115 protein-coding genes, 1 tRNA gene and 2 pseudogenes (1 of these 118 running past the window's edge) are annotated in these 108,770 nt (G+C 63.2%); 81 read left to right on the plus strand and 37 right to left on the minus strand.

The annotated features are described in order from the left end of the window. Positions 1-27: 27 nt before the first annotated feature. Positions 28-1,017, minus strand: a complete 990-nt coding sequence (locus AC5QAH_RS02315) for a zinc-dependent alcohol dehydrogenase family protein (RefSeq protein WP_143994118.1) — start codon at positions 1,015-1,017, stop codon at positions 28-30. A gap of 118 nt (positions 1,018-1,135) precedes the next feature. On the opposite strand from AC5QAH_RS02315, the gene AC5QAH_RS02320 reads away from it, so the two are divergent. The 4 genes from AC5QAH_RS02320 (at position 1,136) to AC5QAH_RS02335 (ending at position 4,375) form a co-directional block, all read left to right on the plus strand. Next, a complete protein-coding gene (locus AC5QAH_RS02320; RefSeq protein WP_057503330.1) occupies positions 1,136-2,041 on the plus strand; it encodes a LysR family transcriptional regulator in 906 nt (301 codons plus the stop codon). Positions 2,042-2,092: 51 nt separating this feature from the next. After that, entirely contained in the window at positions 2,093-2,593 is a 501-nt protein-coding gene (locus AC5QAH_RS02325; protein WP_049455460.1) for a DUF4952 domain-containing protein, read from the plus strand. Positions 2,594-2,657: 64 nt separating this feature from the next. After that, the gene (locus tag AC5QAH_RS02330; RefSeq protein ID WP_143994116.1) at positions 2,658-4,088 is read left to right on the plus strand and encodes a serine hydrolase domain-containing protein; all 1,431 of its coding nucleotides are present in this window, start codon (positions 2,658-2,660) and stop codon (positions 4,086-4,088) included. A gap of 62 nt (positions 4,089-4,150) precedes the next feature. Next, the gene (locus AC5QAH_RS02335) at positions 4,151-4,375 is read left to right on the plus strand and encodes a hypothetical protein (protein WP_138984362.1); all 225 of its coding nucleotides are present in this window, start codon (positions 4,151-4,153) and stop codon (positions 4,373-4,375) included. A gap of 12 nt (positions 4,376-4,387) precedes the next feature. Here the strand turns inward: AC5QAH_RS02335 and AC5QAH_RS02340 are convergent, their stop codons facing one another. Further along, the gene (locus AC5QAH_RS02340; RefSeq protein ID WP_495232052.1) at positions 4,388-4,780 is read right to left on the minus strand and encodes a DUF3037 domain-containing protein; all 393 of its coding nucleotides are present in this window, start codon (positions 4,778-4,780) and stop codon (positions 4,388-4,390) included. Further along, on the minus strand, positions 4,758-5,534 hold the full coding sequence (locus tag AC5QAH_RS02345; RefSeq protein WP_043398508.1) for a HipA family kinase: 777 nt from the start codon (positions 5,532-5,534) through the stop codon (positions 4,758-4,760). Before AC5QAH_RS02345 ends, AC5QAH_RS02340 begins: the two co-directional genes overlap by 23 nt. A gap of 238 nt (positions 5,535-5,772) precedes the next feature. Between AC5QAH_RS02345 and AC5QAH_RS02350 the strand changes: the two genes are divergently transcribed. From AC5QAH_RS02350 to AC5QAH_RS02360, 3 genes are all read left to right on the plus strand, one after another. Beyond that, entirely contained in the window at positions 5,773-6,102 is a 330-nt protein-coding gene (locus AC5QAH_RS02350) for a hypothetical protein (RefSeq protein ID WP_010480503.1), read from the plus strand. Positions 6,103-6,269: 167 nt separating this feature from the next. After that, a complete protein-coding gene (locus AC5QAH_RS02355) occupies positions 6,270-8,732 on the plus strand; it encodes a S9 family peptidase (RefSeq protein WP_019337303.1) in 2,463 nt (820 codons plus the stop codon). A gap of 220 nt (positions 8,733-8,952) precedes the next feature. Next, complete coding sequence (locus AC5QAH_RS02360) at positions 8,953-9,273, plus strand: hypothetical protein (RefSeq protein WP_495232053.1); 321 nt, start codon at positions 8,953-8,955, stop codon at positions 9,271-9,273. Positions 9,274-9,283: 10 nt separating this feature from the next. Here AC5QAH_RS02360 and AC5QAH_RS02365 read toward each other — a convergent pair whose 3' ends face one another. Further along, positions 9,284-10,267 carry a hypothetical protein gene (locus tag AC5QAH_RS02365; protein WP_010480506.1) on the minus strand — a complete coding sequence of 328 codons (984 nt, stop codon included), beginning with the start codon at positions 10,265-10,267 and terminating at the stop codon, positions 9,284-9,286. Between the two features lie 138 nt (positions 10,268-10,405). On the opposite strand from AC5QAH_RS02365, the gene AC5QAH_RS02370 reads away from it, so the two are divergent. Both AC5QAH_RS02370 and AC5QAH_RS02375 read left to right on the plus strand, forming a co-directional pair. Then, positions 10,406-11,371 (plus strand): DUF2268 domain-containing putative Zn-dependent protease, encoded by a 966-nt coding sequence (locus tag AC5QAH_RS02370; RefSeq protein WP_049482504.1) that lies wholly within the window; start codon positions 10,406-10,408, stop codon positions 11,369-11,371. A 49-nt stretch (positions 11,372-11,420) separates the two neighbouring features. Then, entirely contained in the window at positions 11,421-12,209 is a 789-nt protein-coding gene (locus AC5QAH_RS02375; protein ID WP_495232054.1) for an SGNH/GDSL hydrolase family protein, read from the plus strand. Here AC5QAH_RS02375 and AC5QAH_RS02380 read toward each other — a convergent pair. After that, the gene (locus AC5QAH_RS02380) at positions 12,184-13,068 is read right to left on the minus strand and encodes a LysR family transcriptional regulator (protein ID WP_495232055.1); all 885 of its coding nucleotides are present in this window, start codon (positions 13,066-13,068) and stop codon (positions 12,184-12,186) included. The genes AC5QAH_RS02375 and AC5QAH_RS02380 overlap by 26 nt on opposite strands. Positions 13,069-13,173: 105 nt before the next feature. On the opposite strand from AC5QAH_RS02380, the gene AC5QAH_RS02385 reads away from it, so the two are divergent. Continuing rightward, positions 13,174-14,307, plus strand: coding sequence for an agmatine deiminase family protein (locus AC5QAH_RS02385; protein WP_191863306.1), 1,134 nt, complete (start codon positions 13,174-13,176; stop codon positions 14,305-14,307). Between the two features lie 6 nt (positions 14,308-14,313). Here the strand turns inward: AC5QAH_RS02385 and AC5QAH_RS02390 are convergent, their stop codons facing one another. Further along, on the minus strand, positions 14,314-14,859 hold the full coding sequence (locus AC5QAH_RS02390; protein ID WP_049455453.1) for a thioesterase family protein: 546 nt from the start codon (positions 14,857-14,859) through the stop codon (positions 14,314-14,316). A 69-nt stretch (positions 14,860-14,928) separates the two neighbouring features. Here AC5QAH_RS02390 and AC5QAH_RS02395 point away from each other — a divergent pair, with 69 nt between their 5' ends. The 3 genes from AC5QAH_RS02395 (at position 14,929) to AC5QAH_RS02405 (ending at position 16,690) form a co-directional block, all read left to right on the plus strand. Continuing rightward, on the plus strand, positions 14,929-15,510 hold the full coding sequence (locus tag AC5QAH_RS02395) for a TetR/AcrR family transcriptional regulator (RefSeq protein ID WP_049455452.1): 582 nt from the start codon (positions 14,929-14,931) through the stop codon (positions 15,508-15,510). A gap of 44 nt (positions 15,511-15,554) precedes the next feature. Then, positions 15,555-15,935 (plus strand): VOC family protein, encoded by a 381-nt coding sequence (locus tag AC5QAH_RS02400; protein WP_049455451.1) that lies wholly within the window; start codon positions 15,555-15,557, stop codon positions 15,933-15,935. A 266-nt stretch (positions 15,936-16,201) separates the two neighbouring features. Then, positions 16,202-16,690 (plus strand): hypothetical protein, encoded by a 489-nt coding sequence (locus AC5QAH_RS02405; RefSeq protein ID WP_239682790.1) that lies wholly within the window; start codon positions 16,202-16,204, stop codon positions 16,688-16,690. Between the two features lie 46 nt (positions 16,691-16,736). On the opposite strand, the gene AC5QAH_RS02410 is transcribed toward AC5QAH_RS02405, so the two are convergent. Together AC5QAH_RS02410 and AC5QAH_RS02415 are read right to left on the minus strand one after the other, a co-directional pair. Beyond that, positions 16,737-18,848 carry a TonB-dependent receptor domain-containing protein gene (locus AC5QAH_RS02410; protein WP_049455449.1) on the minus strand — a complete coding sequence of 704 codons (2,112 nt, stop codon included), beginning with the start codon at positions 18,846-18,848 and terminating at the stop codon, positions 16,737-16,739. Positions 18,849-19,045: 197 nt separating this feature from the next. Then, on the minus strand, positions 19,046-20,482 hold the full coding sequence (locus AC5QAH_RS02415) for a serine hydrolase (protein WP_049455448.1): 1,437 nt from the start codon (positions 20,480-20,482) through the stop codon (positions 19,046-19,048). A 190-nt stretch (positions 20,483-20,672) separates the two neighbouring features. On the opposite strand from AC5QAH_RS02415, the gene AC5QAH_RS02420 reads away from it, so the two are divergent. Continuing rightward, positions 20,673-21,341 carry a GAD-like domain-containing protein gene (locus tag AC5QAH_RS02420; RefSeq protein ID WP_049455447.1) on the plus strand — a complete coding sequence of 223 codons (669 nt, stop codon included), beginning with the start codon at positions 20,673-20,675 and terminating at the stop codon, positions 21,339-21,341. Between the two features lie 146 nt (positions 21,342-21,487). On the opposite strand, the gene hutU is transcribed toward AC5QAH_RS02420, so the two are convergent. From hutU to hutI, 4 genes are read right to left on the minus strand one after another with little or no spacing between them, the layout of a single operon-like run. Next, positions 21,488-23,155, minus strand: coding sequence for a urocanate hydratase (gene hutU, locus AC5QAH_RS02425; protein ID WP_010480532.1), 1,668 nt, complete (start codon positions 23,153-23,155; stop codon positions 21,488-21,490). Further along, a complete protein-coding gene (gene hutG / locus AC5QAH_RS02430) occupies positions 23,152-24,006 on the minus strand; it encodes an N-formylglutamate deformylase (protein ID WP_049455446.1) in 855 nt (284 codons plus the stop codon). Before hutG ends, hutU begins: the two co-directional genes overlap by 4 nt. Further along, entirely contained in the window at positions 24,003-25,544 is a 1,542-nt protein-coding gene (gene hutH, locus AC5QAH_RS02435) for a histidine ammonia-lyase (RefSeq protein ID WP_049455445.1), read from the minus strand. Before hutH ends, hutG begins: the two co-directional genes overlap by 4 nt. Further along, the gene (hutI, locus tag AC5QAH_RS02440) at positions 25,541-26,764 is read right to left on the minus strand and encodes an imidazolonepropionase (RefSeq protein WP_049455486.1); all 1,224 of its coding nucleotides are present in this window, start codon (positions 26,762-26,764) and stop codon (positions 25,541-25,543) included. Before hutI ends, hutH begins: the two co-directional genes overlap by 4 nt. Before the next feature lie 67 nt (positions 26,765-26,831). Here hutI and AC5QAH_RS02445 point away from each other — a divergent pair, with 67 nt between their 5' ends. Further along, positions 26,832-28,202, plus strand: a complete 1,371-nt coding sequence (locus AC5QAH_RS02445) for a formimidoylglutamate deiminase (protein WP_049455444.1) — start codon at positions 26,832-26,834, stop codon at positions 28,200-28,202. Between the two features lie 27 nt (positions 28,203-28,229). Continuing rightward, the gene (gene hutC, locus AC5QAH_RS02450) at positions 28,230-28,958 is read left to right on the plus strand and encodes a histidine utilization transcriptional repressor HutC (protein WP_049455443.1); all 729 of its coding nucleotides are present in this window, start codon (positions 28,230-28,232) and stop codon (positions 28,956-28,958) included. Positions 28,959-29,059: 101 nt separating this feature from the next. On the opposite strand, the gene AC5QAH_RS02455 is transcribed toward hutC, so the two are convergent. The 3 genes from AC5QAH_RS02455 to AC5QAH_RS02465 all read right to left on the minus strand — a co-directional run bounded on the left by AC5QAH_RS02455 (position 29,060) and on the right by AC5QAH_RS02465 (position 31,155). Next, positions 29,060-30,070 carry a restriction endonuclease gene (locus AC5QAH_RS02455; protein WP_049455442.1) on the minus strand — a complete coding sequence of 337 codons (1,011 nt, stop codon included), beginning with the start codon at positions 30,068-30,070 and terminating at the stop codon, positions 29,060-29,062. 236 nt (positions 30,071-30,306) lie between these two features. Next, entirely contained in the window at positions 30,307-30,798 is a 492-nt protein-coding gene (locus tag AC5QAH_RS02460) for a phasin family protein (RefSeq protein ID WP_049455441.1), read from the minus strand. An 81-nt stretch (positions 30,799-30,879) separates the two neighbouring features. Beyond that, positions 30,880-31,155 (minus strand): polyhydroxyalkanoic acid system family protein, encoded by a 276-nt coding sequence (locus AC5QAH_RS02465; RefSeq protein ID WP_049455440.1) that lies wholly within the window; start codon positions 31,153-31,155, stop codon positions 30,880-30,882. A gap of 125 nt (positions 31,156-31,280) precedes the next feature. Between AC5QAH_RS02465 and AC5QAH_RS02470 the strand changes: the two genes are divergently transcribed. From AC5QAH_RS02470 to aroA, 4 genes are all read left to right on the plus strand, one after another. Continuing rightward, a complete protein-coding gene (locus AC5QAH_RS02470; protein ID WP_010480552.1) occupies positions 31,281-32,087 on the plus strand; it encodes an FHA domain-containing protein in 807 nt (268 codons plus the stop codon). 252 nt (positions 32,088-32,339) lie between these two features. Next, entirely contained in the window at positions 32,340-33,425 is a 1,086-nt protein-coding gene (gene serC / locus AC5QAH_RS02475; protein WP_241874278.1) for a 3-phosphoserine/phosphohydroxythreonine transaminase, read from the plus strand. 51 nt (positions 33,426-33,476) lie between these two features. Continuing rightward, positions 33,477-34,682 carry a prephenate dehydratase gene (pheA, locus tag AC5QAH_RS02480; RefSeq protein ID WP_019337283.1) on the plus strand — a complete coding sequence of 402 codons (1,206 nt, stop codon included), beginning with the start codon at positions 33,477-33,479 and terminating at the stop codon, positions 34,680-34,682. A 76-nt stretch (positions 34,683-34,758) separates the two neighbouring features. Further along, on the plus strand, positions 34,759-36,066 hold the full coding sequence (aroA, locus tag AC5QAH_RS02485) for a 3-phosphoshikimate 1-carboxyvinyltransferase (RefSeq protein ID WP_053443256.1): 1,308 nt from the start codon (positions 34,759-34,761) through the stop codon (positions 36,064-36,066). 174 nt (positions 36,067-36,240) lie between these two features. On the opposite strand, the gene AC5QAH_RS02490 is transcribed toward aroA, so the two are convergent. Next, complete coding sequence (locus AC5QAH_RS02490) at positions 36,241-36,813, minus strand: energy transducer TonB (RefSeq protein ID WP_049482538.1); 573 nt, start codon at positions 36,811-36,813, stop codon at positions 36,241-36,243. 119 nt (positions 36,814-36,932) lie between these two features. Next, positions 36,933-37,571: an energy transducer TonB gene (locus AC5QAH_RS02495; protein WP_224328289.1), complete on the minus strand. Its 639-nt coding sequence runs from the start codon at positions 37,569-37,571 to the stop codon at positions 36,933-36,935. A 113-nt stretch (positions 37,572-37,684) separates the two neighbouring features. Between AC5QAH_RS02495 and serS the strand changes: the two genes are divergently transcribed. Then, positions 37,685-38,965, plus strand: coding sequence for a serine--tRNA ligase (gene serS, locus AC5QAH_RS02500; RefSeq protein WP_010480564.1), 1,281 nt, complete (start codon positions 37,685-37,687; stop codon positions 38,963-38,965). A gap of 177 nt (positions 38,966-39,142) precedes the next feature. On the opposite strand, the gene AC5QAH_RS02505 is transcribed toward serS, so the two are convergent. Beyond that, positions 39,143-39,493, minus strand: coding sequence for an SH3 domain-containing protein (locus AC5QAH_RS02505; protein WP_171954494.1), 351 nt, complete (start codon positions 39,491-39,493; stop codon positions 39,143-39,145). Between the two features lie 218 nt (positions 39,494-39,711). Further along, positions 39,712-40,299, minus strand: a complete 588-nt coding sequence (locus tag AC5QAH_RS02510) for an FMN-dependent NADH-azoreductase (protein ID WP_010480565.1) — start codon at positions 40,297-40,299, stop codon at positions 39,712-39,714. A gap of 127 nt (positions 40,300-40,426) precedes the next feature. Here AC5QAH_RS02510 and AC5QAH_RS02515 point away from each other — a divergent pair, with 127 nt between their 5' ends. Beyond that, positions 40,427-41,419 carry a LysR family transcriptional regulator gene (locus tag AC5QAH_RS02515; RefSeq protein WP_005410175.1) on the plus strand — a complete coding sequence of 331 codons (993 nt, stop codon included), beginning with the start codon at positions 40,427-40,429 and terminating at the stop codon, positions 41,417-41,419. A gap of 81 nt (positions 41,420-41,500) precedes the next feature. On the opposite strand, the gene AC5QAH_RS02520 is transcribed toward AC5QAH_RS02515, so the two are convergent. Then, positions 41,501-42,571: a DUF4241 domain-containing protein gene (locus tag AC5QAH_RS02520; RefSeq protein WP_171954493.1), complete on the minus strand. Its 1,071-nt coding sequence runs from the start codon at positions 42,569-42,571 to the stop codon at positions 41,501-41,503. A 124-nt stretch (positions 42,572-42,695) separates the two neighbouring features. Between AC5QAH_RS02520 and AC5QAH_RS02525 the strand changes: the two genes are divergently transcribed. From AC5QAH_RS02525 to AC5QAH_RS02570, 10 genes are all read left to right on the plus strand, one after another. Next, positions 42,696-42,785: transfer RNA gene (locus AC5QAH_RS02525), tRNA-Ser, on the plus strand. An 83-nt stretch (positions 42,786-42,868) separates the two neighbouring features. Next, complete coding sequence (locus tag AC5QAH_RS02530; protein ID WP_050550419.1) at positions 42,869-44,392, plus strand: site-specific integrase; 1,524 nt, start codon at positions 42,869-42,871, stop codon at positions 44,390-44,392. Beyond that, a complete protein-coding gene (locus AC5QAH_RS02535) occupies positions 44,392-45,123 on the plus strand; it encodes a hypothetical protein (protein WP_313226485.1) in 732 nt (243 codons plus the stop codon). Before AC5QAH_RS02530 ends, AC5QAH_RS02535 begins: the two co-directional genes overlap by 1 nt. A gap of 106 nt (positions 45,124-45,229) precedes the next feature. Further along, positions 45,230-45,583: a hypothetical protein gene (locus AC5QAH_RS02540; protein WP_005410171.1), complete on the plus strand. Its 354-nt coding sequence runs from the start codon at positions 45,230-45,232 to the stop codon at positions 45,581-45,583. A gap of 108 nt (positions 45,584-45,691) precedes the next feature. Further along, the gene (locus tag AC5QAH_RS02545; RefSeq protein WP_495232056.1) at positions 45,692-46,351 is read left to right on the plus strand and encodes a DNA N-6-adenine-methyltransferase; all 660 of its coding nucleotides are present in this window, start codon (positions 45,692-45,694) and stop codon (positions 46,349-46,351) included. Between the two features lie 280 nt (positions 46,352-46,631). Then, on the plus strand, positions 46,632-46,892 hold the full coding sequence (locus AC5QAH_RS02550; protein WP_495232057.1) for a hypothetical protein: 261 nt from the start codon (positions 46,632-46,634) through the stop codon (positions 46,890-46,892). Between the two features lie 130 nt (positions 46,893-47,022). Then, entirely contained in the window at positions 47,023-48,705 is a 1,683-nt protein-coding gene (locus AC5QAH_RS02555; RefSeq protein ID WP_369969284.1) for a DNA primase family protein, read from the plus strand. A 150-nt stretch (positions 48,706-48,855) separates the two neighbouring features. Then, positions 48,856-49,758, plus strand: coding sequence for a type II toxin-antitoxin system CcdA family antitoxin (locus AC5QAH_RS02560; protein WP_495232058.1), 903 nt, complete (start codon positions 48,856-48,858; stop codon positions 49,756-49,758). Positions 49,759-50,164: 406 nt separating this feature from the next. Next, on the plus strand, positions 50,165-50,380 hold the full coding sequence (locus AC5QAH_RS02565; RefSeq protein ID WP_495232059.1) for a hypothetical protein: 216 nt from the start codon (positions 50,165-50,167) through the stop codon (positions 50,378-50,380). A gap of 68 nt (positions 50,381-50,448) precedes the next feature. Then, the gene (locus AC5QAH_RS02570; RefSeq protein ID WP_495232060.1) at positions 50,449-51,474 is read left to right on the plus strand and encodes an ArdC family protein; all 1,026 of its coding nucleotides are present in this window, start codon (positions 50,449-50,451) and stop codon (positions 51,472-51,474) included. On the opposite strand, the gene AC5QAH_RS02575 is transcribed toward AC5QAH_RS02570, so the two are convergent. Beyond that, on the minus strand, positions 51,475-52,233 hold the full coding sequence (locus AC5QAH_RS02575; RefSeq protein WP_054172975.1) for a DUF8608 domain-containing protein: 759 nt from the start codon (positions 52,231-52,233) through the stop codon (positions 51,475-51,477). Between the two features lie 81 nt (positions 52,234-52,314). Further along, positions 52,315-53,031, minus strand: a complete 717-nt coding sequence (locus tag AC5QAH_RS02580; protein ID WP_495232061.1) for a hypothetical protein — start codon at positions 53,029-53,031, stop codon at positions 52,315-52,317. Between the two features lie 902 nt (positions 53,032-53,933). On the opposite strand from AC5QAH_RS02580, the gene AC5QAH_RS02585 reads away from it, so the two are divergent. The 4 genes from AC5QAH_RS02585 (at position 53,934) to AC5QAH_RS02600 (ending at position 56,099) form a co-directional block, all read left to right on the plus strand. After that, on the plus strand, positions 53,934-54,491 hold the full coding sequence (locus AC5QAH_RS02585; RefSeq protein ID WP_054172973.1) for a glycine zipper 2TM domain-containing protein: 558 nt from the start codon (positions 53,934-53,936) through the stop codon (positions 54,489-54,491). A gap of 317 nt (positions 54,492-54,808) precedes the next feature. Next, positions 54,809-55,147, plus strand: coding sequence for a hypothetical protein (locus AC5QAH_RS02590; protein WP_054172971.1), 339 nt, complete (start codon positions 54,809-54,811; stop codon positions 55,145-55,147). Beyond that, positions 55,144-55,623: a hypothetical protein gene (locus AC5QAH_RS02595; protein WP_054172970.1), complete on the plus strand. Its 480-nt coding sequence runs from the start codon at positions 55,144-55,146 to the stop codon at positions 55,621-55,623. Before AC5QAH_RS02590 ends, AC5QAH_RS02595 begins: the two co-directional genes overlap by 4 nt. 119 nt (positions 55,624-55,742) lie before the next feature. After that, the gene (locus AC5QAH_RS02600; RefSeq protein ID WP_054172969.1) at positions 55,743-56,099 is read left to right on the plus strand and encodes a PM1101 family membrane protein; all 357 of its coding nucleotides are present in this window, start codon (positions 55,743-55,745) and stop codon (positions 56,097-56,099) included. A 210-nt stretch (positions 56,100-56,309) separates the two neighbouring features. Here AC5QAH_RS02600 and AC5QAH_RS02605 read toward each other — a convergent pair whose 3' ends face one another. Beyond that, positions 56,310-57,284: a hypothetical protein gene (locus AC5QAH_RS02605; RefSeq protein WP_495232062.1), complete on the minus strand. Its 975-nt coding sequence runs from the start codon at positions 57,282-57,284 to the stop codon at positions 56,310-56,312. Positions 57,285-57,554: 270 nt separating this feature from the next. Between AC5QAH_RS02605 and AC5QAH_RS02610 the strand changes: the two genes are divergently transcribed. The 14 genes from AC5QAH_RS02610 to AC5QAH_RS02675 all read left to right on the plus strand — a co-directional run bounded on the left by AC5QAH_RS02610 (position 57,555) and on the right by AC5QAH_RS02675 (position 72,645). Beyond that, on the plus strand, positions 57,555-58,034 hold the full coding sequence (locus AC5QAH_RS02610; protein WP_054172968.1) for a JAB domain-containing protein: 480 nt from the start codon (positions 57,555-57,557) through the stop codon (positions 58,032-58,034). 115 nt (positions 58,035-58,149) lie between these two features. Continuing rightward, positions 58,150-58,593, plus strand: coding sequence for a hypothetical protein (locus AC5QAH_RS02615; protein ID WP_495232063.1), 444 nt, complete (start codon positions 58,150-58,152; stop codon positions 58,591-58,593). Positions 58,594-58,657: 64 nt separating this feature from the next. Next, positions 58,658-59,044, plus strand: coding sequence for a hypothetical protein (locus AC5QAH_RS02620; protein ID WP_154583073.1), 387 nt, complete (start codon positions 58,658-58,660; stop codon positions 59,042-59,044). A 111-nt stretch (positions 59,045-59,155) separates the two neighbouring features. Further along, positions 59,156-59,656 carry a Csu type fimbrial protein gene (locus tag AC5QAH_RS02625; RefSeq protein ID WP_495232064.1) on the plus strand — a complete coding sequence of 167 codons (501 nt, stop codon included), beginning with the start codon at positions 59,156-59,158 and terminating at the stop codon, positions 59,654-59,656. A 506-nt stretch (positions 59,657-60,162) separates the two neighbouring features. Beyond that, positions 60,163-62,142, plus strand: a complete 1,980-nt coding sequence (locus AC5QAH_RS02630) for a fimbria/pilus outer membrane usher protein (RefSeq protein ID WP_495232065.1) — start codon at positions 60,163-60,165, stop codon at positions 62,140-62,142. A gap of 325 nt (positions 62,143-62,467) precedes the next feature. Then, positions 62,468-64,399 (plus strand): site-specific DNA-methyltransferase, encoded by a 1,932-nt coding sequence (locus AC5QAH_RS02635; protein WP_495232066.1) that lies wholly within the window; start codon positions 62,468-62,470, stop codon positions 64,397-64,399. Then, positions 64,389-66,773 carry a DEAD/DEAH box helicase family protein gene (locus AC5QAH_RS02640; RefSeq protein WP_495232067.1) on the plus strand — a complete coding sequence of 795 codons (2,385 nt, stop codon included), beginning with the start codon at positions 64,389-64,391 and terminating at the stop codon, positions 66,771-66,773. Before AC5QAH_RS02635 ends, AC5QAH_RS02640 begins: the two co-directional genes overlap by 11 nt. Before the next feature lie 392 nt (positions 66,774-67,165). Next, complete coding sequence (locus AC5QAH_RS02645) at positions 67,166-67,972, plus strand: hypothetical protein (RefSeq protein ID WP_495232068.1); 807 nt, start codon at positions 67,166-67,168, stop codon at positions 67,970-67,972. Positions 67,973-68,316: 344 nt separating this feature from the next. After that, positions 68,317-68,532: a hypothetical protein gene (locus tag AC5QAH_RS02650; RefSeq protein ID WP_369969267.1), complete on the plus strand. Its 216-nt coding sequence runs from the start codon at positions 68,317-68,319 to the stop codon at positions 68,530-68,532. A 31-nt stretch (positions 68,533-68,563) separates the two neighbouring features. Then, on the plus strand, positions 68,564-68,977 hold the full coding sequence (locus tag AC5QAH_RS02655) for a hypothetical protein (protein ID WP_495232069.1): 414 nt from the start codon (positions 68,564-68,566) through the stop codon (positions 68,975-68,977). A 105-nt stretch (positions 68,978-69,082) separates the two neighbouring features. Continuing rightward, positions 69,083-69,601 carry an H-NS family nucleoid-associated regulatory protein gene (locus AC5QAH_RS02660; protein WP_495232070.1) on the plus strand — a complete coding sequence of 173 codons (519 nt, stop codon included), beginning with the start codon at positions 69,083-69,085 and terminating at the stop codon, positions 69,599-69,601. A 2-nt stretch (positions 69,602-69,603) separates the two neighbouring features. After that, positions 69,604-70,023: a hypothetical protein gene (locus AC5QAH_RS02665; RefSeq protein WP_495232071.1), complete on the plus strand. Its 420-nt coding sequence runs from the start codon at positions 69,604-69,606 to the stop codon at positions 70,021-70,023. Between the two features lie 431 nt (positions 70,024-70,454). Then, positions 70,455-70,874, plus strand: a complete 420-nt coding sequence (locus AC5QAH_RS02670) for a hypothetical protein (protein WP_495232072.1) — start codon at positions 70,455-70,457, stop codon at positions 70,872-70,874. Positions 70,875-70,902: 28 nt separating this feature from the next. Continuing rightward, a complete protein-coding gene (locus AC5QAH_RS02675) occupies positions 70,903-72,645 on the plus strand; it encodes a YeeR family protein (protein ID WP_495232073.1) in 1,743 nt (580 codons plus the stop codon). Positions 72,646-72,792: 147 nt separating this feature from the next. Here the strand turns inward: AC5QAH_RS02675 and AC5QAH_RS02680 are convergent, their stop codons facing one another. The 5 genes and pseudogenes from AC5QAH_RS02680 to AC5QAH_RS02700 form a co-directional block, all read right to left on the minus strand. Continuing rightward, positions 72,793-73,107, minus strand: coding sequence for a hypothetical protein (locus tag AC5QAH_RS02680; RefSeq protein ID WP_099596956.1), 315 nt, complete (start codon positions 73,105-73,107; stop codon positions 72,793-72,795). A gap of 111 nt (positions 73,108-73,218) precedes the next feature. Further along, positions 73,219-74,451 (minus strand): HNH endonuclease, encoded by a 1,233-nt coding sequence (locus AC5QAH_RS02685; RefSeq protein ID WP_495232074.1) that lies wholly within the window; start codon positions 74,449-74,451, stop codon positions 73,219-73,221. Positions 74,452-75,088: 637 nt separating this feature from the next. Beyond that, positions 75,089-77,839 (minus strand): annotated as a pseudogene (locus AC5QAH_RS02690) (UvrD-helicase domain-containing protein); the annotation flags it as partial. A gap of 56 nt (positions 77,840-77,895) precedes the next feature. Then, entirely contained in the window at positions 77,896-78,261 is a 366-nt protein-coding gene (locus AC5QAH_RS02695; RefSeq protein ID WP_262098831.1) for an HNH endonuclease, read from the minus strand. A 154-nt stretch (positions 78,262-78,415) separates the two neighbouring features. After that, the gene (locus AC5QAH_RS02700) at positions 78,416-79,537 is read right to left on the minus strand and encodes a COG3904 family protein (RefSeq protein WP_495232075.1); all 1,122 of its coding nucleotides are present in this window, start codon (positions 79,535-79,537) and stop codon (positions 78,416-78,418) included. Positions 79,538-79,702: 165 nt separating this feature from the next. On the opposite strand from AC5QAH_RS02700, the gene AC5QAH_RS02705 reads away from it, so the two are divergent. From AC5QAH_RS02705 to AC5QAH_RS02720, 4 genes are all read left to right on the plus strand, one after another. Continuing rightward, complete coding sequence (locus tag AC5QAH_RS02705) at positions 79,703-79,939, plus strand: hypothetical protein (RefSeq protein WP_495232076.1); 237 nt, start codon at positions 79,703-79,705, stop codon at positions 79,937-79,939. Between the two features lie 378 nt (positions 79,940-80,317). Beyond that, the gene (locus AC5QAH_RS02710) at positions 80,318-80,527 is read left to right on the plus strand and encodes a hypothetical protein (protein WP_495232077.1); all 210 of its coding nucleotides are present in this window, start codon (positions 80,318-80,320) and stop codon (positions 80,525-80,527) included. 49 nt (positions 80,528-80,576) lie between these two features. Continuing rightward, entirely contained in the window at positions 80,577-80,699 is a 123-nt protein-coding gene (locus AC5QAH_RS02715; RefSeq protein WP_258009629.1) for a hypothetical protein, read from the plus strand. A gap of 198 nt (positions 80,700-80,897) precedes the next feature. After that, on the plus strand, positions 80,898-81,431 hold the full coding sequence (locus tag AC5QAH_RS02720; RefSeq protein ID WP_054172073.1) for a hypothetical protein: 534 nt from the start codon (positions 80,898-80,900) through the stop codon (positions 81,429-81,431). Between the two features lie 87 nt (positions 81,432-81,518). Here the strand turns inward: AC5QAH_RS02720 and AC5QAH_RS02725 are convergent, their stop codons facing one another. Next, positions 81,519-81,818, minus strand: coding sequence for a hypothetical protein (locus AC5QAH_RS02725; protein WP_054172072.1), 300 nt, complete (start codon positions 81,816-81,818; stop codon positions 81,519-81,521). A gap of 62 nt (positions 81,819-81,880) precedes the next feature. Here AC5QAH_RS02725 and AC5QAH_RS02730 point away from each other — a divergent pair, with 62 nt between their 5' ends. The 4 genes from AC5QAH_RS02730 (at position 81,881) to AC5QAH_RS02745 (ending at position 83,450) form a co-directional block, all read left to right on the plus strand. Next, positions 81,881-82,495 carry a hypothetical protein gene (locus AC5QAH_RS02730; RefSeq protein WP_054172080.1) on the plus strand — a complete coding sequence of 205 codons (615 nt, stop codon included), beginning with the start codon at positions 81,881-81,883 and terminating at the stop codon, positions 82,493-82,495. A gap of 223 nt (positions 82,496-82,718) precedes the next feature. Beyond that, positions 82,719-83,087: a hypothetical protein gene (locus tag AC5QAH_RS02735; RefSeq protein ID WP_054172071.1), complete on the plus strand. Its 369-nt coding sequence runs from the start codon at positions 82,719-82,721 to the stop codon at positions 83,085-83,087. Continuing rightward, positions 83,068-83,256, plus strand: coding sequence for a hypothetical protein (locus AC5QAH_RS02740; protein ID WP_054172070.1), 189 nt, complete (start codon positions 83,068-83,070; stop codon positions 83,254-83,256). Before AC5QAH_RS02735 ends, AC5QAH_RS02740 begins: the two co-directional genes overlap by 20 nt. Further along, positions 83,253-83,450 carry a hypothetical protein gene (locus tag AC5QAH_RS02745; RefSeq protein ID WP_054172069.1) on the plus strand — a complete coding sequence of 66 codons (198 nt, stop codon included), beginning with the start codon at positions 83,253-83,255 and terminating at the stop codon, positions 83,448-83,450. Before AC5QAH_RS02740 ends, AC5QAH_RS02745 begins: the two co-directional genes overlap by 4 nt. 144 nt (positions 83,451-83,594) lie before the next feature. Here AC5QAH_RS02745 and AC5QAH_RS02750 read toward each other — a convergent pair whose 3' ends face one another. Continuing rightward, positions 83,595-84,689: a hypothetical protein gene (locus AC5QAH_RS02750; RefSeq protein ID WP_495232078.1), complete on the minus strand. Its 1,095-nt coding sequence runs from the start codon at positions 84,687-84,689 to the stop codon at positions 83,595-83,597. Between the two features lie 175 nt (positions 84,690-84,864). Here AC5QAH_RS02750 and AC5QAH_RS02755 point away from each other — a divergent pair, with 175 nt between their 5' ends. Both AC5QAH_RS02755 and AC5QAH_RS02760 read left to right on the plus strand, forming a co-directional pair. Then, positions 84,865-85,566, plus strand: coding sequence for a uracil-DNA glycosylase family protein (locus AC5QAH_RS02755; RefSeq protein ID WP_054172067.1), 702 nt, complete (start codon positions 84,865-84,867; stop codon positions 85,564-85,566). Continuing rightward, positions 85,563-86,351: a DUF6988 family protein gene (locus tag AC5QAH_RS02760; RefSeq protein WP_054172066.1), complete on the plus strand. Its 789-nt coding sequence runs from the start codon at positions 85,563-85,565 to the stop codon at positions 86,349-86,351. Before AC5QAH_RS02755 ends, AC5QAH_RS02760 begins: the two co-directional genes overlap by 4 nt. Here AC5QAH_RS02760 and AC5QAH_RS02765 read toward each other — a convergent pair. Both AC5QAH_RS02765 and AC5QAH_RS02770 read right to left on the minus strand, forming a co-directional pair. Next, entirely contained in the window at positions 86,348-86,644 is a 297-nt protein-coding gene (locus AC5QAH_RS02765) for a hypothetical protein (RefSeq protein ID WP_154583038.1), read from the minus strand. The two genes, AC5QAH_RS02760 and AC5QAH_RS02765, sit on opposite strands and share 4 nt — an antisense overlap. 96 nt (positions 86,645-86,740) lie before the next feature. Next, on the minus strand, positions 86,741-87,124 hold the full coding sequence (locus tag AC5QAH_RS02770) for a helix-turn-helix domain-containing protein (protein WP_054172064.1): 384 nt from the start codon (positions 87,122-87,124) through the stop codon (positions 86,741-86,743). 125 nt (positions 87,125-87,249) lie between these two features. Between AC5QAH_RS02770 and AC5QAH_RS02775 the strand changes: the two genes are divergently transcribed. The 3 genes from AC5QAH_RS02775 to AC5QAH_RS02785 are packed head-to-tail and all read left to right on the plus strand — an operon-like array spanning position 87,250 to position 89,023. Next, positions 87,250-88,122 carry a hypothetical protein gene (locus AC5QAH_RS02775; RefSeq protein WP_054172063.1) on the plus strand — a complete coding sequence of 291 codons (873 nt, stop codon included), beginning with the start codon at positions 87,250-87,252 and terminating at the stop codon, positions 88,120-88,122. Continuing rightward, positions 88,119-88,481 (plus strand): hypothetical protein, encoded by a 363-nt coding sequence (locus tag AC5QAH_RS02780; protein ID WP_054172062.1) that lies wholly within the window; start codon positions 88,119-88,121, stop codon positions 88,479-88,481. Before AC5QAH_RS02775 ends, AC5QAH_RS02780 begins: the two co-directional genes overlap by 4 nt. Positions 88,482-88,540: 59 nt before the next feature. Then, positions 88,541-89,023: a hypothetical protein gene (locus AC5QAH_RS02785; protein WP_054172061.1), complete on the plus strand. Its 483-nt coding sequence runs from the start codon at positions 88,541-88,543 to the stop codon at positions 89,021-89,023. 50 nt (positions 89,024-89,073) lie between these two features. Here AC5QAH_RS02785 and AC5QAH_RS02790 read toward each other — a convergent pair. Beyond that, a pseudogene (locus AC5QAH_RS02790) lies at positions 89,074-89,966 on the minus strand (transposase). 148 nt (positions 89,967-90,114) lie between these two features. Here AC5QAH_RS02790 and AC5QAH_RS02795 point away from each other — a divergent pair. The 8 genes from AC5QAH_RS02795 to AC5QAH_RS02830 all read left to right on the plus strand — a co-directional run bounded on the left by AC5QAH_RS02795 (position 90,115) and on the right by AC5QAH_RS02830 (position 95,143). Next, the gene (locus AC5QAH_RS02795; RefSeq protein WP_495232079.1) at positions 90,115-91,050 is read left to right on the plus strand and encodes a hypothetical protein; all 936 of its coding nucleotides are present in this window, start codon (positions 90,115-90,117) and stop codon (positions 91,048-91,050) included. Further along, entirely contained in the window at positions 91,047-91,220 is a 174-nt protein-coding gene (locus AC5QAH_RS02800; RefSeq protein WP_154583036.1) for a hypothetical protein, read from the plus strand. Before AC5QAH_RS02795 ends, AC5QAH_RS02800 begins: the two co-directional genes overlap by 4 nt. A gap of 448 nt (positions 91,221-91,668) precedes the next feature. Continuing rightward, positions 91,669-92,142 carry a hypothetical protein gene (locus AC5QAH_RS02805; protein ID WP_054172059.1) on the plus strand — a complete coding sequence of 158 codons (474 nt, stop codon included), beginning with the start codon at positions 91,669-91,671 and terminating at the stop codon, positions 92,140-92,142. Further along, complete coding sequence (locus AC5QAH_RS02810) at positions 92,139-92,702, plus strand: GNAT family N-acetyltransferase (protein WP_233654014.1); 564 nt, start codon at positions 92,139-92,141, stop codon at positions 92,700-92,702. The genes AC5QAH_RS02805 and AC5QAH_RS02810 overlap by 4 nt, the downstream gene beginning before the upstream one ends. Positions 92,703-92,944: 242 nt before the next feature. Then, positions 92,945-93,385: a DUF6573 family protein gene (locus tag AC5QAH_RS02815; RefSeq protein WP_054172057.1), complete on the plus strand. Its 441-nt coding sequence runs from the start codon at positions 92,945-92,947 to the stop codon at positions 93,383-93,385. Positions 93,386-93,471: 86 nt separating this feature from the next. Continuing rightward, positions 93,472-94,386 (plus strand): hypothetical protein, encoded by a 915-nt coding sequence (locus tag AC5QAH_RS02820; protein ID WP_495232080.1) that lies wholly within the window; start codon positions 93,472-93,474, stop codon positions 94,384-94,386. Then, complete coding sequence (locus AC5QAH_RS02825; RefSeq protein WP_495232081.1) at positions 94,383-94,649, plus strand: hypothetical protein; 267 nt, start codon at positions 94,383-94,385, stop codon at positions 94,647-94,649. The genes AC5QAH_RS02820 and AC5QAH_RS02825 overlap by 4 nt, the downstream gene beginning before the upstream one ends. Further along, the gene (locus AC5QAH_RS02830) at positions 94,595-95,143 is read left to right on the plus strand and encodes an AbiU2 domain-containing protein (RefSeq protein WP_495232082.1); all 549 of its coding nucleotides are present in this window, start codon (positions 94,595-94,597) and stop codon (positions 95,141-95,143) included. Before AC5QAH_RS02825 ends, AC5QAH_RS02830 begins: the two co-directional genes overlap by 55 nt. Positions 95,144-95,306: 163 nt before the next feature. On the opposite strand, the gene AC5QAH_RS02835 is transcribed toward AC5QAH_RS02830, so the two are convergent. Next, positions 95,307-97,085 carry a type 4 pilus major pilin gene (locus AC5QAH_RS02835; RefSeq protein WP_495232083.1) on the minus strand — a complete coding sequence of 593 codons (1,779 nt, stop codon included), beginning with the start codon at positions 97,083-97,085 and terminating at the stop codon, positions 95,307-95,309. A gap of 171 nt (positions 97,086-97,256) precedes the next feature. Between AC5QAH_RS02835 and AC5QAH_RS02840 the strand changes: the two genes are divergently transcribed. The 5 genes from AC5QAH_RS02840 to AC5QAH_RS02860 all read left to right on the plus strand — a co-directional run bounded on the left by AC5QAH_RS02840 (position 97,257) and on the right by AC5QAH_RS02860 (position 100,319). After that, on the plus strand, positions 97,257-97,436 hold the full coding sequence (locus AC5QAH_RS02840) for a hypothetical protein (RefSeq protein ID WP_180836295.1): 180 nt from the start codon (positions 97,257-97,259) through the stop codon (positions 97,434-97,436). Beyond that, the gene (locus AC5QAH_RS02845; RefSeq protein ID WP_054172054.1) at positions 97,427-97,891 is read left to right on the plus strand and encodes a hypothetical protein; all 465 of its coding nucleotides are present in this window, start codon (positions 97,427-97,429) and stop codon (positions 97,889-97,891) included. Before AC5QAH_RS02840 ends, AC5QAH_RS02845 begins: the two co-directional genes overlap by 10 nt. 114 nt (positions 97,892-98,005) lie before the next feature. Next, complete coding sequence (locus AC5QAH_RS02850) at positions 98,006-98,602, plus strand: AAA family ATPase (protein WP_054172053.1); 597 nt, start codon at positions 98,006-98,008, stop codon at positions 98,600-98,602. Beyond that, on the plus strand, positions 98,599-99,207 hold the full coding sequence (locus AC5QAH_RS02855) for a hypothetical protein (RefSeq protein WP_054172052.1): 609 nt from the start codon (positions 98,599-98,601) through the stop codon (positions 99,205-99,207). The genes AC5QAH_RS02850 and AC5QAH_RS02855 overlap by 4 nt, the downstream gene beginning before the upstream one ends. Before the next feature lie 2 nt (positions 99,208-99,209). Continuing rightward, the gene (locus tag AC5QAH_RS02860; RefSeq protein WP_495232084.1) at positions 99,210-100,319 is read left to right on the plus strand and encodes a hypothetical protein; all 1,110 of its coding nucleotides are present in this window, start codon (positions 99,210-99,212) and stop codon (positions 100,317-100,319) included. 37 nt (positions 100,320-100,356) lie between these two features. Here AC5QAH_RS02860 and AC5QAH_RS02865 read toward each other — a convergent pair whose 3' ends face one another. The 3 genes from AC5QAH_RS02865 to AC5QAH_RS02875 all read right to left on the minus strand — a co-directional run bounded on the left by AC5QAH_RS02865 (position 100,357) and on the right by AC5QAH_RS02875 (position 102,616). Next, a complete protein-coding gene (locus AC5QAH_RS02865) occupies positions 100,357-100,503 on the minus strand; it encodes a hypothetical protein (protein WP_154583035.1) in 147 nt (48 codons plus the stop codon). A 119-nt stretch (positions 100,504-100,622) separates the two neighbouring features. Then, positions 100,623-101,519: an HNH endonuclease gene (locus AC5QAH_RS02870; protein ID WP_495232085.1), complete on the minus strand. Its 897-nt coding sequence runs from the start codon at positions 101,517-101,519 to the stop codon at positions 100,623-100,625. A 5-nt stretch (positions 101,520-101,524) separates the two neighbouring features. Then, positions 101,525-102,616, minus strand: coding sequence for an HNH endonuclease signature motif containing protein (locus AC5QAH_RS02875; RefSeq protein WP_495232086.1), 1,092 nt, complete (start codon positions 102,614-102,616; stop codon positions 101,525-101,527). 767 nt (positions 102,617-103,383) lie between these two features. Here AC5QAH_RS02875 and AC5QAH_RS02880 point away from each other — a divergent pair. From AC5QAH_RS02880 to AC5QAH_RS02900, 5 genes are all read left to right on the plus strand, one after another. Beyond that, positions 103,384-103,785 (plus strand): hypothetical protein, encoded by a 402-nt coding sequence (locus tag AC5QAH_RS02880; RefSeq protein ID WP_054172048.1) that lies wholly within the window; start codon positions 103,384-103,386, stop codon positions 103,783-103,785. 28 nt (positions 103,786-103,813) lie between these two features. Then, a complete protein-coding gene (locus tag AC5QAH_RS02885) occupies positions 103,814-104,449 on the plus strand; it encodes a hypothetical protein (RefSeq protein WP_054172047.1) in 636 nt (211 codons plus the stop codon). Positions 104,450-104,509: 60 nt separating this feature from the next. Further along, on the plus strand, positions 104,510-105,580 hold the full coding sequence (locus tag AC5QAH_RS02890) for a hypothetical protein (protein WP_054172046.1): 1,071 nt from the start codon (positions 104,510-104,512) through the stop codon (positions 105,578-105,580). A 65-nt stretch (positions 105,581-105,645) separates the two neighbouring features. Continuing rightward, on the plus strand, positions 105,646-105,978 hold the full coding sequence (locus AC5QAH_RS02895) for a hypothetical protein (protein WP_054172045.1): 333 nt from the start codon (positions 105,646-105,648) through the stop codon (positions 105,976-105,978). Positions 105,979-106,001: 23 nt separating this feature from the next. Then, positions 106,002-108,770, plus strand: the 5' portion of a protein-coding gene (locus AC5QAH_RS02900) for a TraM recognition domain-containing protein (protein WP_054172044.1). Its footprint extends 213 nt past the window's final position; 2,769 of the gene's 2,982 nt are visible here — the first part of the coding sequence; its start codon is at positions 106,002-106,004; its stop codon lies off the right edge, out of view.

Here is a 108,770-nt window from a genome sequence, read left to right on the forward strand (position 1 = left end):
GATCCACCCCCATTGCATGACGCTGGATCACACCGTCACCACCACCTTGCCGATCTGCTCGTTCGATTCCAGGTAACGGTGTGCCTCCTGGATCTGCGCAAACGGGAACACCTTGGCAATCTTTGGCGCCAGCGTGCCCTTGTCCAGGCCATCGACGATGAACGCCTTGGCGCGGGCCAGTGCGGCATCGTCAGAAACGATTTCCGAGTACAGATAGCCCTTCAGCGTCAGCGACTTGCCCAGCACGTTGAACAGCGGGAACGGCGTGGGTTCGCTGCTCAGCGCGCCGTACTCCAGCAGGATGCCGGCACGGGCCATCGCTTCGGTGAGCGGCACGAACTGCGGGCCACCGATCGGATCGAACACCACACGGGCACCGGCACCGCCGGTGATGCGCGCCACTTCGGTCACCAGATCCTGCTCCTGGGTGGCGATGACGTGGGCGGCACCGGCATCGAGCAGGGCTTGGCGCTTGCCCGGGCCACGGGTGACCGCGATCGGCGTGGCGCCTACTGCATTGGCGATCTGGATGGCGGCCAGGCCGACGCTGCTGCTGGCGGCGGTAATGATGACGAAATCCCCGGCGGCCAGATGAGCCTGTTCCAGCAGCGCGCCCCAGGCGGTGACGTACTGCATCCACACCGCGGCCGCCGTTTCAAAGTCCAACGCCTGTGGGTGCTTGACCACCAGTCGTGCCGGCACGTTGGCCAGCTCGCCATAGGTGCCCCAGCGCGCGATGTCCAGTGGCGGTATCACGCTGACCGCATCGCCAGCAGTGAAGCCGCTCACCGCACTGCCGACCGCTTCGATCACGCCAGCGGCCTCATAGCCCAGCCGGCTGGGGAACTGCGCTTCCTGCAGATAGGCGCCGTTGCGGAACATCACCTCGGCGCGGTTCAGGCCGATTGCCTTCACCCGGATCTGGACTTCGTCAGGGGCGGGGGCGTGAACGTCGATATCGTCGATGCGCAGCACATCGGCACTGCCATATTCGTGGATGCGGACAATCTGGCTCATGGGGGCTCCGAGGAAGGGCCGACGAGGGCGCCGGCGAAAGGGTCACGGCTACTGTGCGCGTAGTCTGCATCCAGAATAAGGGGTAATCTGGTTTTTCATTGAAGAACAATTGTTTGCAATGGACCTGATCGCTCCCCTGCGGACCTTCGCCAAGGTGGCCGAGGTCGGCTCCTTCGCCGCCGCTGCCGAGGCACTGGACCTGTCGCCGCAGCTGGTCGGCAAGCATATCCAGGCGCTGGAGCAGCACCTGGGCATGCGCCTGCTCAACCGCACCACGCGCAAGCAGAGCCTGACCGACTTCGGCCAGGCCTACCTTGCGCGGGCGCGGGTGATCCTGGAGGAAGTGGAGGGCGCCGAGCAATTGGCGGAAGTGGCGCGTGGACGGCCGATGGGGCGCCTGCGCATCAGCGCGCCGGTCACCTTCGGCGTGCACGCACTGGGCCCGGCGGTGGTGGCTTACATGCAGCAGTACCCGGATGTGCAGGTCGATCTGAATCTGTCCAACAGCTTGGTGGACATCGTCGAGGACGGCTACGACCTGGTGTTCCGTACCGGTGACCTGGCCGACAGCGGGCTGGTGGCGCGACGGCTGGGGCCGTATCCGCTCGTCCTATGTGCCTCGCCGGACTACCTGGCTTCGCGCCCGGCCATCACCCATCCCAATGACCTGAGCCGCCACGAGTGCCTGGGCTTCGCGCATTCGATCATCCGCACACGCTGGAGTTTCCGCGATGCCGATGGCAGCGTGCTGACCGTGCCGGTGTCCAGTCGCTTCATGGTCAACCAGGCCGAGCCGCTGCTGACAGCGGCCGTGGGTGGGCTGGGATTGATCCTGCAGCCCTACGAAATGCTTGCCGCTGCGCTGGCGCGTGGTGAACTGGTGGAAGTGCTGCCGGACCACGTGCCGGTATCGACGTGGATCAACCTGGTGTATCCGCGCGACCGCCAGCTGACGCCCAAGCTGCGCAGCTTCCTGGACTTCTGCGTGGCGCGTTTCACAGAGCAGACGATGGCAAGGCGATAGCGTGGCATCGATCAGCATTCCTGTGCTCCCATGCGAAGGACTCGCCCCGTGATGTCTCTCCCGTTGCCGCAGCATGCCGCCCGCGTCCTGCTGCTGGCGTCATTTTCCAGCGCCAGCGTGCTTGCGCAGCAGACGCCTGCGCAGGCGTTGGCCGAGTGGGAGGTGCAAGGGCGCGCGGATGGCCTGGCGCGACCTGATACTGAATGCCAGGATTTCCTGCAGGCAATGGGCCGGAAGCCTCCGGAACTGCAGTATGTAAGCTGCAGCCAGGATGACGTGTCCTACATCAAGCCGATGGAGGCCCACTATCGTGTTTCAGGCGCGCAAGCGGCGCAGGTCGAAGCCTATCTGCACACGGCATTCGGCCTGCCTGCATTGCGCTACGTCTGTTGTGGCTGGAGCAACGGCGCACCCTACTACTGGCGCGAAGGTCCGGATGCGGTGAGGTATCAGATCGGCATGGGGGTGGAATCGCTGCCGTACGAACGGGGCCAATGGCATAGCATCGAGGCATTCAACGTCACCGTCGAGGTGGTGCGGCAGCGTCCCTAGCGTGGATGCGGCGGGCCGATCCATCGTCTAGGATGCGCCCAGGGATACCCGCAAAGGAATTGCCATGAGGGCTGTTGGACGCCTGTTTCTCTGCAATGCGCTGGCCTGTTTGGTCCTGGTGACCGCCTCGGCATTTCCGGCAGTTGGCGCAGCATCTTCCGAGCGCGAACATCCACGCGCGCGGGATGCCATCGATGACTGGCTTGCCGCCTTCAATGCGGGCAGCCTCGAGGGGTTGCAGGCATTCGCCGACAGATATGCCAAGCAGGAGGGCAGCACGCCCAAGGACTATCTCGAGTTCCGCGAGAGCACGGGCCCGCTGAGCGTTCTGGAAACACTCGAGCGCGCGCCCGACCAGGCGAAGCTGCTGGTGATGGGCCAGCTGAGCGAACGTGCGATGTGGGTGACGGCGGTCATGGACCCGGCCAACCCGTCGCACGTGAAGCAGTTCCAGATCGAGGGCACTGAAACGCCGGACAAATACAAGCCGGCACGGGTTGCATTGCCTGCGCTGATGGCTGATGCCGCGGCAAGGCTGGAGGCGCTGCGGGCGCAGGACGCGCTGTCGGGTGCATTGCAGGTGGCGCAGAATGGCAAGGTGCTGCTGGACTGGCGCGGTGGCGATGCCGATCGCACCGCTGGCATTCCAGTGGACGTGGATACACAGTTCCGCCTTGCGTCCTCCAACAAGATGTTCACCGCAGTGGCCGTCCTGCAGCTGGTGCAGGACGGCAAGCTCAGTCTCGATGACACGATCGGCAGTTGCCTGCCGGACTATCCGAACAAGGCCGTTGCCAACAGCGTAACCGTTCGCCAGCTGCTGTCACACACCAGTGGCCTGGGCGACTTCTTCGGCGACGATTTCGAACAGTATTCCGCGTCGTTGAAGACGCTGGATGACTACGTGCGGCGCTTTGCCAAGGATGCGCCGCAATTCACGCCAGGCAGCCAGGACAGCTACTCGAACTATGGCTTCATCGTGCTTGGGCGGATCATCGAGGTCGTCTCCGGGCAGTCGTACTACGCCTATGTGGAGCAACACATCCTGCGCCCGGCGGGCATGATGGGCACCGGCTTCGAACCGGAAACAGTGAACGTCCCGCAGCGTGCCGTCGCCTACACGAAGAAGGACGGGCAATGGGTCCGTGAAACGAAGTCGCTGCCCTGGCGCGGCATGTCAGCCGGTGGTGGCTACAGCGCGGTGGGCGACATGGTGAAGTTCGCCGAGGCATTGCGCAGTGGAAAGCTGGTCTCACCTGCATTGCTGCAGCAGGCCACCACGGCGCAGAACCACAAGGGCTGGTATGGATTCGGCTTCGTGGTGCAGGGCAAGGGCAGGGAGCACCAGTACGGCCACGAAGGCGGTGCGCCCGGATCGAACAGTGCCATCGTGGTGATGCCCGCACAGGGCTATGTGATCGTTGGCCTGGCCAATGTCGATCCGGATGCGATCAGCAACGTGGTCAACTACATCGCGCGAAGAGTGCCGTTGTAGCCCCGAGCGACTGTGCTGCAGCGATGTTGACGCTGGGGCAGTTGGCGGACCAGAATCGGGCCATGAGCCGATTCCTTCCCGTGGTGTGTCTGGTCGCCAGCATGGTGCTCCTGCTGCGCGGGGTGCACGTGATACTCAGGGGTGTCCCGGCGATGGCCAGCGAAGGTACCAGTGCTGCGTATGCACAAGGCTACCTGCATGGACAGGCAGCAGCCGGGTGGGTGTTGATTTCCGCTGCGGTAGCCTGTGCACTCATTGCCTGGTACCGGGCGCGCGCCAGGAAGTGAGAGACGGGCGCATCAGCGCGGTACCCGCACCATCTTCGTCATCAAGTGTTCCACCATGCCCGCCGGGTCCGCAGTGCGGCCCACATGCGTGCTCGACATCTGCACGACCGAACTGCGTTTGGCGGTGAGGAAATGGAAGCGCGCACGCGCGGGCAGCTGCGCGATGGGGCCGGCGCTGGCGTCGCCGCGGCAGATGGCCACGATCGCATCCAGCCACGGCTGCAGCGCCTCCTGGTCCAGCGCCGGCGCGAAGGCGCGCAGGCGCGCAGGATCGATGTCGATGGCCGCCTCCAGATGACGCGCGCCAGGACAGGAGACGATCACCCCGACGTTGATGAATTCCTCGCGTTCCACCCGCGGTACCACGCGGATGACCGCGTAGTCATACGTGTGCAGCGTGGGCACGGATGGCCTCCTGCACGAACACCGCACGCACTTTCAGGCGATGCTTGAGATAGTCGATGTAGCCTTGGCGATAGGCCTGCGGACTGTCGAATGCCGGCTCGTTGACCAGCCAGCTGTCCGGCACCAGGCCGACGATGCGCTCGATCTCGGCATCGGTCAGGCGCGCGGCCAGTTCGGCATCCACCTCGGCGATGCGGCTGGCGAACGACAGCAGCACGTGGTCGCGGATCAGCACGAACGGCTTTTCGCAGGCATCGCCGGCGTTGGCCCAGTCGTGATGGAAGTACATGGCCGCACCGTGATCGATCAGGTACAGCTTTCGATGCCACACCATCAGGTTCGGATTGCGCGTGGTGCGATCGACATTGCTGGTGAGCGCATCGAACCAGACGATGCGCGAGGCCAGATCGGCATCCACCGGCATCGCCGCCGGGTCGTAGTTGATCGCACCGGGCAGGTAGTCCAGGCCCAGGTTCAGGCCCTCGCTGGCACGGATCAGCTCCTGGATTTCCGGGTCCGGTTCGGTGCGGGCGAACTCGCGGTCCAGCTCCACGAACAGGATTTCCGGAATCGGCAGGCCCAGCGTGCGCGCCATTTCGCCGGCGATCAGCTCGGCGATCAGCGCCTTCGGGCCCTGGCCTGCGCCACGGAACTTCAGCACGGCCATGCCGTCGTCGTCGGTCTCGACCACGGCCGGCAGGGAGCCACCTTCCCGCAAGGGAGTGATGTAGCGGAGGGCATGTACGGTGCGCATGGGCGCATTCTAGCGTGGTGCGGGTGCAACCCCCTGATCGGCGAGGACCGAGTTCGGCCTTCACCTGTCCCTTCCGCCTGCGATGGCAGCATCGTGCTCCAGGAACCCTTGGGTTCATGGGCGTACTGGCACTCTCGATGTAGAGGCTTCAGGCCGGGCACCTGCTCGACTGCCAGCGACGCGCACTGCGAAGCGGAAACCTCATCCACGATGTCCTGCAGGCTACGGAGGTGCACCGATGAGCGACGAATTCACTCCCATGCTGCCGCCCTTGGACGACGCCAAGGTCGAGGAAATGATCGGCAAGGTCGTACTGGTAGGTGTGACCCGCTATGGCGGCGACGGCCAGGTAAAGGGGCTGGAGCAGTATGCCGGCACGGTGCTGCGCATCAGCGCCGACGAGGGCGTGGTGCTGGCCGACGAGAATGATGGCCACGAGCGCTACCTGCCGCCGATGCTGGACCAGTACCAGCCAGCCGAGCCCGGGGAGTACCGCATGCACACCAGTGGCATGATCGTGGTCGACCCCGACTACCTGGCCACCTGGGACCTGCACGCGCAGCAGTAGTGCCAAGCCATGCCTGGCAGGTGCCGGCAGTTCCCCGGCACCTCCCGGAGCTGCACTTTGCCCCATCCGGCCACTAGCCCTTCCGGCCCATTCACGACAACCCCTGCGGTGCTAGATTCGGGTCCATGCCCGATTCCGGGTACCCATTCACACTCCAGGGGATAAGGATGCTGATCCGTCGAACCTCTCTGGCGGCGGCCGTTGCCGTCGCCACCGCCGGCCTGCTGGCCGCTGGCCCGGCGCTTGCCGACTACGCCAAGCCACCGGAACACCTGCTCAAGGTGCTGAAGGCGCCGCCGCCGCCAGCGCCGAACGTGGCCCCGGGGGGGCAGCGCCTGCTGCTGACCACTGCGCAGACCTACCCTTCGATCAGCCGTGTCGCCCAGCCGTATCTGAAGCTGGCCGGCGTGCGCCTGGAACCGAAGAACCGCAGCCGCCATGACACCCCCGGTGGCTACGGCATTCCGGCCTGCGTGGCCGACTTCACCCTGGTCGATATCGGCAGCGGCAAGGAGACCAAGGTCAACCTGCCGCAGGGCTGCGCCACCGGCGCGCTGTGGTCGGCCGATGGCAGCCACTTCGCCTTCCAGAATGCGGTCGATACCAGCGTGCAGCTGTGGGTGGGCGATGCGGCCACCGGCCAGGTGAAGCAGGTGCCGAACGTGCAGCTGAACCCGATCTTCGGCTACACCGTGCAGTGGCTGGGCGGCAGCCAGAACCTGCTGGTGAAGCTGGTGCCGGCCAATCAGGGCCCGGCGCCGTCCAATGGCGGCGTGCCGACCGGTCCGGACGCGCAGGAGTCGCTGGGCAGCAGCGGCGAAAGCAGCACCTACGAAGCCCGCGACACGCTGACCAGCGTCCATGACGAGAAGCTGTTCGCCTATTACGGTACTTCGCAGCTGGCCGTGGTCGATACCGTCGCCAACCGCGTGCGCCCGGTCGGGCAACCGGCGCTGTTCAATGAAGTCAGCGCCGCGCCCGATGGCGTGCACGTGCTGACCGAATCGATCAAGGCACCGTATTCGCATGCGGTGACCTACCAGCGCTTCGCCAACGACGTGGCCGTGCTGGACATCGCCAGCGGCAAGTCCACGCCGATCGCCAGCCTGCCGCTGGCCGACCGCGTGCCGGTGCACGGCGTACCGGAAGGTCCGCGCGGTTTCGACTGGCGTGCCACCGATCCGGCCACCCTGGTCTATGCCGAAGCGCTGGACAAGGGCGACTGGAAGGTCAACGTGCCGCATCGCGATCGCGTGCTGATGCTGAAGGCGCCGTTCAACGGCAAGCCGGTCGAGATCACCCGCACCGCACAGCGCTTCGAAGGCTTCGCATGGACCGCCGATCCGGCCGTGGCGTTCCAGTTCGAGAACGACGAGAACCGCCACTGGATGCAGACCCGCATCGTCGATGTGGACCAGCCGAAGAAGGAAGGCCGCCTGCTGTGGGACATGTCCAGCGATGAGCTGTACGGCAACCCCGGCAACCTGGTCTTCACCCGCCTGCCGAATGGTGCGCAGGTCGTGCGCCGTGAGGGCAACCATGTGTTCCTCAGCGGCCGTGGTGCCTCGCCGCAGGGCGACCGTCCGTTCCTCGACCGCCTCGACCTCGGCACGCTGAAGAGCGAGCGCCTGTTCCGCAGCAGCGCCGATGCCTACGAACAGTTCCTCGGTTTCAGCAACACGCCGGGGCGCTACCTGACCTGGCACCAGTCGGTGATCGATCCGCCGAATGCCTTCATTCGGCAGCAGGGTGAGGCGGTGGCCGACGCGAAGGCCGGCGAGGCGCAGTTCGCGTCCACCACGACCGCGCTGACCAAGCTGGTCGACCCGACCCCGGAAGTGCGCCAGATCAAGAAGCAGCTGGTGACCTACAAGCGCGCCGACGGCGTGGACCTGTCGTTCACCCTGTACACGCCGCCGGGCTACAAGGAGGGCCAGCGCGTGCCGGCGATCCTGTATGCGTACCCGGCCGACTTCGCCAACGCCGCGCAGGCCGGCCAGGTATCCGGTTCGCAGCAGACCTTCACCCGCCTGCAGCCGTACCGCCTGATGCTGCTGGCCGGCTACGCGATCATCGACAACGCCTCGTTCCCGATCGTGGGTGACCCGAAGAACGCCTACGACACCTACCTGGAGCAGCTGGAAGCCGACGCCAAGGCGGCGGTGGACAAGGCCGTGGACATGGGCGTGGTCGACCGCAACCGCATCGGCGTGACCGGTCACAGCCATGGCGGCCTGATGACCGCCAACCTGATTGCGCACACCAAGCTGTTCAAGGCCGGTGTGGCGACCAGCGGTTCGTACAACAAGACCTTCACCCCGTTCGGCTTCCAGAACGAACGCCGCTCGGTCTGGCAGGCGCAGGACGTGTACCTGAAGGCCTCGCCGTTCTTCTATGCCGACAAGATCAAGCTGCCGCTGCTGCTGGTCCACGGCGAGGACGACGCCAACCCGGGCACCGAGCCGTTCCAGTCGCGCAAGCTCTACCAGGCGATCCGCGGCAACGGCGGCACCACCCGCCTGGTGATGCTGCCGAACGAACCGCACTGGTACACCGCATTGGAATCGAACGAGCAGCTGGTGGCGGAAATGCTGAACTGGTTCGACACCTACGTGAAGAACGCCAAGTAGCGTCGAGCCTGCTCGACCGCTTTGCAGAAGGTCGCCTTCGGGCGGCCTTCCTGCATCCTGCTGTAGAGCCGAGCCCACGCTCGGCTATCCGTTGGCCTGTAAACAGTTGCAGGTGCTATGCAATCAACTGTGGAGACTCGGTAACGACGTGTTACCGGCACATTCGCACGCCGCGCAAATGGTCTAGGCTGAACCTGATAGCTCGTTCCAGGTCGGTGCAATGAAAGCCATCCTTCTTGCTGCAACGTTGTCCTTGGTCCTGGTCTCAACTGCAGGTGCGCAGCCATTGCCCACCGAATTGGCGCAGCTGGGGATCATCGCCGGCATGCCTTACGCCAAGGCCAAGCGCCTGCTGGATGCCGCAGGCTGGCGGGCAAAACCTGCGCAGGGCGCGCCGGAGTCGCTGGACGGCTTTCCGGAAGTCGGATGCCAGAAGGATGGAAGGCAATGTGCGACGATCTTCGAAAAGGACGGTCAACAGATCGCGGTGCGGCTGGGCACTACCCTGGCAGGGCAGCCGTTCGTGCGGAGCGCTGACTGAGTACCCGCCCTCACGCCAGCGGTAGGCGGTCCTGCGCGCGCGACAGCCGGTCATGCAGGTCGCGCACATGTTCTGCCTTGGCATGCACCCGGGTGGTATCGCCGAAACTGCGTAGATAAGCGCAGGCCGCGAAGCCGGCGCTCTTCTTTTCGTACTCCGCAATCCAGGCCAGACGATCCGGGTTGTTGGCCTGTTCGGCGGACCACGCGGCCACCGGCGGGCGGATGCGATAACGCAGGCCGACGCGCCACGGCTTCGGTGTCAGCCGCGCACGGAAGCAGTGCTGCAGTCGGCACATGCGCGCGTACAAGGTGTCGGTGCCCAGTGCCTTGAAGAACGCCTGCAGCTGCTCGTCCTCGGGCGAGAAGGTGGCATGCATCGCCAGCACGCGCAGTCCCGCAGGCGTGCGGTAAGCGCGCAGATGCCAGTCGGGGTGTTGTTCGCTGAAGACTTCCACGCGCCGCAGCGCAAGCCCTTCGGCACCCCCGGCGGCGGCCAGACGCTGCCTGCGGCGCAACAGCAATGCGGCATTGACCAGAACTACCGCCGCCACGCCCAGCACCAGCCCCACCAGCCAGTGCCACAGCAGCGTGCCAGTGACGGCGCCGGCAAGCAGCACGACCGCCGCAACAATGGCCGGCATCACGCAGCCGGCTGGCGGCTGCGCATGGTCGATGTCGGCGAACAGCACGTCCGGGCTGTTGAGGCACAGTGCGCCATAGCTGTTGCGGGTGATGATGACGTCGCCGTCGCGCTGCACGATCTGCTCGCGGATCGGCACGCCCTCCACGCCGTAGTTGCTGCGCACTTCGCGGCGCGGCAGCGCCTGCCCGGCGAGGATGGCATTGAGGGCTTCGTTGGCGCGGCGGTCGGCGTGCACCTGCGCCTCTGCAGGGCCTTCGTCGGACCAGCCGAAGCGGCGCACCACCACCGGCCGGCCACGGAAGCGGGCCTGCAGGCGGGCTTCAGCCCAGTACGCGGGAACGATCATCATCGCGGGGTGCTCCATCTTCCGTGGCAGGTGCCGAATCGAGTCTGGCACAGCGCCGGAGTGCCCGCATCTGCTTGCTGCGGCGGCCGGGCCGGGGTGATAGATTGCGCGCTTCGCCTGCACTCCACCAAGGACGGAGCGATGTCCATGATCCTGCGCGGCCTGTTGGCCCTGGCCTGTGCCGGGGCAGTTGGCATGGCCACGGCGGCGGTACCGGCCGGGCCTCAGATTGTCACTGACGATGTCAGTCGCTTCTACGCGCTGTACGACAACGCAGGTGGCAAACCCAGCGTTGCGCAGTTGCGTGGATACATGGCCGAGGGTTCGGCGGGGCTGGCCGAACTGGCGAAGGCGCGCCGGGTCACCCCCGAGCGCATTGCCGAGTCCATCGCCAACCAGCCGGAACTGTATGCGCAGGGACGAAGCTGCCTGGCCGAACTGCCAGCGGTGAAACAACGCCTGACGCAGGTGTTTTCCAACCTGCAGGCGATCTACCCGCAGGCTGCGTTTCCGCCGGTGACCATCGCGGTGGGCCGTGGCCGTCCGGTCGGGCTGACCTCGAAAAGCGGGGTGATCATCGGCCTGGAAGCGCTGTGCGCAGCCGATTTCATGAATCCCAATGTGCAGGACCGCTTCGTGCACGTGATTGCGCACGAGTACGTGCACATCCAGCAGACGGGCCTGACCGACTTCGAGCCGGGCGACCCGCATGCGACGGTGCTGCGTGTTTCGCTGGGGGAGGGCATCGCCGAGTTCATCGCCGAACTGATTTCCGGCAACGTCGGCAACGGGCGCCACGCGGCCTGGACCCGTGGCCGGGAAGTGCATATCGAAAGCGCGTTCGCGCTGGATCTGGACAGCACCGATCTGTCGCCATGGCTGTACAACTACAAGCCGGGCTCGCAGGAGCCTTACGACCTCGGGTACTGGGTGGGCTACCGCATCGCCAAGGCCTATTACCTGCAGGCCAAGGACAAGCGTGATGCGGTGCGTGCGCTGATCCAGCAGGACAATCCGAAGGCGATCCTCGCTGCCAGCGGCTGGACGCCGGGCATGTGGATGCCGGCGAAAGTCACGGGTGTGGCGGCGCGTACGGCTGCACGCTGAGCACAGGGCGGGGCGTTAGACTGCGGAAGATGATTTCAGGAGTACCCGCATGCGTGGATCTGTTGAGCTTGCCGCTGCCACCGTCGTGACGCTGGGCCTCGCGTTGGCTTCTCCCCTGGGCGCTGCAGAAGCCGTCGCAGTCAATCCGCTGCTGCAGACGCCGATCGACCAGCTGCGCCCCGACGAAGTTCGTTTCATGCAGCAGCGCCTGGCCGATTGGCCGCAGCTGCAACGCTATCGTGACGCGAACGCGCGACTGCCTGCGGCAGTGCCGGGCCAGCCACGCGTAGTGTTCTTCGGTGACTCCATCACCGAGGGCTGGGGCAGGGAAGGCAGTGCCGGTTTCTTCCCCGGCAAGGGCTGGCTCAACCGCGGCATCAGTGGCCAGACCACGGCGCAGATGCTGGTGCGTTTCCCGCAGGACGTGCTGGCACTGAAGCCACAGGTGGTGGTGATCCTGGCCGGCACCAACGACATCGCCGGCAACACCGGCCCGTCCACGCAGGCGATGATCGAAGACAACCTGCACGCGATGATGGAGCTGGCCCGTGCACATGGCATCGCCGTGGTGCTGGCCTCCGTGCTGCCGGTGAGCGAGTACCCGTGGATGCCGGGCACCACGCCTGCGCCGAAGGTGCGCGCATTGAATACGGCGTTGAAGCGCTATGCCGAGGCGAAGCAGCTGGTCTATCTGGACTACTACACGCCGATGGCCAATGCGGCTGGTGGCCTCGATCCGCAGCTGGCCGAGGACGGCGTGCATCCCACGGCGAAGGGCTATGCAGTGATGGCGCCGTTGGCCGAAGCGGCGGTCAAGCGCGCGCTGCAGCAGAAGTAGCTCCCGCGGGCAGACTCGCCAGCAGCCACTCGCAGAAACTGATCACCAGCGGATCGGCCGCGCTGTCCTGGTGCACCAGCCAGCTCCAGCGCGGACCACGCACGCGTGCCTCTTCCAGCGGCTGCAGCAGGCCCTGCTCGCAGGCGCGTGACGCCAGCAGCTCGCTGACCAGCGCGATGCCCAGCCCTTGGCAGGCGGCATCCAGCAGCTGCCCGGGTTCGGAGAAATTCATGCCCTCGCGGCGCTGGCCGACATCGGCGCCGCCCTGCACCTGCCATTGGCTCCAATCCATTTCGCGCTCGCCATGCAGGGTCAGTCGTTCGTTCACCGGTGTGGCGAGCAGGGCCGGATGGCAGGCCGGATAGAGGCGGTCCTGCAGCAGCACGCGGTGCTGGCACTGCGCCTGTGAGTCGAGGTCATCGCGTACCGCTACGTCCAGCGTCTGCGTGGTCATGTCCGGCGCGTCCTCGCTGGTCAGCAGCCACAGGTCGGCACCGGGATGCAGGCGATGGAATCCGGCCAGGCGTGGCACCAGCCAATGGCGCGCAAAGGCCGGGCTGGTGTTGACGATCAGTTGATTCGGCTTGCGGTACTGATCGAGCCGGCGGATGCCACTGGCCAGCTGCCGCAGCAGGGACTGGGTGGTTTCCAGCAGGTCGATGCCGGCGTCGGTGAGGGTGACGCTGCGGCCCTGCCGGAAGAACAACGGCTGCTGCAGCGAGGCTTCCAGGCCCCGGATCTGCTGGCTGATGGCCGACTGGGTCAGATGCAGTTCCTCGGCGGCCCTGTGGAAACTACCCAGGCGGGCGGCGGCCTCGAAACCACGCAACGCGTTCAGCGGTGGCCAATGCTTGAGCATTTCAGGTAAGTAAAACTGTTCAATTGATGGCTGAATCTATCGTTTGTTCTTATGGATGGGCAAGCGCAGCATAGCTTCCATTCCACACCGGCCCTGGAGCCCGTCATGAGCAGCCGTCGTCACTTCCTCACCCAGCTGGCGGGCGCCGCCGGTCTTGGCGGCCTGGCCGCCCTCGGTCTGGCGGGGCTGCCGGCTCGCGTATCCGCAGCGGAGCCAGCTGCGGGCCCCTGGCGCATGCCGGACGAGCACGGGCCGCAGGAACGTGTCTTTCTGGCCTTTGCCGCGCAACCGCGGGTCTGGGGCGCGCAGGCCGATGCGGTGAACACCGCCGTGGCGCGGCTGGCCCGTACCATCGCCCGCCACCAGTCGGTCAGCGTGCTGTGCCGCCCGGAGCAGCTGAAGCAGGCGCAGGACCGCTGCGGCCGCGACAACATCGAGTTCCTCGAGGTGCCGCTGGATGACATATGGGTGCGCGATTACGGCGGTTGCTTCGTCACCAACGACAGGGGCGGGCTGGGGCTGGTCGACTTCAACTTCAACGGTTGGGGAGGCAAGCAGAGCGCACGCAACGATGGCGCGGTGGCGCCCTGGCTGGCACAGGTGACCGGCGCGACGCTGCTGGAAAGCGATCTGGTGGGCGAGGGCGGTGGCATCGAAGTCGATGGCCATGGCACCGCCATCCTCACCGAAAGCTGCTGGGTGAACCGCATCCGTAATCCGGACTGGTCGCGCGCGGAGATCGAGGCCGAGCTGAAGCATCACCTGGGCCTGCGCAAGGTGATCTGGCTGCCCGGCATCGCCGGCGAGGACATCACCGACGCGCATGTGGATTTCTATGCGCGCTTCGTGCGCCCGGGTGTAGTGATTGCCAACCTGGACAATGATCCGGAGTCCTACGACTACGACCTGACCCGCGAACATCTACAGATCCTGCGCGAGGCCACCGATGCCGATGGCCGTCGCCTGCAGGTGCATACGCTGCCGCCGCCGCTGGACGGGCGCGACAACGTGCATACCCGCGACAACGACGATCTGGCGACGGGCTATATCAACTACCTGCCGATCAACGGCGCGGTGGTCGCGCCGCAGTTCGGTGACGACGCAGCCGATGGCTACTGCCGTGAACTGCTGGAGGACTTGTATCCCGGCCGCGTGATCGAACAGGTGGATATCGATGCGATCGCCGGCGGCGGAGGTGGCATCCATTGCGTGACCAAGAACATGCCGAAGGTAGGGTGACGTGCCTCAGGCATCGTCCAGCTTCAACGCGGCATCGGCCGCCAGCAACGCCTCGGCGGCTGCACTGAGCGACGGCGACGGTGGGGTGACCACGCCGATCGCTTCCATCATCTTCGGCATGCCCAGGAACTGGCGCGCGCGACGGTCGTAGATGCCGGTGACCAGCAGCGCACGGGTGGCGATCTTCTGCTCGGGCCCGATCAGCACGCGCTGCTCCATGATGCCGCGCGAGCCGACCCAGCCCACCAGGCGCGTTTCCAGGGTGAAGCGCTGGAACGGCTTGAGTTCGCGGCGGAACTGGATGGTGCCGGCACCGACGATCGGCGCCCACTTCTCGCGCAGCGCCACCCGGCCCAGGCCCATGCGCAGGATCAGGTCCAGCCGGCCCAGATCGAAGATGTTCCAGTAGCGGCCGTTGGTCATGTGCAGGTTGCTGTCCAGGTCGTTGGGCAGCACACGGAACTGCAGGCGCGAGACCCCGAACGGGGCCTCCAGCTTCGGCCGGAACAGGCTGCAAAGCAGCAGATGGAGCAGGCGGAACCAGAGATTCATGGCTATGACGACTGTTATAGAACGGCCGGTACGCTAATCTATGACGACTGTCTTAGCAAGGCGATCGCCGTGAGCCCACGACCCTCTGATGCCCCGCAACGGGTGATTGATGCCGCAGCACAGATGCTGGCGCGGGTAGGCCTCAATGCCACCAGCATTCGTGAGGTGACCAAGCTGGCCGAGGCGCCGCTGGGCTCCACCTACCACCATTTTCCCGGCGGCAAGCAGGAGCTGCTGGCGCGTGCCACCCACATGGCTGGCGACAAGGTGGAAGCGCTGCTGGTGGAGCTGCTGAAGGGCGGGGCGGTGCAGGGCCTGCAGCAGTTCCTGGCAATGTGGCGCGAGCGCCTGCTGCGCTCCGGGTTCCGGGCGGGCTGCCCGGTACTGGCCGCTGCCGTGGAGGAGCCGGTGGAGGCAGTGCCGAGCCAGCCCCGTGCAGCAGCTGCTGAAGTGTTCGCACGTTGGCAGGCCCATCTGGCCGCAGCGTTCATCGCCGACGGCCACGATCCGGTCGCCGCGGGTGGGCTGGCCAATCTGGTGATTGCCAGTGTGGAAGGTGCGGTGGCGATGTGCCGCGCACTGCAGGACATCGCCCCGTTCGACCAGGTGGCCGCGCAGCTGTTGAAGGCAGTCGCGCCACCTGCACGCTAGAATCGGCCTGAACGCACGACTGCGTGCCCGGCAAGGATGTCTGCATGTTGCACCACCTTTCCCTCGGCGTCCGTGACCTCGACGCCGCAGGCCGCTTTTACGATGCCGCACTCGCCACACTGGGGTTTCGCCGGGTTTTCGAGGACGAGACCGCGATCGGCTACGGGTTGGTCGAAGATGAGGACGCGTTGTGCCTGAAGCTGCGTGATGACGCAGCAGCGCCGGGCCCCGGTTTCCACGTGGCGTTCGCTGCGGTGTCCGCAGCGGCCGTGGATGCGTTCCACGCAGCAGCCATGGCCAACGGTGGCACTGACAACGGTGCGCCCGGACTGCGCCCCGATTACGGTGACTCCTACTATGCGGCGTTCGTGGTCGACCCTGCGGGCCATCGCATCGAAGCGGTGACCAAGGCGCGGCCGGCGTGATACAGCCAGGCGTTTCGGCGCCCGCGCGCTGACCGGCCAATCGATCGCCGCAGCGGGGCATGGCTCGCACGGCGCTGGCACCGGGCGAAGTCAGTCCGGCCCAGGTTCCGGCGGCTGTAGCAGCTCGCGCGCATGGCTCAGTCCGGGGTTTTCGTTGCCGGCCAGCACTGCGCTATGATCCGCGCCGAGGCCCGGAACTTGGCCCGGCTTCAACCAACCCTGACAAGGACAAGCGCATGGATGTCGCTGCACGCAGGAACAGGACGTTGTTTCGTTGGATCATGGTGACGCTGCTGGCAGTACTGATGCCGTTTGCAGCGCTGGCGCAGCCCGCAGCCGGGCAGGCCGATGGCGCCGAAGCCGCCACTGCCGCGGAAGAGGCGCAATGCCGCGCCTGCAGTTATGAGCGTATCGGGCACAAAGTCGATATCGGCCTGGTGGCACTGGTGTCGCTGCTGGTTGTGGGCCTGCTGATCGCGGCGTCGCGGGAATGGGGCACCACGTCGCAGCGCTGGACCTGCCGCACGCTGGCTCTGTTGCTGGTGGGCATCGGCCTGGCGTTGTTGTGGTGGGCTGGTAGCGTCGTCTACCTGGGCTACAACCCGTGGCAGGAAATGGCCCCCCCCGGCGATGGTTCGCTTACCTCGACACTGCTCACTACCTCACCGAAGTGGCTGGCGGCGCTGGTGTTGATTGGTTTCGCGCCTTCCATCTGGAAGCGCAGCGAACGCCTGCCGGCCTGGCGTATCGGCTGACCCTGGAACGACGGCGCCGGGTCAGACCCGGCGCCGCCTGCGGCCATCAGTCAAAGCGCCAGCGCACGCCCGCATAGACGCCACGGCCTTCGCCTGGCGTCGAGCGCGCGACATCCTTGCCGGCGTCGTCGTAGCCCGGCGTGACCGTGGCGGCGTAGTGGCGGTTGCCGATGTTGCGCATCTCCGCCCAGGCCTGCCAGCGACCACCGGGTGCCTCGTAGCCGATGCGGCTGCCGAAGATCACGTGGCTGTCGGCCCAGTAGCTGTTGGCGTAGTCCACCGCGATGCGCGAGGCGTATTCGTTGTTCAGCGCGGCGTACAGGCCGGAGACATGATCGAAGCGCAGCTCGGCCTGGTAGCTGTGGCGCGGCAGGCCCGGCAGGCGGTTGCTGCCGAAGCGCGCATCCTGGCGGTAACGGAAATCACTGAAGGTGTACGCCTGGCGCAACGACAGGCGCCCCGGCGCGGCCTGCCACAGTGTGCTGTCCAATCCGGCTTCGATGCCACGGTGCACGGTGGGGCTGGCGTTGTTCTCTGCGATGAACAGGTTCGGTACCGGCTGCAGCTCCACGCTCAACAATTCATGGTTCACGTGGGCGTAGTAGCCGGTCAGTTCCCAGCGACCCAGCGCCGCGTCACCGCGCGCGCCCAGTTCCAGCGTGGTGGCGGTCTGGTTCTGCATCGGCACCGGCGCGCGCTGGCGGCCGGTAGACGGGCCATTGCCCGGCCCGAAGTACTGGTTCGAGCCCCAGATCATCGACCACGGGTGCGGCGCCTCCAACGAACGGCTGAGGTTGCCGAACCACTGCGTCTGCGCGCTGTGCTGCCAGGTGAAGCCCAGTCGCGGCGCGTAGTCCCAGTCGTGGTCGCGCAGGCGGCCGCCGCTGCTCGGCCAGGTCACCTGCACATCGCGACGGGTGTTGATCAGTGCCAGCCCGGTCTGCATGCGCAGGCGGTCGTTGAAGGTGAGGGTATTGCCGACGTGCAGCGTACTGTCGGTGCCGTGGTGGCGGAAGTCACGCGTGCGCGTACCGGCGGCATAGCCGTTGCTGGCAAAGCGCAGCGACTCGCGCACGTCGGCGTCCAGATCGTGGGTGACGCGCAGACCGACCGTGGTTTCGCTGTCCAGGCCGAACAGCTGGTGGCGGCGGCGGTAGTCCAACGTGGCGTTGAGGTTGGCGTAGTCCAGCTGCTGCCGGTACAGGCTCTCGTTCAAGTCCATCGGGTACGTGTGATAGACCAGCCCGGCCTGCAATGAGGAGTCCTCATCGATCTGCAGCGTGGTGACATTGCCCACCCAGGTGCTGCCCGGCTGCGGGCGGCGCGCATCAATGGCCAGGTTGGACGCATTCGCGGCGTGCGGATCGTTGCGGATCTGATCGCGGGTCAGGCGGCCGGGCGTTTCATGATTGGTTTCGCGGTAGCGCACGAAGAAACGCGTCTGCAGATCGGGGGTGATCTGCCAGCCGATGTTGGCCATCGCGCCCTTGCCGTCGCCGCGCGCATGGCGCTGATAGCCATCGAACTCGGTATCGGCGTAGGCCAGGAAGTAATCGACATCGCCATTGACGCCGCCCCAGCTGATGCCGTGCTTCTGGTAGCCACGGCTACCGGCTTCGTAGTGCAGCTGCACGCCGGCCGAATCGCGGCCGCTGCGGCTGACGTAGTCGATGACACCGCCCAGCGCCAGCGCGCCGCGCTCGAAACCATTGGCGCCGCGCAGCACTTCCACGCGTGACAGCCACAGCGGTTCCAGCAGCTCGTAGGGCGTGCCGCCCGGTCCGGTCAGCGGCAGCCCGTCGATCGAAACTGCAATACCAGACGCATGCGCACCCGGGCCACGGTTGATGCCCGAGCCCCGGATCGAGATCTTGGTGCCCTCGTTGCCCGGCGACTGCGCGCTGATGCCCGGTTGGTAGGCCAGCACATCGGCATTGCTGGACAGCCGGCTGTGGGCCTTGGCCACGTCGATGACGTTGCCGGCGCCGGGTACGCGCTTCAGTGCCTCGCGCGCCTGGGCACTGGCATCAGCGGCAGCGGTGACCTGCACGGCATCCAGCGTGGTGGCCTGCGGGGCCGCGGCGGCAGTGGAGGAAAGGCCGAGGGAAACGGCCAGGAACAGCAGTGATCGGGTGGGGCGGTACGACGAGAGCGACATGCGGGAATGCTGTAAACCACGAAAGTGGCGCGCAAGTTAACAGGTCGCGAGCGGTACGTCACCCGTCGCTCGCGTATGGCCGCCCGCAACATCCATGTAGAGCCGAGCCCATGCTCGGCTATCGCGCGCAGCGCGTGCGGGTCTCCTGCGATCGCAACGAAGAGCAGCCAAGCATGGGCTCGGCTCTACAGCAGGGTTTAGAGCGAGGGCTTCGCCAGCGCCTTGGCCTTCGCATACAGCCGATCAGCCGCTTCCCTTTCGCCCAATGCCGCATGGCACTCGGCCAGGCTGTCCCACACATTGGCCGAATCCGGATACAACTCGGCGTTGAGCGCGAACACCTTCAGTGCCTTGCTGGCACCCAGACTCTCGCGGATGGCGTAGCCATCACCATTGATCGCACGTTTCAGTTCGCCGGTGGGAACGCCATTGCTGTCGCGCAGCCAGCTACGCATCAGCGGTTTCGCATCGGCGCTGTCATCCAGCGCGTAGCCGATCAACTGTTCGGACAGCACAGCGTGAGGAAACTCCTGCGGCGCGGCCACCGCCATCGCGCTCTCCACCAGCGTGCTGGACCAGACATTGCGGGCGCTGCCGTTGGTCAGATACACGAACACCCAGTAACCGCTGGCCAACGTGCCCTTGTAGGCCAACCGCGCACGAACGCGGGTGCCGCCATCGTGGCCAACCTGGGTGTAGCCGTCGCTGCGGGTGGTGTCCCATCCCGTGGAGAAGAAATTGTTGCCGCCACCGGCCAGTTTCTGCGGCTGCCAGAGTTTTTCCAGGGTCGCCGTGCGCACCAGCTTGCCGGTCGCAAGCGCCTGCAGGAAACGGTTCATGTCGCCTACGGTGGTCTGCAGATCGGCATGGCCCCAGCCGTAGCCCGGCCAAGGGTCTTCATTGGCGGGCTGCAGTTGGCCGTCCCTGCCGATGTAAGGCACCGCCGCGCGCGTGGCTGGCACGCTGGTGACGCCCCATGAGGTGCTGGTCATCTTGAATGGCTGCAGGATGCGTTCGCGCGCGATGGCCGGGTAGGGCTTGCGATAGTGCGCTTCCAGCAACGCCGTCAGCACCAGGTAGTTGGCCTGGGTGTACTGCACGCGGCTGCCGGTGGCGAACTGCATTGGTGCCGCGCCGGCCACCTTCAGTGCAGCGGCAAGATCAGGGGCTACACCGGGGTAGCCCTTGCTCACCCAGCGGTTGTCCACGCGGTCGTAGTACTCGCCGATACCTGAGCTGTGGTTGAGGAAATCGCGCACGTGGATCGCCTGCCATGCAGTGGGCAGGTCCTGCACATAGCGACTGGCCGGCGCATCCAGATCCACCTTGCCCTGATCGACCAACTGCATCACCAGCGTGCTGGTCAGCAGCTTGGCCATCGATTGCGCGGCAAAAATGGAATCGACGGTGGCCGGTGCGTGGGAGGCCGGGTCACGCTCGCCGCTGGCGCCCTGGTACAGCACCTGTCCGTTGTGGGCGACCAGCACCGCTTGCCCGGCGATGCCGTAGCGCTTGCGGTTGGTCTGCAGTTGGGCTTCGAGCTGTGAAGAGAGGCCGACGGGGAGCCCACGCGCAGAAGCGGGTGGAGCAGCGAACAGGGCGCAGAGCAATGCAGCAGCAAAGGTGCGGTACATCGCGGTGATCCATCAGCGGTGATGGCGCATGTTGCTCAGCGGCGGTCGACGGGTCAAGCGGAGGCGGGCGCCTATGTGAATGCGTGAATTTCCAATGGCCTGTCGTAAACAGCTCTTCGCGACGGATGAGGCACCAGATATAAGAACGCCTCAGTCCAAACCGACGAGATAGCCTTGCATGGGAGGGTTAATGGAGGAGGATGAGGATTTCGCGCTCTTCATCGAGAGCTTCGGAGAGGCAACTGAACACGATCCGGTGCCAGAGACCAGCTTCTCCAAGTGGACGGGCATCTTGCCCGAATCGCTCTTGAGCTATTGGCGTCGGGATGGATGGGCGAACTATGGCAACGGACGCCTGTGGACGGTGAATCCCGAGGACTACGACGGCCTGATGCGCGCGTGGTTGGCCGGTACTCCATTTACACAGATCGATACCTACCATGTGTTTGCCAGAAGCGGGTTTGGACGCCTCTACCTGTGCGGCGAAGCATCAGGTGCGGGCTTGAACATCGATCCAGTCAGCAGTGAAGTGTTTGCTCTTCAGAACTGTTTGAGGCCGAAGTCTCTTGCACGACAGGACGGTGGCATCAAGGCCTTCTTCGCCTGTGCGGAGCTCGACGATTTTGATCTGATGGATGGGGATGAAGAACTGCTCTTCGATAGGGCTGTGAACACTTGTGGGAACTTGCTGGCGGATGAGATGTTTGGCTTTGAGCCAGCGTTGGTTTGCGGCGGAGAATTCACCATTGAGAATGTGCGCAAGCTAAAGATTCAGCCGCACCTGCACATGCTCAGGGAGTTCGCCACACCTGCGTTTCCACGCTATGCGATTGATGTTAAACCGCTGGCCCGGAAGTGATCCGATCAAGTCGAATCATGTAGAGCCGAGCCCATGCTCGGCTGCCTTCCGGTCAGGCGTCGTGACCCTGGAAGCACTGAGCCGAGCATGGCTCGGCTCTACAGGTGCCTTGCGGTAGTGCCGGCCAGTGGCCGGCACCCCTGCGATCAGCCGAGAATCCCCGGCAGATCCAGCCCCTTCTCCTTCGCGCAGTCGATCGCGATCTCATAGCCCGCATCGGCATGGCGCATCACGCCGGTCGCCGGGTCGTTCCACAACACGCGGCCAATCCGCTTCGCCGCTGCCTCGGTGCCATCGCACACGATCACCATGCCGGCATGCTGCGAGAAGCCCATGCCCACGCCACCGCCGTGGTGCAGCGACACCCAGGTCGCGCCGCTGGCGGTGTTGAGCAGGGCGTTCAACAGCGGCCAGTCGGAGACCGCATCGGAGCCGTCGGCCATCGCTTCAGTCTCGCGGTTCGGTGAAGCGACGCTGCCACTGTCCAAGTGGTCACGGCCGATCACCACCGGCGCCTTCAGTTCACCGTTGGCGACCATCTCGTTGAACGCCAGGCCGAGTCGATCACGATCACCCAGACCGACCCAGCAGATACGTGCCGGCAGGCCCTGGAACTTGATCTTCTCGGCAGCCATGTCCAGCCAGCGGTGCAGGTGCGGGTTGTCCGGAATCAGCTCCTTCACCTTGGCATCGGTCTTGGCGATGTCTTCCGGATCGCCGCTCAGCGCCGCCCAGCGGAACGGGCCGATGCCACGGCAGAACAGCGGGCGGATATACGCCGGCACGAAACCCGGGAAATCGAAGGCATTGGCTACGCCTTCTTCCAGCGCCATCTGCCGCAGGTTGTTGCCGTAGTCCACGGTCGGCACGCCCAGCGCGTGGAAGCCGAGCATGGCGCGGATGTGGTTGGCCATCGAGGCACGCGCAGCCTTTTCCACTTCCTTGGGGGCGGAGACACGTTTCTCGTCCCACTGCTCGACGGTCCAGCCCTGCGGCAGGTAGCCGTTCACCGGGTCGTGCGCGGAGGTCTGGTCGGTCAGCAGGTCCGGCTTCACGCCGCGCTTGAGCAGTTCGGCCAGCACGTCGGCAACGTTGCCGAGCAGGCCCACCGACTTCGGCGTTCCGGCCTTGCACGACGCCTCGATCAGGCGCAGCGCTTCGTCAAGATTGTCGGTCCAGGTGTCCAGATAGCCGGTGCGCAGGCGCATGTCGATGCTGCTCTTGCGGCACTCGACGGCCAGGCAGGAGGCGCCGGCCATCACGGCAGCCAGCGGCTGTGCACCGCCCATGCCGCCGAGGCCGCCGGTGAACAGCCACTTCCCGGTCAGGTCGCCACCGAAGTGCTGGCGGCCCATTTCCACGAAAGTCTCGTAGGTGCCCTGCACGATGCCCTGCGCGCCGATGTAGATCCAGCTGCCGGCGGTCATCTGGCCGTACATGGCCAGGCCCTTCCTATCCAGCTCGTTGAAGTGGTCCCAGTTGGCCCAGCGCGGTACCAGGTTGGAATTGGCGATCAGCACGCGCGGTGCATCGGCATGGGTGCGGAACACACCCACCGGCTTGCCCGACTGCACCAGGAGAGTCTGGTCGTCGTCCAGGCGCTTGAGCGTTTCGACGATGGCATCGAAGCTCTCCCAGTCACGCGCGGCGCGGCCGATGCCGCCGTACACCACCAGCTCCTGCGGCCGCTCGGCCACGTCCGGGTGCAGGTTGTTCATCAGCATGCGCAACGGCGCTTCGGTCAGCCAGCTCTTGGCGTTGAGCGTGGTGCCGGTCGGCGCGGCGATGGTGCGGGACGGGTCGTTGCGGGTCATGCGGCGCTCCGGTTCGTAGCGAATTCAAGGCAGGCATTGAGCACCTGCGCCAGGGTGTGGCGCAGTGGTGCGGCGTGGTCGGGGTCGAGCGGGGTGGGCCAGCTGTGTTCGTCCACCTGGTCCGGCAGGGGTTCGTGCATGTAGCCACGGCAGGCCAGCTCCATCTGCAGGCTGTGCACGCCGCCGGCGATGTTGCTGTAGTGGCGGGTGATCCAGCCGCCCTTGAAGCGGCCGTTGCGCACCTGGCTCATGCCACTGATCTTCAGCAGGTTTTCCACCACATCGCTCAAGGCGTTGTCGCAGGACGTGTCGGGTGCGCCGGACGGCCCGGCGGTACCGAGGTTGAACTGCGGCAGCTCGCCATCGAACAGGTGCGGAATATGCGAGCGGATCGAATGCGCGTCGTACACCACCACCGTACCGTGCTGCGCGCGCAGGCGGGTGATCTGTGCGGCCAGCGCATCGTGGTAGGGCAGGAAATACGTGTCGCGGCGCCGCGCGATCTCGGCGTCATCCGGCTCGCGGCCCGCGTGGTACAGCGGCTGGTTGTCGAAGGTGGTCAGCGGGCACAGGCCGGTGGTGTTCTGGCCCGGGTACAGCGACACACCGCTGGGATCGCGGTTGAGGTCGATCACCGAACGTGAGATCGCCGAGCGAACCGTGGTCGCGCCCATGCCGCGCACGAAGTCGTACAGCTCGTGCACCCACCAGTCGGCATCGCGGCGTGCCAGCCACGGCGAGTGGTAGTCGCCGATCAGGTCGTGCGGCAGCTCGCTGCCGGTATGCGGGAAGCTGACGATGAGGGGGGCGTCGCCCTCGTGCACCGTCAGCCATTCGGGATGGGTATTCATGCCTGTGGTTCCACGGTTGGCAGCAGGTCGGTCAGGCCCTGCGCCAGCGCACCACTGCGCACCAGATTCGTGGCGGTTACCATGTCCGGATGGAAGTAGCGGTCTTCTTCCAGCGTCGGCACCTGCGCACGCAGCGTGGCGCGCACGGTTTCCAGCGCGGCACTGGAGCGCAGCGGCGCATGGAAGTCGCAGCCCTGCGCCGCGGCCAGCAGTTCGATGCCGATCACGTTGGCCGCGTTCTCGGCCATCTGCATCAGGCGCCGCGCACCGTGTGCGGCCATCGACACGTGGTCTTCCTGGTTGGCCGAGGTCGGGATCGAATCAACGCTGGCCGGGTAGGCGCGCTGCTTGTTTTCCGAGACCAGCGCAGCGGCAGTCACCTGCGGAATCATGAAGCCGGAATTCAGGCCCGGGCGTGGGGTCAGGAACGCCGGCAGGCCGGACAGCGCCGGGTCCACCAGCATCGCCAGGCGGCGCTCGCTGATCGAGCCGATCTCGCACACCGCCATCGCCAGCATGTCGGCGGCGAAGGCCACCGGCTCGGCGTGGAAGTTGCCGCCAGACAGTGCTTCGCCGGTATCGGTGAACACCAGCGGATTGTCGGACACGCCGTTGGCTTCGATTTCCAGGGTGGTCGCGGCCTGGCGCAGGATGTCCAGCGCTGCGCCCATCACCTGCGGCTGGCAACGCAGGCAGTACGGATCCTGCACGCGTACGTCGTTGTCACGGTGCGACTCGCGGATGCCCGAGCCCTGCATCAGGGTGCGCAGCGTGGCCGCTGTGGCGATCTGGCCGCGCTGGCCACGGATGGCATGGATGCGCGGATCGAACGGGGTGTCCGAGCCCTTGGCCGCTTCCACCGACAACGCGCCGGTGACAAGTGCCGCCTGGAACACGGTTTCGATCTCGAACAGGCCGGCCAGCGCATAGGCGGTGGAGAACTGGGTGCCGTTGAGCAGCGCCAGGCCTTCCTTCGCGCCCAGTTCGATCGGCTGCAAGCCGGCACGCGCCAGTGCGTCGGTTGCGGGCAGGCGTTCGTCACCAATGAACGCTTCGCCGACGCCCAGCATCACGCTGGCCAGGTGCGAGAGCGGCGCGAGGTCGCCCGAGGCGCCGACCGAACCCTGCGCCGGTACTACCGGCAGCACGCTCTTGACCAGCATCGCTTCGAGCAGCAGCAGGGTTTCCTCGCGAATGCCCGATGCGCCTTGCGCCAGGCTGACCAGCTTCAGCGCCATCATCAACCGCACCACGCTGGCCGGCATCGGTTCGCCCACGCCAGCAGCGTGCGAGAGCACGATATTGCGCTGCAGGGTGGCCAGGTCTTCGCGCTCGATGCGCACGCTGGCCAGCTTGCCGAACCCGGTGTTGATGCCATACACCGGTGCGCCTTTGGCGACGATGGCGGCCACCGCCGCAGCGCTGGCGCGCACCACCAGCAGCGCGGCCGGGTCCAGTGCAAGCGGCGCACCGCGATAGACCTGCCGCCACTGGGCGAGAGTGACATGGCCGGGGCGAAGAACCAGGGTGTTGCTCATGTGTTGCTCCAGGAGGCAGGCAGGTCGGGCTGTCCGCGCACCACGCGCGCGTGCAGCGGGTTGAATCCAATGCGATAGACCAGGTCGGCGGGGGCGTCGATGTCCCAGATCGCCAGGTCGCAGTCCATGCCGACGGCCAGGCGGCCGATACGCTCGCCATGGCCCAGTGCGCGCGCCGCTTCACGGGTGAAGCCGGCGATGCACTCATCCACGGTCAGGCGGAACAGGGTCGCGCCCATGTTCATCGCCAGCAGCGGGCTGGTCAGCGGCGAGGTGCCGGGGTTGCTGTCGGTGGCAAGGGCCAGCGGCACGCCGGCGGCGCGCAATGCAGCGACCGGCGGCAGGGTGGTATCGCGGGTGAAATAGAACGCGCCCGGCAGCAGCACGGCCACGGTGCCGGCGGCGGCCATCGCGGCGATGCCGGCGTCATCCAGATGTTCGATATGGTCGGCCGAGAGTGCACCGAAGCTGGCGGCCAGTTCAGCACCATGCTGGTTGCTCAGCTGCTCGGCATGGATCTTCACCGCCAGCCCGTTGGCGCGGGCCGCTTCAAAGACCTGCCGCGCCTGCGCCGGCGAGAACGCGATGTTCTCGCAGAACACGTCCACCGCTTCGGCCAGGCCTTCCGCGGCGATGGCCGGAATCATCACGTCGCACACCTCGTCGGTGTACTCCTGTGCTTCGCGGCCCGGCGGAATTGCGTGCGCGCCGAGGAAGGTGGTCACCACGTTGACCCGGCATTCCTCACCCAATGCACGTGCCACCTGCAGCTGCTTGCGCTCGTCGGGCAGGGTCAGGCCGTAGCCGGATTTGATCTCGAGGGTCGTCACGCCCTCGGCGAGCATTGCCAGCAGGCGCGGCCGGCTTTCGCGGGCCAGCTGTTCCGGTGTGGCGGCACGGGTGGCGCGCACGGTGGAGACGATGCCGCCGCCGGCACGGGCGATGTCGGCATAGCTGACGCCCTGCAGGCGCTGCTCGAATTCGTTGGCGCGGTTGCCGGCGTAGACCAGGTGGGTGTGGCAGTCGATCAGGCCCGGCGATATCCAGCGGCCCTCGCCGTCAATGCGGGTGGTCGGCTTCAGGTGGGCGTCGCTGCCGGCCGGGCCGACATGGACGATGCGGCCGTCGGCGCAGGCCAGCACGCCATCGCGGATGACGCCCAGGCCCTCGCCATCGAGGGTGATCAGGTGGACGTTGGACCAGAGGGTTTCGACGTGCATGGCATCCACAACGCGGCTGTGCTTATATGTCTATACAATATAGGCGTCCATTTCGGGTTGTCCAGCCATGTCCGATTCGCGTTCCCTGCTCAGTTTCCATGCCGTCCACGCCTTGCTGGCCGAGGGCTGGGCCCGTGATGTCCGCCTGCAGGTTCAGGACGGCCGCATCACCGCGATCAGCACGGGGCAGGGCGCGCAGGACGGTGACATCCGCGTCGGCATCCTGGTGCCGGGCCTGCCCAACCTGCACAGCCACGCCTTCCAGCGCGGCATGGCCGGCCTGACCGAGATCGGCGGCGGTGACGGTGACAGCTTCTGGAGCTGGCGCGAACTGATGTACCGCTTCCTGGCCCATCTGCGCCCGGACGCGGTGCAGGCCATCGCCGCCCAGGCCTACATGGAAATGCTGGAAAGCGGCTTCACCCGCGTCGGCGAATTCCACTACCTGCACCACGATGCCGACGGCCGCGCCTATGCCAACCGTGCCGAGATGAGTGCGCGGATCGCGGCGGCGGCCGATCAGACCGGCATCGGCCTGACCCTGCTGCCGGTGTTCTATGCGCATGCCGATTTCGGCGGGGCAGCGCCGAATCCCGCTCAGCGTCGCCTGATCCACGATGTGGAGGGGTTCGCGCAGTTGCTGGACGCGGCGAAGCCGGCACTGGCCGCGCTGCCGGATGCAGTGCTCGGCATCGCGCCGCACAGCCTGCGCGCGGTCACCGGCGAGGAATTGAGTGCATTGCTGCCGCTTACCGACGGACCAGTGCACATCCATATCGCCGAGCAGGTGCGTGAAGTCGAGGCCTGCCTGGCGTGGAGCGGCCAGCGCCCGGTGCAGTGGCTGTACGACCACGCACCGGTCGATGCGCGTTGGTGCTTGGTGCACGCCACCCACATCACCGACGACGAGCGCGCCGCCATCGTGGCCAGCCAGGCGGTGGCCGGCCTGTGCCCGATCACCGAAGCCAACCTGGGCGACGGTCTGTTCCCGATGCAGGCGTTCGCGCGCGAGGGCGGACGTTTCGGTGTCGGCTCCGATTCCAACGTGCTGATCGATGCCGCCGAAGAACTGCGCCTGCTCGAATACGGCCAACGCCTGACCCTGCGTGGGCGCAATGTGCTGGCCCCGGACGCCACCCGCAGCACCGGCCGCTTCCTGTTCGAAGGCGCACTGCATGGTGGTTCGCAGGCGCTGGGCGTGGCCGCTGGCCTGCAGGTCGGTGCCAGTGCCGATCTGGTCGAACTGGACGCCGCGCACCCGGCGCTGCAGGCGCGACAGGATGACGCATGGCTTGACAGCTGGGTGTTCGCCGCACGTAATGGCGCGCTGCGATCGGTCTGGCGCCATGGCCGCCAATGCGTGGCCGAGGGCCGCCACCTGCGGCGCGAGGCGATCACCACCGCCTTCGCCGCCGCCCTGAAGGGCGTGCTGGGCTGATCGCCTCCGCCACCGGGACCCCATTACGTGAAGGCCAGCAAGTCCGCCACGCTCAACCAGCGTATCCGCAGCGATCTGGAAAGCCGCATCCTCAGCGGAGAATGGGCGCCGGGCTTCCGCATTCCGTACGAACACGAGCTGATGGAGCAGTACGGCTGCTCGCGGATGACGGTGAACAAGGTGCTGACCGCGCTGGCCGAGAGCGGCATGATCGAACGTCGCCGTCGTGCGGGTTCGTTCGTGGCGCGACAGCCGCCACACCTGGAGCAGGTGGCGCTGGAAATTCCGGACATTGCGATGGAGGTCGGTTCGCGCGGGCATCAGTACGGCTACCGGCTGCTGCAGCGCGAGATGCGCCTGGCTGAAGTGGGCAATGCCGGCGAAGTGGAACTGGCCGGCAGCGAAATGCTGTTGGCGATGCGTTGCCTGCACCTGGCCGATGGCCGCCCGCTGGCGCTGGAGCATCGCCTGATCAGCCCCGTCGGCGTGCCCGAGGTGCTGGAGGTCGATTTCAGCACCACCGCGCCGGGCAGCTGGCTGCTGCAGAACGTGTCGTGGACCCGCGCCCAGCACCGCATCAGTGCCTGGGGCGCGGATGCTGTCACCGCCAAGCTGCTCGATGTGAAGCCCGGTACCGCCTGTCTGGTGATCGAGCGCCTGACCTGGCGCGGTGAGCAGCCGATCACCCGCGTGCGCCAGGTGTTCCTCGGCGATGCCTGGGACCTGGTTGCGCGCTTCGCGCCTGGGGCGCGCTAGAGGCGTATCCACGCATGGCGTGGATCTACTGAATCCCGGTTGGGATTATCCGACGCGTGTGAATCCCTGGTAGATCCACGCCATGCGTGGATGCTGCCCCATCAATACGTGGCGCATTGGCGCCAGCGCACCGGCTCATCCACACCGGGTCGGGCATTGAGCTGGATGCGCACGTTGCGCAGGGCGGGGTAGTGCAGCACTTCCTCGCAGACCTGCGGCCACACCGCGTCCAGCTCGCCGGTGCGGTTGATCGCCAGCGTCTGCCGGGTCAACCAGACACCGCTGGCGATGCCGGGCTTGCCGGCCAAGGCACGGGACAGATCGGCCTGGAAGCGCTCCAGCGTAGCGGCATCCGGGTTGGGGTTGCTGCGCGCATCGGTTGAGGGCGCGGCCGGTGCAGGCGTAGCGGCCGGCGGCATGGTGGCGGGGGCCGGCGCCGGTTCGGGCGCCGCTTCAACCGCAGGCGCAACCGGCGCGGGGGCGACCGCCACCTCGGCAACGGGCGGGGCGTCCTGCACGTGCAGCCCTTGCAGGCTCAATCCCACCAGCAGGCCCAGCGTGACCGCGCCGAGCGCGGCAATGGCGATCCGGCGCAGGGCTTCACGGCGGGCGCTGGCGCGCACACGGGTTTCGATTTCCGCCGGTAGATAGGGTTGCAGCAGCGGCCACAGGCGCGGGCCGTCCAGCACCTCGACCGCCTGCTTCTCGGCGGCGCTGCGGCCATCGCGCTCGATGCGGCCTTCGGTCAGCAGCACGCCGCCCTTGGCCCCGGCCAGGCGCGCGGCCGCACCCAGCTCGTTCACCGCGGCGGTGCCGATGCGGTAGGCCAGGCCGTGCTTGCACGACACCAGCCAGCTGTTGGGGCCGTCACTGAGCAGGAAATCGCTGCTGGGCTCACGGGATTCCTCGCCTGGGCCATCCAGTTCGCGCAGGCCGCGCTGCTCGCGCAGCATGCGCTTGACCAGTACCGAGAATTCGCGCCAGTGCATGCCAGCCAGGGCCTGCAGGCCGAGTTGCATCTCCTTCTGCCGCCGTTTGATCCACCACAGATAGACAACGGCCAGGGAACAGGTAAACAGGGCCGACAGCAGGGCCAGGATCCAAGGGAGCATGCAGGAGGTGCGCAGAAGGGGCGAATGCGAAGGCGACAGTGTAAAGGTCGCGCCGTGCCGCTGAGTCAGGATGTTCCTGACAGGAAGCGTGATGGAACGCGCAGTTCGGAATACCGCAGGCACGAAAAACCCGCCAATCCTGAAGCCGTGAGGGGAGGGAACAAACGGCAGCCGAAGCGATTGGCGGGTTGCTCGCGATTGTCAATCAAAATTTATTGCATTGCAACAATGGCCGGTCAGGGCACGCTGCCTGGCGACTGATGGCTGCCCGGTGCAGGTGCATCAGTGCCCGAGGCGTCGCGATTCTCCAGCTTGGCCAGGCGCGCCTGCAACGCATCGATGCGAGCCTCCAGCGCAGTCACCTCGTCGGCGGTGGGTACGTGCAGGCGCTTGAGTACGCCCTGCACCTGATCGTCGAACGCCTTTTCAACCTTGTTCCAGGTGCCGGAGGCCTTCTCGCGGGCCTCGTCCAGCGAGGTTTCAACGTTGTCGCGCCAGCCCGGGCCCTGTTCGCCGTTGCGTTCACGGCGGCGGGCTTCCCAGGCTTCGCCTTCCTTCACCAGGCCGTCGAAGAAGCGGCTGCCTTCGGCCTGTGCACGGCCAAGAGCGCCCAGGCCGGCCAGCCAGACCTGCTGCGCCGAGTCACTCAGCTTGCGCGAAAAGCGCTCGGCCTGGTCACCGAACGAGGCGTCGTTGTTGCGGCGGTCATCGTTTTCGTACTGGTTCATCGCACTTCCCGTGGGAGTTGGGCCTGCCCCCGAGAGTAGCGCGCGTTGGCGTTGCACGGCCGTGATGGCCGCCGCCGGGGTTCAGCCCAGCTTTTCCTTCAGCACGCGCTGGATCTCGCCTTCGACCATGCCCTTCATCGCCGACAGCAGGAAGCCCAGCTTGGCGGTCACGCGCACGGCGCCCGGCTGCAGTTCGATCGCACCGTCCACGCCGCTGCCGGAGAAATTCAGTACGTCGGCAGTCCAGGACGACTTCAGGCCGAAGCGCTCGGACAACTTGGCGGCAACCTGTTCGATCGCGGTGCGCGCCTGTGCGTCGGGCAGGGCGTGGGCGTGGCGGACATCGATGGTGGACATGCAGGCTCCTGGCGCAGGGCGGGGATGATCAATGAGGGCGAGCATTGTGCGCATCGAGAGCCTCCGCGCCAAGCACTCATCGTGGGTTCTTCTTCGTTGGCGGCCAACCTGCTAGGCTGCGCCGCGTGCAGAACCTGCTTGTCCACTTCAGTCAGCAACAACAGCCCGACCAGCCGCTGCGGCCCGGGGTGCAACGCATCGTGCGCCAGGCCAACGGCAGTGTGCGGCTCGGCGATGCCGGCCACGGTGCCCTGCTGCTGGCGCAGTTCTGCGTGGATGATCGCGGCCTCTGGCTGCAGGTCGGCAACGGTATCCGCGGCATTCATGTGAACGGTCGCCCGGTGCGGCGCATGGCGCTGCTGCGTGCCGGCGATGCGGTGTATGTGGACGGCGTGGAAATGGTCCTGCAGGGCGAGGTCGAGAGCCTGCTGCAGGCGCCTGCGCCGAAGAACGACGACGGCTCCGATGAGCAGCAGCGCCTGCTGCGCGGTGTCGGTGGCCTGCACCATGGCCGCAGCTTCACGCTGTCGCGGTCCCGCCTGATCGGCCGCGGCGGCGACGCTGACATCGAGATCAATGAGCCGGCCTTCGCCGAACAGCACGCCCGCGTGGAAGTGCACGGCGAGCGCGTGCTGCTGCGTGACCTGGGCAGTGCCGACGGCACCCGGGTCAACGGTGTGGCCGTGCGCCACTGCTGGCTGCAGGCGGGCGACCAGGTCGTGTTCGATGGCCAGCACCGGTTCGTGCTGGAAGTGCCGCATGACCCGCGCCGGCGCCCGCTGCCGGATGAAGACGAGTCCAGCCAGGACGCCGAGCAGGCGCCGGTGCTGCCGGCCGTGCCGCGCAAGGTCCGGCGCTGGCCGTGGCTGCTGGTCAGTGCGCTGCTGCTGGCCGCGCTGCTCAGCCTGCTGCTCTGGTTCGGCGCGCGCTGATCTGAATCCGCCGGGCATGGCCCGACGCTACCCACGCGGCGTGTGCCCACCCGCTTCCGGTAGGTGCCGACCTTGGTCGGCACGCTCCTTCGGCGGGAATGACGCCTGACGGCGTACGCCGACCATGGTCGGCGACTACCGGCGCCATGCGGGTGGCCAATGGATTCCAATGAAACCAAATTTCCCTTGCGCCACAAGGCCGCAAGGCTGGTGCACTGCGGCATACTAGGGGTCTTGCCCCACAGGTGTGACATGACGCGCGCGTTCAACTTCAGTGCCGGCCCTGCAACCTTGCCGGAATCGGTCCTGCGCCAGGCGCAGGCGGAAATGCTGGACTGGCACGGTTCCGGTGCCTCCATCGTGGAAATGAGCCATCGCGGCGCGGAATTCATGTCCGTGGCTGCCGAGGCGGAAGCCGATCTGCGACGCCTGCTCGACATCCCCGACGACTATGCGGTGCTGTTCCTGTCCGGTGGTGCGACCACCCAGCAGGCGCTGATCCCGCTCAACTTCGCCGCCCCCGGCCAACGTGCCGACTACGTGGTCAGTGGCCACTGGGGCAAGACCGCGGTCAAGCAGGCCGGTGTCTACGTCGACGTCAACATCGCCGCCAGCAGCGAGGCCAACGGCTACCGCGAACTGCCGGCGCGTGCCGACTGGCAGCTGTCGCCCGATGCCGCCTACGTGCACATCACCGCCAACGAGACCATCCACGGCGTCGAGTTCCGTGATGTGCCCGACACCGGCAACGTTCCGCTGATCGCGGACTTCAGTTCGTCCATCGCCAGCGAGCCGCTGGACGTGCGCCGCTACGGCGTGATCTATGCCGGCGCGCAGAAGAACCTCGGCCCGGTCGGCATCGCGGTGATGATCATCCGCCGCGACCTGCTCGAGCGCAGTGGCCAGCCGCGCGCGGACATCTTCGATTACCGCTCGCACGTCGCCCGCGATTCGATGCTCAACACCCCGCCGACCTGGAACTGGTACCTGGCGGGCCTGGTGTTCAAGTGGATGCTGGCCGAAGGCGGCGTGACCGAGTTCGCCAAGCGCAACGCCGCCAAGGCCGCGCTGGTGTACGGCGCCATCGACGGCTCCGGCGGCTTTTACCGCAATGAGGTCGCACATGCGGCCCGTTCGCGGATGAACATCCCGTTCTTCCTGCCCGATGCCGAGCTCGATGCCCGCTTCGTCGCCGAAGCCAAGGCCGCCGGCCTGCTGGCGCTGAAGGGACACAAGGTGGTCGGGGGCATCCGTGCCTCGCTGTACAACGCCATGCCGCTGGCCGGGGCCGAGGCGCTGGTCGCCTTCATGGCTGATTTCCAGCAGCGTCACGGTTGAGCAATGAACGGCGCGCACCGTCGGGTGTGTGCCCCGCAACAAGGAACTCCGATGGCAAGCAGCAAATCCAGCAAGAAGGCGCCGAAGAAGGCCGAACCGGCCAAGGACAGCGCCTCCACCAAGGCCAAGGGCAAGAGCACGTCCAAGGCCGCGTCGAATCCGGCGCCTACCCTGGCGCCGCTGGCGCTGGCCGATGTGCGCTCGAAGATCGACCAGATCGACCGTGACATCCAGAACCTGATCGCTGAGCGCGCGCGCTTCGCCCACCAGGTCGGCAAGGCCAAGGGCAAGCTCGCCGCCGCCGTCGACTACTACCGCCCCGAGCGCGAAGCGCAGGTGCTGCGCATGGTGGTGGACCGTAACGAAGGCCCGCTCAGCGATGAACTGCTGGTGCACGTCTACCGCGAGATCATGTCGGCCTGCCTGGCCCAGCAGGAGCCGCTGAAGATCGGCTACCTCGGCCCGGAAGGCACCTTCAGCCAGCAGGCGGTGCTCAAGCACTTCGGCCGCTCCGCGCTGGGCCTGCCGATGGCTAGCATCGAGGAGGTGTTTCAGGAAGTGGAAGCGGGCAACGCCGATTTCGGCGTGGTGCCGGTGGAGAATTCGGGGCAGGGCACCATCCAGATCACTCTGGACATGTTCCTGACCTCCAACCTGAAGATCTGTGGCGAAGTGGAACTGCGCGTGCAGCAGTACCTGATGTCGCGCAGCGGCCGCCTCGAGGACATCGAGCGCATCTACGCACACCCGCAGTCGTTCATGCAGACCTCGGCGTGGCTGCGCGCCAACCTGCCGAAGGCCGAGAAGATTCCGGTATCCAGCAACGCCGAAGGCGCGCGTCGCGCGCGCAACGCCGATGATGCGGCGGCCATTGGTGGCGAGAGCGCCGGCCACGTGTACGGCCTGAAGAAGGTGGTCACCAAGCCGATCCAGAACGATGCCGACAACACCACCCGCTTCCTGGTGGTGGGTCGCAACATCTTCCCGACCTCCGGCCACGACCGCACCTCGGTGCTGGTGTTCATCCATGACAAGCCCGGTGCGCTGTTCGACGTGCTCAGCCCGTTCGCCCGCCACGGCATCAGCATGAACCGCATCGAGTCGCGGCCGTCGCACCACGGCAAGTGGGAGTACGGCTTCTTCATCGACCTGGCGGGCCACATCGACGACGCGCCGATGCAGGCTGCCCTGGCCGAACTGGAAGCGCACTCGGCGCAGATCAAGGTGCTCGGCTCCTACCCGGTGGCCGTGCCCTGAGTGCTGCTGCGGCGGCAACAGCCGCCGCTCCCTGATGCATCGCCGGCGCTGCCGGTGTTTACGGAATGATCGAACGATGAGCAACGCGCAACACTGGATTGCCCGCAAGGGCCAGCCGCTGCAGGGCAGCCTGACCATTCCCGGCGACAAGTCGGTCTCGCACCGCTCGGTGATGTTCGCCGCGCTGGCCGATGGCACCTCGCATATCGAGGGCTTCCTGGAAGGCGAAGACACCCGCGCCACGGCGCGCATCTTCAGCCAGCTCGGCGTGCGCATCGAAACCCCCAGCCCGTCGCAGCGCATCGTGCACGGCGTCGGCATCGACGGCCTGCAGGCACCCAGCGCACCGCTGGACTGCGGCAACGCCGGTACCGGCATGCGCCTGCTGGCCGGCCTGCTGGCAGGCCAGGCATTCGACTGCACGCTGATCGGCGATGAATCGTTGTCGGGCCGCCCGATGCGCCGCGTCACTGGCCCGCTGTCGCAGATGGGCGCGAAGATCGACACCCAGGATGACGGCACGCCGCCGTTGCATGTGCATGGCGGCCAGTCGCTGCACGGCATCGACTTCGCCTCGCCGGTGGCCAGCGCACAGATCAAGTCCGCAGTGCTGCTGGCCGGCCTGTACGCGCAGGGCGAAACCAGCGTGCTGGAACCGCATCCGACCCGTGACTACACCGAGCGCATGCTGTCGGCGTTCGGCGTGGACATCGAATTTTCACCGGGCAAGGCCCGCCTGCGTGGCGGCCAGCGCCTGCGCGCCACGGACATCGTGGTGCCGGCCGACTTCTCGTCTGCGGCGTTCTACCTGGTGGCCGCCAGCATCATTCCGGGTTCCGAGCTGCGCCTGAAGCAGGTCGGCCTGAACCCGCGCCGCACTGGCCTGCTGCACGCGCTGCGCCTGATGGGGGCGGACATCACCGAAGAGAATCCGGCCGAGCAGGGCGGTGAGCCGGTGGCGGACCTGGTGGTGCGCTACGCCCCGCTGAAGGGCGCGCGCATTCCGGAAGCGTTGGTGCCGGACATGATCGACGAGTTCCCGGCGCTGTTCGTGGCCGCCGCCGCCGCAGAAGGCCAGACCGTGGTGAGCGGTGCGGCCGAGCTGCGGGTGAAGGAATCCGACCGCCTTGCTGCGATGGCCACCGGCCTGCGCGCGCTGGGCATGCAGGTGGACGAAACCGAAGACGGCGCCACCCTGCATGGTGGCGTTCGCCTGGGCAGCGGCACCATCGAAAGCCACGGTGACCATCGCATCGCCATGGCGTTCGCCATCGCCGGCCAGATCAGTGACGGCGAAGTGCGCATCAACGATATCGCCAATGTCGCCACGTCCTTCCCGGATTTCGATGGCCTGGCGCGCAGCGCCGGGTTCAACCTGGCCTGATCGTCACAGCAACCTCCGGGCCACGCCCGGCGGATCGCATTGCACGGTAGAAGCCAACCTCGGTTGGCGCGCTCACCTCATCCGGTAGGTGCCAACCTCGGTTGGCACGCTTTTCCGCATAAAAGGACGGAGGCCGAAGCCTCCGTCTAAACATCACGAACCCCTCGTCCGCGATCAACGCTGCTCGGTACGGAAATCCACCGGGACCCGCACCACGCTGGCGACGGCACGGCCCTCGTGCATCGCCGGCTGGAACTTCCAGTTCTGCACGGTGTTCAGCACCGCGCGATCCAGATCACGACTGCGCTCGCCGCTGCGCGAAACGATCGCAGCATTAGCGACATTGCCGTGGGTATCTACACTCAGGCTGGCGATCACGCTGCCCTGCACGCCACTACGCAGCGCAGCGGCGGGGTAGGTGGGCATGCGGTTGCTGGCCAGCGGGCGGGCCTCACGATTGCGCGCTACCGGCGCGGCCTTCCGCGAAGCAGTAGCCGGGGCTGCCTGGCGCGCGGCAGGGGCCGCTGCATCCGTCACCGCGGCCTGCTCGGGGGCTGGAAGCATGCGCTCACCGACCGGCGCTGGCGCCACATCTTCCTGGTTGGAATGACGCAGCCAGAGCAGGGCGGCAGCAAACATCGCCACGATCAGCGCGATCCACATCCAGGGCGACGTGGGTTTGTGCTGCAGGCTGGAATCCTCCTGCAGCTGCGGCGAATGAAGGTCTTCGTGGGTGGTGGCAGTCATCGCTAACTCCTTCCGTCAATGGACGACGTGGGAAGTGTTGCGCGAGCCACGGAGGAGAAGTGTCAGCGTTGCGTCAACGCCACCGGCAGGGTTCAGTTTGCCTGCCGGGAAGTGTTCAGTTACTGGGTCTTGAAGTCGAACGGCACTTCAATGCTCCCGGGGACGGGCTGGCCGTTGCTCTGCGCGGGGGTGAAACGCCAACGGCGTACGGCGTCGGTGGCGGCACGGTCGAGGTCGCGTGAACCACTGCGCTGGATCACCGTGGCGTTGTTCGGATAGCCGGTGGCGTCTACATCCACGCGTACCACCACGGTACCGGTTTCGCCGGCGCGCAGGGCGGCGGCGGGGTACGACGGCGGCGGCGACTGACCGGCAATCGGCATCGGTTGGCTGTTGCCGGTCGTGGCCGGGGCAGCGCCCGGGGTGGCCGGGGCCGGCTCGGCGATCGGGGCGGGCGGTGGCGGGGCGGTTTCGACCAGCTTCGGCGCTTCTTCCTCGACCGGGGCCGGCTTGGCATCGGGCATGTCGCTGGAGCCGGCCGCAGCGGCCAACGGTTCCGGCAGGGGCTCGATCTGGGCGGTTTCCTGCGGGGTCTGCGCGGCCGGGTCGGCGCGGAAGAACTCCTTGTCACGGCCGGTCAGCCAGACCAGCACGAACAGCAGCACGCCCACGCCGAAGGCGATGCCGGCGATCTTCAGGGCGTTGCGCGGGATATGCACAGTAAACGACTTGGCGGACGACGAGCGGGGTGCAGACATGGACCGGACCAGTACGGAATAGCCCGATTCTGCCACGGCGGGAATGAACCGGGCGGCAGAAATCCGTATAACAAGCGATAATCCCATCCCTGATACCCACCACGACACCTGCCATGCTTGATCCAGCCCTGCTCCGCCACCAGCCCGCCGACCTCGCCGAACGCCTGCGCACCAGCCGCGGCTTCGAGCTCGACGTGTCTGCCCTGGAGTCCCTGGAGGCCGATCGCAAGCGCATCCAGGTGCGGACCCAGGAGCTGCAGAGCCTGCGCAACAGCCGTTCCAAGGCCATCGGCCAGGCCAAGGCCAAGGGCGAGGACGTTTCGGCCATCATGGCCGAGGTTGCCGCCTTCGCCGACGAGCTGAAGGCCTCGGAAGTGGCGTTGGACGAGCTGCGTGAGAAGATCGAAGCGATCTCGATGGGCATTCCGAACCTGCCGGCCGATGACGTGCCGGCCGGTGCCGACGAGAACGACAACGTCGAGCAGGCACGTTGGGGTACCCCGCGCCAGTTCGATTTCAAGGTGCTCGACCACGTCGAACTGGGCGCCCGCAACGGCTGGCTGGACGGCGAGACCGCGGCCAAGCTGTCCGGCTCGCGCTTCACCGTACTGCGCGGCCCGATCGCGCGCCTGCACCGTGCGCTGGCCCAGTTCATGGTCGACCTGCACACCGGCGAGCACGGCTACGAGGAAACCAACGTGCCGCTGCTGGTCAACGCTGATTCACTGCGTGGCACCAGCCAGCTGCCGAAGTTCGAGGACGACCTGTTCAAGACCGCCGTGGGCGACTCCACGCGTTACCTGATCCCGACCTCGGAAGTGCCGCTGACCAACATCGTGCGCGACGAGATCGTCGAGGCCGAGCGCCTGCCGCTGCGCATGACCGCCCACTCGATGTGCTTCCGTGCCGAGGCTGGCAGTGGTGGCCGCGACGTACGCGGCATGATCCGCCAGCACCAGTTCGAGAAGGTCGAGCTGGTCTCGATCTGCCGCCCGGAAGACAGCGACGCCGAACACCAGCGCATGACCCGCTGCGCCGAAGTGGTGCTGGAAAAGCTGGGCCTGCCGTACCGCAAGGTGCTGCTGTGCACCGGCGACATGGGCTTCTCGGCCATCAAGACCTACGACCTGGAAGTCTGGCTGCCGTCGCAGGAAACCTATCGCGAGATCTCCTCGTGCTCGAACTGTGGTGACTTCCAGGCCCGCCGCATGCAGGCGCGCTGGCGCAACCCGGCCACCGGCAAGCCGGAACTGGCGCACACGCTGAACGGCTCGGGCGTGGCGGTTGGCCGCGCGATGATCGCAGTGATGGAGAACTACCAGAACGCCGACGGCAGCATCACCGTGCCGGAAGCGCTGCGCCCGTACATGGGTGGGCTGGAAACCATCGCCTGATTCTCTGATCGGGTGGGTGCCATGCATGCATGGCACCGCTGTGGCTCTGGTGGGTGCCATGCTTGCATGGCACCGAATCCACGCATGGCGTGGATCTACTGGAGGATGTTGCACGCGCCCGGCATGAATTCACCGATGCCTCAGTAGATCCACGCCATGCGTGGATGAACCCCGCGATTACCGCATGGCCCGCAGCTTCTCCAGCGGCACCCATCCCGGTTCGCCGGTCTCCGGCACGCACCACGCCCAACCATTGAGCGTGCGCTGCCCACGCAGCACCTGCCCGGGATCCACATCCAGCTCCCGTGCGCAGTAATCCTCGGTGGCAAACGCGTCACCCTGCGCAGTGCGACCGATCACGGGCGCCGGCACGAAACCGGGCTGCTGCCCTTCGGCTTCGCACAGGAACCAGTCGTCCCAGCCCTCCGGGCCTTCATAGCGTTGGCCCACCACCAGCGCCTGGCCACGGCGCAGGGTGATCGGGTGCGGAAATTCGCTGCGGTGTGCAGTGGTCACGATGTAGTTCATGGCCCCAGCCTAACGTTCTGGTGAGCGCCGCGCATGGCACCGAATCCACGCACACGTGCAGTAGATCCACGCCGTGCGTGGATGGCGAGCCCTCGGGCCAGACACAGAAAAGCGGCCCCGCAAAGCGGGCCCGCCAGGGTGGGCCGGGATGGGGGAGGGGATCCCGGCCCGCGTTCAGCGCCCAGACGAGGAGAGAGGGGTGCCGAACGCTGGAACGCTTATGCAGCGGCGGCTTCAGCCGCTTCGTGCGACGGCAGGGCCGCCAACGCGCCAGCGATGGCGTCTTCACGGTGCTGCGGCGAGTAGGCGATGCCTTCGGCACGTACGAACTCGATGTCGTTGATGCCCCAGAAGGCGAACGTCTGGCGCAGGAACGGTTCCTGGAAGTCGGCCGGCGAATCGGTGTAGATGCCGCCGCGGCTGCTGACCACGATCACGCGCTTGCCGCCGGCCAGGCCGATCGGGCCGTTCTCGGTGTACTTGAAGGTGCGTCCGGCCACGGCCACGCGGTCGATCCAGGCCTTCAGCGTGGACGGGATGCTGAAGTTGTACATCGGGGCGCCGATCACCACGATGTCCGCGGCAAGGAACTGCTCGAGCACCTGTTCAGCGTCGGCGGCTTCGGCCGCGTCCGCCTTGGCCAGCGAGCTGCTGCGAAGATGCGGTACCGGATTGGCGTCAAGATCGCGATAATCGATCTGCAGCCCTTCGATCTGCTGCTTGAAGCGGGCCACCACGGCAGCGGTCAGGTGGCGGGAGACGGAGTTCTCGCCAAGCACGCTGGCGTCGAGATGCAGAAGCTTCATGGCAGTCACCTATGTTCTGGGAGGGAGGGGCGGGGTGGCCCCGCCGACGGAGAGAACGATAGGTTGTTGCAAAGGCGGGATAAAGATGGTTGAATGCCACGTATTGTTCTAAATATGGAACTCGGGCATGCATGACCTGAATGATCTGTACTACTTCGCGATGGTGGTCGACCACGGCGGATTTGCCGCCGCCGAGCGTGCGCTGGGCATCCCCAAGTCGCGCCTGAGCCGCCGCATCAGCCAGCTGGAAACCGACCTGGGCGTACGCCTGCTGCAGCGCTCCACGCGTCGTTTCGCCGTGACCGACGTTGGCACCAGCGTGCACCGCCACGCGCAGACGATGCTGGCCGAGGCGCAGGCCGCCCGCGAAGTGGTCGACCGCCTCAGTGCGGAACCGCGCGGCGTGGTGCGCGCCAGCGTGCCGGTGTCGCTGGCGCAGATGCAGCTGCCCAAGCTGCTGCCCAAGTTCCTTGAGCAGTACCCGAAGGTGCGCCTGCAGCTGAACATCAGCAACCGCCGTGTGGACATCATCAATGAAGGCTATGACGTGGCCCTGCGCGTGCGTTCGCGCCTGGACGACGACGGCAGCCTGGTGATGCGCAGCTTCGGACAGGTGCAGGAACTGCTGGTGGCCAGCCCGAAGTACCTGGACCGCGCTGGCCGCCCGAAGGACCCGGAAGAGCTGACCCAGCACGTCACCCTCAGCATCAGCGAAGACGAAGCGCGCCAGCGCTGGGAACTGCATGGGCCGGAAGGCGAAGTGCGCCGGGTCGACCTGCAGCCACGCGTGGCCGGCTTCGATTTCCCGCTACTGCAGAGCATGGTGAAGGACGGCTTCGGCATCACCATGCTGCCGGAGACTGTGTGCGCCGATGCGGTGCGTAACGGCGAACTGGAAGTGGTGCTGCCGGACTGGTCGCTGCCGCAGGGCGTGTGCCATGCCGTGTTCGCCTCGCGTCGCGGCCTGCTGCCGGCAGTGCGCGTGTTCATCGACTTCCTGGCCGAGCACCTGCCGCCGCAGCTGGAGGCCTCGCGCCTGGATTGCGGTGGCGCCTGTGAAAAGGCCAAGGAGCGGATCAAGGCCAGTGCGCTGGGCGCGTTGGCAGTGGATGCGGGCTGAGGCACCTGCCCGCAACTGCACCGCCAATCTGTGAAACGGTAGCGCCGGGCCATGCCCGGCGTTGCTGCTTTCCGGCCCCGGTCAGTTCCGGCCGAACAGCCGGACCCAGAAGCCGCGCTGCGGCGGTGCGGCCGGTGTGGGCTCGGCCATGACCGGTGCTTCCAGTACTGCCATCAGCTCCGCGCTGCGTGGCTTCTTCAGGAAGCGCGCGTAGTCCAGGTAGCTGGTCACCTTGCTCATGTGCAGCCGCTCGGGCATTGCCGGCAACGCGCCGCCCTGCAGGAGTACCCGCAATGCCTCTGGGCGGTCCAGACGGATCGCCTCGAACACGGCGGTGCCGCCGCAACCAGGCTCGATCTGGTTGGCGCGCTGTGGCGCATCCTTCAGCAGGTCGCGCAGTGCGTTCGCATCATCGCGTTCCACCGCCGCTACAAGCCGTGCCAGCGCTTCAGCCTCTTCGTATGGAAGGCTGTCGCGATAGGCCTGGTCGGCGATCTCGCGCTCGTCGCGCCCGTCTCCGCCCTGGATGCACAGGAAATCGGTGACCAGAGCGACTGGAATGCCGGACGTATCCAGCGCCCAGTAGCTGGGGTAAACGCCGTCGCCCCAGCCGCTGGTGAATACGACCAGGCCGTGCGGTGAGTCCTCGCCCCAGGGGCGGTATTCGGTGCCTTCGTCCAGGCCATCATGGTCGATCAGCGCATCCGACCACTCGCCGCCTTCGTCGCCATCGGCCCGTTCGATCAGGGCCAGCAGTGCCTGCTGGGTGTCGGTATCCATGAAGCAGCCGATGCCGGCGTCGACCGGGTAGCCGATGAAGCTGTCCTCATCCAGTCCGGTCAGGTCCTGCGTGGTCCAGCGCGCCATCTGCCAGTGCAGGGCGGTCGCGGTGAGAGCTTCGCGTGGCTTGAACCAGACCACGGCCAACGCCGGGCGGCCGCTGTGCACGATGATCTCGACCGGATGCCGCCCCAGCGGGGCGGTGTAGTCGGCCAGCGCCGGCGCCTCGGCCTGCACCAGCGGATCGCAGACCACCACGTGCCCGCTGCTGACCGGCAGGTGCCCGGCGAAGGTGCGGTGCAGGGCCACAGCGGCCAGCTGGGTGTCGTCCAGCAGGGTAGTGCGCAGGTTGGCCAGGTCGAGGTGGGCCATGGGGGCTCCGATTGCAGTGAAGGCCCCACCGTGCCGGATGCGAAGGGCGGGGGCAAGGGTGGTCTTGGGCAAATGCCCTTCACGTGCGAGAATACGCCGCTGCCCGGGCGACCGGGACCCGATTGGAGAGATGGCCGAGCGGTTTAAGGCACCGGTCTTGAAAACCGGCGAAGGGTCAAACCTTCCGTGGGTTCGAATCCCACTCTCTCCGCCAATCCTGAATAAGTGTTTGTTTTTAAACGACATTTTTTAGGGTCTTGAAGGGCGGCTTGGGGCACAAATCGGGGCACAACTCCGATGCGATTACCAAGCTATCTCACTCGCTCTTCCACTGGTCGTTACCAGTTTCGCATGCGCGTTCCGACGGACATGCGCGGCATCGTCGGCAAACCTTTCGTCAAGCATCCCTTGGGCATCCACCTGCATAGCGCAAGAGTGGCTGCCTTGGCCATCGCGCAGCGTTATGCTCAAGCATTCGATGCCATCAGGGATGGGTGCATGACCAAGAAGGGACTCACGGTTGAGGATGTTCTCCGCAGCGTCGCGGAGAACGGCTCCAGACGTTATGAAATTGACTTGCCGGGCTTCCGTCTTCGGACCACGGATGCGGCGGACCATGCTCGAGCAATGGAGGCGCTGGAAGAAATCGGCAAGTTCCACTTCCGTGATGCGGGTGCAGTTCCGGCGGCGGCTGGGCCAAACCCGTTGGAATCAGCGGCGGCGCAGCCCCTGCCAGCTGAGACGATCAGCCTCATCGATGCGAAGCGAATCTGGCAGGACAAAGTCGCCGCCGAGGACATCGAGGTCAAAACGGTCGGCATCAAACTGCTTCCCGTGACAGAGCTGATCGAGTTCTTGGGCGCCGAGCGCGAGCTGCATACCATCACGCGGCCTGAGATGGCCCGCTTCTACGACCATTTGGCCAAGCGCGGGTTAACGCGTTCTACGCTCAACAATCGCCAGAGCTACCTCGCAGGAAAGAGAGGATTCTTCACTTGGGCAATGGCTTCAGGCTATGTGCTAAAGGGAGACAATGTCGCCGCAGGTCACGTCAGCGTTTCGATGGCCGAGAAGCGCAAGCGTAGAAAATTTGGCTTCCAGGCCTTTACCTTGGACCAGGTCCATCAACTCTTCGCACCCGATAGCTTCAGGCAGCTTTCAACGGGAGCGCGCTGGGCGGCTTTGTTGGGCCTGTATACGGGAGCCCGGGCGGGTGAGGTGGGGCAGCTGTTCACCCTCGACGTCAAGGAGGAGGAGGGGATCCCGTGCATACGGTTTACCGATGAGGGGGAGGATCAGCGGTTGAAGACCGATGTTTCCAATCGGGTCGTCCCGTTGCATCCCGACCTGATCAAGCTCGGTTTCTTGGACTACGTCGCCGAACGAAGGGAGAGCGGGGACTGGCGATTGTTTCCGCAGGCTGACAGTAAGGCGAAGAATGGTGCGGGGAACTGGATATCGAAGGCGTTCAGCTACTACCTCCAAAAGCACAGTGGTGGGTGGCCGAAAGCGAAGCGTGGTTTCCATAGTCTCCGAAAGACCGTGATTCAGGAGATGCAGGGCAGCGGTGTGGCCTCTGAGATGCGAGCCCAAATCGTCGGCCACGAATTGGACGACGAACACCACGCGACTTACAGCAGGCCCTTTACGGTGAGTGAGAAGCTCAACGGTGCCGGAGGAACGCCAGCTTTGGGTGTCCTAGATTACGGAATCGACCTGGAGGCGCTGCGCACCCTGCCGGCGCGCAAGGTCGGGCGGCGCAGCAGCAATGCTGCCGCGCGCTCTTCAAAGGTCGGCCGTAAGGGGAGCGAGCCGAACTAATGGCCCTCACTGCCGCCGATGCCTACCGACGAGCCATCGACCGCTTTCTCGGCAAACTCTCTGGCTCCGAAACCGTGGGCCAGATGGAGAAGAAGGTTGCAGACCATCTGCGCCTAGCGAAGTTGCGCCCCACGGTGGACGTGGAGCTGAGCTTCAATGAGGCCGCTGGGGTGTTGGCGATCAGCACGGCCCAGTTGCAACACCTCTTGAAGGAACACTCCCCAACGGGGACGCTGTTCACGGTGAAGGGAACTCGCAAGCGCTCGACCACCCTTGTCCCGTTGATGGCCTGGGCAGCCGAGCTCAAGGCTAAGGGCCTTTGGAAGCCGTTGAGCGAACGGGGCGTTGCGATCAACACCCTCCTAACTGCAGAACTGCCTTTTCTGGTGGCCAAAGGGCCCAAGGCTAAGCAGCTCTTCCTGGAGCCACTGACTGACCAACCGATCACCGATGCGCTAATTCGCCGGCTCCAAGCATTGGGCGCGCAGATCGGGCTTGGGATTCGGGTCTGCACGCTGACCGAGGCATTCGCCCAGCCTTGGCAAAACCCTGACGTCAAGCGTCAGTGGGTGGACGCATTCAACGAGGCAGCCCAAGCCCAGGCCAAACGCCTGCGTGATCTCGCTCACCAGTTAGACGCCTCGCGAGCTAGGGTAATCGAACAAGCGCTCGATGAGCGTTTAAACCAAACCACCCAGCACACGCCAGAACTCAAGAAGAAACGCGTCTAAGCAGTGCCTGAATCGGATTGGAGGCCTCCAATATCCGTATTTTGGGTGGCGTTGAATTCGGATGATTGCTCCAACGCCCCGGTGGTCGGAGCGATGGAGCAACAAGATGGGCCTTGATATGTATGGGGGGAAGATCCGCAAGGAGGAGACGTCGTGCGAGGGACAGGTGTTCTTTCAGTGGCGATGCCATCCCAACCTCCACGGCTGGATGTTCGGGCTGCACAGTGCCCGGACGGGGTGCTCTGACCCGTTTGAGTTCAACATGGTTCGCGTGTTTCTCGGAGCGGCAGACCTCGACGCATTGGAGCAGGCTGTCCTCGATGAGCGGCTGCCCCACACGGTGGGCTTCTTCTTCGGTGAATCGGATCCCGATCGAGCTAAAGAAGATCTGGACTTCATTGCGCAGGCCCGCGCATTGATCAACGGCGGTTGGGACGTGTTCTACAACTCTTGGTGGTAACCCGCCGCCAGCAGCGCGTCTCGGGCTGGTTCAAGCCCAACTCCCAAAACCCATTCCTTCAACGCGGCAACACAGCCGTGCTGGCGGAGCTTTGCCTGGAGATTTCTCATGCAACCCAAAACCAATGTTGTGCCGTTCAAGACTGTCAACCGCCCCAACCGCCTCGCAGCGGCTAAACCAACCCGGCTCACCTCCGTTTGCTACAAGGCAAGCGACAAGGCCCACACGAGCGTCGATTGGTATGCCCCGCCTGCCATCGTCAGGGCGCTGGGGGGAAGGCGCGGCTTTGACCTCGATCCTTGCACGCCCGAAGACCCGTCGCGTCTGCCGGCGCCCACGGCCCGCCGGATGATCCCGCCGAGCCAGGACGGCCTGCTCACGCCTTGGCCCCCGCAAGCGTTCGTGTGGATGAACCCGCCCTACGGCAAGGGGATGGAGAAGTGGCTGCGTAAGCTGGCCAACCACCCCGGCGGCGGTATCGCCCTGGTGCCGGTCAGCATGGAGACCGGATGGATGCACGACTGCGTGCTTTCCCACCCCAACGCGACGGCGATCCTGTTCACTTGTGGAAGGTTGAAGTTTGTGCGTCCAGACGGAAGCATCGGCGCGGCAGCGCCGTCGGGATCGTTGGTGGTGGCTTACGGCAAGCGCGCGGCCGGTCACCTTCAGCAAGCGCAGGCAAGCGGTGTGCTGCGCGGGAAGTTCTTTGCCATCCAGCGGGTGGCGCGGGTGGCCAACGCCAACCAAGGAAGTGCGAACGAAGAATGATCTTCTCGGAGACGTAACAAGCACCCGTTACACCCGTCACAGGTGCTTGTTACGGCAGTTTGCCCAATGGATTCAATGGCTTTGCAGGGGCGAGGGCGCGTGTAACGGGTGTAACGGGTGGGTAGGTATTACTTGCAGCTGCATCAGAGATTTCGGCTTCAAGGGCCAATCACTTTTTCAAATCAATGGATCCACTTGTTACACCTGTTACACCCGTGACAAACCTTGTCTGGTCAGGGTTTCAGCCGTAACGAGGGGTGTAACAAGCACCTGTTACACCATGACTGAAAAGCGTGAACTGCCTCTCGTTTATGCAAAAAATGCTGTTGAGGCGACAGATATTGGTTTTAGTGAAGAAGTCGATCTGGACAAGTTCGTGAGCTTTGTTTGGATGGGGTTGTGGCCACAACGGGACCACATTCCCCAGGAAACGAGCAATGACGAACTCCCCCACATCGAAGAAGGCGACGCAACCGCGAGACGAAGTGCTGAAGGCGCGGGTGAGTCGAGCGTTCAAGCGGCGGCTTCAAGCGGCGGCTGATGCCCAGGGCAAGACTTCATCGGAAGCCATGCGTCAAGCGCTGGTGGAATGGATGAGTCGCGTCCAGCAGGCCGCGTAATCAACAAAAAACCCCGGCGCCAACCGGGGTTCGAAAATGGACAACACACACATGAACGATACAACACCAACCTCGGGTGTCAACGGGCGCCCCAGCAACGTCCTTTCCTTCCGCGGGAATGCAGCCCCCAAGGCAGCTTTTGGAGCACCAGCGCCCAAGGCAACCTTGAGCGATCAAGCATTCGAGGCCGACTTTGCCGACTACTTGAAAGCGACGGAGGAGTATGCGATCGGAGGCAAATTGCCGGATGGCGACGACGACTGCAGCTTCTTCCGTTGGCTTCCTGAGCAAGGCTACTGGGACCGTTGCTCGGAGAAGGACATGGCGGCCAAGGCGCTTTCTTGGCTGCGATTGGAGCGCAAGGACAAAGCAAACGCAGGTCATGCAACCAGTTGCATGAACACGGCGGTGCTTGAGTTGATGGGGGATCGCAAATGCTGGTTGCCCAAGAAGTCCGATCGCAGGGCCATCGTTCCCCTCAAGGGGGGCTACCTGGAGATCGTCAAGCCTGACGAACCGCGTTCTGCTCGCGCAGCGGTGGTTGGAGAACAGGTCGTTGATCAGGACGTTTTCTCTGCGACCTATGGACAGAGTTTGGGCCCGCGCCAAGCACTCCTGTTTCAAAACGACGAGACGCCGTCTAGGACGCGCATTCGGGTCCTCGCGGCCACCAAGGAGCATGGAATCACTTACCAGGTCCCTGCCACGCTGCGGATGGACCAGGTTGATGGCGATGGCTACTACACTCCCAAGCCGTTGGATCCCAACTCGAAGTTCGGTCAATACCTAGATCTCTTTCAGCCCGACCTGGAGGTGCGTGCACTCCTTCAGGAGGCGGTGGCCAGCTCGTTGATGTCGATCTGCTTTGAGAAGGCCTTCTTCCTGGTCGGGTCGGGCAGCAATGGCAAATCCACGTTCCTCCACATCCTGCGCGCCCTTCACCCCCGCAACGTGTCGCTGCGTCTGGAGAAGCTGGACGGAACCTTCGCCATGGCCCCACTGGTGGGCAAGAGCGCCTACATTGTCACGGAGACGCCAAAGGTCCTTGCCGCATCGATCCAGGAAGTCCTGAAAGCGCTCATTTCCCGTGACCCGATCCAAGTCGAGGCCAAGCGCAAGGACGCATACACCACGCTCCCGATCGGCACCTTGTTTGCCAGCGTCAACGCCTGGTTCACGGTTTCCGGTCATGAGCACGGGTTCTGGCGAAAGGTCCTGGCCATCCCCTTCAATGTTCGGATGGGTGAGAAGACCCATGAGGGAGCGAACGGTGGAAATGGAAAAAAGCGTGAGCCTGACTTCCACCTTCAGATCACCGAAAGCGAGGAGGAAATGGCCCAGGTGCTGGACTGGGTGCTGGAAGGAGCGCTGCGCCTCATGGAGCGTGGCGGGTTTTCCGAAAAGCTGCCCGACGCCGTGCTGGCGCTGGCCGAGCAGAACCGAATGGAATCGGACACGACCATGGCCTACATGGCCGACCGAGACGCTTCCTACGACAGCGGTGTTTGCACCGACAAGACGGCCATCTACGCCGACTACCGCCAATACGTGCTGGAAGAGCTGGGCAAGAAGCCTGTCAACGCGGAGGACTTCTGGAAGCGCGTTCGCGAGAAGTTCCCGGAGGCCGGTATCTACCAGATCTCCCATGGGGGCAAGAAGCCACGTGTGGCCGAGATTCGGATTGCTGGCATCAAACCGCTGCGGGACATGGCGGATTTGGAGGCGCCTTTGTGAGCAGCTTCTGCGTCTATATGCACCATTGATCTTGTAAATGGACTTGGCTTGGATAAAGGAGTTAAATCCGCTTCGGGGGTCCAGCTACACTAAGTCGGCGCTTCGCTTGGAGCCTCATGACCTATTGTCTAGAACAAAGGAGTTGTTGATATGGGCACGTTGGTTGTCAGGCACTATCCGACCAAGCTGTTTCTCAAGGCTGCGGATCACACTTACGTCGAGTGTGGGACAGGGGCGAGAGGATGGAAATGTTGGGGCGGCAAGACCGGAGGGAAATTTCTTCGATCTGTCACAGGGAGCACGCTGCGAGCGGATTCGGTAGCGACGCCCAATGAAACGGCTGGAATCACGTGTTACCTAATCAATGGTGTCTGCCACCAGGCGGCCAACCGAATCTTGAGCCAGTCGAACATCACGGTGGACGGAGCGCGTGGATATTCGCTGTCTGTTTCGCTGTTCGGAGTTCTAGGCAGGGAAAGAGGATTTCTTGGCCGCTGTAAGGCGCCGTTCGTGGACTTCCCTGGGGTGACGGGAGACCTGCCCGCATGCATTGGAGACACGGTTCTGCACACCGGAGACGATGTGCGCGTGAGCTTCAATCCCGGTCGGCGCGATTACGAAGACGTTCGCTATATGTCAGAGGTTCGCGAGCTCTATCAGCGTGTCAATGCTGGGGCGCTGCAGGACACCACTGCGCTCTTTGAGAACCAGATGCAGCACTTCCGACTATTCCTGAATCACAAGTTCGGACACCCGCAGGATCGGGTCAGCTCTGCCGAATACCACCGCATCATGGTGGCGCGCGAGAACTTTGAGAGCCGTCGCATTCGTGCCGAAGAGGCGTTCGCGGAAACCAGGGATGGTCTTGCATTTGTTCGTAAGTTTGACGAAATGACCCTGGAGTTTCAGGATGAGGTGGCGCAAGCTGTGGATGGGCAGGCCTATTTCACTCTGTTGAACTTATCCCCCGACGAGCGCATCGTCCTTTCTGACCCTGAGGGCACTTTCGAAGCGTATGGCGATGGGACCGAGCCCGGGGGAGCAGCAACCTGATCACGGGCCGCGATTGAGCCAGGCGGAGTATGAACGCCGGATTTCGGCGCTGAATGCGTCGAGTCCGGCTATACCCACAAGTGAGCAGGAAGAAGCACGTCGGCTGGCGGAAATGAGCCTGCTCATCGACTACCATCTAGGACAGAACTTCCCAACTGACCGCCGAGAGCGAGTGCTCCAGGAGCATCGCAAGTTGACGCGTCGCTTTGTGTGGCGATTGTTGCGCAGTTTGCTTACCCATCCTTTCAGCCCATCGGATGGGCTTGCGAGGGCTCAGGTTCGCAGCTTTTCTAAGCTTCTCAAAGACGATGAGCTTGCAGCCCTGCTTGACTTGGATGTCGAGGACGTGACCAGGCTGAAGTAGGCTGGAGCTTGCCAAATCCCCATCCTGTCGCATGCTGAAACCATGACTCCTTCCGATGCCTTCGTAGACGACAGCATGGGCCGCCAAGACGCTTTGGCGGCCTCCCCCTGTTTCACCGTGCACCGAGCCCCCGAGGGCATCCGCGTGCAGCTCCAGGAGGGCGACACAGACCCCGGCACCGGTTTGACCATCGACCGGGCCTTGGCGTTGCTGGAGAACCTATTGGAGCAGGGACGCGCTGTCACCATTCAAGATTGAAGTTTCGAGCCTAACCCCCTTGGCGTTGCCGACAGGCGCCTTTCCTTGCCTTCCAGGAGAGCCTGTCCGTGTCCGATGCCACCCCCAACGAAAGCTTCCTTCAGCGCCATTCCCGCGACGTCGTCGAGCGCTTGATCCGCCAGATGGAGGAGGGCACCGGTCCCTTCCTCAAACCTTGGGACGCCCGCGTGGACCTCGGCTTGCCCATGAACCCCACGACGGGCAAGAGCTACCGGGGCGGAAACCTGCTCCACCTGTGGGCCCTTCAGAGCGCCTGGGACACCCAGGACAACCGGTGGATGACTTACAAGCAAGCCGCGGCCGTGGGCGCTCAGGTGCGCAAAGGCGAGAAAGCCAGCGTGATTGAGTACTGGGACTGGTCGCCGGTGGAAGAGGCCAAGAAGAGCGGGGACCCCGATCTCATCGCCAAGGCCCACCCCAAGGTCTTCTTCCCACGCGTGTTCAACGCGATGCAGATCGATGGGTTGCCGGCGTTGGTCCTGCCACCCCCGCGCGCAGAGCCCGATATCCATCAGGCCTGCGAAGCGGTGCTCAAGGGCAGCGGGGCTGAGATCCACCACGACGGGGGCAACCAAGCGTTCTACCGTCCGATGACCGACAGCATCCACTTGCCCCAGCGCAACAGCTTCCACTCGGCCAGCGGCTACTACGCCACCGCGTTGCACGAACTGGGCCACTGGACCGGCTTTCCCACCCGCCTCAACCGCGATCAGAAGGGGGCTTTGGGGAGCGTCGACTACGCCAAGGAAGAACTGGTCGCGGAGGTGTCATCTATGCTGATGGGCGAACGCCTGGGCATTGGCCACGATCCCACCCAACACGCGGCTTACGTGAAGTCGTGGATCCAAATCCTCCGGGACGATCCCCGGGAGCTCTTCCGAGCCGCGGCGGCGGCAGAGCGGGTGGTGGAGTTCCTGAAGGTGCCCGAGTTGGTTCGCGAGCCGCTCCGAAAGGTTGAGCAGGAGTGGCAGTCCGTGGCGGCCAATCGGCAAGAGCTTGAGAAACCTGCTTCCAACGTCCGGCAGTGTTCCCGCCCCAAGACGAAAGCCAAGGGGCGCGACATGGTGGCCTAACTAAACGTTGTAGTTCCCTTTGGTCGAGATAAGCTTTTGACGAAGCTCTTCAATTCTGGACTTTCGTTGCCCGCACAGCTCTTCAAGGGTGTATTCGTAGATTTCGAAGGCATCCAGCAGCGCTTCGCGCCGAACACTTTCGCCGTGAGAACCGAGGTTGCCAACCATCCTAAGGGCTGTCAGAGACGATGCATGTTCAGCGTTAACCTTCCCATAAAAGGCAATTCTTGCGTTCAAGTCCAGGCGTCTTGCCTTGCCGTCTTGCATGCTTTCCCTTGGGACTTCAAGGAAGTCCAGCAGAAACTCGACGCTGGCACGTAGACGATTGGCCGATGAGCTCGGGTCCATCCAGTAGAGGGACGACGCGAGGCGGATGTTCTCCCTGACTTCGGGAGGAGCCAGCTCAGGAATGGAGATGAGCACAGGCGCGGGAAACATGGCTCTGGGATGGAGATGGGCGAAGAAGACTTGACGATTGTCTTCTTCGTCGAAGCATTCAGTTAGCGACGTATCTCCGGAAACAACCGAGATCTCGCCGCACTCCGGATCATCGCACGTCAGCTTCAGGCTAAATCGTTCAACGTCCCAGCATGGCTCCCAGTCGGCATCCTCTCGATTCTTCGCAGAATAAGCCGGTTCCTTGACATCAATGCTCTCTGGATTCAGCCTCGCGTTACCGATGAGGCACATAGGGCAGGGGAAGCTGGGAAAGTGGTCTTTGTCATAGGTGCCAGACCATAGATCGCGCTTGAACGCCATGCTGTGAGCTCTTGGGATTCTTGGTGAATACTTTCAGTGGGGTTGGTTCGATAGGGTGATGTCGAACGCGACCGCATCGATTCAGGTTTTGGAAAGGTAGTCCATGCGCAAAAGCATTTGCTTTAGAACGTCGATGACGGAAACCTCGTCAGCATCCTTGGCCGGAGTCAAGGCAAGTGCCCAGTTGCGGACCGAAGGGCTCAAGTCCTCTCCGAGTTCCACCACCAAGTCCTGAAGGTCATCCAACGGCAGATAGGCCGTCGCAGCCAGGATCTCATCGAGCTTTCCCGACAAGTTTTCTTCGTGTGCTTTCCGAAGGTCTCGCGCGGTGGCTCGGCGCTTTCTAAGCTCGGCGGCGTGCTCTACCTTGATCTCTTCAATCTTTGCTTTCGCTGATTTGCTCTTCTTGCGAACGGCGCCGCGAACAATGTCGCGCACCAGCTTGGCGTCGTGCGTGTCTGTGAGACTGGCAATCAGTGTATCACTATTAACGCGCGCCGGTCGGTAGATACGGACCTTGCTGACCTCATCCCCCAGCACTCGCTGCGTCCACTTTTCCATCGTCTCCTTTGCCTTCTTTTGACCGGTTAGAGGCGACGGAACGTTCTTGAGGCGTGGTTTACCTTCGAAGTCCACCAGCAGGCCATAAGTCTTGAGGATGCGGTGGCTGTAGGTTGTGTCGGACATCCAATTTCCCCCTGTGAGTGATCCTGCAATTTTGCCACTTCCGTAGACGGTTTGGCAGGTTGAGGGAGAGCGTTCCCACATCATCACAGGTTGAATGTCGATCAGGAACATTGCACGACAGGAGAGCTTGCCGGTTTCAGATTCCTTGCCAGACGCGGAGGGGCGAGAGAGAAAGGGGAAGAAATGGCCAGTCTGATCTACGTGCAGTAATAGCAATTCCGATCCGTGTGCTATCGAGCACGCGCGAACCCATCGTGCATCCTAACGTGTAGGCGCGGACTACACCGCACTCCGCCGGCTGCTAGCCCTGCATGAACGGCCTCGGTGCGCTCGGGTTTGAGCGTCACGCTCGCACTCTGGCCGCGCCAGCGGGGCATTGAGGTCAACGTGGCCTTCTGGTCCAAGGGCTTGAGCCACAAGTTGGTAAGAGCGGCCACCAAGGTTGCTAGCTTGGATGGCCACTTGCAGACATTGACGAAGCCTGCGCGACGCAGAGGGAAACCGCTTGTGGCAGTGGGCCAGGCAGAGCGGTTACTTCTTGGATGCCATGCGCTGGTAGAGCTTGTAGACGCCGAACATCGCCGCACCACCCGCAATTGGTGCAGCCGCGACCACCCCCAGTCCAGCAAGCATGCCACCGCCCACAACGCTCCCGACAGTTGCCAAGCCGGAGGTCACGGCGGCTGCACCGGCGGTTCCGGCCGCTGCACCACTGGTTACGCCGAGGATCGCAGAAGTTGCGCCAGCGACAGCTCCGCCGCCGGTCGAAATCGCGGCACCTGCGACCGATGAACTCTTCTTCCTTGCCATACTTTTCCCTGTTGGTTTTGAGTTGTGGGCAGAATCATCGCCTGAGCATCAATCTCTGTCCATATGCTTCATTTTTGTCGCTTTTCCGTCAATTTAATGACGCGGACTGCAGTTTGTGTAACCGCGCTCCGAAGCCCCCCCCTTGCGCATTCCCAGAATCGATCTATGCATAGGTGAACCTACTCACGAAATGGAGGTGCACCTTGAAACCCATCGTTCTGGCCCTTGCATTGGCGTTGTCTGCTCCCGCCGCCTTTGCCGGCGATTCCACCTCCGCTCGCCGTTACGGTTCGTCCGAGGCCCTATCCGTCCAGGACGCCCGACTGGGCGAGGTCCTGATGGTTCGCACGGTTAAACTGAAGTCCGACCAGCGTCTGAACGCCGGCTCCGCCATCGGGGCGGCCGTTGGCTATGGGGCTGCTAACCAGGTCAAGAACAGGGACTACCGCAATGCAGCCCGGGTGGCCGGTGGCGTCATCGGTGCGGTTGCCGGAACCGCGGTTCAAAAGGGCCTCAGCGGCCGCACCGCAGTGGAGATCTACGTGCGCGACCTGTCCGATCGCCGCCAGCGCATCCTCTCGGTGGTCCAAGACGCCGACGTGGACGTGCGCGAAGGTGATCGGGTGTTCCTGGTGGGGAAGGGAAGCAAGACCAGGGTGGTGCCGATTGCGCGGATGGATGATTCGCCGTGGGGTGGTGGTGAGAACGCAACGAATCACTGTAGCCCTTGCGTCACCCTTGGGTCTGGGTTCGTCGATTGAGATGCGCTGATCATGAAGCAACCCTCCGTGGCCCACCGCCGCTCCAAAGTCGCCCGGATGTTTCGAGAGGGACACCGCCGGGCGGCCATCGCCCAAGCCCTGGGCGTTCCATCGCCCGTTGTGAGCGCCGACCTGGCCCTCCTGGGGTTGCGTCAAAAGCCGCGGCAGCCACTGGCTGACCAGCACGGCTTCGTGGTGCGCCTCCTGGAGGAAGGAAACAACTGCCCTGCAATTGCTAAGCGCCTGGGCGTGACCCGACAGGCGGTTCACGCTTACCTTCAGGCCCACGGCCTGCTCCCAACCCAGAGGAGGATGCCATGACCCTTTTTCTGGTGGTCGTGCTGTCTGAGCTCGTCCTCTTCGCGGTCACTTTCGGGATCGCGTGGCTGTGCGCCTCCAAAGCCCGCAGCGCACGCAGGGGCTGGGAGGCGTTCCAAGCCGGCCGGGAAGACGTCCCATCCGTGGTTGCGTTGGTGTGGCATTTGGCCGTGTTCTGCGCGTGCTTGGCACTGCTGGCTTACCAGCTACAGCATGTGGTGAGCCACGTCTGGTTGGATCCTTCCAACCTATACCTGTCATCCACGCTGGCGCTTGTCGTCTGTTCGATCACGTGTGGGCTGCTTCAGGGCAGCGGGCTGACCCGGAGGCGAGCATGAGGACCAGCCACGGGCGGTTCCGCCCAGACGCCGTCGACGCCCGCCCTCGCCACGATGGGCTTTTTCAGGGCGAAGGCACGGGCGAGGAAGCTCATCAAGAGCGTGATTCGTTGCTTCAAGCGCTTTACACCGAATCGCTCCATGCCCGCGGGGACGTGGACGCCATTGATCGCATGCTCGATGCCCACCGGGAGGCGTTTGGGGAGCCCGAGCAAGTCGCCTATGCCCGTCAACAAGACGAACGCCATGATCGGGCGTTGCCTTTGCCGAGCGGTGGCTTGCCGTTAAAGCCGTCCATGGGGCGCTACCTGGAGGAGCATCGGTCGTGGAACCCGCCGACCGCCAAAGAGGCCGCCATCGCACGTTCCAGAGGCCTCGCCATGGTGCTCGAAGGGAAGGCATGGCGCGCTGAAGACGACGTTGCCGGGGTTACGGTGGAGGCTCCCAAGGACGCCCCGTGGCAGCGGATGCGCTGAGTTCGAGTCTCAGCTGGAGAGACAGTTGGGCACCATCATTGCTGCTAGGAACACGTTGTTCCCTTCGGCTATCCTGCCCAGGGTATCCATCACTGGTATTGCTAACAACAGGGGGCGTTATGGCAAGCGTGACAGTAAGGACGCGGGATGAGCTGGAAGCGGCCAAGAATGCAAAGGCGCAGCAGATTGTGGTTGTAGGCAAGTTGGCAGACGACCTGAAGAAGACGCGCAAGTTCGCCAAGCTTGGTGCGGTCGGTGTTGCAGCAATCGTTGCTGCAGTTGGACTCGCTCCAGTAACGGCTGGGCTCAGCACGCTCAGCCTGGGGGCGGTCGCGACAGTCACTGGAGTCGAGATCATCGGCATCATCACCGCCGCAAGCCTTGGTCTTTCTTTGATCCTCGCAATCTACAAAGGCTACGATGTGGAATACGAGGCTGGCGGAAGGGTCATTTTCAAGCGCAAGGAAGGAAAGTGATGCCCGGCTTCGTTCCAGGGGCGCCTTACCTTTTTGTTTGCGAGAAGTGCAGTCATCACTTTCAGCGGAAGATCAACTTGGGGCTCTTCTGTCCGGCATGCAAGTCGCTGTCCGTGAAGCCTCGTTTGGTCTGTAAGTAGTGCTCGTTGGCCGCCATAAAGTTGGCGGCCACTTCCAATGACCGGTCGAGTCGCGTTTAACATCGCGGTCTCAGGTGCCCCGCAACCCTTTTGCTTCAAAGCGCTCCAGTATCGCCGTCACGGCTTCTGCGGCACGGTCCGGTGACGCATCTATGCGTTCCAAGCCCGTCATGGCGACGGGCAACGGCGCATTCGGATCGGTCATGGCCACCACGGCCAGGACTCTTCCTCGGATGGTGTCTTCCACCGTGGTCCATTCGTCGGCGAGACGCTGGGGTTTATCGGTGAGAAGGACCACCATGACGGGCCCGGGTGTCAGCAGGCGGTTGGAGCGTCCCCGAAGTGCTGCGCTGTTGTGGACATGGATGGCCCGGCGGTGCCCATCTTCGGTCAGTTGGACCAGGACGCTGTGGCAGCTCGGCGCGCCCATCTCGTTGCAAACGATGTGGATGCGACCCTTGGCCCATTCCTGAAAGCCCACTGAGGAGGGCGCCAACTCATCGCTGGTAAAACAAGCCTCCACGAACCGTCGGCCTGCGAGGCTCAGTCCTTTCTCTTCGATCAGGCCCCAGCGTTCAAAGGTCTGGCGATTGATGCTGCTTTTCGACTGCAGTCCAAGGAATTCTTTTGGGTCCAGGTTACCCCCGCCGGTGCCAGGAAACACGTGGTGACGCTCGGTGATTAAAGCGCGTCGCAGAAGATCGACCTGGCCAAACGACAGGTCGCTCAGCGCCTTAATGAAGTGGCGCTTGAGATGGCCTGCGGTTTTGCCGGTAGCGATTGAACAGGCAAGGCGGCCATAGACGGTGGCCTTCTCGGCCTCGATGTCCATCTCCAATGCCCGCAGCATGGCCAGAAAATCTTCCGAGGTCATGGCCTCCGCGTTCTCGGGGAACACCTGACCCTCAAGCGCGGCACGGGTGAACTCCCGGTAGCGCTCCTCAGTGCGCTTGGCAAGCCAGGCGGCGATGAATTTTGGGCCCTTCGAAAGAAGGGCGAACGGACCGGAGATTTCCTCCAGTGGGGCAAGGTCAGGGTAGTCCATCGGGGTCTCGTGACGGTTTGCGGGGCCAGATACCTCATCCTCAAGCCTTCAAGCCCGTTCTTCAATCCTTCGATTGAATTCCCCATCCGGGCAGTGCCCTCTTTCACTGGCAATCCTGGCTCCGCTGACGCAGCCGCAAGGACAGGCCTCCTCCACGCTGTTCCGGCCCTTCGATGCGCGCCTGGCGTTGCTCACTCCCGGGTGCGGATTCGTACAACGCTTCGCCCGCCGGTCCCCACGAGGCGCATCCCGCGCCGGTGGAGAAAGCAAATGAAGCGAGCCAACGACATTCGGGCCCAGTACCAGCTGGCCATGGACGAAGAGGGCATCCTCCTGGCCGCCTCGCACATCCTGGAGCGTCGCCTCCTCCGCCAAGGAGCCATCACCGATCCCAGCAGCGCCAGCAGCTACCTCACTGCCCGCTGCGCGCACCTCGATCACGAAGTGTTTGGCACGGTGTTCCTGGACGCCCGCCACCGCATCCTTGCCACCGAGCACCTCTTTCAAGGCACCATCGATGGGTGCGAAGTCCATCCCCGCATCGTCGCCAAGAAGGCGTTGGACCACAACGCCGCCGCGGTCATCTTCTTTCACAACCACCCCAGCGGAAACCCCGAGCCCAGCGCTGCCGACCGCGCCATCACCGACCGCCTCAAGCAGGCCCTTGCCCTTTTCGACATTCGAGTGCTGGATCACCTTGTGATCGCGGGCACCTCGCACGTGTCGATGGCTTCACGAGGGTGGGTGTGACCACCCCCTTTAAAGCAAAGACCTGTGGCGGAAGCCGCCGGCGGTCGCTGCGCGCCGGCATCTGAAAAATCATCCGCATGGATGAAAAGCACCAACGCCTTCGGCGCGATAAGTGATGTTAGGAAAAACTGCGGCCTTAGATCCGCAGTTTTTGCTTTTAGTCAAAGTTTTGTCCGCTGCAGCCGTGGACAAATTTTTAGGGCGATCTACCTTGAATTCAGTGGTAGGCACTGCCGCCGACCAAGACAAGAGGTATCAAATGAGCGGAACGTTCACAGTCCACGAAACCAAGATGATCGCGTTGGGATTGAATCCCGGATTGATTGAAGATTATGCAGCGGTCTCCTTGGAGCCCGTCAGCTTTGAAGAAGAGGACAGCCTGGGCTGGGCGACCACTTGGAGTGCGGTTCATGCCGTCGAGCTCCACAACGGCGGGAAGGTCTACGTTAACGGCCGATCCTTCCGCGTCTCTCAAGCCAAGCCCGGTTACAAACAGCTGCTCAAGTGCTGGCGAGAAGAGCAGGGGCGGCGGCGCGCAGAACTGGCTTATGATGGGTGACGTGACCCCTCGGACGAACGGTCATTGGGGAGACGGGGGGCTCGGAAAGAGAGAGAGGGCATCCGTGCTCCACGGCATCCATTTCGTCAGTCCCTCGGTGGGTGGTCCGCTCTTCAATACGGTGTGGCTTCCCACACTTGCCGACTTGCGGGCGCTGCTCACTGACGCTGACCTCTGTAAAGCAGCCGAAGCCGAGGTGAGCGCGTTCATTGACACGTTCGTGGACCCGTTGCCCCCTGAGCTCGACGAGGTCATTCACCAGCCATCGATAAAACAGATTTCCAGCTTGCCGGATGATTGCGGGATCGGCTTGGGCGTTTTTGTGACCGACGCTTTTGCGTTCGTCCTTCAGCGCATGATTCATGAGGCAATGGCTCAGCACCGTGCGCGTGAGTTGGATGGGGCATGGCAACAGTCAGTCACCGCAGTTGGCAAACGTCCCAGGCTCTAACCGCTGGGGCAAGGGCCCCCTTGCGCGTTTTCAGATTCGAGGTATCGGTAAGGGGATGGCCAATTAAGGGCTACTCATCCCCACTCAATCCCTCTCAAGGAGACGATACCCATGACACGCAAGACCTTCCTTCGCGCCCTGCTGCCCATCGCCCTGGCCTCGCTGGCGGTGCCCGCCTTCGCCGCCGACACCACCGCAGACCTGACGATTCAGGGCACCCTGACCAACACCTGCAAGCTGTCCGTTTCTCCGGTCACGGACATGGATTGGTCGGGCACTTCTGACAACTCCACCCGAACCTCTGCGTTGAGCATCGTGTGCAACCAGGGAACCACTTACTCCATTTCCCCAGGACAGGGACAGAACTTCGGAGCGTTGGCGGGTTACGAGACCTACCGCGCCGTCAGCAACGGTTCGGGTGCCTTCATCCCGTATGGCTTGTTCAAGGACATTCCCGGCACCCAGGCATGGGGCGATGATGCCGATGCGTTCGCGGGCACGGGTAACGGTGCTGTGCAAACCCACGAATTCGCGTTGAAGTTCTTCGCCCTCAAGCAGGCTGTGGGTGGCAACTACACCGACACGGTCGCCGTCACCGCCACTTACAACTGATCCCCATCGGTTGTCGCGACGCCCCCGGCTTGCCGCGGGGGCTTTTTGTTGCCGCAAAGATGAGTAGGTATGGGTTGACTGAATGGTATTCCGATCTAGCTTGAATGGAGACACCCCAAAAGGAGACCCCATGACCCATTCCCAACGTTTTTTGGCCGTGGCCGCCGCGTCCTTGTTGTCCTTTTCGGCGTCCGCCGGTTCCATCTCCGTTGGCCCCACCACCCTGATGGCCGATACCTCGGCCAAGCACGTCGCCGTGACGCTGCACAACAGCGGGGACGCCTCGGTGCGTTACCAAGTGAAAGCCGTGGGGTGGAATCAGGCCACGGGGCAGAACGTGTTTTCACCCACCACTGAGATCGTGGGGGCGCCTACCTTCGTGGACGTCCCGCCCCAAGGACAAGGCGGATCCACTCACGTTCTGGCAGCAAGACGGCCAATGGTTCGCCGACCCGGTCACCTGGCGCGAGATCGGACTCCAGCTTCCACCGGGTCAAGCGGAGCCGATGAGCGCCAAAGCGCTGGGCGTTGGCTTTGTTGTGGACGAGGCCACCGCCACGGTCGCCTTGGACCTGCCGGCCGACCGGCTTAAAGCGCAACGCGTGGCCCGTGACCGCGCCGAGCGCGGTCCCATCGCGCCGCCCGCCCCCGGGGTGCTGGTGAACTACAGCGTGGCGGGCATGGTGTCCGAACGACAGCATGCGCTCTCCTTGGGGCACGAGGTCCGCAAGGCGGGGCGTTGGGGCGTTGTCAGCACCAGCGGCCAGGTCAACACCGACACGGCCGGCACCGGCTACGTTCGCGGCGTGACGCGCTGGCAGGAAGATGATCCCAACCGCTTGGTGACTTACCAGGCAGGCGATGTGTTCGCTGGCCCGTCCTCCTCGCCGGTCAACCTGGGCGGGGTGCGCGTGGCCAAGGACCCGCGGGCGTTGGACCCGTTGACGCCCACGTATCCGGTCCCGATGCTCGGTGGCGTGGCGCTCGATCCGGCCACGGTGGAAGTCCTGGCCAACCGCGCCCGCGTGCTGCGGGGCCAGGTGGGGAAGGGGCCGTTCACCGCCGATGGCAGCGCCTTGGGCGCCGGTGCGCAGCAAACCCAAGTGGTGGTGCGAGACCCCTACGGCCGCGAAACCGTGGTGAGCGATCAGCGCTTCTACGTCGCCCCCACGCTGCTCCGCAGAGGGCTCACCACGTGGGAAGTCGCCGCCGGCCGTGTGCGCCAAGGGGAGAGCGATTACGGGACCTTGGGCGCGACCGGATCGGTGGCTTGGGGCCTCAACGACCGGTGGACCCTGCGCGGCACCGCTCAAACCTCATCGAACGGCAAGGCCAACGTGGCGTTGGGGGCCACCACGGTGCTTGGCACCTGCGGCACGCTGGATCTGGAAGTGGGCACGTCCACCCAAGGCGGCCAACGGCAGGCCATGGCTTACGACTACCGCGGCCCGAGGTTTGGCGTGCGCCTGGAGCACGAGCGCCAACAGGGCTACTGGCGTCTGCGCGCCCCCGGTGCATTGGAGGTGGAGCAGCGCACCCGAGGTTCGGTGTTCTGGCGGCCCACGCCCCAGTGGTCCCTTCGGGCCAGCTATTCGGACGTGCGCACGCCACGCTTTCGCACCGCTTACGCCGACGCCGGGCTGACCTGGCGTGGCAACGGGCACACCGTGGCCGTCTCCGCCTTGCGCGATCTGGAGCGCAAGGAAACCCGGGTGGAGGTGGGCTACAGCTACGATTTCGGCAGGGGCAAGGGCGTGAGCGTTCGGGCCCGGCAAGCCCCCGATGCCACCGCGTGGGCCGTTCAAGGACGCGCCCGTCCGACAGTGTTGGGAACCCAGGTCGGCTTGTCCGCTTCGGTGGACGAGGGAGCATCGGGCCGGACGGCCCGGGCCAACGCCAGCTGGACCACCCAGGCAGGGTGGGCCCAGATCAACGCCGAGCACGGGGCCAGCGGCACCTGGGCTTCCGGTTCGATGGCCGGTGCTGTCCACCTGGACCGCCAAGGCGTGACGTTCCTGGGTCCGGCCGAATCCTTCGCCGTGGTGGACGTGCCCGGCCAAGCCGGGGTGCCGGTGAGGGTGGGCGGCAGATTGGTGGGGAAGACCAACGCCCAGGGCCGCCCGGTGGTGGGCGAGGTGACCCCGATGGTGCCCACCGAGGTCCGCGTAGACGATCGGGCGCTGCCACTGGGCACGCAGTTGGCCGAGATCGAGCAAACCGCCACCGCGGGCCGCCAAGCTGGAATGCACCTCACCTTCCCAGTCCTGACCGAGACCGCACGAACCTTCCGCCTCACTGGCCCGGCCATCGAAGCGGGCACGGTGGCCAAGACAGCGAACGGGACCACCCAGGTGGGCTTCGACGGGGTGCTCTACCTGGAGCAGCCGCGGCCCGGCCAGACGGTGGAGGTGGAAGGGGTCTGCAAGGCCCAACTGCCTGCGGACCTTGGGGCTGCGCAAACGGTGGCCGAGGTGGCTTGCCGGTGAGTGGGAAAAGCGCTGTCTGCGCAGTGCGAGTTGGATGGCATAGATGGTCCCCTAGCGCCTTCGTTGCAGCTCAACGGTTTGCGGGTCCTACATTCATGCGCGGAGGGGCTAACTTGCTGATTGTATTGGTCGAGGCGAAAATGGCGAAGGGGATGAGTTGCGACCATTCGGAGGCGCAACGGCTGTGCGGCGGCGCAGCCCATGAGACGGAGTTCGGGTATGTTCCGAAGCGTCGTCCTAGGGCTTTTTCAGCGCACAGGCTTCCCATGGCCCTAAGGGGCCATTTTTGCGGCTGGTCCGCGATCGAAGAACACAAGGTAATCAGATGAAATACGAAGAGCTGTCCAGGGCAGCGCTCATCAAGCTGCTGCAAGAGCACGATGCCGAACGCGCTGAAGCAGGGAGAGATGGCATCGTCTTGAACTACAGTGGGCGCACAGCTCCTTGGCAGATCGTTCGTCAGGTCAAGCCTCGGATGTTTGACTTCAACAAGCGCGCTTCCGTGGGCAGCGCTGACGAGGAGTGCGTTAACGAACTCTGGGATGGCGAGAATCTCGCCACCATGGTCACGCTTTACAAGTATCGTGGCCAAGTGGATCTCGTGCTGACGGACCCGCCATACAACACCGGCGAGGACTTCCGTTACAACGACAAGTGGGACAAAGATCCCAACGACCCTGATATGGGCGATTTGGTGGCCAAAGACGATGGTTCGCGCCACAGCAAGTGGCTGCGATTCATGACGCCTCGCCTTTGGATGATGCGAGAAATGCTCAAGCCTGGTGGCGTCATCGCCATCTGTATCGATCATCGAGAACTCTACAGGCTGGGGATGCTGATGGATGAGATTTTCCACGAGGAGAATCGCATTGGCATCATCAATTGGCAGAAGAGCTACTCTCCAAAGAATAATGTTGGCAAGAAGTCCCATGTGTCCACTTCCACAGAGTATGTGTTGGTGTATGCCAAGGATATTGATCGCGCTAAGACCACCTTGATGGAGCGCAGCGAATCAATGAACTCGCGCTATGGTTCCCCCGACGGGGACCCCGAGTTGTGGACACCTGGTGACCTGACGGGGCGTGGAGCGGACACTCACTGGGGGCAGGTGTATGCAGTTCAATCGCCTTTTACAGGCGAATTGATGTCTCCATCGGAGGGGCGGTGCTGGGCGCTCGAAAGGTCGAAGCTTAAGGCGCTGCTTGAGCAATGGGGTTGTGAATACCGGAACGAGGACCAACACGATGGCCGAGCTCCAGCTCTGGTCATCAAAGGGTCTTTGAGCGCAGCAAAGAAAGCCGCTGAAAAAGTGCTCAAGGCTGGGAACTGGCCCCGCGGATACTGGCGCGACCAAGGAAAGGGCCATTTCCGTGCGAAGGTCTACCTCAATGAGGTCAAGAAGGGCGTTGTGCCAATGACCTACTGGGCAGATGAGTCATTCGACTCCATCGATGATCTGGGTAGCACGTCTTGGGATCATGAGCAGAGCGGGCATAGCCAGAGCGGGCTGAAGGAACTCGGTGCTGTCGTTGGGAAAGATCACGGATTCACGACCGTAAAGCCGCTCAAACTGTTCAAAAAAATTATTCAAATCTGGTGTCGAAAGGATGGAATCGTATTGGATCCGTTCGCTGGGTCCGGGACAACGGGGCACGCGGTTTTGGAGCTGAATAAAGAGGTGGCTGCCACTCGTCGCTTCATCATGATTGAGCAGGGGAACGACGAGAAAGGGGATCACTACGCCAAGACCTTGACGGCTGGCCGCATTAAGCGCGCCATCACGGGGAAGTGGAAGTCAGGTGAGCGGGAGGGCTTGGGCGGAGGCTTTCGATACTTCTCTCTCAAACGAGAGAAAGTGGATGCCAACGCAGTGAATGCTCTCGCTCGCGAAGAGATGATGGACCTGCTGTTGGTCAGCTACTGGGATCGCAATGACAAGGCCAAGTCCTATCTTCGGAGATTGGCTGCCGGGGATCATAAGCACCTGTTTGCTGTGAACAGCCGCAACGAGGGCTTCTTCTTGGTGTGGAGCGCTCCTGACCAACCTTCGGCGCTGACGCGGGCCGTATTCAAGGAAATCGCGCAGGAAGCAAAGGGAGCTGGCTTGGCGGGGCGTTATCACGTCTACGCTGCACTGGCGCCTTACACCGGCAGCGACATTGAGTTCTATCAAATTCCGGACAAGGTGTTGGAGCACATTGGCTTCAACGCCCGTGCAGACGCTTACAACAACGATGGTGGCATGGATGCAGATTGAGCTGAAACCCTTCCAAGTGCGTGCAGCCCAGCAGATCGCTGGGCGATACGCTTTTTTTGCTGGACACCCCTACAGGCCGACCTACAAGGGCAAGCTCCCGCGTCCGTTCTATCAGGCGCTGTCGGCCATCACGGGCGCTGGTAAAACGCCGGTGCTGGCCGAGGCCGTCACGTTGATGCGCATGCACATGGCCGTTGAGCCCATCGTGTTTTGGATGAGCAAAGCCAAGTCGGTTGTCCAGCAGACGTATACAAATTTTTCCGGTGGCGGAAAATATGCTGAGATCGTTGACGATTTCCGTGTCATCCGGGCGGCACAACTGGAACCCAACCTGATCTCGGATGGGAGTTCTCCTCTCATCGTGATGGCCACGACCGGCCTCTTTAACAACAAAGAGCAAGCCGACGGCGCGCTGAACATTTACAAGAAGGATCAGGATCTTTTCGGTGACCAATCGCCTTGGGAGCGCTTGATCGCCCGTGACGCCGGTGGGGTTCGGCGGCCGTTGATCGTCGTCTACGATGAAGGCCACAACCTGTCCGAACAGCAGACCCAGATCTTGGCCGAGCTGGAGCCGGAGGCCTACCTCTTGGCTAGCGCGACGCTCAAGCTGCCCTTGAACTTTGCCAAAACCGTGCTGGCTCCTCAGGAAAGCTGGGTCGAAGAGGCAGGCGAGGATGAGGCCAGTCTTGAGCGTTTTGCCCTGTTGGCAGCGGTGGACGGGAAGGGTGCTGCCGACGCCACTGCATTTGCCATCACCGCAGTGGACAGCAACGCGGTCATCAAGGCTGAGCTGATCAAGACTTCCATTCAGTTCGACGGAACTACCGCGCCGATGGAACGTTGCTTGGATGATCTCCATGATCGGCTCCAACTGATTGAGCACGAAATTCAGGGTCGGGCGCTGGGGTTCACACCGAAGGCCATATATGTGTGCAAGACCAACATCACCGACGACGGTGATAAGGACGATCACACCAAGCCCTTTGAACACCGCAATGCGCCGCCGATCCGCATCTGGCGCTATCTGGTTGAGCAGAAGAAGGTGGACCCGGCCAAAGTGGCCATTTACGCTGACCTGAAATTCGCCGATGGCAACAAGCCCGACGCAGTGAATTTGTTCTCGAAGGGCGAGAGCGATTTTGACGAATTTCAGGCCGGCGACTTTCAGCACATCATTTTCAACCAAGGCTTGCAGGAGGGTTGGGACGATCCCGCGTGCTACCTTGGCTACATCGATAAGTCGATGGGTTCTCAGATCAAGGTTGAGCAGATCATTGGCCGCGTTCTGCGCCAATACGACGCCAAGCATTACGATTCACCGTTGCTCAACAGCGCCCATTTCTTCTTGCGTGTGGACAAGAAGAACGTGTTCACCGAATCGATCGAGGCCGTGCGGGCCAAGCTCCAAGAATCTGGAGCAGCCATTGAGATCGTTCATACCTATGGCGGTGGGGATGGCGGTTCAGAAGATCTCGCCCCCAAAGAGGGGGTTTCCGTGCTCCTTCACCAGGTCCATGCGGACGCCGACGACGCAGTGGGTGCCATTGCCAAGTTGGTAGCGCAGTTCCCCACCTTTAAGGAAGGAGAGATCGATACTCAGGGCGACGCGCACAGCAAGACCGAGACGGTGGACATCTCTGACTTGGCTAAGGAGATCGGCCAAGACTGGACGGCCAGTGGGCACGCGAACCGGGTGCGGCTGCGTTGGCTGGTGAGCAACGCCATCCGTGGGCGCTCTAGGGCCGCATTGGCCGTGGTAGACCTAAAGGCTTCCAAGTTTGACGTGAGGGTGGAAGCCGGTAGCAACGCCGCAGCTGCAGCTGACACCCTGGCTAGGGAGATCGTGTCCACCTACTACCAGCTGACCTCGCTGGTGTATGAATCCGAGCTGGAGTTCACGTTCTCGACCATGCGCGTGCCGAAGAAGGCGCAGGCCTTCGAAAACGGCCTCTATCCGCGATACGCAGGCCTCAACAAGTTTGAAGCACCGTTCGCCGCCGCCTTGGACAAGGCCGGACACACATGGCACCGGAACCCAAGCAATGGCGGTTTCCGTATTCCGCTGTTGTCGGAGGGGGACAGTGCTTCCTTCTCGCCGGACTTCCTGGTCTGGAAGGGCAAGTATGTGTTCTGCCTGGACACCAAGGGCTCGCACCTGCTCACCGATGCCGTGGCTCGCAAGCTGTTCGATATCCAAGACGAGGGGGCGACCAAACTGTTGACCCGCTTCATTTCCGAGGGCAAGCAAACCGCGATCGGTGGCAAGGCAACAAAGGATGGCTACACCGTATGGAAGATGAAGAATGGGTCGCCCACTCCAGTCCATGTGTCTAATCTCGACCAAGCCGTGAAGGAATGTTTGAAGGCTTAACAGACTGACCCTAGGCATGTCCCATGACTAAGGAATGCTGTCTCACATTGGAGAATGTTGGATGAGTGAAGCGGATCTCGTATGCGAAAGCGTCGAGTGGGTGAGGCGCGAACTGCGTGACCTTATGGGAACGCGGAAAAAGCGGTATCCGTGGCTCAATTGCTCCACCGAACGTGAGTGGATCATTGCGAAGCTCTGGGACCCGGACATGTCTGACACGGAGTGGGCTTACGTTCTTAAGCTCCTGCGCCCGATCATTGCCGAGCGACAGCGGAAGCGCCTCTCGGAGGTGGCCGGCGGTGCCGCAGCAAATCCAAGTAGCAAGCCTCGTCGAAAAATGTAGAACCTGCATGCGGCCATTGCTTCCTGCTCTGGCGATCTGAAGGATGAAGATGGCAGCCAATTTCAACCAAATCCTCATCGTGGATTCCCTTCCGGAAGGCCAACTCAACACCGCAGCCCGCCTGTTCGCAGATGCCCAAGACTGGGCGCGGGTGATCGGCGACGTTCCTCACATCGCCAGCGCTCGCGTTCCTTCCAGCGGGGCTTTTCTCGATCTGTTGGCCCAGCTTGCTCAGCAAGCATCCAGGGAGCCCTACGTGCCGTTGCTTCACATCGAGTGCCACGGTGGAGAGGGCGGGCTGGAGTTCGCTGACGGGTCTTGGTTGACGTGGGATGACATGAAGCCGGCGTTCGTAAACCTCAACGTGGCCACGCGCTTGAACCTCATCACGGTGGTGGCCGCATGCCATGGGGGCGCCATCGCCAATTTTGTTCGTGCTGAGCATCGGGCGCCGTTCTGGGCATTCTTGGCTCCCAAACGGCAGATATCGGCAGGAGATCTGGAAACAGCGCTGTCTGCGTTCTATCAAGCCCTGCTGATGACCCGGTCCTCGGAGCGGGCCATGAGTGCCCTTCGGGCAACGCAAGCTGGCGACGAGTTCTGGCAGTTGAGCGCGCAGACCATCTACCGCTTGGTTGTCGAAGGCTACGCGGAACACCACCTTACGGACGAGGCCGTGGGACAGCAGGCCGAGCGTCTCCGGGCCCACGCTGCCGAACACGGTGCTGTTTGGACGCAGGCGCAAATCGAAGCCATGATCCGTGACCCAGGAATCTTTGAAGGGTTTCGCAGGGAGTTTTTCATGATCGATCTGTATCCGGAACACGAGGAGCGCTTCCCGGCTATCGTGCTCTAGTCATTCGGGCACCCCGCGGCCTGGTCAACCCAGTGCGGACGGCGGCGAGACATCAAGGCGTGAGGGTGGCGGTGCTCACCCGTCGGGTGGCTATGATCTACGCGCTCTAAGCCACGCAATGTCGCCGCGTCACCTGCGGACTTAGGTGTGGGACGGGCAGTTCTCCTGGCAAGATTTTTAGTCCAAATAGCTTGTAGCAATAAAGCTCGAAAATGGTTTAACGTGTCCAAGCCGCCTAGTTCGGCGGTCTACAGGGGACGCATATGCAAAGGAAGAGCATGTGGTTGGCTGGCGCTCTGCTAGCCGTTTGTGGTCAGGCTTGGGCGGGTCAGGGGGAGGTGTGCTTGGCAGATAGCCAGAACACGCCCGCTGGCATCATGAAGCCTTTTGAGGACGCCACGGTATTCCGCTGCAAGACAACCGGGGCGGTGACCGTCGCGCAGCTCTACGCGAAGGGTTGGCGGGTGGTCTCCGTGTTTCCGCAAAGCTCGCTCGATCCATCCAAGCCGGGTATGGCGAGCGTGGTCTGGACCATTGTGGCCGAGAAGGACGAGCGCTGAGCTCTGGACCTCCGGTTGAGAATCAGTGCTGATGCATCGATACCAAGAGGTTTCCCAGGAAGATCCATGGGGCTGCGCAGCCGCCTGCGTGGCCTCTCTCATGGCCATTCCGTATGCGCGAGCGAAAAGATGGCTGGAGAAGGAGAAGGGGCTGTCGGTGTCGGCGAAGCCCTATGGGTTCGAAATCGATGAGATAGCCAACGCCCTGTTTAAAAGGGGAACGAAGCTAATTGCTGACTGGAATCCCTCTTCGCCAGTGCCTGACGGCACCATTCTGTGTATCTACAGCAGAGTTCGCTACCGCGATTTTCATTATGTCCTCAAGGTCCCAGGGGGTTACATGGACCCCTGGTTTGACTTGAAGGAAGGCCAGATGGTCGGCAAGGTGCGTGCCTCCCTGCCGAAGGGAACGAAGATCTACGTGGCACTTGTGCCGGCTCTTTGACCCGTGGTTCGCTCAAGGAGCGAGAGGCGTCGAGAGCTGGTGCTTAGGATGGAAGACTTCAGGGGGATCGGCTATAACCTTTGAATTCCCTACTGGAGCCCTCCCTTGGCCCTGACCACCCTGAAGTCCCTCAACGCCGAAATCAAACAGCTCGAAGCCCAGAAGAAGCTGGTCGAGAAGCGCGACGGCGAGGTGCCCAAAGCCCTGGCGGTCCTCCAGAAGTATGCGAAGGTCCTCAGTCCGGCCCAGCGGCGGCAGGTGGCCAAGCTCATCGGGGAAACGATCGACGCCAAGCCGGCGCGTGCCGCCAAGGCTGCCCCGGGACCCCGAAAAGGCCGCAAGCTCGGCAAGGTGGCGCCGAAGTATCGCCTTCCAACCGGTGAGACCTGGGCCGGTCGGGGTTTGGCCCCCAGGGTCTTCACCGCATGGGCCAAGTCCGCCGAGGGCAAGGCGTGGGCTCAGGCCAACCCGGGCAGCAAGTTCCCGTCGGTCGATGGCGCATCGAAGAAGGCACCTGGCAAGGTGGTCAAGAAGGCGGGCAAGCCGGTGAAAAAGGCCGCCCAGAAGGCCGTCAAGAAACTTGCGAAGAAAGCCGTCGCGAAGAAGGCGAGCAAGAAGGCCTGACCATGCGCGGCTTGTTCCCCAAGAAGAAGAGCCGGCTCTCGCCCCAAGGCAAGGCCATTGCGGCCGCCCATGCACTCTTGGACACCATGGAGGGCCGCCTTGACGAGAAGGCGGCTGGTCGTTGGTTGCGAGAGGAAGTAGGGCTTCAGTGGTCCATGCTGACCTGCCTTCAATACCTCTCCGGAAAGGAAGCCCTCGCTGCGCTAAAGGCGCTGCCAAACGACTGGTCGGAGCGCGGTCGCACCAAGCAGCACCTCCAAGCCGCTTCCATCCTGGCCGCCCATGCCGTCGCAAACATGAGGCAAGACGGGAGAATGCTGTGCGCCAGCGACTTTGCTCACGAATTCAAAGGAAAGACAGTCGAGCAGTGGTTGGCTGAAGCTTCCATTGGCGCTGCGAGCGGCACGGGGCCAAGCGTCTGACAAACTGGCGTCGGAGCGTTGGCAGCGGATCCGTCAGCTCAATCTCCGTCCCTGATCGGAGGTGTCCCCAACCCTGGCGCCTCTAGGCATGCTCTGACCTCGCTGGCGCCCATGGTCACCCATTGTGGATAGAGCGCATTTGGCTCCCGATGCTTTGTCTTGTTGGCATTCCTTGGGCCGGCAATGCCGTGTTCGAGAAGCCCTCTATTTTCAGATCGTTAGCTCCTTCGATCAAGGTCGCGCTCTACCAGATGATTGCAAGAATCGGTATCTCAAGCTGGGCCCTTGCCGGCCGCTAACCTCACGGAGGACCAGGCTTGTGGTGCCAGTTGCGCAAGGGGGCGGGGGCACAAACTATGTTCTCCACTTTCTCAATCCGTGCGACGAGATTTGGTTCCACTAGCGTCCCAACCAACACAAGGAGCTTCAAGATGGCATTGGATATTTCGGCCGCCCAGGCGCGTGACAACATGGCCGCGGTGCGCGAACAGTGGGTGACGGCACACTTGGAGCGGATCACTGCGGTGATTTCGGCCGCCTCCGATAGCGGCGAGATGGCAGCTTCGTATGAGCTCCAGGTGGGCGTGAGCGAGGAGGCTGGGCTTGAGCGAGTCATGGAAGCCTTGACGGTCCAAGGATTCTCTGTAGTTCGGCGTGGTAAGCGCACTGTTGTTAAGAAGTCGGCTGTGCGACGCAGCCTTGCTGACCTCGCTGCCGGCAATCCGGTGCTGGAGGGTGAGACGGGTCACAAGGAAGATGTGGTGTTGGATATCAGCTGGGCCGAGGAGGAGGAAGTGTCCGAAGACGCAAGTGGTTTCAGCCTGCCGCTGACCCCGGCGCCGTTGATCTGATCACCTCGCCAAGCGAAAGGAGCTCGTTTTGAACACGATTGTTTCGGCTGCAGCCCTCCGCCGGACGGCGCAGCAGCGTTCCGACGCCTGGGCGGACAAGGTGCTGTCCACGTTGACCACCCACATCGATGCAGCGTCCCGCGGCGGGCATGGCGCGCTGCGCTTTGTGATGGATACCCCAGCGATCGCTGGCGGATTGGAGCGGGTGTTGAAATCACTCGATGCTCAGGGTTTTGTGGTTTCCAACGTCGCAGGGGAGGGGGAATGCCCGATTCTGGTGATCCGTTGGGATGAGACTGCTGCGTCCGTGGTCATGGGAACGGTGGCGCTGTCCAATCCGCCCGGTATCGGCAACCTGTATGAAATGCTGTCAACGTCGGCGGTAGCCGTCGCACTGGAACGCACCCAGATCAACAAGTTCCACACCAAAGGTGGAACAGGCTTCGCCGCCGAAGAGGCAAACGCGTTTGCCGACATCCTTGCTGGCCGTGAGGTTGAGCAGGTTGGCGCGGACAATTCGCTCAATGGCCCCGATCGAATCGTCGATGGCGTTCGGATTCAGACCAAGTATTTCGCGACGGCGAGGGAAACGGTTGGATCGGCGTTTGGAGCGGATGGGTATCGATACGACGGGCAGTTGCTCGAAGTGCCCTCCGATCAGTATGAGGACGCAATCGAGCTGATGCGCAAGCGCATCAGCAGCGGTCAGGTGCCGGGGATCAGCGATCCGGCGGAAGCCGAGCGCATCATCAAGAAAGGCAGCACGACTTATCGCCAGGCGAGGAACATCGCCCGAGCCGGCAACATCGATAGCCTGACCTACGACATGAAGACGCAGAGCATCGCCTCCAGCTATGCGTTTGCGATCTCCTTCTCCATCAACTTCGCTCGGCAAAAGTGGGATGGACGGACCAACATGGAGGCGCTCAATGGTGCGCTGACCATGGCACTGGAATCCGGTGCAACTTCCTTTGTCTCTGGGATTGCCACCGCCCAGATCCTGCGAACCAAGGCCGCGGCCATCGGAGTGGTGGCTGCCCGGGATGGGGTCAAATTCGTGTCCCAGAGCGCTCTTGGCCGCAGTGCAATTCAGAAGGTCGCTCAGGTGTCCTTGGGTAAGGCTGTCTACGGGGCCGCTGCGGTCAACCACGTCGCCAAGCTGTTGCGGACCAACGCTGTCACAGGGGCTGTGACCACTGCCGTGATTTCTGGCCCAGACTTCTACCGGGCTGCGTTCAGTCGCAACATTTCTTGGGCGCAGTTCGGTAAGAACCTGGCGGTCAACGGCGCAAGCGTAGCTGGTGGTGCTGGCGGCTGGATGGCTGGCGCTGCGGGTGGGGCTGCCGTTGGTTCGGTGGTTCCGGTCATTGGCACCGCTGCTGGTGGGGTGATCGGTGGCATTCTGGGGGCGCTGGCAGGTGGCACTGCGTCGAGTGTGGCGTCCAAATACCTGCTTGATGGGCTGGTGGAGGACGATGCCAAGGAGATGCTCCGCCTGCTTCCTGGCTATGTAGAAGCCGTGGCGAACGACTACTTGCTGTCCGAATCGGAGACCAACGCGTTGGTTGAGATCATCAAGTCTCGGCTCAATGCGGCATTCTTGAGGGACATGTATGCGAGCAAGGACAAAGCTCGGTTCGTCTACCAAGCCTTTGAGCCGGATTGCGAGAAGATGGCCAAGGCCCGCCCAACGATCACGCTGCCGAAGGAGACCGTCGTTCAGGCTTCCCTCGACGAGATCGAGGAAGAGGTGCTGAACCAAGTTGAGTGACGCGGCTGGCCGTGGCCCGGTGAGTTGTCGCCGGGCCACTAGGTTGGGATTGCTGAAAGTCTCATCGAGCGTCCCCTAAGAAAAGACCCAGCGCCTGATCAGGCGCTGGGTCTTTTTTTGCCCCGTTGGCATCTCTGCGGCGCGGTGTCAGTCCTGGTGCTTCTGGCCGCTGTTCTCCACCTTGGTCACTTTGACGATGGTCGCATTGTCGATGTCAAAGTCTCCGGTGATGGCGCAAATGTCGTCGATCTTGCAAGCAGCAAAGATCTTGGGTGCAACGTTCTTGTCTTCCATCTCGAAATCGAAGGTGCCTGCATCCGGGGTTTCAAAGTTGCAGATCATCGTCCCGCATCCATAGTGGCCGACGATGCGCTCACCCTTCAGGATTTCCGCATGGGCAAGCGCTGGCAGGGCCAGGGCGGCGGCGAGAGCGAGGGTGGAGGTGCGATAAGAGAGCTTCATCCCGAGTCCTTGAGAAGTTGTCAGTTCGCTTGGGGTCCAAGCATTTACGAGCCAATTGTCTGGCACTTTGGTTTATCGGAAGGACATCGGGAATCTTTAGGTTCTACGTTTTTAGTTCGCCAAACGAGCCCGACAGCGGTCGCCATGTTCCTTCAGATGTGCAGGGTTAGGTCGATTCGTGGCCAGCTGGGGGAGCCGCAAGGGAACGCCCTGCAGGTGGGCGTAGTCCGTCTGCAACAGCGATGGAGCCAAAGCAACGGTTTGTTCCTCGGTAACCCAAAGCAACCCGCAATCGAATAGCGTGTGAAGGTCTGCACGCAGCAGTAAGCCGTTGTCGATTCGGTCAGTGTGGTCACCGCGGTAGGGCAGCACATGGGCTGCTTCCAACACCTCCACGGCTGAGCAGCCAGTGATGGCGCAACGGCTTCCGTAGGCATCGAGCAGTCGGGCGCGGAAAAGCGGCTGGCCGCGACGCTGGGCCACGGCCCTCATGCTCCAGACGCGTGCATCGTGTTCTGAGTCAAGGGGGGGCTGATGTTCAAAGGCTTCTTGTAGCGCCTGCGCCTCGACCATCAACTCGGGAGTCGATGCAATCTTGACCGCAACCCATGTGCCGTCACCCTTCTGCTGCAGGCTCCAATGACCATGCACGTTGGCGTTGAAGGGTTCATACGTCACCTCACGTAACCGTCCTTGGCGGAACACCAGATCCTGGGGATGGCTTGAAGTGGAGCGCCAGTCTGTTCGAGCCTTGTTGTGATGCCTGCGATTGGCATCGTTCACCGTCAGTAGCGTGAGGTTATCGCCGGCGTCAGAGTGGTTTTCGGCGGGGTAGCGCTCTTTCAACCAAGCGCGGATGTCCGCGATCGAGGACGGGCCTCCAAGCGCTGTGACGGCCTCGGCCACGTGCCAGTATTTGACCGGTGCTCGGTCACTTCTTTTTCCGTCGCTATTGGGCGCCACGCCCACCCGGTCGAACGTCAATTCAAATCCGTCGGAGTTTAGTGAGGCCACCTGGCCTACCAAGCTGAAGTCGGGCTCAAAATCGTTGCGCACACGCGCTGCATTGCCCGCGGTGACTTCATCGGGCCTTTCAGACGTGGCCACCACGACGCGGATGGGCAGCCCCTCATCCAGGGCTTGTTGGAGATGGCGTCGGAAGAAATGCTTTCCCTGCCCCTTCCACTGAGACGTATCACCAACGTAGCGCGATCGGTCCGGCTGGAAGTTGTGCGCCCAGAGGCTTACCACCACTTGGCGTGGATCACCCCCAACGGCAGAAGAAGTGAACTGAGGGTTCTTCAGTTCCACGCCATACTGGCGGAAGGCCTCCGTGATTCGCATGCTGAGTTCCTTAGATTCGTTGCCAAGAGGATGTAGGGTCTAGGGCTGCGAGGTAGTGGCCTGCGGACAGCTTTTCGATCGAAGTCAGAAAGTGCCGGCGCAGAACGGGGTCCGTCGCGAGCTGACCATGGATTGCAGAAAGGAATGCTTCGCGGTCCTCCCTCAGCCCGTCAAACGACCGCTGGATCGCGGCTTCAAAGTCTTCTTCTGGATGCTGCTGGCTGCGGGAGAACGTTGGTAGCGGGGTTTCCACCCGCGGCTGCGCGTCCTCGGGCTCGTGGCGGTTTGCTTCCAGTGCTTCGGACAGCGATTCGTAGGCTTCCTTGAAGCGAAGGTCTTTCAGTTTTTCTTCCAACGAGATTTCGGATCTCGCCAGTTCCAATGCACTTTCTATCGTGCTTCTTTCAACGAAGATCCGGTGCTTCAAGTCGGACGTCGCGCTTTGCACAGCGCTGGCGCGGGAAACGTTGCGGTTGATCTCTGCCAGCCCATTGTTGAAGGATTCGAGCACGGAGAAAAGCGTTCGCCTGGGAGATGCAGGCTGGGGAACGGAGGAGGGCCGGACGGGCTGGCTCGGAGGCACCACCGACGCGCGTTTGGGGGGCGACGGTGGAGTCGTGGGGAGGGAGCGTGCTGTGCCGCGCCGCCTCGGCTTGTAGCTGCAAACGGGGAAGTTGGAACAGGCGCTAAACTCGCCGTAAGGGCCCGTGCGCACCACCAAAACTCCTTGCTTGCAGGCCGGGCAGGGCGTTTCCTCGACGGCCTCGCCATCGGTGTTGGTGAGCACCACGGCCCCGTCTTCTTCCAGTTCGCGAAGGAACGTCGAGCATTGCCCCTGGGCGGTGAACATGGCCACGGTGCGCCGAGCCCGGGTCAGGGCCACGTAGAACAGGCGGCGCTCTTCGCCCAGCGGGAACGTGTCTCCTTCGGGCATGGCCAAGGCCAACACTGGATCATCGGTGCGGGTGTTGGGGAAACTGCGCCGACGCGGGGCGCTGATCATTTCCGGGAGGATGACGTAGTCCGCTTCGCTGCCCTTGGAGCGGTGGATCGTCAGGAAGGATACGTCCACCCAACGGTTGAACCGGCCTTGCCTCATCGGCACATACTGCCGATCAGCGTTGTAGCGCCCCAAGACGTAAACCGACACCTTGCCGTTGCGCCCCGGTGGGATCGTGCCATCGCGCACGCCTTCGGCCAGCTTCACCACGAATTGGTCGATTGCATCGGCCAGTTTGTCCTTGCTGTCCACCTGGAACGCTTGGAGCACTGGGCCGTGGGCGGGGGTGGCCGAATGCACGCGCTTGGCGATCTGCCCCGGGTTCTTGGAGACAAACGCACTGGAGACGTCGCACAGCGCCTGGGGGCAGCGGAACGTTTGCTCCAGCTTGAGCACCTGGCCGTGGCCAAACCACTGGCGAAAGCCGGTCATCACCGAGACGTCCGCGCCGGCAAAGCGGTTGATCGACTGCCAATCGTCGCCCACGGCGAAGAAGAAACGGCCCTTTTCTTGGACCAGGGCGCGGCACAACCGGGCCCGGGCGCGCGAGGCGTCCTGGAACTCGTCGGCCATCACTAGGTTGTAAGGCGATTCCACGCGTCCGCTTTCCAGGTGGCCAGCGGCGAGGTTGAGCATGTCCTCAAAGTCGATGCCATCCTCTGCTGCCAAGGCTTCGTCCCACGCCGCCATCACCGGAGCCGCAATGTCCAGGAACATCTGGTAGCGCAGCTTGAAGGTGTCGGCCGGCATCGCGGCCAGCCGCTGCTGCAGATCCGACGTGCTCAAGCCGTTGCTCTTGGCGTGGCTCATGAACGTGCGCAACAGCCCAATGAGCTCGACCGAGGCCATCGGCTGCTGGCCGTCCTTCGGAATCTTCCGGTCAGGGTTGGGATCGAGCACCAACCCACGGGCGGTCAGTTCGCGCTCTAGCCGATCAAAATCGTCGCTGTGGCGCAACCCGTGGCTGGTGGTTTCAAACAGCTCGGTGCCTTTCTCTGCGTGAAGCTGTCGCTTCCAGATCACGCCTTCCAAGTAACCTTCGAAGTGCGCTGGTGGCACGCCGTTGGCGTCGAGTGCGAAGTGTTCGTGGAACAGGTTCAAGTCGGGGTAGTAGAAATCGGGCTTGTATTGCCGGTGTGTTTCGTCGGCGGTTCGGTGTGGGTAGGGGCCCTCGTAGCGGTAATCGACTCCGTTCAAGAAGAGCAGGTTGGCGATCATCACCTCTTCCACGCTCTTCACCCGCTCGCCGCGGTTGGTGACCAGCGCGCCCTTGCCCTGGGCGTCCCACACCTCCGCTGGTTCCCGCTCACCAAAGGCTGGGAGGTCTTTGCCAAAGACGAAGCGGAACAGGTCCCACTGGCGGCGGAACGCGGGCGACCGGTCCTTGAGCTGGTCCACGATGTCGGTGAGCTTTCGCACCCCTCCGGCCGCGTCGGTGGCCCAATCGGGAATGTCGGGCTTTTCTCCGGTGGCCTTGCCGATGAGGCGCAAACCCAGCGCGTGGAAGGTAGACGCCTCCACGGTCACCTCCGCCAGGCCCAAGCGCTCAAACGCCAAGCCCGCGCGTTCCTTGAGTTCTTCGGCGGCCTGTTTGTTGAACGCCAGCAGGACGATCCGTTTGGGATCCACGAAGCCGCGTTGGATGGCGTAGGCCGCCTTGGCCACCATCGTGGAGGTCTTGCCCGAGCCGGCCGAGGCCACCACCTGCACGCGGTTGTCGAAGCACACCACGGCCCTGGCTTGTTCCGGGGTGAGCGGCTTGCTCTCCACCCGGTCCACCAAGTCTTTGCAAGCCACCAGCTCGCGTTCCACGTGGGCAGCGTTGAGCGCGGCCCAAGCAGGGCGGTGGTCGGCTTCCCACGCGGCCAGCGAGCGCTCGATCGCCTGGGCAGCCGGTCCCAACCGGATCGCCACGCCAGGTTTCTTCAGGCCCGATCGGAGAGTGGCCGGGTCAACCGTGGGGCGGGCCGCCAGGACATCGTCCTGCTGTTCGTGGGTGAACCAGCGGCGCTGTGCGAAGCAGGTCCGCTCTTGTTCTGCCTTGTGGTCCAGCCATGCGTCGATCGTGCCCTGCTGGTCCTTGAGGAATGCCACCTCCTCGCGCAGGCGCTTCTCCGTCAGCGCCACGTTCAGCGCTTGAACCAAGGCGGCGCCCTGGGCATTGGGCAACCCATCGGCCTTCACTTCCCGATGCTGGCCCGGGTGGAGCGTGATGTCGGTCCAGAAGGTGCCGGCGTTGACGCGGTAAATGGCCTCGTCCTCGACGTTGACCCGATAGGTGCGCCCGTCCAACGCCAGGGTGAGCTCCAGGCCCTCCAGGCGCAAACGCCACTCCAATGATCCTGTGAGGCGCTGGCCCACCCACGACGGGGTCCATTCCTTCGCCATCCTTTTGCTGTCCATGCCCCGCGATCATCCAACGCTAAAGTGAGAAGCCGATCACGTCATGATAAAGCGTGAATGCCTGTGTGGGCGGCCACCTTGGCCAACCCCGGGTGCCAAGTCCCCTTGGCCATGCGCTGCTGGACGCGGGCGCGATATGCATCGGGTGAGGGGGCCGGGGTGGGGCGTTTGTGGCGGCGCAGGTTGCAAAGGTGGCAAGCGGCCACGACGTTGTCCGCCACGTCCTTCCCGCCGTCCTGACGGGCCAGCAGGTGTTCGGCCGTGCATTGGAAGGGCGCTGCCGAACGGCGGCTCAGGCCCAACTCGTCGGGCGAGCACAGCCACATCGGACCGCTGCAGTAGTAGCAGCGGCCTTGCTGGGCGTGGAAAGAACGGGTGCGCAGGATTTTGAGGGTCTTCGTGCTCAACGGTGGGCTCCGGAATCGAAAAGGATTCCCGCGCCCCCATTGGGTGGACCTCGGGCACCCGGAGCCTATTGGCTATGCGGGCACAACACCGACGCTTTAGCGACCGGCAGGGGTTTTATACGCCGTGCCACGGGCCTGAGCAAGAGGGCGCCACTCACAAGTGGCCGTAGTCTCGGTTAGAACAACCCCGCTGAATCCAGGTGGTGATGTTGGCCCGGCAGAGATCCTCGTCCTGTCCGTCCACGTTGGTCATGCCCGATGGCGGCGCGGACCACATCTTCTGCAGCACGTAACGAGGCTCAACGCCCATGCTGGTCAGGTAGCCAACTATTTGCCGGTAGGGCTGGCTGTCAAAGGGGATGGCATGACCATCGGGTGTGTAGATCTGATGGAATCCGAGCTTGGGATAGGGCGACCAGTTCTGCCGTTCAAACCCAGCCATGAAGACCAATGGGCAGGCGGAGTAGCAGTTGTTGTAGAGGGTGGTGTCCAGCCGCTTGCGTCGAATGTAAGCACCGGCCTTCATGGCTTCATCGACGTAGCCCCCGCCGCTTCCCAGCATCACCACTTCTACCGTGGGGTTGGCCTCGATGGCGTCTTCGATCTTCTGTGCAAACCCGGCCTCAATATCACCCAATACCTTCAGGGCCTGGCCCTCGTTCGTCACCACATAGAACGAGGATTGTCCCTCCTGCTTGATGTAGGCCTTGGGCAGGCCAAGCTGGCCGGCACAGTCCAGGTTCCAAGTGATCACACGTTCGTCGTGCGGCATGTCCAGCATGCGCTGAGCAACGCTGGCGAAGTTGCCTAGGGAATTGCCCATGATTCGGAGGTCTGAAGCATTCTCGGTGGTTTGAGTCTCGTAGTCTGGCTCGTATTCGATAGCCAGCGGGGTTACCAAGTCCGCCTTGTCCAGCAGCTGGCCGAGCACAAAGCACGTGTGCTCAGGGATGTGGATTTCGTTGAACGCCGTGCCGGCCGAACTTGCCCCATCGATGGACACGCCAGCCTGGAACACCTTAGTGCCCAATGCGTCCCTTTCTTTGATCAGCTTTCTCAGCCGGGCAACCACCACCGGATCATCGGCGTGCCCCTTCGGTTCCTCGGCGGCGGGAGCAGGCTCTTCCACCTGCGCCGGCTTCGTTTCCGGTTCGGGAATCGGCTCGGGTAAGACCGGAGCGGGAGTCGGTGCCACCACGGGCGGCGAGGGTGGTGTGGGCGCGTTGCATCCCGCGACCATGGCCGCGAGGGCCAGGCCAATGATCCGATGGCTCATGGTGGTGTCTTCCCCTGTCGGGGAAAGGATACCGGAAAGAGATCTTCACCACTTTTCAAATGAAAACCCTTGTGCTGCAAGGGTTCTTCGGTTTTTCGGATTGGTGGGCATAAGTATTACGTCAAGCCCGCTCGGCTTCGACCTTAACTTATGAGGATTTCAATTATGAGCAAAAAAACTGTAACGCTGTATCGAATGACCGCCGACCACACCGGCGAGCACCTCCATGTCCTGTTCCAGGACGACCATCCAACGCTTCCATCGGTCTTGGGGCCGTTGGAACCGGTTGAGGTGGCAGCCGACCATCCCGTGAGGATGGTTGAAAGAGAACGCTGGCTGCATCGATGCAACCTGATGGACCGAGGATGGACCGTGCTGGGGTCAGAGCATACCTTCGGATGAGAAGGGGCCTTCGGGCCCCTTGTTCGTTGTGGCGCTGGTCTTCGACGGATCGAAGTCCCCGCCGATGGCTGGCAACGATCGAGGTCTAAAGGGAGTGGGCCAGCTGCCTGCCCAGTGGCACTTGTCGCCAAGCTCCCCATCAAGCCACGAGTGGGGGGAGGGCGTTCTGAAAACGGGCCACTTCTCCATTGGATGCGATTGCCGGGCGCGAAACCTTGGGTTCACGCGTCCGAGCGCAAGTGCGTTGCACTCCTCCACGGTGTTTCGGCCTCTCTGGCCTCCTGCGCTGCCGCTTCGTCGCTGCCGAGGTGCTGCACGGCCTTTCGTCTCCCCGGATCGGTTCGCGAGCAATCCGCTCGAACCCAACGGAGCAACATCATGGCCAAGAAGAACCCTCAGCCCGCCACCGACCGCCTTGATGCTTACTTGGTGGAGGAATACGAAGTCCAAGGCGAGAAGCGCAGCAACTGGTCGAAGATCGGCGCTGCCTGGCCGCACCAGGACGGCAAGGGTTACCGCCTCGTCCTCAACGCGGTGCCGGTGAACGGTGTGGTGGTCCTGCGTCTGCCCGAGCCGAAGGAAGATTGAGCCAACGGGGCCCTTCGGGGCCCCTTTCATTTCCTCAGGGAGAACACCCATGACGACCGTCAACGCCCAGTGGATTAACGCCTTCAACGCCGCTCTGCAAGCGCACTTCGCCCTCACCATCCAGGACGCCGGGCTCACCGACACCGAGTTGTCCCGCTACAGCGACCTGTAGCCCAAAGAGGCTGCCCTCACCTTTGGCGAAGACCACGATCTGGATCGCGTGGATCGCGGGTGGTTTGGCTAGCCGCTTTGGCTGCCATGCCATGCCCGACGGACGCCACTGGGACCAACTTGGCTCGGGCAGACTGTGAGGTGTGTCACGCAATCGGTAAACTGTGCCCGCGCCAAGGTAGGCGCTATCAGGGGCACCATGAAAAAGTTCGTTCTTCCTCTCGGCTTCTTGCTGCTGTCAGGCTGCGCCACGTTTGCGCCAGCGCCGCCGCGGCAGGTGGCTTTGACCACCACTTTCGATCCCAGCGAAGTTGCTTGGTTCTCTGAGAAAGGCACTGGCGCCATAAACGGCCAAGCCTTCTTCCAAACCCGGGGTGGTCAGCCCAGAACCTGCGCGGGGTTGGAAGTCTCCTTGCAGCCCAAGTCCGGCTATGGTCGCGAGCGCCTGATCGCGCTTTACGGCAGTGCCGAGAGCGGGTATACCACCGTGGGTTCGGCCAACGTGCAGTTCATCCCTGACAGCGCCGATTACAAGCAGGCGCGTAAGACATCGGTTTGCGACGCCCAAGGCAACTTCAGTTTTACTGGGCTGCCTGCAGGAGAATATTTCCTGACCACCGGCATCATGTGGTCCGTTCCCGGTCAAGAGTTCATGCCTCCTCAGGGTGGACTTTTGATGCAAAGCGTCAAGCTCTCGGATGGGGAATCCACGCGAGTCATCATGACCCGTTGAGGTTGGCCGCCCCAAAAACACCACGCCTTCAGCCGGCAGGTGAGTGAAGTGGACTGAGTGGGGGGCATTGCGTGCCCCCCAAGTCAGTCAGCCAAGAAAGTTGGATGCTTGGTCGCGCCCTTGCCCAAGGGCATTGAATTGTTGAGTCAGCGCCCGCAGCCCCTGCTGCAAGGCCGTGTTGTAGGTGAGCGTCTGGTGGCCGGCATGGGCGTCGGCCACTCCAGCAAGAGCCATGTTCCAAGCGACAGGCAGTAGTTGGGGGCTCGGGTGGCTGGCAATGATCGTTCGGAGCCCATACTCCAACGCCTTGAGGTATCCGCGATGGGCTTCCAGATCGACTTTGCAGGCATCCAATCGCGCTGCCAGCTCTTCTAGGGTTTGGGCCATGATCGGGCTCGACAGGGGGGAGATGAGGCCCGATAGTGGCAGAAAGCCGCCAGACTTTTGCGATGAGCATCCTCAACGTTCTGCTGAGTGCCAACCAGCTGGTTGTGACCGTGGACACATGGGCCGAAGACGCGCACAGCGGACAAGCTTCGGCGGGAGCCAAACTGCTCCTCATTCCCCAGCACCAACTGTTGCTAGCGACCCGTGGGTCAGCCCAGTTCTTCCTTCGCATCTACCAACTGTGCCTGGAGGCAAGTTTTCGGGCCGATTTCACGATGGAGCAACTGAGTGCTGAGCTCGGGCTCGTGATCGATCAGCTTTGGCCCAACTACATGAAGGCCGTTGCCGAGGCTGGGTTGCCGGCGGAACACTGCACCACGGAGTTGGTCTTGGGTGGTTGGTCGCCCAAGAACGGCCGGATGATGGCCACGGCCTATGCCAAACACGACTTGACCGTTCCAGCCGTTGTCCAGCCCATAGGAGGGCAGCTGGCGTCGCCCGGCGATCCGCTCAGGGAGTGGCCGCCCAGCATGGCCACCCAGGACCTGCTGGTGGCAGCGCAGCTGCAGGCTCGATACCTCAACGCCAGCATGGGGCGGACCGTCGCCGGCGGACGGTTGCTATTGGGCTTTTTGAAGCCTGGACAGGCGGTGGTCAAAGACTTGGGCCCGATTTAGCCCTGCCAATTTGGTCACTCGGACCGTTCAAAGCATTGCCCCAGTCGAGCGCCGGCTGACGGGCAAGTGCAGCCGCGCCTGCAGGGTGATCGGGCTTTTCTCCCATTTTTTAGCTTTAGTCAAAATAGCCCCCTTGTGGGTTTCGCGTGTCGGTGTATCCCAAACGTATGACGTTCGCGATGCGTGCGTCTGACACCGACCAACGAAATGCAAAGGGGGAGAGATGTTCATTGGATTCAGACTGACGAAGCGGCTTGTCGTCAACGTCGTGGTTGCTTTGGTGCTGGCGCGATTGCTGTTCATGGGCATGGACGGCTTGGACCGGTTTTCCGACACGTGGAACCGCGCCTTTGGGGCGAGCATGCCCAACGCCAGTGGGTTGCGCGGCGCCGTCAACGGCGCACGCCAGGTGTTCCCGTCGGGGCTGGACGAGTATGCGCGCCAAGCCGAACGGGACGCGGCCCAAAGCACCACGCTCATGGACGTGTTTGGCAGCGTGTTCGGACGCGTGAAAAACGAGGAGGTCATGTTGCCTTCCACCATCAATTCCGCTGCAGGGGAGGGCTCGATCTATGACCGCTACGACCATTGATTTTGAGTGGCTGTCCATCCTCTCCGGGTGGTCCTTGCTCAACGACAGCGCGGCGTTGCTACTCACCCCCGGCCAGCGCTGGGCGGGCTTGGAGGGATTGCTTATCGGCTACGGCCTCATCGCTGGACAGTGGTTCGTCCTGGCCACCATGGCCGGAGCGCTGGCATGACCACCGTGGGCGCGGTGCTGGCCGCCATGTTGGCTGCAGCGTTCTTGGCTGCCGTCCTGGGCCTGGCCGGTATCCATTGGGTCAATGCCCGCCACGCCAGCGAGGTGCTTCGTGAGCGTTACCGCTTGCGGGCCCAAATCCTGGCCGGTTTGGCGCTGGCGTGGGTGCTCACGATGGCGAGGCTGTCCACGTGAGCCGTCCACCATACGTGCAGATGGCCGTTCGCGTGCCACGGCAGCTGAAAGAGCGGCTGGAGCAGGCGGCGGTCCGGGAGGGGCTGCATGCCAGCGAAATGGTTCGCTTGTTGCTCTGCGAGGGCTTGGCACGCCGTGCGGCGATCAATGGGCAGGGCGCTTCACGATCCGGTGGTTGAGCAGCGGCCGAATAAAGTTGGCCGGCGTGGACTTGTCCAATGGTTGGGCGCGCACCTGGTATTGCCCGCTCTCGCACAAGCGCAACAACTCAGCTTCGTCGTGGATCTCGCGCTGGCCATCCTTGGTGTTGCCCATCTTGGCCACCCGGAACGCCACGTTTCCCGTGTCTCGGTCCCTCATCCGCACCGGGACGATCACCCTTCCATCGTGGCGAACCAGGTGGAAGGCTCGGGCAAAACGGTCGCCGTTGGACGCCCTAGCTGGTGAAATCGGGTCAGGCGGCGTGGCACGCTGGATCGGTGCCGGTGCCGGTGCCGGGCGAGGCGGAGCTGAAAGGGGCTGCGCTGGGGCCTTGTGACCCAACGCTTGGCGCGCCAGCTGCTTCTTGCGGCCCGGTTCGGTGGCGGTGTCACCGTCGATCCAGGCTTGAAAGGTCCCGTTGGCCGGGCTGGGGTGCGACGCAAACACCCATGTCCGGCCTTGGGCGCTGAAGGCTACCTCGTTGATTTCTTGGAAGTCGTTGAATTGCTGGCGCATGAGCGCCTTGACCCCCTTCATGTAGGCATCGGTGGTCCCCAACAAGACCACGCGCTCCACACTGTCAGGCAACGGGTCCAGGTGGCGTGCCACGCATGTTTTCATGGCTTCCAAAGGCAACGACGAACGCATGGCCTTGGGCATGATGGTGCCACTGCTGACCAGCTTGCCGTTGTCCATCACCGACAACCCGCAGCGCACCAAGGAGGCGGCGCCCATGTGGCGGCTTTCGGCGGTCAGGGCGTCGTTGATCGTTTGCCCACCCAGATCGATCCCAAGCTCGTGCAATACAGCTGCGAGGCGAGGGCGCATAGCACCCGCGAAGGCGACCCCATCGAAGCTCCCGTGTTGGGCGGCGGCAATTTGGGTGGCCCCCTTGGAAAACCCCAGGACCAAGGTTTTAGGGACGCTGGTTCCCCAGTAGCCGGGATTGGCACGGAGGTGCCAGCCTCCCTCTACACGCACATCAAGTCCTGGTGCATGGCATGCGCGGCACGCCTGCCAGCCGTGGTGAGTTGTCATGGGGCCTCCGCATGATCCTTGAAGGCCCATACAGTTAAAGCACGTGCGAGCGGTATGCAAGAGCTTTTTGTCGGCTAAATGTGGCGGAAAAATGGGATGGCATGGGATGGCGTGCAATAGCTGCGTGGCAGCACGGTGTGGAGTAGCCTGACACCATCATACGAAGGTCAATGGCATGGATGATCCGGCTGAGTTGAACATGGAAGCGTGGCCGGCTGAGGTGGCCTTCGTGCCCTACGTCGGCCGCGGCTACTGGAAGGGAGTTGAAGGGCGCCGCGTCTTGCTACTGGGCGAGTCCCACTACCGGGAGGCTGGGTGGACCGACGACCCCGTTATCACTCGTCCATTCACCCGCGAGACGTTCGGCGACATGGAGACTTGCAAGAGGACAGGTGGTGGCAAGTTCTTTGATGAGCTGGATCGCCTGCTGACTGGTCAAAGCAGCCCAAATGTTGTGGATGCCGCCCACGCCTGGCAGCACGTCGCATTTTGCAACTTGTCCCAGCGCTTTGCCGGCACGAGAGCTGGACACCGTCCGTCAGGAACCGACTTCAGTCAAGGCGGGAAGTTGTTGGTAGAGGTGATCCTCCCTCTGCTCCGGCCAGAGGTGATTCTGGTGCTCGGCCGCACCGCTTGGCGAATGTTCGATCACGGGAAGCGGTCGGACCAGCCTACCTTCCAGGCTCGCCATGCAAACTCAGAGGGCAGGAGGCGGCGCTATCTGGAGGAGCGCCACGTATGGTCTCTCGATTATGGCAACGGGGGGGCGTGGATGACTTGGGTCTACCATCCATCTTGGAACGTAGATTGCTGGGAAGATCGTGCCGCAGCTCTGAGGCATCTTTTGAAATACGCGAATGAAGGGCAAAGGATATGACGCACAATTCGTTGAAGGATGCGATCCGCGATGCGCTGGAGCCGCGTGCTGCCACGCGGCAGCCCACGGCGTTGGACATCGCACAGGAGGCCAGAGAGGCCAAGGCCAGCCTGGAATCGAACATGTCCTGCATGGCCCGCATCACTGTTCCCGCCGGCAGCGAGCGTCACCGGGCGGCTTTCCAACTGTTGAGGGCCTCGATGGACTACGGGCGTGCGTTGCTGTTCCTGTTGGAAACCCATCCCATCGATCTTCCAGCGGTGGCCTTGGCAATGCACCGCTCCCAGATTGAGCAATTCCTGCGGGCGGTGTTTGTCCAGTTCCTTGCCGACGACGAACAGCTGGCGGACTTTCTCCAGGAAGATCGGGGCCCTCGAAGGAAAAACGAGAAAGGAAAGTGGGTGGCTATTGCCCTCAAAGACCTGGCCGCGGACGTGGAGCAGGCCATTGCACGCATCGGGCAGGACGATGAGCCTCAGAAGCTGGCTCGGACGGTGACCAATTCGTGGGACCCTCTTTGCGGGCTGGTCCATGGCGGGAAGGCCATTCGGGTGATGTATCAAGATCCCAATGGACAGATCGGAGCGCACGTGCCGGCAGCCATTCTGTTTCAGACCACCGTCAACGCGGTGGCCACCACCAACTTGTGCGTCATTGCAGCACTGACGGCGGTTGGGGTTGGGGCCTTTGAGGAAAGCCCCGTTGTTGAGCAGTGCGCCAGCGGGATGTTGCACTACATGCAACGGAGGAAAGCCCGCATGGAAGAGCTGGCCTGGCCGCCTTAAAGGACCGGACGCGTATTGTCGTGCCGCTCTGTATCCCCACCATCGATCGCTGGCGGGGAGAGTTGCAATCGGAGGTCTGCGAATCCTCGGTTTAGGCGGCGTGCCTTCTGGCCAAGGGATTCCCAGGTTGAGTCTGCGGCGTCGGATGGAGGCTTTTCGTTGAGGATCAGCTGGGCCGATGCCTTGAATCTCTCAAGAAGTGCTGCTTCATGCCCCGGTGGGTCCAGTTCAACGCGGTTGCGGGCCTCCGCTGCGTTGAGCTCCAGCATGTTCAGTTCGATCAGCGTGGCCATGGCAATGGCGGACCGGGTGGGCTCCGTCCTATTGCGGCGGCAGATGTGGGTGATCCATGTCCACATGGGGTCGATTCGTCCTTGTTCGCCGATGCCCTAATCCTTGACGGGCGGTAACAGTTGCTCGATGAGTGCGTTGCGCTTCTTCGCCGGCAGCTCACCCAAAACGCCCAGCAGTTCGGCAAAACGTTCCTGCTGGGCCACGCTCTGCTCGCCCAAAGCCAAGATCGCATCGGCCATCGCCGGGCTGGTCGCCAAGAGATAGGCCGGGGGCACTTCCAAGGCCTGGGCCAGCTCGAAGAGGGCTTCCAGGCTGATCGACATGCCCTCGGATTCATACCGAGAGATGCGGGCCGACGCAACGTCCTTGTCCATCCCCATCCGCACTCCGACCTCGCGTTGGCTAAAGCCCCGCAGGACGCGGGCTTGGCGCAAACGCGCGGCCACCACGGCTCGGGGAGCGGGCGGGGCGGCAGTCACGGGCTGAACGGATGCAATGCAGGCATGCGGACAGGATGACCCAGAGGCTACGCCCCGGGTAGACTCTACGTGCCACGTAAGTTGGCCGCAAGATCCCAAATCTATTGGTGGGAACAGGGGGTTCCATGAAGAGTTTCAGAAGAGCCGTGCTGATCGGGGCGTTTGCCCTGACTGCAGCGGCTGGAGCGCAGGCACAATCGGGGGCCGGATCGGGCCTGCTTCGCCACATCGGCCGAGCCATCCAAGGCACGCCGAAGGTGGTCAGCGAGAGGTCGCGGAGCCCTTACCTTGAGCCGCCCGGGACCTACTGGGACCTGGATCAGGAAGGCTTGGAAGGGGCTCAGCACCTGCGGGTCGGGGTGACGGCTGTCGGGGGCGGGGGCGTGGACACCTGCGACATGCAGCTGCTCGCCATGGCCCATTCGTCGTATCGCATCGACGCCGACAAGCGCCAATGGTGCCTGAGGCGATGGTGGCTGATGGACACGAAGGCCCAGGGCGCCAACGGTGTCTCCGGCGATGATCCGGCCGCCATCGAGCGCCGTTATGGCCCGGATTTCGACGCGCGCCTAGAACGCTTCAAGGGCATCCGGCGGTTTGCCATTCGTCCCAACTTCCAAGCCATGGGCGATGTCGCCTACCGGGCCGATCGCGGTGTGCTGGAGGGATTCATCCCCATGCCTCAGGTGTCCGCGGCCGGGCAAAGCGTCACCGGCAACGGCTTTGTGCCGTGGGTCCACCGCACCGCCGGAGGAGTGTCCAGCCCACCCAACGCCGGCCGCTTCCACCTGCTGGTCCGAATGGACGCCCCAGAGGCCGCCAACCTGGCGCGACAAGGTCGCAGCTACCGAGACGACCTGGTGGTGTTCTCCGTCAACCGGGTTTGGGTGGAGGGAACGGTGCCAAAGATGGACGTGACGATAGAGAGGGTTCGGCTCGGATACCGCGACGAAACCATCGACGTTGATTTGACCCATACGCAAGGAGCTCCGGCATGAAAGCAACCCTCGTTTCCCTCGCCCTGATCACCGCAGGCTTGGCCGCCTGCAGCAGCAAGGCGGATTTGCCCACCATCGAACAAGTCGCCCACGCTTACGAGGCGCATGCCAATGCCAACCTCTCTAGCGAAATGGGCCAACGAATCGAGGTTCGGGGTTGGAAAGACCTCATCGCGGCTTGCACCTCCAGTGGTCCCCAGCGGGCCACGTGCGTGACCGGTGGAACGCTGGACGTGGTCGGCTTCCAGGGCGGGCAGCAGTTGAAGTCCGATCCCGTCCCCGTGCCGCCGGCTTACGACTTCATCTTTGAGAAGCAACCCACAGGCTGGGTGCCGGTCGGAGCCCAGAAGAAGGGCTGACCTTGCCAAGGCGCGGAATTGCGCTATGCATTGAGGGAACACCACTTCAAGGAGGTCCCATGTCTTACAACGCTCACCACACCCCCGGCGGTCACACGCAGTGGGGCTTGCTGGCACCGGCCACCGTCATCCTCGGTGGTGCAGGCCTGCTGTTTCTTGCCGGCGCCCAGGAGATCGGCCAAAACGCGGGCTATGGCTGGCAGGCCGGCTTGGCGGCCGCTGGTGGGGCAGCCGTGCTGCTCTTGTTGGCGATGCTCTACGTGTTGAACTGGCGAGCGGCCCGTGTGCGTGCCGCAAGGGCCAACGGCTTGCTGGTGTCGCCACGCAAGGGGGGCTTCGGAAAGGGAGCCCTGGTGGGATTGCTCTTCGTCGTTGCCCTGCAGTTGGTCAGCGTCGCGATCGGCTTGCTCTACCCGGGCTTGGAAGAGGGCGAGCGAAACTTCTTCATTTCCGTGCCCCCAATGGCTCTGACGGCGCTCATGCCGGTGGCGCTGATCGTGGGCGGCATCGCAGGCAAGCTCTGGCGCTCCACCAGCCTGTGAGATCAATCCATGTCCTTTGGGGCCCCCGAGAGGGGGCCTTTTTGGGTTCTTCACCCAACTCCGGGGAAGGCTTCCCGGATTTTGAGGAAGAAATAGGCGTCGTCTCGGTATCCGTAGGCGACGCGCTTGATGACCTCAATCTTGTTGTTGATCCCCTCGACCAGATTCCCTAGGTCTTCACCACACGCCGGGCAGGTTTGTCTTGGCGTAGCCTGTTGGCCTTATCCACGGGGACCCGGTCAATGACCTCCCGGCCGTATTCGGCCACCACATGGAACAGGTCGTAGACCACTTCGCCGTTCGGGCATTGGGCTTTCACTTCTAGGTCGAAGGCCGAATTCATGTCCATGGCGACTGCGTTCGCAGCCGTCCTTTCCGAGTGGCTCAAAGAAGGGACGCACGTCTGCGTGGCTGCGACCTCGGCCGACCCAAAGCACGCGCTTGCGTGATGGCTCGACCACCACGATGGCGTAGCGATGCCCTTTTGGATCGCAAACTCATCCTTCGCGATCACCCGGACGTCAGATAGGTCTACTGGACCCAGCGACCGCACCAGATGCTTGGAATCAAGCGCCTTGACCGTCTTCCAGTCCAAGCCAAGCCACTTTGCGGTGGCATGGATGGAGGCCGTGGCACACATGCGTGCCACGCTCTGCGCCAGCCGTTGTGTTACCCGGGCATGTCGCTCCAGCCAATCCAGATGCTCCAGTTTTGGCCCGCAGCGAGGACAGGCCAGCCGCTGGCGCTGGACTTCCAGCTCGACCGGCTCATCGAACAGGGGCAGTTCACGGACCTGCCGGAGCGTCTGGTAGTGGATGGCCACCACCCACTTGCCACATCCGCTACAGCGTCGGCCGCGGTGTGAATCAGGCAGCAGCGAAAGCACCAGCCAAGTGGCTCCGCCACGCGCCTCCCGGCGCCATCCATCCAGGCGATACCCCACCCAGCATCACAGCAACGGCATACAATCCAGCTTGGCCACGGCCGGCCCCAGTATGTAGTCTCGACAACCACAATCTAGCGGGTCGGCCGTGAGCGTCTTCCCTCAGATGGGAAAAGAACCTTTTTTATGCGTTTTGCAGGGGGACGGGATGAATCCGGAATACGTTGAAGATGAAGAGATGGACGAGCAGACGGAGCTGTTCTACAAGTCGCTCTCCAACGCTGTCGCTTACGTAAGCAATGAAGCACTCGTGCTCACCCAGTATGAGGTGGCGCGCCCTGGACTGTTTCCCAAACTCTGGGACGGCATCGGGGACTTCGATAAGCGGATGAACGACATCGCAGAGCACTTGGGCGGTCCTCCTGACTTCTACATCATGTCGAAAACCCGAGAGGTTGAACCGCCACCCGCCGATAGCTATCCAGATGCTACATTGCGAGAGGCTCTCGAAATGTTCTTGCGTGCTCGAAAGTCAGTCGTCAGAGCGCACATGTTCATGACTGGCTCAACGGTGCTGGCGCACGCCCCAGAAATGATGGACCTGTCTACGGAAACAGACGAAGCCGAACTCTTCGTTTCAAGCGCGCAGAGCGCATTTTGGGAGCACGCCGAGACGGCTTACATCCGGCTCTATTCGTTCTGGGATCGTATCGGTCAAATCCTCGAATTTGCCTTCTTTAACATCCGGAAGTTCGACCACAACACGTTCTCAGCGGTGATCGACCGCATCAATGCCAACATTGTCCCCATGAGTAAGCGCCTAGAAAGCAGTGCGTCATGGAAGAGGGTGAGAACGTTCCAAAAGTCAGAGAAGGAGGACGGTCTCAAATGGCTTCTGGCACGTCGAAATCTCATCGTGCATAGCCTTCATCTACATCCGATCAAGACGAAAGATGAAAGCGTGTTCAAATCGCAGTTCAATCACTTGGAAAACTCCCATCGTGAGAAGCTTCGGCCTCGTGATGCAGGGGGCGAAGTCGATCTGTTGCTTGGGCAATTGAACCAAGCCGCATCGCTTTTTGGCTCAGTGCTGTCGATCATTCAAACGACGCCCTCCCGCAAGGTTGACCCTTTTATCTCATGAACTTCCACATCCTCGCCCTGTCTATCGCTGAAATCGTCCAAACCACCTTCCCAGGTCGTGCCACGCTGACGCCTGCCGAGGCCGCCTTGGTGCTCTTTGGCATCGGTGATAAGAGCGGCGCACAACGCGTCCGAGATCGTTTGGATAAAGGCAGCTTGCTCCCGGCTTAAAGAAGAGCGGAGGGCGGTGGCTCATTCCCGTGGCTTCGCTTGTGGCGAGCCTGGAAGCGCTGGAAAAGCCGGTGCCAGTCATGAGAGAAGAGGGCAGGGCCAATCAAGGTCCTGTCCTCATTCCCATGCGTTCGGGATGCTGGGCGGGGTATCGCCTGGATGGATGGCGCTACCAGGGGCCTCGTTCGCGCTACGGCAAAGCGATGGCTGAATTCGTCCATGACATCGGATGGAACTTGAAGGATTCAGTCCTTCATGAAGTCAAGAGTGACTACTCGTGTGATATCCGCGCCTTCACAGAAGAGGCAGCTCGTCGGGCACATCAAGCTCGGCTGGATGAAGTGCTTTCAGAGGTTGTGCAGTCCTCTCGGTCGCGTGTGCGCCTCTAATGCCAACCGGACCGGAATACGTCTCACCGTCTGACACAGGCGAAGGGCAAAATGGCTCCATGACTCACGATGCCGCTCCATCCATCCTCCGGGCCCCGGCCTACGGCCTGCTGCTCGGTCAGACCGATTGCCATTTCTGCCACGCCCCCACTCCCACCGCCGCGATCTGGATGCCCTCGTTCGAGGAGCACGATGACGAGGGGTTGGTGGATCAGGGGGAGGGTGCTTTGTTGCGCTACATCGAGCGCTTGAACGAGGAGGCCGCTGCGTTCGTTGCCGGCCACGCCCCTTGGCTTCGCTTCGCCACTACTCGAACGTCAGGGCAAACCTACCTGGCCCACCATTGCACCACCTGCGGGGCCCTGCAGGGCGATCACTTCGTGTTCTCGCCGGATGGTCCCTACTGGCCCCAAGACGATGTCCAACTTGCGTCTCTTCGCTTCATCCGAGGTTTGGGCCCGCTCACCGCTCAAGCGTCCGCGGGGCAGAGTGGTTGGATGAACAACGTTCCCAAGGTTTGCTCATACGTATGACCATTTCCATTCGTTCCGCTGTTGCGGAAGATGCCGCATGGATAGTTGTTCTGCTTCGCGACGGAGCACGGCAAGGGCATTTCCGCGATACCCTCAGCGCCCAAGCGGTTCCCTTGGTGGAAGAGCTACTTCATGTCGGCTTCTTGACGATGGTGAAGCTGCGACACAATCGACCGGAGGTTTGCAGGGTTGACGGCGACGTGAGGGTTGCGACCTGGGAGGATCAGCCGGCGGCGTTTCTGATCTGCATGCATGATCGCGAAGGCTACGAGCTCCATCTCGCCGGCACGCGACCAGAGTTCATCCGGCGTGGTTGCTTCAAGGCATTGGTGCGCCACGCGTTGGCCAGTTCACCGGGGGAGGGCAGAGTCTTCGCACGGTGCTATGCGACGTCCAGCGTCGCCATTGAGGCATTGAAGGCCCATGGTTTCGTGCGCACCAGCGGCAGCGATCCAGTTGAGTTGGACTGGGACAGGACGTTTCCATTGCCAGAGAACGTGGAAGCGGTTACCCGGTCCTGGTGGCAGCGCCTCCTTGGAGGATTCAGACGGGCCGATTGAGGGTCAGTCGGTGTGCCGCTCGCGGCACGCCATTCAAGCCCCTTGCGCTCCGCGCGGCCCCATCGCCCGGCTTCTCCGGTCAAGGGCCATTCCAGGCCCCGTGTCCTCGCTGCGCTGCGGGCCGCGCCAGCCCTTCCATTTCCTCCCTTGACCGCGCCTGTCGGTGGGGCAGTGGGTTCCCCATTCCAGGACATCCCGACCGGATGCCCTGGGCGGGCCATCACTGACAAGAGGAACTGCGCATGTTCGAACCTTCTGATCTCATCCATTCCTACACCCGCGCCCAGGCGATCGAAGACGGCGTCCTGGTGGACGTGTCCGACGTGGCCAAGGAAGCCGGCTTCAAGTTGCCCGTGGCCATCACCCGTGCTGCGTGGACGCGCTACGTCGAAGTGCCCAGAGGGTTGGAACTGCGCGGCCAGTCGGTGGACGGCCGGCTCTGGGACGTGCTTTTCATGCTCCACGTTGCTATCAAACAGCAGCAGAGCGACGGTTCGGAGCTCCAGTTCCAACTCCACGTGGCTCTGCCCGATGCTGGCGACTGGTTGTCGAACGAAGCCCACCCGGAGGCCGGGTCTGGCCTGACGCGGTCGACCCATCGCCTTGTCACCTTGAAAGCGCTGTCTGGGCCCGGGGACGCCCTGGAGCCGGTGGTCACCATCATGCTGCCCAACGAGGATTGAGAAAGGGGGCCGGGACACCGGCCCTCATCGTTTTCCCGTGCTGGTCCCGCCGCTACCATAGCGGGACGACAAGGGAGGGGCAGGGGATGGAGAAGTTCAGCTGGAAAGTGATTCCGTTGGCTCAGAGCGAGAAGCTGGGGCCGCTGGTGCCTGACGCACTTCCTATCCTGCTGCGATGGGCCAAGGAAGGCGATGACCACACCTACACCGATCTGGCGCGTGAACTCCACGACCGCAACGGCCATTCCATCAAGCACGTCCTGAATTACGGACGGGTCGCGGGTGGGGTGGCGCAGGCCATCGAATGGTTGAGCAAAAAATGGGGGGAACCCATTCCACCCTTGCATGCCATCGTGATCAACAAGAACAAGGGTATTCCTGGGGATGGGGCGGTGACCATCGTTCCGGCGTATTTCGATGGCAAGCCCATGGCGACCGAAGAAGAGCGCAAGGCGCAGTTTGAAGAAGCCAAGCAGGATGTCTTCACTTACCCACACTGGGACAGGGTTGCCCGCGCCTTGGGCGCCCCCGTTGTGGAGCCTGATGCTGGAGAGAAGCCTCAGAACGAGGCGCAGCGCGTCATCCCGCTCCCCAAGGTCCAGCAGGGAGGCGGCCCAGAGAGCGCCGAACATCAAGCCCTCAAGCGCTGGGTGGCCAACCATCCGGAAGAGTTCATGGACTACGGCGACTTCACCGCTGGCACGAACGAGAAGCTCTTGAGCTCCGGCGATCGGTTGGATGCCCACTTCGACAACGGCAAGCACCGTCTAGCCGTTGAGGTGAAGACCAGCCGGTGCAGCGAAGACGAACTCCAGCGCGGGGTCTATCAAGCGGTGAAATACCGCGCCGTTCTCCGGGCCGAGCAGAAGGCGATCCGTCACGTGCCCAACGGGGAGGCTGTGCTGGTATGCACGCGCGCTCCGAACACGGAAACTCGAGCACTCATCAAACGCCTGCAGGTGCGGTTCCAGCAAGTGCCGCTGGAGGCGGAGCGAGAATGAAGCCTGAGGAACTGGAACAACGTATTCGCCAAATCGATGGATTCGTTCGGGTGCTCACGCAGGAGTGCCACATCCTCGACGAGCGCCGGCACATCCTGTCCCCACTCATTCAAGATCCCGAGATCCAGGCAGGGCTGAAAGCCAAGCTGGACAAGAGCCGGGTGCCAATGCCTGGAACCACCTGGCGCCGCTTCTTGGACAAGACCTGGTGCGCGATCAGTCACGGCTTTTTCTGGACAACGATCCCAGGTCGGGTAGCCTGACCAACCTGTGGAGAAAGCTGCAAGCAGATCCAGCCATCAAGGAGCACTACCGGGAGCGCTACGGGCGCATGTTCGATCACTTCCACGACGAACCGATCAGTGACCTGCCGCCCGAAAGCTCGGCTGTTTTCCAGGAGAAGTTCAGACAGAGCGATCGGGACGAAAATTACTCGCGCTTCGATAGTGGCTGGGAAAAGGTCTCCAATGAAATGGTGATCCTTTCGGCTGATCCCGTGGCAGCGAAAATCAAGACCCTCCGGGACAAGCACCACGCCCACCTGGAGATGCGCAAGCTGGACGAGGAGCCTGGCGCGTTTGACATCAAAACGCTTGGGTTGACCTTCAATGAGGTCTTGGCTTTTGGCGATCGCTGTCAGGCCATCGTGGCAGAGCTGGGACTGCTGCTGACCGGGACCAGCTGGGATCCACAGCAATACGCATCGGTTCACGAAGCCCAGGGCAAGGCGATGTGGAAAACCTTGGCTGGGGTTTGACTTCGAGGCACAACAGCGAAGAGCCCAGAAGCCGCCGCAGGTGGCCAAGCCAACTGCCTTCTGAAAAGCACGCTTGGTGCGAAGGCATTGCCTCCGGTCGGTTTTGGAGATCCGAAGCTTTGCCACTTCGAACGTGAGGGATGCCCCCCCGCCTTCTTTGCCGTCAGGGGCATTTGAATTCAAAGCCCACCCAGTCGCTCGCTCCCAGGTCTTGCCAGTAGAACCGTGCGCCTGGACCCACGACGCTGCACGAGCAAGCCGCCGGCCAAACCGCGGTGCCTGGGTGGTTGACGAAGCCGTAACCTGGCATCGGAGTTAAGTTGGCGCGCAGCGCGTAGACACAGGCTTCCAAAGCCGGTGTTGGGCGGGTCACGCCAGGTGGCTCTGGCGTAAACGTGGGGGTGTCGTTCGTTTCGTATTGCCAAGTGCATGCCAACGAGGTCGCTTGAAGCTCGGCCAGGGTCCGGGGAGCGTTGCAGAAGATCGCCCAGCCGTAGTGCCCTCCGTCTCCCCACGAATGCCAAGATCGCCCGGTGTATTCGGGAAACGTCGGAGGTGGTGCGTTGGGGGTGCATGTATTGACCTCGTTGCGACGAACCCCGGTCTCCGCCCAATTTGTCCAAGTGGTGAACGTCGGGCTGGGCAGCGACCACGTGGTGGCTGGGCAGTTGTATGACCCGGTCCTCGTCCGCCGCTGCTCGGCCTGCCACGTGTGCGCTCCACTCTGGCCCGCCGGGCAAGCGGCCGCCGTGGTGATCCACTGGGTTTCCGCTTGTGGGAAAGGCGCTGGGCACGCCGCGCAGGTGGTGTTGGTCTGGGTCCATGTGTTCCACGAACCGGTGCCCGTGCACGTGAAGGTGCGCTGCTGGCCGATCGCGCCAAACTGACCTGCAGGGCATCCCACGTTGCGCGTTTCGGGAGCAGGGCATGGTGCGCAGGTGCTGCTGGTCGTGGTCCAACTGCCGGCCGTCGTGGAGCCAGCCCACGCCTCGTAAACGCTCGGGTCGGTTCCGCAGTGGTGACGGCTTTTTTGGAACACCTGGCCCACTTGGCCCAATGGGCAGTTGATAATTCGGTTCTCGCTCCACTCCTGACACGGCGGCACCGTGCTTGTCGGTGGCGGCGTGGCGGGCGGTGAAGTAGGCGGAGCCGGAGGCGTCACCGTCACCGGGGGAGATGGTGGAGTGGCCGGTGGAGGCGTCGTGGGAGGAACGCTTGGCGGCGGGGCGGTTGGGGGCGACACCGGCGTGGAAGGCGCGACTGGTCCCACGGGTCCCACCGGGGTTCCCACGGGCGGAGAAACGGGTGGCGTGACCGAGGGCGTGGCGGGCGGCAACACCAGCGGCGATCCGGTCCACTCGCCTCCCAACAATCCGCTGTGGTAAACGAACTCGACGCGCGATTTGTCCGCACAAGTGCGGCTCAGCAATCCGACGTCGAGCTGGCCGCCGGTGTTTCGAATCACCGACACGTCCGAGACCTGCGCGTCCCACACCCCGCCCGCGTTGGCCGCGACCAGGTCCACGCACGCTTGACGAGGAAGGCCGGCGTAGCTCACGGAGAACGAATCACCGAAGCGATCGACGGTGTAGGGCTGGACGTTTACCGCGCCGCCCCACGCGTTGGTCAAGACGCTTTCCCCGGCGCCGAGCTGGGAATCAGGGGCCAAACCATCGACCACTATGGCCGCGGTGCTCACCCCGCGGAACGTCCCCACCATCCCAAAGCTGCTCTCGATACGTCGGGACAGCTCACGCAGGTTGCGCGTTTCGCTGGCCACCTTCGCCTTTGCATCGACCTGGCCAAAGAAGAGGAACATCGCGCCCGTGGCGGCGGTCACAACGCCCAGCGCCAGCAAGGCCTCGGTGAGGGTGAAGCCCAGCGCGCTGCGCACGCCCTTGGAAAGGCGGGTGAGGGGAGGCGAACAGCGGGGGCGGGTCATGTGCGTCATGCATTCAGCATGCGATGCACCTTGGATTCCGCAAGCCCCTGTTTTTAGTCAAAAAAACATGGGTTTTCATCTTGACATTGCACGGTGGTTTGGTTGCATGGGTTAAGAGAGTGGGGTGACCTACTCACAAAATCGCTTCAAACAACCCAAGAGACCGCCGCCATGATTGAAAGCCCCACCCGCTCGGCCCACCCCATTGCTGGTGCTGGCCTTCCCTTCGCGCACATCCCACCCACGGCTCCCGTGTTCCTGCCCGAAGGCAAGCTTCGCCGGCAAGCCCGGCTGGCCCGCCAGCAACGCCACTTCGAGCGCCAACTGCGCAAGGAGCTGAAATGGAAATGACCGGTCACAGGCTTGCTCAACGACTTCTGGATGCCATCGAGCACCGCAACCCTTGGGCGCTTGAAGAGGCCATCGCGGCTGTCCGCGAGGCGCGCCTGGAGGCTTGGAGGGGCCTAACGGCTTTCCCGTCCTTGGACCACCCGGTGGGGCCCAACGGAATAACCGCTTTCCACTTCGCTTGCATGGCGTGGCACGTAAACCAGGATGACCTGCACGAACGGCAGTGCTACGACAAGATGGCCGGAATGCTGGCCGAAGCCGGGGCGGACGTGTTTGCGGAGTTCGGCCCGGCAAAGCAACGCTGGACGATCATTGAAGCGCTGCATGGCGCTACGCCACCGTCTGTCAAAGCATGGATGGCCTCTCAGCCATTCGATCTGCATTGCTCGCCTTCAAACGTCGCCTACACGCTGCGGTGGGACTGCCGTCGTCCAGCCGCCTCGCTGGAAGAATAGAAAAGAATCCAAGGGCTGAATGACCTGAAAGGGTTGCAAAAACATGCACTTGCGCGATGGCGGCGTCGGGGTAGATTCGGTAGGAACCCCTATCTACTCACGAAAGGATGCCCTATGCGACTGTGCAACTTCTCACTCAAGGGTGGCGTCGGCCGCACGACGCTGGCCCTGAATCTTGCCGGGTGCTATGCCCGTGACCCCAGCCTGCGTGTGTTGGTCAACGACCGGGACCCCCAGGGCGGAGCCTGTGCGTTTGCCTCACTGTCGGACGAAACACCGTTCAGTGTCGGGCGTTCGCGCTCCCCTGGCTTCGACGTGGAGATCACCGACACCCCGCCGCGTCTGCCGGACAACGAGGTGATCCCCGAGGCCGACCTCTACCTGGTGCCAACGTTGCTCGACGGGGCCAGCTTCCTCATCTTCCTGCGAACCGTGGATGTGCTGGAGAAGAAGGGAAAGCGTTACCTGCCCATCGCCAACCGGGCCAACGAGAAGCGGGCAGCCCATCGACGCCGCCTGGAGCACCCCAAGATGTCGGGCGCCATCCTGGTGCGGGATCGAGCGTTGTTTGCGGACTGCTACGAGGAGGGAAAGACCGTGTTCGACGCCAACGGCCGCTGGGCCCGTGTGGCGCAGGAGGAGATCCACGCCCTGGCTGTCCGTGTGCGCGATACCTTGCCTGCTGGTGCAGGCCGGAGGGCTGCGGCATGATGGAGCTTCCCTTGGTTTCTCCCCCAGACCTACCCATGGCCACTCGTAAAGTTCCAACGAAGAAGACCGCAGCCAAGAAGACGGCCAAGCGCACGTTGGATGACGTCAAGGACGTGACCCATGCCAAGGCTCGCCGGACCAGCAAAGCGTCAGGCCTTCCGATCGCCCGCATCCCGGAGCACCTGTTGCTGGGGCCGGGCGACTACCCGGAGCGCAAGTCCTACTTTGACTACGACGACAGCCAGAAGGCGGGAAGCGTGGGAGGCAAGCGGGTTCACATGGTCATGCCCCGATCAGTGACCCTCCACGACTACCGACGGAGGGAGGACGGGCTGCGCCACCACCGGGCCATGGTAACCATTCCGCCCAAGCTCCGCGAGAACATCGCCAAGCTGTTCGGCTTTGACGATTCGGAAGACGCCGGCAGCGAAGTCGCGTTGACCACCGCCATGGTGGCGTTGGCCGACTACGCGGCCGCGTCACTCATCCAGGACAAGACGCTGTTGATCGTGAGCTCGCCGGTGGACGAGCACCCGGAGGAACGCAAGGCCGCCAGGGTGGCGGTGCGGAATCTGGGGATGAGCAAGAACGGAAAGATCTACTGAGCGTGGCACTTGGCCCTCTGACTGCTGATCAAGAGCACGCCATTTGGGCCAAAACCTTGCGCGTCCCCGGCATGACGGCTCAACCGCTGACCGGTTGGCTGCTTCACTCGACGGGAATCTGGGCAGACAAGCGCACGCTTTCCGATCGGTTAATCAAGATTTTTAAGGTGTCCGCCAAAACTTGGGAGGCAGGGATTCCGCGCAGGCCTAAGAAGCGGCAGCAGATCTGTGATGGCCTGGTTGCTTACGTCCGGCAAAGCCACGCTGAGCTGATGCCGGAGTGTGCGGAGCGCCAAGCCCGTGCGATGGAGCGAGGTGCACGCGCTCTGTCCGAGCATCCAACGCTCCCCCCGTGTAACTTCTTCCACCACACGCTTGGTATCGCAGGCGGAGATAGGCTGGAAGCACTGGCGGTTGCATTCGACGAGGTTTCCGCCGACGTCCTGCATGGGCGGTTGTCCAGGGACAGTATGTCAGCGGCAGTGGTCAAAGCGGCAGCAGAAGTGGTTGGACTGCCCGCGGGAGCTATGCAGCCGGATAGGCGGCTGGATCCAGGCTTGGATGCGTTGCTCCTGCTATTGGCTCAGATGGATCACGACCTCGCCACTCCTCTGATGGCTAACGCGGGTGAGATCAACAGCTTGGTAGCACTGCTGATTGATGCGCCTGGGAGTGGGGCGAGGAAGCGGGTTCAGCACCGACTTTTGGACATCTATTACGCCTTGGCGCTTGCTGCGGCCGGGCGTGACCTGCCAGAGAGCTTGCCGAAGGTCCGAGAGATTGAGGACGTGCTCATGGGCGGCCCGCCCGAATCGGGTGGCCAGTCCTGGGTGGTGCGTTGGCGCAATGGAACCAAAGCGCTTCGAGAAGAGGATGTGCTATCGGTGATCGCGCACGTCGGACACTCTACGGGGAAAGACGTGTCATGGACCATGCGACGTCTCTATGTCGCCGCCCAGGCGTGGGGTAGGGTGGAAGAACAAGGTGTTGAGGCAGTAGTCCTGGCCGGTGAGCGCTACCTCCAATGGTGGAATGCTCTGTGCAACCAGGGTCGGGTGAAGACCCCATGGGTCCAGGCCTACTGGTCCCAGTTTTCGACACGCAAAAGATGAAGCGGCTCCCCTCACCGGGAGGCGAAGCCGCCACGGCTCACTTGCCGTTCCGCTTTGCAACCACTGAGGCTGCTTTGGCCTTGAATGCCCGTTGTTGAGGGGAGGGGCTGGGTTGGCGATCCACCGCGCTTTGGATGCGTCGCTGGGCAGCCTGGGTCATTGGGGTCTTCTTGCTGTTGCTCATCGTGTTGTCCTTCCAAGAGATCGGGGTGAGCGGTCAGCCTAGAAGTGAGAAGCGGGGAAGGTGGTTAGAAATCTTGGGAATTTGATGAGCTCTTGAGACAGCTGGGACCAGTCAGGCGCTTACATCGGTAGGGGCGTGTTGCTCAGCTTGGATGACTCGTGTTCAGTCAGCCTCTTTCGCAAGGCCTCCTTGGACATCTTGGCTGGGGCGTCCAACGTGAGCTCCTTTCCGTCCAACGAACGGTAGAACGGATCGTCCACCCCCGCGCTGACGTAAACGACCAGGTCCGGCCCGATGGTCAACAGGCCTGCATCGAACAGCGCGTGGATGTCCTTTCGTAGCAATAGGCCGTTGTTCAGAGCGTTGGTGGAAGCTCCGTTGTAAGGGACGATGTGAGCGGCGTCGATGACGCTGGCCAGGGCGGTCCCGGTGACCATGCACACCGCTCCATAGTGAGCGACTAGGCGCTTGCGAAACTCGGCCTGGCCCTCTCGGATTACCCGGAGGACCTGCTCCATTCGCTTTCCCTCTGCTGCGACAGCATCAGGAGCGGGGGGCAGTGGCTTTTCCAGCCTTAATCGCCCGCTCTCCTCAAGGACGCCCTGGAGGGCTTGGATCACATCGTGACTGAAAAGCTCTGATGCCGGGCGCAACTGAAGGTCAATCCCGGACCGGTGCCGGATGTGCGCCAACAGTAGTGCGGCGTCCTCCACATACTTGAGTTTCTTTTCGCGCATGCTCCAAAGTTGGTTCAGCTCGCCCAAGCTCAAGACCTTTAGCGCTGACCTAACATCACGGCTGCTCATCCGGAGGTGGCTCAGCCCTTTTTGCAGGTGTTGACGAACGAGGTATTCCTCCAGCTCCGGCGGGTTTCCATCTTCGTTATCGCGAATGGTGAACAGGCTGCTGAAAGGCTTGTTAAATTGCTCCTTCCACTTCTTCTTTCGCCGCTGAGGCTTCGACGGGCTCCGGTTAGCCTTACTGTCGCTTCCCTTGTCCTGATCCTTTTCGTCCATGTCGGTCAATTGGTTGTCTGAGCTTGCCTCAATGGTAAGGGATCCCTGGTGTCCGGGCGCCCCTTCGACTGGCGCTTGCGGGCTTTCAACCACGCCGCCGCCAGATCGTCCACGTCGGCCTGCAGCGCGGCCCGTTCCCCAGGCAGCCATGCCCTCAACGTCCCACTGGCCACCCCAGCGTCCCGGTTCGCTAAACGGCGCCGGGCATTGAGCCACTGTGCCTTGGTTTCCTCCTGATGAGTGGCTTGACGCTGTGTCCGCATGCGAACCGCGTTGGGCTTGTCGCTGTAAGTCCGGGCATGGTCTTTGCCTTGGCTAGGCCAGGGTGTTTCGTGCGCGCCCTGTCGCCGCCGGCGGATCTGGCTCAGGCTTGGATACCGGGCCATCCACCGGTTCTCAAAGGTGCGGTCGGAAGGGGGAGCAGTCCCCAGAGGCAGGGGAATGACCAACGCGTGGAGGGCGATCAGTTGCCACGCCGCCGATTGAAAAACATCCTCGGTCAACCGGAAGGCCACCACCTCGGGGTGTTCCAGCCATTCGCCCCGGTGCACGTTGCGCAAGAGCGCGGCCAAGTCGTTCCGCGTCAGATGGGCAGGCTGGGCCAGTGGCCACCCCAGCATCCAGCTGTCCGAATGTCGCTCCACGTGGACGAGGAACCGGGGGTGTATCCAGCGCTCTTGAAGCTGGGCAAGGACGGTGACCGGCTTCGCAAAGCGCCCCGCCTCGACCAGGTGGTTGTCGGAGCGCTGGAGGACAAGCAGCCGGTCGGCCAGCAGGGCATCCAGCATGGCTGGGGGCAACCGTTGGCTCAACTCGGGCCAGGCCAACAGGTCTCGGCTGCCGCGTTCAGCGATGCAGCGTTTGCAGGCCATGAGCAGATTTTCGGTGTCCGCCGGGCCGCCCTGGTTCAACGGAACGAGGGGTGAAAGCCCCCACGAATGACGATGGTCCACCTTCAAAGGGGCGGTGCAGAAAGCGCACGCAGGGTTCTCGGAGCGGCGGGCCACGTCCAGCGCCCAACGTGGGGTGGCCGACCCACGGGCGGCATGGAAGGCCCGCACGCGGTGGGCAAACGTGGCCAGGTTAGCGGTGGTCATGGGAGCGCTCCTGAAACGAAAGCCGGCAAATCACTGATGGGCCAATGGCGGTGAATGGAGGTCATGGGGCGCACCCTCGCTTGACTAAAACGAAATGCGGCGAGGGCTCCGCGCTTTCCTTCCAGGGGTTCTTTGGCTCCCCACTTGTGATTCGGAAAACACGGTGGCGGTGTATCCATGGGCACTGCACACGTTTGACTAAAACCAATGTGGCTTGGGTGTCGTGGGGTGGTGCTGCGGGTGGGCGAGGGCATCCTGTCTTGGGGATTGGGGGCAATGCGGAACGGTGGGCTGAAAAACTCCACACGGATTCCTGGGGTGGGGCATCGGTGGGCGTGAGGGGTGGAAGAGCGGGAGCGTTGCGTGGGCATGGCGTGGGCGGTGGTCCTGTGGGGGCGAGGGGGCGTAGACCACCAATAGCGCAGCTGGGGCAACACGCAAGGGGCCGCCGAAAAGCAACTGCAAGAGCCCAACGTGGGTAGAAGCATTGTCGGCAGTGGCAGAGAAGCAGGAGCCCGGACGGTTCCCCAGAGTCGTCATACACATGACGCACTTAAGTGGGAGTGCGTTTTTCGCCCAAGAATCGGCGTCACATCTGCCGAAATCCCAATCCAATCAAGGCCTGACCGTGTCTCCAGCGAATGGAGACAGTGTCGGTGCTTGTTAGCTCGTTTGGCCTTTGTTTTTCAGGCTCCTGCGGTGGGGCCTTGCCAACTCCGAGATTCGCGGTATCGGTGGAGTAATCCCGAAATGGAGTTACTCGACCAATGGCGTTCGTTCGTCACAACGTAAACCTCGACCGCGGGCAACTGAAACTTGCTCAGCGGCTTGCTCGTGAATCGGGCAGTGGGTTCAGCGCTTACGTGCGAGAGGCGCTGGAGCGACACAACACCGCCACGTCAGTGGTGAGCGTGTTGGAGAACTCCAGCGCTCACTTGGAGCAGCTCATCGACGAGCTGCGGGAAGAGAACGCGCTGTTCCGGAGTGCGCTCCAGGAAGATCTGCGGCGGCTGCGAGACGAAACGAAGGCGGAGCAGGACGGCGCCATCCAGCGCTACGAAGAAGCGCTTCGCAAGGTGGTGACGGCGGCCCTCTCGCAACCCTCTCCCAAAGGTTCTGGTGCGGCCAGGGTGCCCGCAGCCGGACCCATGACTGCTCCACGCACCTAACTTTCCCCCACAGCAGGAGATCCATCCCATGAAACGTTTTTCCCTTCCTCTCACTCTCTGCCTGGTGGCTTGCATGCCGCTTCAGGTTTTCGCCCAGGCCACCCCTGATGCGGTGCATGCTGCGGCGGACGATGGCAAGCCCAAGGCCGATAAGAAGCGCCTGTTCAAGGCCGGAGGCATCGGTTGCGTGGCCGGCGGAGCCATCGCCTTGCTCACGGGCAAGAAAGACAAGGCCTTGGGCGCTTGCGCCGCGGGTGCTGCAGTGGGTGCTTCCGCGTCCTACGTGAAGCAGCAGCGGGAACACGCCGAGCAGGCCGCCGACGCTGCCCGTGCGGCTGGCATGAAGGCCGAAGTGGTCACCAAGACCGAAACCGTGGAGGGCAAGCAGGAAGCCGTCCTGGATTCGTTGCGCTTGAACTACAACCCCACCGACATGAAGCGGTTGAACAGCGACACCCGGGCCTTCCTCGATAGGTTCGCAGGTCTGTTGAACAAGTCCAGCAACGGGTTGACGGTGGTGTTCCAAGGAGCCGACAAGGCCGCATGCCAAGTGCCCATCGTTGAGCTGGCCAAGCGTGGCGCGCTGTCCAAGGTCACGGTGGACGACCGCTGCGGCAGCGGTGAGCCCGTGATCGTCGTGACCCCGGTGCCTGACGTCCGGTGATCTCAGTGCCCGGGTGTCGATCGATGCTCGGGTGTCCTTTCCCCCTTCCGAGGAGCCCACATGACCCCAGAAGAAAAGAACCAAAGAATCCTGCAGCGCAAGCGCGAAGAATTGCTGAAGCGTGCCAACGCAACCCCGACTGCTTCGCCTACGCAGGAAGAGCGGCTGGTTTCCGACGGCGTGAAAGAGAACCTGAAAGCTGCCAGTTACTTGGCCGGGGTGATCAGCAAGCGCACTGCCGAGTTGACCCAGAAGGGCGTTGTTGCCGCTGCAGAGAAAGCGAAGCAAGCCAAGGCGCAACTGGACGCAAGGCGCACCCGAGGAGCCCAGGAACATCGTGCTGTCGAAGAGAAGCCTCAAGACGCTCCGCTCACCCTGGAGCAGGAAATGTTGGTCAGGCAACTGACGTCCGATGCAGCTGCACCGGTTCTCGTGGGAGCGGGTGACAAGGGAATGTGGGTCCCTTGTGACCTTGGCGAGGACGTTGATGAATTAGTAGACGGCGCACTGGATACGGCTGGAATGGGTGGCCCTTCGGTGGACGCCAAGGCGTTGAGCAATGAAGATACGGCAGCCTTGGTCAATCTGTCTCAGCAGGACGCAGTGGAAGTCCTGTCCGTTTCCGCAGTGCCTGAAGGGTCCAACCGGCCCCCGGAGGCCGCGTCACCAGAGCAGCCAGTAACTCCAATCCAACCCAGCCCCCGCTCTCGTTGGCCCTGGGTCTTGGCCAGCTTGGTGGCGGTGGCATCGGTCGCTGGGGCGATCTATTCCCTCGTGGGGAAGAACGACAAGGCGCCGCCAAGCGCGCCCGCTCCCGTGGCGCCGGTTGCCACTCCAGCCGCTCCCAAGCAGTTGTCCGAGGTGGTGGAAGCCCCCGTGGTCGCGCCTGCTCCAGCCGTGCTTACAGAGCAGGCCGAGCCAGAACCTGCGATCGAGAAGCCAGAGCCGCTCGCCGCTCCCGATGTGACAGCGTCAGCGACGATTGCGCCCCAGCCCAAGCCTTCGCCGAAACGTGCAACCGCCCCATTGCCGAGGAAGGCCCCCGCACCCGCCGCCGAACCGCGGAACGACTGGCAGCAAAAAGCCAACGCAGACCTGGACGCTTGGGCGAAGAAGTCGGGGATCGATTGATCCCCCTTGCGCATCCGCGGATTCGATCTAGAAAGAAGTGACCTACTCACGAATAGAGGAGAGACGTGTTCAAGTGGCTGTTCACGCAATACCGGGAACCCGGAAAACTTCACTTCGGCTCAAAGTGGCTGAACCTGCACGGGCGCTTGTTCCTCGGCAGCCCTGAATCGTTTGGCATGGGCCACCTGAGCGGAGGCGTCCGCCGCACTTTCTACTACTTGCGCGCCGATCGCAGGCCTCCGGTCAGAGACGACACCGCGTATGACGTATGGACCAAGGATCGGCTCTACGCGAGCAAGGTTGAGCAGGTCGCAGAGCGCTGGGTGGCCAAAGCGGGCTTCCTGGCGTGCGCGCCGCTTTGTTTGATGCTTGCTGTCGTGGCGCATTGGCTTCGTTGATTTGACAGGGGAGGGAAACAGAGATGGCAGCAATCAGTTTGTTCAACGTTCTGGACTGGACGAGTGGCTTGGGCCGCAAGTTCCGACGGAAGAGCGGCGAGCCTTCGAACGTGAAGGAAGAAATCATCGTCAAATCCGCCGAGGAGTATGAAAACCTGGTGGGGCGCTTTGACGTGACCGATCGCGTTCGCAGTCGAGAGCTCGATGTGCCAGAGGCTGACCGGGATTTTGCGCTGGAGTGCGGCGCCGTCTGGGACGAGAACGCCCAGGTGTTCAAGGTGCCCGACGGACGCAGCGAGGACGAATTCCGGGAGTGGTGGCCGAAGGTTCCGGAGGATTTGCGCGACACCCAATCGCGGATCATCACGACGAAGCTTGGACGGCGTGCCGAGGGCTTCCTGCAGGGCAACGACATGGGGCAGGGCGGCGACAGCTTGGCCACTCCCTTGATGTATCTCGCCTTCCCCGTGATCGGCGTTTTGGCGACCTTCCTCGTGGGCCTCATCGGCTGGGCGGGCTGGGCCGCTCTGCTGCTGACCATTCCATACCTCATCGCCCTCAAGCAAGGCGAGGGCATGAAGGAGGCCCTGAAGGCATTGGTGCTGTTGCAGTGGGTTCCGATGGCGCTTCAGTTCATGGTTGGGGACAGCAAGGGCGGCACCGAGGTGGCAATGCAAGCCGGCGGCATGGCTGTGTATGCACAGATGGCCAAGACCTACCTGTGGTGGGCCTTTGGCTTGGTCGGCATCCTGTTTGTGGTTTGCTTTGTGGCGGCGGCCTCGCACCCGCACCGAGGCGTCATTGGCGGGACAGCCGCGCGCTTCATTCAGGCGATGAAGTGGGTCGGGCTCATCTTTGCCACCTTGGTTGTCGCCAAGGTCCTGCCGTTTGGCTTGGGCGAGGCGGCACCTTACGTGTTGGCCTGCATGTATGCGATGCAATACGCCGAAGGCAACTTTGTCCAGAACGCCGCCCGGCTCTACCTGCAGAACAACGACAACAACCTGGCCACCCAGGGGGCGTTGATCAACTCACACGTCAAGGCACGTGAACAACAAGCCGAGGCGGCCCTGTGGGACAAGACCCCGCTGATCACCATCGGGCGCGCCACGGGGCACCTGTCCGACAAGGGTTATGGCTACTCGCCCGACTTGGGCACCGTGATGATGTTCTCGTGGAGGGATTGTCAGCAGGGCTTGCTCGTATTCGGAGCCATCGGATCTGGCAAATCCTTCGCCGCGCTGAGACCCATCGCTCGTCGGTTCCGTAGAGCCGCGTTGGCGATGGCATGTGTGGCGCCAGGCCACGCAGATGCAAGGGAGCGCCTGAAGCAGCAGAAGCTTGCCGGTGGTGGCGCGCTCATCGCCGACGGCAAAGACGGGGCGATCATCTCGGACTTGGAAGGATTGTTCGATATCGTCGTCAAACCCGGGATGCGGGTGGGGCCCTACGAAGGGTTGGTGCCCGATCAGATCGTCCGGGCATTGCGCGGTGCAGCCGGTGGGCGAGTGGACGAGAAATCCAAGCTTTGGACCGACGGCGGTGACGCGTTTCTCTACCACACCGGCATCATCCTTCGTGCGCTCGTTGATCACGAGATGGCTTACAGGTCCTGGTGCTCGGCCAAGCTGGAAGGGTTGGAGCGTGCACAGATGGACGCGGAGCTTGAGCTGGTCAAACAGCGCAAGCTGGACGAGGACGTGGCCGAGACTGAGGCATTGCTCGAGCGGATCGCCGAACAGATCGCCATCCATCGAATCCCGGTGAGCGACGACAGGCAATGGCATTACACGCCATTCCACCACCACAAGTTGTTGTCCATTGTGGAACGCGTGATTCCCGCCAGCCCCGCGCCTCGTGCCAATGCAAAGCTGATGGAGGTGGTGAAATACTTGGGCCTGGAAGAGGCGGACACGAGCCATGACGAAGAAGGGCGGCTGGCCTACGCGGCCTACCTGCAACAGCACCGGCTCCGTCAGGACAACGCCCCGGAAACCATCCACCCAGACCTCTTCCGTCCCATGTCCCAACTGCAGAGCTCGCTGGAATGGGCGCTCCTGGAGGTTCCCGCGATGCATCCGGATCAGCGGCAATCGTTCACGCTCAACTCACGAGGGCTGCTGGAGAAGCTCTTGCGAGGCGAAAAGCTGCGTGACAGCAAGACGGACATGCCTTGGCATTCGATTGAGACGGGCGAGGTGGACGTGTCCGACGCGCTCTATGGAGCCATGGTAGGCCTCTTCTTGCCCCCGACCCAATTCGGTGAAGCGGGTGAAATGATGATGCGCCTGCTCAAACAGCGGGTCATGAACGGAATCAAAGCGCGTGGTGCATACGGTGACAAATGGCGTGAAGCACTGCCCGGCCAGACCGAGGTGATGCTGATGATGGACGAGGCACACCTGCTGTTGACGGCCGATGACATCAACCTCTTCTCCGTTTCGCGCTCGCTGGGGTTGATGCCCGTGCTTGCGACGCAAGGCTTTGAGAGCTTGGTCAACGCCTTTGGGTCAGTCAACGAGGCGGAGCTGATGGCCAACACGATGCAGTCGGTGATCGCGCTGAAGTGCTCGCACAACACCCACGAATACCTGGAAAAGCGGTTCGGGCTGGCCACGTTGACCACCTTCAAGCAGCGCACCCGGGGCATCGACTACCAAGGCGGTATGAACAACTGGCGCCACTCTGTGCTCAACGACCCAGATCATGCCTACGCGTCCGCCTACGACAAGATGCGCATGGAAGGGGCGGGGCGGTTGACGGCTTCGCGCATCGACGCCGTGACGGGCCGC

This window comes from Stenotrophomonas sp. YJH_SMC_43, assembly GCF_059372535.1.

What these genes read in the sequence shown, in the direction of transcription:
- AC5QAH_RS02530 (WP_050550419.1), top strand. Translation starts at nt 42,869, where the DNA reads ATGCGATTACCAAGCTATCTCACTCGCTCTTCCACTGGTCGTTACCAG.
- AC5QAH_RS02320 (WP_057503330.1), top strand. Translation starts at nt 1,136, where the DNA reads ATGGACCTGATCGCTCCCCTGCGGACCTTCGCCAAGGTGGCCGAGGTC.
- AC5QAH_RS02890 (WP_054172046.1), top strand. Translation starts at nt 104,510, where the DNA reads ATGACCCCAGAAGAAAAGAACCAAAGAATCCTGCAGCGCAAGCGCGAA.
- AC5QAH_RS02455 (WP_049455442.1), bottom strand. Translation starts at nt 30,070, where the DNA reads ATGCTCCCTTGGATCCTGGCCCTGCTGTCGGCCCTGTTTACCTGTTCC.
- AC5QAH_RS02520 (WP_171954493.1), bottom strand. Translation starts at nt 42,571, where the DNA reads ATGGCCCACCTCGACCTGGCCAACCTGCGCACTACCCTGCTGGACGAC.
- AC5QAH_RS02550 (WP_495232057.1), top strand. Translation starts at nt 46,632, where the DNA reads ATGACTGAAAAGCGTGAACTGCCTCTCGTTTATGCAAAAAATGCTGTT.
- AC5QAH_RS02725 (WP_054172072.1), bottom strand. Translation starts at nt 81,818, where the DNA reads ATGGCCCAAACCCTAGAAGAGCTGGCAGCGCGATTGGATGCCTGCAAA.
- AC5QAH_RS02880 (WP_054172048.1), top strand. Translation starts at nt 103,384, where the DNA reads ATGGCGTTCGTTCGTCACAACGTAAACCTCGACCGCGGGCAACTGAAA.
- AC5QAH_RS02315 (WP_143994118.1), bottom strand. Translation starts at nt 1,017, where the DNA reads ATGAGCCAGATTGTCCGCATCCACGAATATGGCAGTGCCGATGTGCTG.
- AC5QAH_RS02495 (WP_224328289.1), bottom strand. Translation starts at nt 37,571, where the DNA reads ATGTCTGCACCCCGCTCGTCGTCCGCCAAGTCGTTTACTGTGCATATC.
- AC5QAH_RS02325 (WP_049455460.1), top strand. Translation starts at nt 2,093, where the DNA reads ATGTCTCTCCCGTTGCCGCAGCATGCCGCCCGCGTCCTGCTGCTGGCG.
- AC5QAH_RS02800 (WP_154583036.1), top strand. Translation starts at nt 91,047, where the DNA reads ATGAACTTCCACATCCTCGCCCTGTCTATCGCTGAAATCGTCCAAACC.
- AC5QAH_RS02835 (WP_495232083.1), bottom strand. Translation starts at nt 97,085, where the DNA reads ATGACCCGCCCCCGCTGTTCGCCTCCCCTCACCCGCCTTTCCAAGGGC.
- AC5QAH_RS02575 (WP_054172975.1), bottom strand. Translation starts at nt 52,233, where the DNA reads ATGGCGTTCAAGCGCGATCTATGGTCTGGCACCTATGACAAAGACCAC.
- AC5QAH_RS02565 (WP_495232059.1), top strand. Translation starts at nt 50,165, where the DNA reads ATGACTCCTTCCGATGCCTTCGTAGACGACAGCATGGGCCGCCAAGAC.
- AC5QAH_RS02400 (WP_049455451.1), top strand. Translation starts at nt 15,555, where the DNA reads ATGTTGCACCACCTTTCCCTCGGCGTCCGTGACCTCGACGCCGCAGGC.
- pheA (WP_019337283.1), top strand. Translation starts at nt 33,477, where the DNA reads ATGGCAAGCAGCAAATCCAGCAAGAAGGCGCCGAAGAAGGCCGAACCG.
- AC5QAH_RS02370 (WP_049482504.1), top strand. Translation starts at nt 10,406, where the DNA reads ATGTCCATGATCCTGCGCGGCCTGTTGGCCCTGGCCTGTGCCGGGGCA.
- AC5QAH_RS02510 (WP_010480565.1), bottom strand. Translation starts at nt 40,299, where the DNA reads ATGAAGCTTCTGCATCTCGACGCCAGCGTGCTTGGCGAGAACTCCGTC.
- AC5QAH_RS02715 (WP_258009629.1), top strand. Translation starts at nt 80,577, where the DNA reads ATGACGACCGTCAACGCCCAGTGGATTAACGCCTTCAACGCCGCTCTG.
- AC5QAH_RS02380 (WP_495232055.1), bottom strand. Translation starts at nt 13,068, where the DNA reads ATGCTCAAGCATTGGCCACCGCTGAACGCGTTGCGTGGTTTCGAGGCC.
- hutI (WP_049455486.1), bottom strand. Translation starts at nt 26,764, where the DNA reads ATGCACGTCGAAACCCTCTGGTCCAACGTCCACCTGATCACCCTCGAT.
- AC5QAH_RS02785 (WP_054172061.1), top strand. Translation starts at nt 88,541, where the DNA reads ATGTCTTACAACGCTCACCACACCCCCGGCGGTCACACGCAGTGGGGC.
- hutH (WP_049455445.1), bottom strand. Translation starts at nt 25,544, where the DNA reads ATGAGCAACACCCTGGTTCTTCGCCCCGGCCATGTCACTCTCGCCCAG.
- AC5QAH_RS02720 (WP_054172073.1), top strand. Translation starts at nt 80,898, where the DNA reads ATGAAAAAGTTCGTTCTTCCTCTCGGCTTCTTGCTGCTGTCAGGCTGC.
- AC5QAH_RS02805 (WP_054172059.1), top strand. Translation starts at nt 91,669, where the DNA reads ATGACTCACGATGCCGCTCCATCCATCCTCCGGGCCCCGGCCTACGGC.
- AC5QAH_RS02885 (WP_054172047.1), top strand. Translation starts at nt 103,814, where the DNA reads ATGAAACGTTTTTCCCTTCCTCTCACTCTCTGCCTGGTGGCTTGCATG.
- hutG (WP_049455446.1), bottom strand. Translation starts at nt 24,006, where the DNA reads ATGAATACCCATCCCGAATGGCTGACGGTGCACGAGGGCGACGCCCCC.
- serS (WP_010480564.1), top strand. Translation starts at nt 37,685, where the DNA reads ATGCTTGATCCAGCCCTGCTCCGCCACCAGCCCGCCGACCTCGCCGAA.
- AC5QAH_RS02390 (WP_049455453.1), bottom strand. Translation starts at nt 14,859, where the DNA reads ATGAATCTCTGGTTCCGCCTGCTCCATCTGCTGCTTTGCAGCCTGTTC.
- AC5QAH_RS02855 (WP_054172052.1), top strand. Translation starts at nt 98,599, where the DNA reads ATGATGGAGCTTCCCTTGGTTTCTCCCCCAGACCTACCCATGGCCACT.
- AC5QAH_RS02615 (WP_495232063.1), top strand. Translation starts at nt 58,150, where the DNA reads ATGTTAGGAAAAACTGCGGCCTTAGATCCGCAGTTTTTGCTTTTAGTC.
- AC5QAH_RS02375 (WP_495232054.1), top strand. Translation starts at nt 11,421, where the DNA reads ATGCGTGGATCTGTTGAGCTTGCCGCTGCCACCGTCGTGACGCTGGGC.
- aroA (WP_053443256.1), top strand. Translation starts at nt 34,759, where the DNA reads ATGAGCAACGCGCAACACTGGATTGCCCGCAAGGGCCAGCCGCTGCAG.
- AC5QAH_RS02865 (WP_154583035.1), bottom strand. Translation starts at nt 100,503, where the DNA reads ATGAGCAACAGCAAGAAGACCCCAATGACCCAGGCTGCCCAGCGACGC.
- AC5QAH_RS02465 (WP_049455440.1), bottom strand. Translation starts at nt 31,155, where the DNA reads ATGTCCACCATCGATGTCCGCCACGCCCACGCCCTGCCCGACGCACAG.
- AC5QAH_RS02355 (WP_019337303.1), top strand. Translation starts at nt 6,270, where the DNA reads ATGCTGATCCGTCGAACCTCTCTGGCGGCGGCCGTTGCCGTCGCCACC.
- AC5QAH_RS02870 (WP_495232085.1), bottom strand. Translation starts at nt 101,519, where the DNA reads ATGGACGAAAAGGATCAGGACAAGGGAAGCGACAGTAAGGCTAACCGG.
- AC5QAH_RS02755 (WP_054172067.1), top strand. Translation starts at nt 84,865, where the DNA reads ATGGATGATCCGGCTGAGTTGAACATGGAAGCGTGGCCGGCTGAGGTG.
- AC5QAH_RS02700 (WP_495232075.1), bottom strand. Translation starts at nt 79,537, where the DNA reads ATGAGCCATCGGATCATTGGCCTGGCCCTCGCGGCCATGGTCGCGGGA.
- AC5QAH_RS02750 (WP_495232078.1), bottom strand. Translation starts at nt 84,689, where the DNA reads ATGACAACTCACCACGGCTGGCAGGCGTGCCGCGCATGCCATGCACCA.
- AC5QAH_RS02760 (WP_054172066.1), top strand. Translation starts at nt 85,563, where the DNA reads ATGACGCACAATTCGTTGAAGGATGCGATCCGCGATGCGCTGGAGCCG.
- AC5QAH_RS02630 (WP_495232065.1), top strand. Translation starts at nt 60,163, where the DNA reads ATGAGCGCCAAAGCGCTGGGCGTTGGCTTTGTTGTGGACGAGGCCACC.
- AC5QAH_RS02535 (WP_313226485.1), top strand. Translation starts at nt 44,392, where the DNA reads ATGGCCCTCACTGCCGCCGATGCCTACCGACGAGCCATCGACCGCTTT.
- AC5QAH_RS02335 (WP_138984362.1), top strand. Translation starts at nt 4,151, where the DNA reads ATGAGCCGATTCCTTCCCGTGGTGTGTCTGGTCGCCAGCATGGTGCTC.
- AC5QAH_RS02595 (WP_054172970.1), top strand. Translation starts at nt 55,144, where the DNA reads ATGAGGACCAGCCACGGGCGGTTCCGCCCAGACGCCGTCGACGCCCGC.
- AC5QAH_RS02795 (WP_495232079.1), top strand. Translation starts at nt 90,115, where the DNA reads ATGAATCCGGAATACGTTGAAGATGAAGAGATGGACGAGCAGACGGAG.
- AC5QAH_RS02655 (WP_495232069.1), top strand. Translation starts at nt 68,564, where the DNA reads ATGCATCGATACCAAGAGGTTTCCCAGGAAGATCCATGGGGCTGCGCA.
- AC5QAH_RS02555 (WP_369969284.1), top strand. Translation starts at nt 47,023, where the DNA reads ATGAACGATACAACACCAACCTCGGGTGTCAACGGGCGCCCCAGCAAC.
- AC5QAH_RS02360 (WP_495232053.1), top strand. Translation starts at nt 8,953, where the DNA reads ATGAAAGCCATCCTTCTTGCTGCAACGTTGTCCTTGGTCCTGGTCTCA.
- AC5QAH_RS02685 (WP_495232074.1), bottom strand. Translation starts at nt 74,451, where the DNA reads ATGCGAATCACGGAGGCCTTCCGCCAGTATGGCGTGGAACTGAAGAAC.
- AC5QAH_RS02825 (WP_495232081.1), top strand. Translation starts at nt 94,383, where the DNA reads ATGAAGCCTGAGGAACTGGAACAACGTATTCGCCAAATCGATGGATTC.
- AC5QAH_RS02385 (WP_191863306.1), top strand. Translation starts at nt 13,174, where the DNA reads ATGAGCAGCCGTCGTCACTTCCTCACCCAGCTGGCGGGCGCCGCCGGT.
- AC5QAH_RS02415 (WP_049455448.1), bottom strand. Translation starts at nt 20,482, where the DNA reads ATGTACCGCACCTTTGCTGCTGCATTGCTCTGCGCCCTGTTCGCTGCT.
- AC5QAH_RS02820 (WP_495232080.1), top strand. Translation starts at nt 93,472, where the DNA reads ATGGAGAAGTTCAGCTGGAAAGTGATTCCGTTGGCTCAGAGCGAGAAG.
- AC5QAH_RS02420 (WP_049455447.1), top strand. Translation starts at nt 20,673, where the DNA reads ATGGAGGAGGATGAGGATTTCGCGCTCTTCATCGAGAGCTTCGGAGAG.
- AC5QAH_RS02680 (WP_099596956.1), bottom strand. Translation starts at nt 73,107, where the DNA reads ATGAAGCTCTCTTATCGCACCTCCACCCTCGCTCTCGCCGCCGCCCTG.
- AC5QAH_RS02545 (WP_495232056.1), top strand. Translation starts at nt 45,692, where the DNA reads ATGCAACCCAAAACCAATGTTGTGCCGTTCAAGACTGTCAACCGCCCC.
- AC5QAH_RS02330 (WP_143994116.1), top strand. Translation starts at nt 2,658, where the DNA reads ATGAGGGCTGTTGGACGCCTGTTTCTCTGCAATGCGCTGGCCTGTTTG.
- AC5QAH_RS02540 (WP_005410171.1), top strand. Translation starts at nt 45,230, where the DNA reads ATGGGCCTTGATATGTATGGGGGGAAGATCCGCAAGGAGGAGACGTCG.
- AC5QAH_RS02610 (WP_054172968.1), top strand. Translation starts at nt 57,555, where the DNA reads ATGAAGCGAGCCAACGACATTCGGGCCCAGTACCAGCTGGCCATGGAC.
- AC5QAH_RS02600 (WP_054172969.1), top strand. Translation starts at nt 55,743, where the DNA reads ATGGCAAGCGTGACAGTAAGGACGCGGGATGAGCTGGAAGCGGCCAAG.
- AC5QAH_RS02560 (WP_495232058.1), top strand. Translation starts at nt 48,856, where the DNA reads ATGGGCACGTTGGTTGTCAGGCACTATCCGACCAAGCTGTTTCTCAAG.
- AC5QAH_RS02665 (WP_495232071.1), top strand. Translation starts at nt 69,604, where the DNA reads ATGCGCGGCTTGTTCCCCAAGAAGAAGAGCCGGCTCTCGCCCCAAGGC.
- AC5QAH_RS02845 (WP_054172054.1), top strand. Translation starts at nt 97,427, where the DNA reads ATGGAAATGACCGGTCACAGGCTTGCTCAACGACTTCTGGATGCCATC.
- AC5QAH_RS02735 (WP_054172071.1), top strand. Translation starts at nt 82,719, where the DNA reads ATGTTCATTGGATTCAGACTGACGAAGCGGCTTGTCGTCAACGTCGTG.
- AC5QAH_RS02445 (WP_049455444.1), top strand. Translation starts at nt 26,832, where the DNA reads ATGTCCGATTCGCGTTCCCTGCTCAGTTTCCATGCCGTCCACGCCTTG.
- AC5QAH_RS02810 (WP_233654014.1), top strand. Translation starts at nt 92,139, where the DNA reads ATGACCATTTCCATTCGTTCCGCTGTTGCGGAAGATGCCGCATGGATA.
- AC5QAH_RS02765 (WP_154583038.1), bottom strand. Translation starts at nt 86,644, where the DNA reads ATGGCCACGCTGATCGAACTGAACATGCTGGAGCTCAACGCAGCGGAG.
- AC5QAH_RS02345 (WP_043398508.1), bottom strand. Translation starts at nt 5,534, where the DNA reads ATGCGCACCGTACATGCCCTCCGCTACATCACTCCCTTGCGGGAAGGT.
- AC5QAH_RS02645 (WP_495232068.1), top strand. Translation starts at nt 67,166, where the DNA reads ATGGCAGCCAATTTCAACCAAATCCTCATCGTGGATTCCCTTCCGGAA.
- AC5QAH_RS02640 (WP_495232067.1), top strand. Translation starts at nt 64,389, where the DNA reads ATGCAGATTGAGCTGAAACCCTTCCAAGTGCGTGCAGCCCAGCAGATC.
- AC5QAH_RS02745 (WP_054172069.1), top strand. Translation starts at nt 83,253, where the DNA reads ATGACCACCGTGGGCGCGGTGCTGGCCGCCATGTTGGCTGCAGCGTTC.
- AC5QAH_RS02730 (WP_054172080.1), top strand. Translation starts at nt 81,881, where the DNA reads ATGAGCATCCTCAACGTTCTGCTGAGTGCCAACCAGCTGGTTGTGACC.
- AC5QAH_RS02710 (WP_495232077.1), top strand. Translation starts at nt 80,318, where the DNA reads ATGGCCAAGAAGAACCCTCAGCCCGCCACCGACCGCCTTGATGCTTAC.
- AC5QAH_RS02410 (WP_049455449.1), bottom strand. Translation starts at nt 18,848, where the DNA reads ATGTCGCTCTCGTCGTACCGCCCCACCCGATCACTGCTGTTCCTGGCC.
- AC5QAH_RS02775 (WP_054172063.1), top strand. Translation starts at nt 87,250, where the DNA reads ATGAAGAGTTTCAGAAGAGCCGTGCTGATCGGGGCGTTTGCCCTGACT.
- hutU (WP_010480532.1), bottom strand. Translation starts at nt 23,155, where the DNA reads ATGACCCGCAACGACCCGTCCCGCACCATCGCCGCGCCGACCGGCACC.
- AC5QAH_RS02505 (WP_171954494.1), bottom strand. Translation starts at nt 39,493, where the DNA reads ATGAACTACATCGTGACCACTGCACACCGCAGCGAATTTCCGCACCCG.
- AC5QAH_RS02580 (WP_495232061.1), bottom strand. Translation starts at nt 53,031, where the DNA reads ATGTTCCTGATCGACATTCAACCTGTGATGATGTGGGAACGCTCTCCC.
- AC5QAH_RS02740 (WP_054172070.1), top strand. Translation starts at nt 83,068, where the DNA reads ATGACCGCTACGACCATTGATTTTGAGTGGCTGTCCATCCTCTCCGGG.
- AC5QAH_RS02625 (WP_495232064.1), top strand. Translation starts at nt 59,156, where the DNA reads ATGACACGCAAGACCTTCCTTCGCGCCCTGCTGCCCATCGCCCTGGCC.
- AC5QAH_RS02490 (WP_049482538.1), bottom strand. Translation starts at nt 36,813, where the DNA reads ATGACTGCCACCACCCACGAAGACCTTCATTCGCCGCAGCTGCAGGAG.
- serC (WP_241874278.1), top strand. Translation starts at nt 32,340, where the DNA reads ATGACGCGCGCGTTCAACTTCAGTGCCGGCCCTGCAACCTTGCCGGAA.
- AC5QAH_RS02815 (WP_054172057.1), top strand. Translation starts at nt 92,945, where the DNA reads ATGTTCGAACCTTCTGATCTCATCCATTCCTACACCCGCGCCCAGGCG.
- AC5QAH_RS02840 (WP_180836295.1), top strand. Translation starts at nt 97,257, where the DNA reads ATGATTGAAAGCCCCACCCGCTCGGCCCACCCCATTGCTGGTGCTGGC.
- AC5QAH_RS02780 (WP_054172062.1), top strand. Translation starts at nt 88,119, where the DNA reads ATGAAAGCAACCCTCGTTTCCCTCGCCCTGATCACCGCAGGCTTGGCC.
- AC5QAH_RS02460 (WP_049455441.1), bottom strand. Translation starts at nt 30,798, where the DNA reads ATGAACCAGTACGAAAACGATGACCGCCGCAACAACGACGCCTCGTTC.
- AC5QAH_RS02350 (WP_010480503.1), top strand. Translation starts at nt 5,773, where the DNA reads ATGAGCGACGAATTCACTCCCATGCTGCCGCCCTTGGACGACGCCAAG.
- AC5QAH_RS02365 (WP_010480506.1), bottom strand. Translation starts at nt 10,267, where the DNA reads ATGATGATCGTTCCCGCGTACTGGGCTGAAGCCCGCCTGCAGGCCCGC.
- AC5QAH_RS02515 (WP_005410175.1), top strand. Translation starts at nt 40,427, where the DNA reads ATGCATGACCTGAATGATCTGTACTACTTCGCGATGGTGGTCGACCAC.
- AC5QAH_RS02705 (WP_495232076.1), top strand. Translation starts at nt 79,703, where the DNA reads ATGAGCAAAAAAACTGTAACGCTGTATCGAATGACCGCCGACCACACC.
- AC5QAH_RS02605 (WP_495232062.1), bottom strand. Translation starts at nt 57,284, where the DNA reads ATGGACTACCCTGACCTTGCCCCACTGGAGGAAATCTCCGGTCCGTTC.
- AC5QAH_RS02670 (WP_495232072.1), top strand. Translation starts at nt 70,455, where the DNA reads ATGGCATTGGATATTTCGGCCGCCCAGGCGCGTGACAACATGGCCGCG.
- AC5QAH_RS02850 (WP_054172053.1), top strand. Translation starts at nt 98,006, where the DNA reads ATGCGACTGTGCAACTTCTCACTCAAGGGTGGCGTCGGCCGCACGACG.
- AC5QAH_RS02590 (WP_054172971.1), top strand. Translation starts at nt 54,809, where the DNA reads ATGACCCTTTTTCTGGTGGTCGTGCTGTCTGAGCTCGTCCTCTTCGCG.
- AC5QAH_RS02875 (WP_495232086.1), bottom strand. Translation starts at nt 102,616, where the DNA reads ATGACCACCGCTAACCTGGCCACGTTTGCCCACCGCGTGCGGGCCTTC.
- AC5QAH_RS02635 (WP_495232066.1), top strand. Translation starts at nt 62,468, where the DNA reads ATGAAATACGAAGAGCTGTCCAGGGCAGCGCTCATCAAGCTGCTGCAA.